This window comes from Pontibacter toksunensis (assembly GCF_042686245.1).
Taxonomy (GTDB): Bacteria; Bacteroidota; Bacteroidia; order Cytophagales; family Hymenobacteraceae; genus Pontibacter; species Pontibacter toksunensis.
The window spans coordinates 15544-99141 of sequence record NZ_JBHUOX010000020.1; the positions used below are offsets into that span (position 1 = coordinate 15544).

Genomic DNA, 83598 nt, shown 5'->3' on the forward strand with positions numbered 1-83598 from the left:
ACACTGCAGGTGCCTGCCAGCAATAAAATAAATCTGCAACTTCCCTATGGCAACGAAATCAAAATAACTGCATGGGATAAAAAAGAAGCCTCCATAAAAGCTACCTATGAGATCAACGGCGGCAGATCAAATGATGCGATGCTCTTAGATTTTGAGAGTGACGATAAAAGTGCCCGGGTGCAGGCAGGCCTTGACTTCAAAAAAATGAAAACAGGTAGTTCTGAAGATTGCCCGCAAGGCCTTACAATGTTCAGAGATGATGATGCTGGAAACGTAAACTACACTTGCACAGACATCACTTTTGAGATATTTGTTCCCCGCAATGCAGAACTGACCGTAGAGACCCAGCTCGGAAATATTGAACTGAAAGGATTAACAGGTCCTGTAAATGCGACATCCGGGTTGGGTGTTGTAGAAGTAAAATAATTCTTTACCTATAAGAATAAAGCTTATGAAAAAGATGATGATCCTGGCCTTGCTGGTGCTGGCATGTGTTGTTAACCTGCAGGCCCAACCCAAGACGGTGGAGCGAACACTGCAGGTGCCTGCCAGCAATAAAATAAATCTGCAACTTCCCTATGGCAACGAAATCAAAATAACTGCATGGGATAAAAAAGAAGCCTCCATAAAAGCTACCTATGAGATCAACGGCGGCAGATTAAATGATGCGATGCTCTTAGATTTTGAGAGTGACGATAAAAGTGCCCGGGTGCAGGCAGGCCTTGACTTCAAAAAAATGAAAACAGGTAGTTCTGAAGATTGCCCGCAAAATGGGCAAGGCCCCACTATGTTCAGAGATGATGATACTGGAAACGTAAGCTACACTTGCACAGACATTTCCTTCGAGATATTTGTTCCTCACAATGCAGAACTGACCGTAGAGACCCAGCTCGGAAATATTGAATTGAAAGGATTAACAGGTCCTGTAAGTGCGAAATCCATGAGCGGCTATATAGACATGAACTGGCCCCAGGAGAAGGGAGCTGTAGTTTCTTTAAAAACAATAACCGGTGAAGTTTATTCAGACGTGGACCTGGCTTTGGCAAATAAAGAAAAGGCCTCTATCATGGGATATCAACTCAAAGGGAAAGTAAACGAAGGTGGCACCATCATCAACCTGGAGAGCATGAGTAATCATATTTATTTCCGGAATCGAGATTAGTAGCCTACAAGGTAGCATGTGCTACCAGCATGCTGTTGTACAATAAGAAGCTGTTTAAAGAGCATGCTGCTAAAGTCTATACCCTGCCGCAGTCTATCGTTACTGAATTGGATTCACTTCAAATTATGTAGCGAAGAGAACCATTCATTGTCTTGGATGGACACCACCTACTAGCACAGAAAAGGCATGTTTGCTAAAACACCACTTTAAAAAACTACGCTGGGGATGCGTACCCTGTTTCCATCTTCATACCCGAATTATATAATCTTTTCCTAATACATTTACAACAGTATGCACGGCAGTGATACCCTTTACCGGTTTCAAAGCTTTACTATGCTGTACCCTTTTGATGCCGTTCTGCATTAAGTAAACGGGACTATACGCCTGGAAATTCAACTCCAGCAATAATTCCATTCAGGATGGGCTGGTGTAACATTTACTGCAGCGGGCATTTGGTTGCTCTGTGCTGCGCCTGGTCATAAAAGCCCTTAACTATTTAAATATTTAGATAATATTGAAACATTTAACATAAGATGGCTATGTTCAAGTTAAGAATTAGAATGCTGCTGGTGCTCTTTTTCCTGTTGCAGGCAACAATGTTATGGGCGCAACAGGCAGCTCCGGGCCATCACCTGCGGGGCACTGTCCGCGGATTAAACGGAGCACCGGTAGCTGGTGCCAATATACAGCTGACCCGCCAGCCATCCGGAAACCTGGTGAAAGTAGAATTGTCGGATGAAAGCGGCCACTTTAGCTTCCAAAATCTGGAGAGCGGGCAGTATCAGCTTTCCGTCATACAATATGCGTATGCGGTATACCAGTCGGCCGTACTACAAGTGCAGCAAGACATGGAGGTCGATCCTATAAATCTCATAGAGCGGGTAATTAGCCTGAAAGAGGTGGAGGTTGCCGTGAAGAAACCATTCATTGAACAGCAATTTGGCAAAACGGTCTTAAATGTAGAAAACAGTGCTACCGCTGCCGGGAACAATACCATGGAAGTATTGGAAAAGGCACCAGGACTGGTTATTGACCAGAACGATAATATTAGTATGCGGGATCGCCAGGGTGTCATGGTGATGATTGACGGTAAACAGGTTCCTATGTCCGGAAATGAGTTAGCAAACCTGCTCCGGAGTATGCCCGCCAATTCCGTTGAAACAATAGAATTGATAACGAATCCTTCAGCCAAATACGATGCAGCCGGCAATGCGGGAATAATTGATATCAGGCTTAAAAAAGACAAAAACTTAGGTACTAACGGTAGCATCAGTACTTCCTTTGGCCAGGGGAAATATCATAAGATCAGCCCTTCCATCCAGCTCAACCACCGCTCCAAAAAACTGAATGTCTTTGGTAACTATGGCTACACCAACCGGAGGGAGTTCTTTTACGTCGACCTTTACCGGGAGTTTTTTGAAGGGGAGAACTTTCTTGGCGCCTATGATCAGCAAAACAGGTTCCACACCTCTGTCAAGAGTCATAATGGCCGGGTAGGGGCTGACTACTACATTTCTCCGAAAACAATTGTGGGGGTAACCTTAAACGGAAGCTTTCCTGTGCTGGGGAGAAGAAACATCAGCCTGAATAAGTCTTTGGTTCTGGACGAACAGCGGCAGGCACAATCGTATTTCCTGACCAGCCCCTATATCCGCAGTGAACGGCCAAATCAGGGCATTAATTTTAATATAAAACACACCATAGATAGTACAGGCCGTGAGATAACAGGTGATCTTGATCTGTTTAAATACGGCACTTCTGAGGTGCAGGACTTTGCCACAACTTATTATAATTTGAATGATGAAATGACTCAACCTGCTTATTTATTACATGGAAATATAGCTGGAGAGTTGACCATCAAATCGGTTAGGGTGGACTACACTCAGCCTTGGGCAGCCATCCAAGGCACTTTAGAAGCAGGTGTAAAGAGCAGCCTTGTGGAAGCTGATAATAACCTACAATACTTCGACCGTAGTAATGGCGGCAATGTAATAGATACCACCAGCAGCAACCATTTTATATACAAAGAAAATATTAATGCTGCCTATATCAATGCTAATAAGAAATGGGAGAAAGCAAGTATTCAGCTAGGGTTGCGGTTTGAAAATACGAACGCCGATGGTTTACAACTTACAGATGGGCAGGAATTTGACAGGAAGTATAACCAGTTATTCCCGAGCGGGTTCCTGGGGTATAAAGTAAACGAGCAGCATGAAGTAGGGCTTTCGCTCAGCCGCCGAATTGACAGGCCTACTTATGGCCAGTTGAATCCTTATAAAAGCTTTCTGGATCCCAGCACCTATTCGGCAGGTAATCCTTTCTTAAAGCCGGAACTTTCCAATTCTTTTGAACTGACGCACACCTACAAGGAAAAGATTGTAACTCAGCTCAGTTATAGCCGCACCAAAGATGTCATTATTAATGTTTTTTCGCCTGCCCCCAACCAGGATAAAGTGATTGTCCAGATGAATCAGAACCTGGCGCAACTTAATAGTTACGCCATGACAGTAACCGTGCCTGCTTCTATCGGCAAGTGGTTCAACAGCATCAACAACGGCGGTCTCTATTACTCCCTATATGAAGGCAACCTGGTGAATACGAACCTGCGGAACGGGCGTCCTAATTTCAATTTCAACTCAAATAATACTATTACGATCTCAAAGGATTGGTCAGCCGAACTCATTGGCATGTACCGCTCCAGTCAGGTTTTTGGTTTTCTTGAATTGGAGCCTATTTGGTTTGCTTCTGCAGGTGTTCAAAAGCAGCTTTGGAACAGGAAAGCAAACCTGAAGCTGAATGTATCTGATATTTTCAACACGAATATAACCAGGGCCACCACGGCACTGACAGATTATACAGAGAACTATAAATCACGACGGGATACAAGGGTGTTTACTCTCAGCTTCACTTACTGGTTCGGTAAGAACCAGGTGGCACCTGCCCGCAAGAGAACTGATGGTGCAGAAGAAGAAAAAGGACGCGCTGGCTAAATATCTTGAGGAGAAATGATAAGCATACTTATTCCTCCTGGTTTGTTGCATAGCAGGAATAAGTATGGGGCCGGAATACCGGCGCTTCATGAGTGCATATAAAGCGATAACTGGGGCTTGCTTAGTAATTTTTACCTTTTCAATTGCTGTCGATGTATCCATTGAGATTTAAGTTCCTGTTTACCGGTCTTTTTAAGTTTTTTAAAAATAATTATCAGAAAATAAAACCAGTAGTGTCCTCCACCAGTCATGGTGCCTTATTTTAACAAAGGATGAGAATAGTTTTTATGCTGTTGCTGTTATTAATACAAATAAGCTGTGGGCAGCCTGACAATGGAAAGGTTTAGGACTGTCATTTAAATAGTAGTATTATATTCTATTACTATAAATCCAAACGGTGGGTATACAATGACAGGAAGATAGCTTTTTGCGAAACATTGCCTACTTCAACTTTTAAAATTTATTATTATTTGTTTGCCTTTGAAGCAAGTTTATAGCTTAAAAAAGAAGGGTTTAAATGACGACGGTAGTTTTGAGCAATCAGCAGGTGACTTTTCCATAATTACATAAAACGGCTGAAAGTGCACGCCTAAGTGTAAGATCTCAAAATTAATTTTATTTCAGAATCTGACCATGAACAAGCGTGTCGAAGCTAAAATACTTGGGATAAATAGTAGTTTCATCAAATATAACTGGAAAATGGCTTTAACTTAAACTGTAGAGACAAATACATTTCGCTTAAGATTTACAAAAGGATACGATAGTTTGATTGTCATTCCTCAATCTACGGCAGGAGAGCACTTTTAACAGAAACTATAGCCCTGCATATACAAAAACCTCGTTGTGCTGCGGCCTTTGCATAAACCCAACCGAAATCTATGAGTAAACGGACTGGCCTAAACTGTGGTGCAGCTAAGGTTTAGGCGTGTTAGGGTTTTGTTGTTCTTCCTTTTCAGCCATGACAGAAGAATGTAATTGGATTCCCAAACCATAACTGTCGTCCACGAACTGTAAAGAAAGTAGTTAAATACTCTTTCTGTATCAGAGGATGTCCACCGAATGAATTAGACTCATTCACGTAGATTTTCAGGATTAAAAGAGCCGTAGATAAAGCAATTATTGGGAGCATTACCACAATCCTTTTTCTTATATCGCTTTCAATTAACGCAGCACCGATACTAAGGTGAAGTATATAAAAGAGAATCACCCACAATAAAAGCGCAAAGAGAACACCAAAACCTGCATTGTAAAACATGATGAAATAGCCAATCATGCACGCAATCCCTACACCTAAGGTATAATTCCCTAAGCTATTTAGGTAATGCTTGAGTCTTTTAGCTAATTCAATTTCTTCCATGATTACTATTGACCCTAACGTCTCTGCTAAACGAAGGACGAGGCCGTCGGCCGAAGGCTGACGTTCAGGATTGGTGCTTGTTGCACAAGGCATATAAGCCATACTTCGGCTATGCTTCGTCCGCCTTCTACACAAGCCGTTAGTGGGCATTCTTTTACCCTTCGCTGGCAACTTGACCTGCTAAATCTTCCCGTAGTAAAGAAAGTTTAAGAATGCTTTAGTATTAACTTATGCTATTTACATCTTGTAAAATAGATTGCAGGAAGTTGCGTAGCAAGGCTGAATGATTGTCGGAATTAAAGCAGGCACTTACGCCGGTTTGGGCTTTCACATCTGCCAATGGTATATACTTTATATCGCCTATCTTCATCTTCTGAAAAGATGAGGGACAGATTGAAACGCCCAGATTTGCTTCTACCAGGTTTACGATCGTTTGCCATTCATATGCTTCTTGTACAATACTGGGGTAAAAAGCAGCGGCTTTAAAGATCCCATTTAATTTCTCGAACTGGTTGGGAGCAATGTTTTTTGGAAACAACACAAACAGTTCAGCCTTCAGGTCTTTAAGATTTAGAATTTCCTTTTGGGCTAAAGGGTGTTTATTTGAAAGTACTGCCACATAATTTTCTTTTACCACCTCCCGGGTTGTCAGGCCTTCTACCTTTTCCGGTTCCCGGATAAACCCGATATCGAGGGTGCCCTCCAGCAATTCCTGGATCTGGATTGTAGGCGAACGCTCCCGCAAAGAAAATCCGACCTCCGGGAAAGCCTGTTTATGGTGCTGAATAAAGGCAGGAAGCCCGCAAAAGATGGTAGAGGATGTAAAACCGATCTGCAAGGTACCTGCTTCACCCGAATTTATCTTTTTGATCTTGTCCAGAAGCTGATACGTATTGGCCAGCAGTTGCCGGGCCTCCGGTAATAATGCTTCTCCACTGGGGGTGAGGCGAACCCTCTTATTGCTCCGGTCGAATAACTTACCACCTACTTTTTCCTCCAGTTTCTTTATCTGCAAACTTAGCGGCGGTTGCTCTATGCCTATTCGCTTAGCAGCCAGTCCGAAATGCTTTTCTTCAGCCAGAATGGTAAAATAGTAAAGCGTTCTTAGATCGAGCGGCGGCCTTAAGTCCATATATATTATGTATCGTTCTGTAATGTTAAATATATTTTATAAATATATAAGCATTTTTTATATTTGAAATAATAAATAAAGGGCATAGTTCAGGAGAGAAGTGTTCCGGACACACCGGCTCATACAGGAAGTTAAAAAAGTCCCTGACATGAGTTTTAGCACTAATCACTTCTTTGTCCAAGCAACCAAATTGTTTTTCTGCTGGGTCATTTTCTGGCACTTAACCTAAACGCTATGAACAGTTCTCTTTACCATTGCCTGGGCCTTTTAGTGGTTGGCAGCCATAACTCCGCTAAGGGGTATTTGAGTTGCGCTAAGAATCATCCGCATCTGCCTTCAGGTACTTACCTGATTACTGCCTCCGGCAGCGCAGAAGTTCTGGTGCATCGACCTGTGATCAGTGAGCACCTTGAATCATCCGGTTCGAACGTCTTACACTAATTATTGAATCCGGATTTTCTTTCCACTGGCCGCTGCAGATCTGATACACACCGATGGTCATTACGTTGCGGTCTTTAGAATAATGATATCTCTCATCCTACTTAAAAAACCAAAAGATGAAAAACCACTACCTCTTTTATCTTGCAGCAGTTATCCTGTTTCAGGTAATCAGTTTAGAAATTCAGGCCCAAGCGGCTGACTTTGCCTGGGCCAGGCGGGCTGGAGGAACAGGGGCGGATGCAGCCAGCAGAATAGCTGTAGATGCCAGCGGCAACAGTTACGTCACAGGAATATTCCGGGACACCGCCAGCTTTGGTACTACCGACCTCACAAGCAGCGGCAATATTGACATTTTTATTGCCAAATACGATGGCTCTGGGAATGTGCTTTGGGCAAAGCAGGCAGGAGGTCAAGATATTGACGCCAGCAAAAACATAGAGGTAGACGGCAAGGGCAACAGCTATATCACAGGCGAGTTCCGAGGCAGCGCCACTTTCGGCAACACCACGCTCACCAGCACCGGAAGCTACGATTTATTCATTGCTAAATACGATGCCTCCGGGAACGTGCTCTGGGCAAAGCAGTCTGGAGGGGCAGGCAGTGAAATGGGCCGTGGCATAGCCGTTGACGGCAGCGGCAACTGCTACATTACGGGCTATTTTGATGGCAACGCCACTTTTGGCAGCACCACGCTCACCAGCAACGGAAGCTACGATGTATTCATTGCTAAATATGATGCCAAAGGAAATTTTCTGTGGGCAAATCGGGCTGGAGGCAGCGAAAAGGATTTTGGCAGAAACATAGCCGTGGATGGCAGCGGCAACAGTTATATAACAGGCCCTTTCAGAGGCCTTGCCAGCTTTGGCAGCACAACGCTTACCAGTAGTGGGGACGAGGATATTTTCATTGCCAAGTACGATGCCTCCGGGAATGTGCTTTGGGCAAAAAGGGCTGGAGGAACAAATAATGACGCGGCCATTGGCATAGCCGTAGATAGCAGAGGCAACAGCTTTATCGCAGGCGAATTTAAGGGTAACGCTAATTTCGGCAGCACCACGCTCACCAGCAGCGGTAATGCTGACATTGTCATTGCCAAATATGATGCATCTGGGAATCTGCTTTGGGCAAAGCAGGCCGGAGGGAGCAGTAGTGATCATGGCAGAAACATAGCCCTGGACGGCAGCGGCAACAGCTATATTACAGGCGAATTCGAGGGAAGTGCCACTTTTGGCAGCACCACGCTCACCAGTAGTGGGGGAGTAGACATTTTCATTGCCAAGTACGATGCCTCCGGGAACGTGCTTTGGGCAAAAAGGGCTGGAGGCAACTTGGAGGAAAGAGCATCAGGCATAGCGATAGATGGCAGCGGCAACCTCTACATAACAGGTTATTTCAATGGCCAGGCCAGCTTCGGCAACACCACGGTTACCAGCAGCGGAGCCAGTGATACATATATTGCAAAACTCGGCACCATTACCGGTCTCCCCAATACCACCGGCTTCCACATCCCCACATACCCCAACCCTTTTGCCAACTTCCTTGCTACCCCGGCCCGGCTACTGCCTGCATCAGTTCCTGAGCACGGAGGGCTGCCTGAGCGCCTTGGAAATGGCGCTCGCCACACGCAGGAAACAAGGTAGCAGACTTATTCACCACTCTGATCGGGGCGTGCAGTACTGCAGCTTTGAATATGTGAAGAAGCTAAAAGCAGCAGATATTGCCATCAGCATGACAGATAGTGGAGAGGCGTACGAGAATCAGATAGCCGAAAGGGTGAATGGGATACTGAAGCATGAGTTCCAGCTCAACCAGGTTGAGCTCCTCCCATTATCAGGGCCGGTCAAAAGTAGAGAATTCGGGTTCTACGATATTCTGTTCCATCCACTCATTCGGTGTCTTATCGCCCAGTGAGCTATGAGGCCGGAAGTGGTTGTATTCTTGTCTCCAAGCTTCAATCTTCTCCCTTGCATCTTCTAGACTAAGGAACCAGTTGGTGTTCAGGCACTCATCCCGGAAGCTCCCGTTGAAGGACTCGATAAAGGGGTTATCCGTGGGTTTGCCAGGCCTGGAGAAGTCCAGCGTTACTTTGTTTTCATAAGCCCACCTATCCAGCGCCCTAGAAATAAACTCACTCCCATTGTCTACTTGTATACGCTTGGCCACAACATTGTTTTCCTGTTTTAGCTTTTCCAAAGCAGCGACCACGTCTTCTCCCTTCAGGGACTGTCCTACCAGAATCGTTGGACACTGGCGGCTATAATTATCCACTATCGTTAAGCAGCGGAGTTTACGGCCATCGAAGAGCTGATCAGCCACAAAATCCATTGACCAGCACTCCTGGTAACTGGAGAGTTCAGGCCGCTCCAGCCGGTGGGCGGCGGCCTTGTTTCTTCTCGGGCGCTTTGTCCGCAGATGCAGCCCCTCCTCCTTGTAGAGGCGGTGTACGCGCTTATGGTTGTCTTTCCAGCCTTCCCGCCGAAGCAGCACAAAGATACGCCGGAACCCATAACGGATCCGCACCTGGGCGATCTCCTGCATCCGCTTCCGGATCACCGAGCTGTCCCTGGCCTTGGAGCGGTAGTACCAGCCGGAGCGGTGGAACCGTACCACCTGACAGGCCCTGGTGATGGATACGCGGTAATCATCTGTCAGCTTTAGACTTAACAGAAAGAATACAAGTAGAACAGATAATGAACCACAGGCAGAATGGCAAAATTCTTCAGAGCAAGTACACCTGGTGATACTGAAAAAAAGGAAATTCCACCTGCCTGCTTCTTCCCTGAAGCTGAACAGTACTTACAGACATTTCGACAGAGGGATGATCTTGCATAAGACCATGAGAAAAGTTTTGGGAAGAGTATTGGTTTAGAGTCTTTGTTTACATCTTCTAAAATCCCAAGCCATGAAGTTCATCAAGCAATCAGTTAGCGCTGACATCGCCAAAGACAAGTTTGACGCCTGCTTCTCGGTGCTCACCTCAGAGCATCGGGTAGTGGTAAAGGCTACGCGCAAGTTTGCCAACTCGCCCAAAGGTTTTGCCGAGTTTGCCCAGTGGGTGAGCAAGCGGGAGGATTCCCAAGTGGAGTTGGTGGTAATTATGGAGGCCACTGGAGTGTACTATGAGAACCTGGCCTGGACGCTGCATCAGGCGGGCCGGAAGGTTGTGGTGGTGCTGCCCAACCGGGCCAAGCAGTATGTCCAGAGTCTGGGCCACAAATCCAAGAATGACCGCCTGGATGCCAGAGCCCTGGCTCACATGGGAGCGGAAAGGGATATGGAGCCTTGGCGGCCCATGAGTCAGCAGCTATTTCTGCTGCGTAAGCTTACCCGCGAACATGAGCAAGTGCAGCAGATGCGCACAGAGGTCATCAGCCGCCTCCACGCCGAGTGTCACTCCATGCTGCAGGGAAAAAGCACGGTTAGAAGGCTCCGCAAAACACTCCAGCTGCATGAGGCACAGCTGCAGGCTATCCAACTGGAAATAGCGGAAACTATTCAAGCAGACCCTTTACTCAGCGATAAGATAAAGAAGGTCACCACCATCAAAGGTGTAGGACTGCTGACGGCGGCCACCATTGTTGCCGAGACCAGCGGCTTTGCCCTGTTCACCAGTCAGAAGCAGCTCACCAGCTATGCTGGTTATGATGTGGTGGAAAACCAGTCAGGCAAACGCAGCGGAAAGGAGAAAATCTCCAAGCAGGGCAACAGCCACATCAGAAGGATACTGCACATGCCGGCCTTGAACGCAGTGAGCCTAAACGTGCCGGTTTGCCGGGCGCTTTATGAGCGCCTGACGGGGAAGGGGAAAAAGAAGATGGTGGCCTATGTGGCCGTGCAAAAGAAACTGCTCACCTTGATCTACACGCTGTGGAAGAAGGACGAGGGCTGGCAGCAGGATCACTATATGAGGCAAGAACCAAAAGGAGACATCCAAAGCCTGGAGGCCGGAGCCTCTCTTTCAGGTGTCAGCGCAGCTGACAAAAACACAGTAGCCCCGGCAGTGGCCAGGGCTACACAAGATGAGCATCCAGTACCTGTCGGCCAGGAGCTCTCTTTCAGGTAAGGGTAAGATAAGAAAAATTCAAACCAATCGCTTGACTTTTAAGACAGTACCTTTTTTCGCAGTACGTCCTGCAGCATTTGCTTATCCAGGCTCAGGTCTGCCACCAGCTGCTTCAACTGCCGATACTCCTCCTCCAGCTGCCGGAGCTTCCGTAGTTCAGACACCCCTAAACCACCGTATTTTTTCTTCCAATTGTAGAAGGTAGCTTCGGAAACACCCATCTTGCGACAGACTTCTTCTACTTTGACACCTGTCTCAGCTTGCTTGAGGGCAAAGATGATTTGCGCCTCGGTGAACTTTGATTTCTACATGGCAATTCGCTTTTGGTTCTATACGATTATTGCCCGTTTTCTCTACTTTACAACAGTCCGGTTTCTCGGGGGGAGGTCATACCTTCCTCTACTAAAAAGCTTTGGAGAGTTAAGCAGGCCGCGTTAAAATAACGAATATAGGGTTTTTAGGCAATTAGTTATAAAGTGGTGCCGTGTTATCCCCATCCCCCCATAAAAGAACTATATGTGCTAACCCTTCACATAAGCAAAGCTGCGGCTACGCCTTGCTAGCTTTATGTGCCAACTGTTAGCTGGTAGTAGAATGATGGAAACAAACAGAATATATTTCATAATAGCTGTAGTAGTTTCTCTATTAGCGTCTTCTTTTGTAGCAAAGAATGGGAGTCAAGCTAATTCGGATTATTTAGTGTTTGGGCTTTTCTATGGGGAGTGTGAAGGGAGTGAGTGTGTTCAGGTGTACAGGCTTGACAACAACAGCCTCTATAAAGATAAAAACTCTCATTATCCTTCTTTTTACTCGTTCTATAGCGGGCGCTTTGAGAAGCTAAGCGACAAAAAGTATAAACAGGTTTGCTCTATCACAGCAGAAATTCCACAAGAGTTGATAAAAAGGAAAAGTGGAATTATTGGTCAGCCTGACGAAGGAGATTGGGGTGGGCTTTATATTGAATATTCAGACAAAGGAGAGAAGAAGTTCTGGATAATAGACAAAAACAAAACTAATCTTCCAAAGTACCTGCACCCCTTTGTTGACGATGTTGAAGAAGCAATAAAACTGCTAAACAAGTAGGGAACGTTAAAGCCTGCGCTTCATTCTAGTAGGCAACAACAATGGGGGAAGCTTACAAGTTTACTTCCAGAAGCCGCAATTGCGTAAATGCTCTTGTTAGCGGCTGTTTACTCTTGTCCGCCATAGGAAGCTTTCAAATAAGCCATTACATTTTGTTGTTCATCTAAGTTATACTGAAAATTTAATCTGTCGGCGATTGTAGCCGCCAACTCTCCAAATAATTCTGTCATTAAGAATAAGGATTTCCAATTGTTTTCTAAGTGTTGGTCTGAATAAGTTGCGAGTATTTTGTCATATTTTTTACTTGATAAATATTGCTTCATAAATTTCCCGCCCTTTCCAAATGAAATTGAAAAATTGGTTTCAGTTCCAATAAACCATTCTATGATTTGCATAAACACTGGTCGCACAGTTGTTTCAAGCAATTCTTTTGCGTAGGTTATTTCATTTCTCAAAAGTCCTTTTGCAACATAAGTACATACCCACCAAAATTCATTGCAAGTTTCCAAAAAAATTTTCTCCGTTGGTTTCTGAATATGATAATCTGTGTCAGTTGAGTGGGGAACATTTGGAAATAAATTGTCTTTGTCAAGCCATACAATTGTTAGACTGTCAAATGCAAAATAAGTTTTAAAATTCTCTATTGGAAAAAGGGTTAAATCTATTCGGTTTCCGTCCTTGAATAGCATTAAATAATGAAATCCAATAGTTTCAATATTGTCTTTACCACCTTCTCTATAAGTCATTTCGTCTGGCAATTGGCAAATTACCTTATCCCCAAAAAAATCTGTCCAACTGCGGTCGCTAATGAAACTGTCAAAGTTGCTAACAATAAAAACTATGTCAAAGTCTTGGAATTTGTCGGGTTGAATATTTGGATTTGCTCTTGAACCATTGAGTAAAACAGCCCTAATTCTGTTGTCAGATTTTGCTGTATTAATTATCAGTTTTTGTATTTCATCTGCACTTCTCATTTTGTGTCTGATGGAGGTGTCCGTTTAAATAGCCGCTAACGGAATAGGCTTTGCGGTGGCGTAGCTACCGTAAAGGTGATGTTGGGGATAGTTCTAATCATCTTGCAGGTAATAGAAGAGACTTCTTTCATTCTGAAATATGCTGATGATTCCTCCATCCGTTCCACTCACTTGCTTATAATATTCAGGTTGCTTTGTGTAATCATTTATTTTCTCTACCCAACTGCCAGAATGGGATTTATGATAATATGCTAATTCTATCACATCTGACTCAACAATGACTTCTTTGCTTGAAAGGTGGCTTTGACCAAATATTTCCCCATAAGTCCATGACTTGGTCTTAAAATCTTCAAGCCCTTTGTAATAGTTGTCAAGATTGGTGAAGCCCTTGGAATTTTTTATTTGCCACTGAAGATTAGCATACTCAGAATCTGACAATAAAAGTTCTATGTTCTCATAGTAATCTATGTGTGTCAAGTCTCTTCGGTTCTCTACAAAGTTAGGTTCTTCGATAAGGGTCAGGGAAAAGTTTTCTAATCGCTCATTGGCTTCATATTCACTCATTGGAAATGAACAACCGAACAACACCAGAAATATGAAGCTATAAATTACTCTCATAGTTTGAATTTGCCCCAACTATCAGCTAAACAGAGTTATTCGGCTTATCTGCATTATGTATGGAAGTCATCTGGCCCACTCTTGAAGCAGTATTTGTTGTTTTAGCGGCTAGTTGGCAGACTTTAGTCATTATATCTTCCTTATTCAATATAAGCAAATTTGTGAAAATACCCGCTTCTTACACCCTGTTTTAAGCATAGATGGCCCAAAAGTTTTAAAAGGGAGGTGAGGCCCGTGGATAAGTGCTCCCTCTGTACTTATAGTAGTCTGTAACCAATGTTAAGTTAAATATTAGGCTGGCAGCAACCTTCTCTATGTTTGTACACTATTTACATTATTAAAAGCCCATTGAGGTGAAAATGCTTCATATAAAAGTCATTACTTGTACAGGACGTGATACTTACAAATTGTATAAAGACGGACAAAACAGTCGTATATTAATCAAATTATTGTTTCCGAAACTTTTATCTACTAGTTACTCTATCATGCAAAAATGCTTCCTGCTTTTTCTTTTTGTATTATTAATTCCCTCTGTTCAACTAAACGCACAACAGGCACCTTTATGGGGTTCTTTAGAATCGGGCAAATACAGCGTTGGGTTTAAAGTACTTTATGTAGAAGATGATTCGAGATCATATTCAGGTTTAAATGGTGACAGCACCATTACAAAGCGGCCACTAGAGATCAGGATGTGGTATCCTGCCAAATTTAAAAGCCGTGCCCTCCAAATGAAATACGGGGATTACCTGAATTATTCGCTTAATCATCCTTCACTGACTAATCGTCTGCTAAGCAATAGATCTATTCAGACCACTAAATCTTTACTGGGGCAAGACACTGAGAGGTTCGCTAAATTAAAGGAGATTCCTGTTTTAGCCTATGGCAATGCGAAGCCGGAAAAAGGTAAATTCCCATTGCTGGTGTACTCCATGGGTCTGACGGATGGATGGGATGAGAACGTGGTTTTATGGGAGTATTTGGCAAGCAAAGGCTATGTGGTACTTGTAAGCCCTTCTCAGGGATTCAGCTCCCTAAAACTGGCTTTTAACCAGCCGAATTTTGAGACAGCGGCCAGGGACATGGAGATCCTGATCGAAGAAGGAAAGAAGCTTCCTTTTGTAGATGGGGAAAGTATAGGGGCTTTAGGCTTCAGCTATGGAGGGCAGGTTGCCCTATACCTGGCGATGCGCAATAAAAATATTGACGCCGTAGCAGGCATCGATCCCTCCTTTAGCCACAAAACATATTTAAAAACGCTGACATCCGCCCCTTTTTATAATGTTAAGTTTAAAGCTCCTCTTTTGCACATTTATAATAGCTACGAGGATTCCGATTTATCTGTCGTTGATTCCCTAAAACATGCAGAGCAGGAAAGGCTTTCCTTTCATGATAACGTTGTAGGCCATGTAGACTTTGTATCCTACACGAAGTCTATGACGCTTACTATGCCGGATTCTTTACAGGAACAAAGACAGGCAAGAACGGAAGCGTATGAGGTTATTTGTAGAAAGGTAGGAGCATTTTTTGACCGGCATTTAAAGGGAAGTATACATGAGGGAGCAGCGTCTCCTTTGAGCAGTGTATTAAAAAATAAAATGGTTGAGAAAAGTTATAAGGCTGTTCCGGTATCACCTACAGCAGCAGAGTTAATGCAGTTGTTGTATGAGAATAAAGTCCAGGAATGGGTAAAGGAAATGGAAAAGATACGCACACTTGAACCTTCCTCCCCTTTCCTTGCTGTCCCTGCTATAACCTCCATGAGCTATGAGCTTATCAGCACCGGTATGTTTGAAGATGCCTTGAAAGTATTGCATTATGGCACATCCCTTCATCCAAAGTCGGCCGTCATGTATGACTATGTAGCAGAAGCTTATGTTCGGATGAATGATCAGAAAAAAGCAATAGAAGCGTACTCCACCTTGCTACAACTGGCAGAAAGTGATCCTTATATCAATGAAGACACTAAAAATGCTCTCATTCAGAGTGCGAAGAAAGCAATGCAGGAGTTTACACAAAAGTCATGAGCGGGCTTATGTGTCAACAGGGTTTGTATATCAATTCCCTGAATGATAATGAAAAGAATCTGTCACATCTTCCTCTATTTCTCTGCTTTACTATCACTTGCGGTACAATGTGATGATAATGAGCCTGAGCCAAGTTATCAACCACATTTTCTTGAAGAGGTAAGTATCAGACCTTTTAAGACAGAATACAAAGTAGGTGATACTATTTGGCTTGAAACTCTTTTTTCAGATAAATACCTCTTTAATTCGATAACTGAGCAAAACTCTTTGGTTGATAATATAGATTTAGCTATCCCTGATGCGTCTAAACTTAGAAATTCAAAGAGCCATAGACGCAAAGACAGTGGTTGCAATATCAGTAAAATAGATTTGGTTAACCTAAAAAGATAACATCTGCCAACCAAGTTCAGCCTTTATGCTTGGCTTCGCCTCGCCCATCGGCTGCACCAATACGTTAACACAAAGTAGCTTATAGGCTACATACAAGGAATGCTCCCCGAGATTAGGAGTCTTCATTGTTCCATAACGCCTTATATGTTAAATATAACACCTGAATGAGTGAAGCTTGAAGCATGCTGTTGCTTATCATAAAAGGTGTTATGAGGAGTGCAAAAAGATAAGATATTAAATGTGGTTTAGGGGAAGGTAACTTTAAAGATTTGTTTGTAGATCATGTTCTAAAGCCCCTGCTGCAGTATTGGCCCATTTCTTTCTATCAAGATATCAACTTTGTATGAATTTAAACCAGATCGACTTTACCAACATCTATACAGCAGAATAAGTAATTTAAATCCCTTAGAAACTGTTTTGAAACCTACTCAAGCGGAAAAAGCATATTTCGCAAAACAGGTTATATACCGTAGAAATGGCCTTTATGGCTATAATCTCTTCAGCCTGTTTTGCTATCAACCTAGAACTGTTCACTATGGGTTAGCGTGCTGCCAATAAAACAACAGCTTCGTTGCTTCTAAACCATGATAATAGGACTATCGCAACTAAATTATACACTTTACCACTGTTCTAAATGCTGACATTTCTGGTCAGCACTGGCATTCGTTACCTAACATAGTATAAATAATGCTGATAGAAAAAAGAGTCCCAGCCAGATATATCTTTAATAAAATCAAGGATAACGTCTTTAGAGTGCTACTTTTTTCTGTTGTTTTTCATTTAATAAAGCATTTTTTTGCTGACTATCTGCCTGTAATTCCATTCCAGTTACCTGCCGTTTTAGGTACATCTATCTCCTTGCTGCTGGCTTTCAGGCTAAATCAGTCATACGACCGCTGGTGGGAAGCCAGGAAAGTATGGGGCGCTATCGTAAATGATTCCCGCTCGCTGGTTCTGCAGTTAAAAGCCTTTATCAAGGATGAATATCTTTATCTTGATGAGGGACATACTCTATTGAATAAAATGTCCCTACGACAGATAGCCTGGTGTTACTGCCTGGCCAGTCGCTAAGAGGGCTGGATCCTGTTGCTGATAAGCCGGAAGAGCTTTCGCAGGAAGAAGATTTAAGGTTTATCCTTTCGCAGAACAACAAGCCGTATGCACTGCTGATGTTACACATGAACGACCTGAAAGAACTGCATCAACAGGATGCTATCAATGCTTTTCAACAGGTACAGCTAGATAGCACCATTGTCCGGCTTTGCGACTCTATGGGAAAAGCTGAGCGTATCAACAATACCGTTTTCCCGGTTACTTACAGCTTGTTCGTGCACTTCTTTATCTACCTCTTCCTTGTCATCTTGTCTTTGGCGCTTGTGGAGACATCAGGATGGTATGAAATTCCTCTTCTGACGCTGATTGCCTCGACCTTCTTTTTGATTGAGAAAACAGCTAGGAATATGCAGGATCCTTTTAGAAACAGACCTACAGACACATCGGTGACTGCAATTGCCAGAACTATCGAGATTAATATAAAACAGATTCTTCAACAGCCGAATGTTCCAAAGCCATTAGCTCCTGAAGAGTTTTATTTAATGTAGGCCTTTTATCATCAATCTTATGAGAACTCTGACAAAAGAAGCGCAACAAAATCTGACACCTGATCAAGCCGTACAGGTTCTGAAGGAAGGCAACCAGCGGTTTATGAATAACCTCAAAGCGAACAGAGATTTGCTCCAGCAAGTGAACGAAACCTCTGAAGGACAATTCCCATTTGCAGCTATTCTTAGCTGCATCGACTCCCGTACCTCTGCTGAGCTTATCTTTGACCAAGGGCTCGGTGATATCTTTAGTATCAGGATAGCAGGAAATGTATTGAATGAAGACATCCTTGGTAGTATGGAGTTTGCCTGCAAAACAGCAGGTTCGAAACTGCTGGTTGTGTTAGGGCATACAAAATGTGGAGCCATTTATGGCGCCTGTAACCATGTGGAAATGGGACACCTGACAACCCTGTTAGAAAAAGTAAAGCCTGCCATGGATCGTGAGACGGACACTCCTCAGGAAAAAAGAACAGGCAATAACGTTGACTTTGTCAATAATGTCACGGTAAACAATGTACACTGTACTATCGAAAGAATAAGAAAGGGAAGTCAGATTCTAGCTGATATGGAAAGGAACGGAGAGATGAAAATAATAGGGGGCTTGTATGATGTTGAAACAGGTCAGGTTACTTTCTACGAAGATGCAGCTTAAGGGGGATAGCTATTTTTATATTACAGAACTTGAAGAAAAGATATAAAAGCCCATCTTTCTGTTTGCTACTTATTCATCTGTATAGGGTAGCCACCACCCTGTTCTGTTAAAGCAAAAAAGAGGTTGTCCTTTTCAGACAGCCTCTTCTTCGACTTGAACAAACATTTGGAACTAGCTTCCAGCAAGCTTGATTTTGGAACTAGCTTCCAGCAAGCTTGATTCAGGCTTGCCACCTGTCTGAACAAAAACCCACACATAGTATATACTCTATTATACGTCAGTTAAAAGGAGATGCTTGAATCTAACATTTCAGTTCTTTCTATTTTGATTGCGTTGCATAAACTCTCTTTAACTTTTCAGGTGAGGCTGTGGCAGAGCGGTGTAAATTCACTGAATGGTTTGATGGCTCCTTTCTTTAACTGGTTCAACAGCTTTATCCTCAGCTATTAGTTGCTTGATTTCTTCATGAACGATCACTTCTTTAGTCAGCAGTACTTCAGCCATCTTATCAAGCAGGTCCCGTTTCTCCACCAGCAAGAGCCTCACCTCCTGATAACATCCGTTGATCAAAGCAGTAACCTCTTCATCTATTAACCGCTCTATGTACTCTGAACGTCTGTCTAACCCTGCTGACTGTCCCAGAAATCCAGGATTAGACCTGTTGACCAAAGATAGGTTTGGAAGCTTTTCACTCATGCCATAAACGGTGATCATGTTTCGGGCCAGCTGTGCTACCCGTTCCAGGTCATTTGATGCGCCGGTGGAAACTTCTCCAAAGGTGATTTCTTCTGCAGCCCTTCCCCCCAGGAGCCCCTTTATTTTGCCCAGTAATTCACTTTTAGACAGCAGATACCGATCTTCCAAAGGCATCTGTAAAGTATAACCTAAGGCCCCAATACCTCGTGGTACAATCGAAACTTTATGCACCTGGTCTGCCCCCGGAATAAAAGAGCTTACAATGGCATGGCCTGATTCATGGTAAGCCACAATTTTGCGTTCTTTTTCATTGATCAGCTTATTCTTCTTCTCCAATCCTGCAACAACACGCTCGATAGCAGCTTCAAAATCGGCCATCGTGATAGTCTGATGATTGTTTCTGACTGCAAGTATGGCTGCCTCATTACATACATTGGCTATTTCCGCTCCTGCAAACCCTGGTGTCTGTGCAGCTAATTTTTTCAGGTCAACCCCTGCATCCAGTTTTAAGTGGCGCGTATGGACTCTGAAAATAGCTACCCTGCCTCTCACATCTGGCTTTTCTACTACAACCTGCCGGTCAAACCGGCCAGGACGCAGCAATGCCTGATCCAGCACTTCTGGCCTGTTGGTAGCTCCTATAATGATGACACCTAAGCCCTGCTCGAAGCCATCCATTTCTACCAGCAGTTGGTTCAAAGTATTTTCGCGTTCATCATACCCTCCTCCGAAGGCTACGTTGCCTGCCCTGCTCTTACCTATGGCATCTATCTCATCTATAAAGATAATGCAGGGGGCATTTTTCTTAGCCTGTTGAAACAGGTCTCTCACTCTGGCAGCGCCTACACCTACAAACATCTCTACAAAATCAGAACCGCTGATGCTGAAAAAAGGCACCCCTGCTTCACCCGCAACGGCTTTAGCTAAAAGTGTTTTACCTGTGCCAGGTGGTCCCATCAGCAAAAGCCCCTTTGGAAGCTTGCCACCTAAACGGGTATACTTTTGTGGGGTCTTCAGGAAATCCACCACTTCCTTTACTTCCTCTACTGCTTCATCCACACCAGCCACATCACTAAAGGAAACAGCTTTCTCAGGTTTTTCGGCCTGTATCTTGGCCTTGTTTTTACCTAAGTTAAGCATACCTCCTGTGTTCATCCTACTTGAAAGGATATATCTCCATAAAAGAAAGATCAACACAAACGGGAGAATCCAGTTCAGGATAAAGTCACGAAATGTATTTTCTTCAATCCTGCCGCTATAATCAACCCCTGCTTCTTCTATCAGGCTTAACAGGCTTTCATCCGCCATATTAGGTAAGCGGGACACTATAAACTGCTTTTCCCTTTGTTCTTCTACAGACTGTATTCTTAATCGCCAAGGCGTTGAAGGAACAGTGCCGATGGAAGAAAGAGTATCTGGGTCTTCCGGAGAATTGTACTCTCCGACGATATATTGCGGTAGGATCACAAGCCTTTTTACTTCGCCCGTACTCAGCTTCTCTTTAAAGCTATTGTAGCTGATTTCCTGAATACCAGTGGTAGGAGAAAAGACAAGCCACTGCAGAAAGAAGATTGTTCCCAGCACTATAAGAAAATAGGAAACCGAAAACTTAGTTTTTTCCTCCATACACTTCTCAGATATAATTACTTTGAAATAATAAGGCGGAGAATGAAAAAAGAGAGGATATTCAGGATTAAATGCTTATTCACCTGTAACATCCATACCTCCACTAAAGAGTCAACAGGCTTTATGAAAACAAGTTCCTGCCCCGTCCGGAGCCAAATGCCAGCCTTCTCATTATATCTCTAATTATATCTCTAACTTTTGTTTTTAGCTTGAAAGGCTTGGAAATTTTCTGCCACCAGCTCATTTTTCCTGTGTCCTCTACAGGAATACCTGAATATGTGCTACGCTTTTTGATTTTGGGTATGCTGATTTCCAACAGGCCCTCCCTGCATTTTGCCTTGATACCATCTATATCAGCATCCTCAGGCAAAGTAACCGTTCTGTAAATTTGAGTGCTTCTGAATTCAGCAGTTTTTCTAGCCCAACCGAACACATCCTTCTGTTGCTTTTGTCCATGAACGGTAAGCACACCATCAGCAACCTCCAGTTTCAAATGCTTTTTCTTCATTCCCTTAACAGCAATCTTCAGTTTATACCCATCAGCCGTTTCCAACATACTGTTATCAAAGGATGTAAAAAGGCTGCTGAAAGGTTTATCTATTAACAGACTATCGCTAGGTGCAAGTACCCATTTACCTGATACTTTGTCATATAACAATTCTGCTTTCATAACTACCTCCTTTTCTAACCAAACCATTGTTTAGAAATAATAAAAAAGGCGGTAAAGCCCGCCTTTTTTATTATTTAATTTGAATTTGTTTAGCAGGCCTTACTTTTGCCTCTTCTGTTTTAGGAACAGTGATATGAAGAATACCATCGTGATAATTAGCAGAGATCTTATCGCCTTCCACTAATTTTTCAGGCAGGCTGAAAGTGCGCACGAAAGACTGATAATTGAACTCTCTGCGGGTGTAGTTTTCTTTTTCATTCTGTTCCTCATGCTTGTCTTCTCTCTGAGCGGAGATGACCAGTGTGTTGTCGTCCAGCTCCACCTTGAAGTCCTGCGTGGTCATACCAGGAACAGCCACCTCTAATTCAAAGGCATCACTGCTCTCTCTGACATTGACAGCCGGAACTGACCCTCTTTCAGAATTGCTATTCATTGGCCAGTTGAACCAATCCCTCATGATACTATCATCAAATAGCGAAGGAATGGTTGGAAGTAAACTTCTGTTGTTTTTCGCTAATGTTCCCATAATTAATCCCTCCTTTCTTTAACCTTAGAATGAAATAATTTTGAATTAATCTATGAACGTTAAAAGCTAATTAGCTTAAAGCAAGTTATTTGCCAGATCTGCCTGAAGGAAATTTTGACACTTTTCTCTGTCATATTTTCTTACTGATACTGAAAAAATTTCAGTATCGAATTGCTGTTGACAAGTCTCAGCCAATAAGCCTATCCAAGCCATCAGAACAATGGTTTTATTTCACAACTACTAACTTCCAATCCACCTGATAATTTTCTTAGTTGACACAAACTATATCATCATGGTCGTGCCGGGCAATCTCAAGGTTCATCCAGGAGTTTCCTGCCTGAAGGTTCTGTATCCTGGTTGTTTCTAAACAAGCTGGCAGAATAGGCTTATGCAAAGAAACCTCTCTTTGTGAAGGAGAGATCCTGATTTGCACGAGGGCCTGTGACAGCATAAAAACCGCCGCAACCGACCAGGCCTGCGGAGAACAGGCTACAGGATAGGAGGTCAGCCCTTCCCCTTGTCTTCTCTCAATTGTATGTATAGATCTATACTCCTGTTCCAGACTCTGTCTTTTGCCTGTTCCTTATGGAAGGATACTGGTTTGATCGAGGCCATAGGACAGATCCTCCCCAGTTCTTCGCTGCTTCTTTATCTATCGCATTCAGACATCGCAGCAGGAGCTTATCTGCTAAGTGTCCACAATCCCTCCTGCCCGTACCATTCAGCGTCCCTACAATCATAGCCGCTTCTTTGTGAGTCAGGGTTATGGTTATCTGGTTCTCCATTGTCTTACAGTTGAGGGTTCTTCTAACACAGTACAAAAGGATAGTCCGCCTCAAGGGGGACGCCCAGTATTACATTTATACGTCAAGTATTTTAAAGAGGAAGGCAGGTGATACCAAAAGAACCTCTCTAAATAAGCCGCCACTGCTGAGCACGTAAAAGGGTGTGGTCCTACTTATACCTGTAAAGGATATGATACTCCTGATAGAAGAGCAGAAGAATCGCCTGAGGATGATAAAGCGGTACTGGGCATATTCTTCTGGACTGCCATTATCTTGTTTATTTCACTGCTGATTGCCTGTATTTTATATTAAGGGAGAATTTCATCTCAAAATCAACCGGTATTTATGACGTGGGTGGCTGTTGCGCAACTCAGTAATAAACCTTACCTCCTCTCGGTCTGACTTCCAGTTTGGTGCTTAAAGCTCAGCTCCGGCTTTTCTGGGATGGAAACTTGCCCATTGCAATGGGGCTGTAAACATCATCCCTTCGGTAGTGCCGCCCTTACCGAAACGAGAGTAAACGTACCACGTTTCTTGGCAACAAGAAAGGCAGATAACCACTCTGTTAGCCTTATTGTAAAGCTAGAGCCTGTTTTACAATGCTTCAATTTTAGGAGTCTTTTTAATTTAGGTTATAAGCTATTAGGGCAACAACTACTAGGGCCAAAAAGGCATCTTTTCTTAGAGATGCTTCAACATAACAGCCTATGAACAGTGCAGGAATACTCCTACACCGCTTTACCGCATCAGGCTGGCTCTGGCCAGCCTGAACAATGAATCCAACACCTGCCTCAAACTGCAATTTCGGGATGGTTCATGTTTCTTTTCCGGGGTAACAGAAACGTAACAAAAAAGATTTTTAGCTTTGTTACTCTCTCCTTTCTCATTGCGTCTCCTGCTTTGCATCTAGCCAGGAAATAACAAATTTCAGTCACACCACTTATTGTTATTGTAAATCTGCTTTCCGGCATTGGATGAGATTTGACATAAGCCTTTTCTGGCTTGAAGGCAAGGGGTACAGCGTTCAAGCACTAAATAGCCGCAGCCTCTTTCTCTTCCTTTTATTTGTTTTCTTTGCCTAACAGGAGGACACGGTTGACTTACATGGCCTGCTGAAACGTAAAGCAAAAGCATCTTTACACTTAAATTATTCATCTTGCCTATCTCAAGGGCTATAATAAATTAAGATGACACACTTACCGCACTTAGTCACAGATTTAGGCCTGATTCTTGGGGCAGCCGGCATCACCACGCTCCTCTTCAAGTGGCTCAGACAACCGCTGGTTTTGGGTTACATTGTTGCCGGACTACTGGTGGGGCCGCACATTTCTTTGATTCCGACAGTTATTGAATATGAAAACATCAAGATCTGGGCAGAAATTGGTGTGATATTCCTGCTGTTCAGCCTGGGGTTGGAGTTCAGCTTTAAAAAGCTGGTAAAAGTAGGCGGCCCGTCCTCTGTCATGGCTGTAATCGAGGTGATCGTGATGCTGTTACTGGGTTACCTCACAGGCAAAACGCTCGGCTGGTCCACTATGGATAGCGTTTTTCTGGGCGGCATATTGTCTATCTCCTCCACCACGATTATTATCAGGGCCTTCGATGAGCTGGGCGTAAAATCACAGCGCTTTGCAGGCCTGGTGTTTGGGATATTGATTGTTGAGGACCTTGTGGCAATTCTGCTGCTCGTACTCTTGTCTACACTGGCTGTTAGCCAGCAGTTTGCCGGCTCCGAAATGCTGATTGCAGTCCTGAGGCTGGGCTTCTTTCTTGTGGTTTGGTTCCTCGCCGGCATCTTTCTTGTTCCTTCTTTCCTGAGGAAAGCCAGCAAACTCATGAATGGCGAAACCCTGCTGATCGTGTCCCTGGCCCTTTGCCTGCTCATGGTGATACTGGCGGCGCAAGTGGGCTTCTCTCCTGCGCTGGGCGCCTTTATCATGGGCTCCATACTTGCTGAGACCACAAAGGCCGAGAAGATAGAGCACTTGATCTCCTCCGTGAAAGACCTCTTTGGTGCCATCTTCTTTGTCTCAGTGGGCATGCTCATAAACCCTGCGATGATCTTAACATATGCAGGACCAATTGGAGTGATAACAGCTGTGACTATCGTTGGGAAGTTTATAAGTGTTGCTGGCGGTGGCTTGATCGCAGGACAGGGATTGAAGACGTCCATTCAGTCAGGCATGAGTATGTCCCAGATCGGGGAGTTCTCCTTTATCATCGCTACGTTGGGTCTTACCCTTAGCGTGACCAGCGAATTCCTGTACCCTGTGGCGGTGGCGGTTTCTGCTTTCACCACCTTCACTACGCCTTACATGATCCGGCTGTCCGAGCCGTTGCACAGATGGGTGGAGACTGTGCTTCCGCAAAGATGGATGATCGCGTTGGATGAGTACAGCTCCGGTACACAAACCGTCAGTACAACAAGCGACTGGCGGCTTGTTGTACAGTCTTATCTACTCAGCTTAACCATCTACTCAGCTATTATCGTTGCTATTGTTATTCTGGCTGCCCAGTACCTCAACCCTTTCATAAAGGAAAGCCTTTTCAAAGGGGATTTAGGGGACATCATAACCACTATCATTACTCTCATCTTTATGTCACCTTTCCTTTGGGCACTGGCTGTACGTCTTCCAAAGCAGGAGGCAGAGGGGCGAATCTGGGCTAACAAGAATTACCGGAGCCTTGTTATTGTCATGAAGTTCGCCCGAATAGGGGTTGCCATTTTCTTCATAGGGTTTCTGCTAAACCAGTTCTTCACTCTTCAGGTCGCAGCTTTGGTTGGGTTGGCAAGTATTGTACTACTGTTTGTCTTCTCAAGAAGAATACAGGACTTCTATATCCGGATTGAAAATAACTTCATGAGCAATTTAAATGCCCGCGAGATCAGCGAAGCAGCCAGGATGCACCATACCCTCACCCCATGGGATGCCCACCTGACAAACTTCGAGGTTTCGCCCAATGCTGCAGTTGTTGGTAAAAGCTTGCTGGAGTTACAGATCAGGGAAAAATACGGGGTAAATGTTGCCGTGATAGACCGAGGAGAACGTACTATCATGCCCCCGACTAGCAGTGAGAGAATCTTTCCAGGGGACAAACTGTATGTGTTTGGTTCAGACGAACAAGTTCAGGCGTTCAAGGAGCTTCTTCAGAGCAAGCTTTCTCGGGCAACGGACGGCGAGGCAGAAAAAGAGGACATCAGACTTCAGAAGTTTTTAGTGACGGCTAACTCTGCACTGCTGCACAGGACGATCCGGGACTCTGGCATCAGGGAGAAAACGAAGAGCTTGATAGTAGCTGTAGAGAAAAAGGGGGAAAGGATTATTAATCCAGACTCTGGCCTGATGTTCGAAGAGGGGGATATTGTCTGGATTGTGGGTAGTCCCTGGCGTATAAGAGGATTAGAGCTGGCAAAACAGGAAGTTGCTTAGCCATTATCTTTATGGAGTTGCACTCATCGTTCCGTGTCTGGTGAATCAAGCGCTAACAACAATAAAAGCGGTTTGTCCCCTCTATTGGCAGCTTATTCACTTTTGGAGTTGCTACCTTTGACTGGAGGCTTTTAATAGGCAGACTTACTAAAGTATTCAATTTGACTATTATGGATAGACGTGTATTTGACGCCTCCTTCAAGCGGATGGCTATTGACCTCTCCTATGCTAGGGGTTCGGTAAAAGAAGTGGCTGACGAGCTGGGCATGGAATCCTGCAGGCTCTGGTTCTGGGAAAACAAGATAAAGCTCCTGCAGACAGTCACACTGGTCTACGCCTTCCTGCTCAATGAATCAACACCTACCTCAAACTACAAGGTACGGGATCATTCATGTTTATTAGGGTGCTTGTTAAAGAGCTTGCTGATTCCCTCTTCAAACAACTCGTTCTCAGACTATATTCCTTTGCTGTTTTACTGCATTTCCTGTGATAGTTTGTTTTTGTTTGCGGCACCACTTAATACAATAATTTACGTATAAAACAATATAAATCAACTTATTACCTTGTGTCTAAAAACTTCTGACACCTAAAAAAAGAAAGGAGAGTGTGTGATGAGAAGGCATAGAAGGAGAGAAAGTCCGGCATTGATTTCTGATACATGGAATTATAGTCAAAGGACAGTGGATGATAGCTTGGGCTTCACCAGAGACTTTACTGATACTGTTAGTCAGGAGATGCTGGATGAAGAGAGAATCGAAATGAAACGTAAAAAAGAACAGGAGCAAAGGGAGGAGCAAAAGATGCTCCGGAGGGAATTTACGTTTCCTGATTTTAGGGCTGCGATGGAATTTGCCAACAAAGTGGGAGACATTGCCGAGGAGGAAGGTCACCACCCCGAACTGCATATTTCCTATGGAAAGGTAGTCGTGGAGCTTTGGACACATGATATCGGGGGGGTCTCTGAGGATGATTTTATAGTTGCAGCAAAAATTGATAAAATAACGCTCTGAATTTATCAAGTTATCATGAAATGAAAAGCCTTATGCGGCTTATAATCTACTTCTTTACCAACAAAAGAGTACCCAGGAATGAAGATCTTTTTTAACAGATTTTATCCTATGTTTGTACGTACTCCATCAAAGACTCTTTTTTCCCTTTTGTCGACTGGGTTGAGAAGCAGGGGCTCCGGACCACCTCTTCCAGGACAAGGAAAGAAGAAACAGACAGTTCTGGGATAGCTTGGAGGGACTACGGCGCCAGAATATAACTCGCTCCTCTTTTACAAGAGGCGAGTTATTCTTTTGCTATCCGGTCTCTTCGAGAACTTTGTGTCCTGATGGCAGGTACGCTCCACGCAGCCAGATTGAACTCAGCTGGGTACATCATCTATCTTTGCAGCCACGATGAAGTCGTTCTCAGACAGCCCATCGATGGCGTGGGTCCAAAGCTCCACGACCACCTTCCCATAGAAAATGTGCAAGTCAGGGTGATGCCCTTCCTCCTCGGCAATGTCTCCCACTTTGTTAGCAAAGCCCATAGCGGCTTTGAAGTTTTCAAAAGAGAACTCCCTGCGCAGCATTTTCTCATCCACCACCTGCCACTTGCTCTTTAGCTGACAGGTATAGTTCTCTATTTGTCTGCCTTTGATAGTGGGTACGCCCCCTTCGCACGGGACGCATTTCATCTCGGTTAATGACATGTTTAGGTTTTTATTTTGATTGCTTTTACTTAATTACCTTGCTTGTTGACTGAATGCGTCAACCTCTCCTCCAGCTTTGCCCGAATTTCGCCGATGGAGCCGAGTAGCTGCTCATAGGAGTCGATGATAAAATACCTGTCCTGGAAAACATCCTTTCGGTAAGGGGTGTCCAGGATTTGGTCCACACTGTAGGCGAAATGCATCGGTTCCTGGCTTAGGCTGAACTTTGTCTCGCCGACAGAGCTGAGGACGCCCGCCCCATAAACCCTTAGCTCCCCGTTTTCCTTAATCAGGCCGAATTCAACCGTGAACCAGTAGATTCTCGAGAGCAATTCAATGGCCGCAGGATTGTCTGCATGCTCGTAGCCTATCCGGCTCAGTGCCTGCAAAAAGGCAGTTACAGGGCCATTAGTGAGCAGCGGTACGTGCCCGAACACATCATGGAACATGTCCGGCTCCTCCAGGTAATCCAGCTCGCTGAGCTTGCGCAGCCACGTGGTGGCTGGAAACTTTCGTTCGGAGAGGAGCTTGAAGAAGAGCTTGTCGTCCACAATGCCCTCCACGGCGACGACCTCCCAGCCGTTGATAGCTTTTAGTATATTGTTCACTTTGCTGAAGTCGGGAATCTTTTCGCCCCTGAACTGCACTGTGCGCAAGCCTTCCAAAAACGCATGGCAGGCTTGGTTTGGAAGGCCTTCCATCTGCCTTTCATAGAGAAGCTGCCACACCTGCTGGTCCTCTTTGGTGTAGTTCTGGTAGACTTGCTGCATGTCTTTCAAGGTAGAAGTCTGTCGGCTGTTAGTTGTAGTGGTTTCCATTGCACGATTCATTTTGAATAGTTTTTTCTATTGACAGGAAATAAAAAAGCCTGTTCCGTTACGGAATCAGGCTTTGTATATGCTTGAGTGGCTTTCTGCATCAAGTGGAACAAACGCATCCTATTCCGAAACGGGAGTCACGGCTACAGTAATAATAGAAATATGCGTTGTTTAGTAATTTCATCGCTGCAAAGGTAAGGATAAATGACTTGTATTGAAAAAAACTGCTTTTATAAGTTGGTCAACGTTTTTGTACGAGTCATTGAGTTACAGTCCCGGAAAACGTGGGAATAAGGGGGCGTAAAGTAGGAGCTGAAGTAAAAGGCAACTTTTTACAGATTAGCTAAGTAAGTTTGCGCCTATTTGTGTTAATCCGTGTTAGTTCCTGAGATCCAAGAGAGGGTCAATGTGAAGGAGACCTGTGGCTTTCAAACTATGGAGAACGCTGCATGCCAGGAGTGGCACTTCATTTTTAAAAAGATGTTGCTAATAAATGGCTGATTATAAAGGAGTATAGTTATATCCTTTTGCTTAATTGGCCTATAGCGGTGTATTTCGATTTTGTAACACGTGTTACAAGCCAGAAATATTTTGTAACAGGATTCAGGGCCCAAAAACCGCGTTCTTTTATATATATACCTCTTATTTATTAAAAGTAACAATAGTAACAAAAGTGACGCTGTTTTTTTAATTTCAGAAAAACGGCTTGCAGCAGAAATGGAGGTTCGATGCTGTGAATTGAATTTATACCAGAATCAGGGTTTTCCTGCAGCTATAGGGGAGCTAGCGGTGTCCCTTATCATAAGCACGAATCCACCAGTGGGACCTGCCTCTTTCAAAGAAGAGCAAATGCGTGCCCGCCTAAGAGGCTGCCGCATTCTGCTGCGCTGATTCTAAGCGCCGTCTGCACTGTCCCGCAAAACCCCCGTGGCTGTTGCACAACTAAGCTGAGCCTGTCTTCCTTGCAGCTTTTATTCTGAGAGCATACAATGCTCTGTTGGTAAGCTGCAGGAGTAAAGCTAAAGACAGGGGCATGGGGCTGCTCCCTTTCCATTGCTGTTGCCATGCTGACAGACTTCTTTGGTCTGTTCCTCATGTACTTTCTTATGTTGAAGGCAGCGGCAGCCATGAGCATGACCTTATGAGCACCCGATTTCCCCAACACGCCAACTTTGCGCAGGCCATAGTGGTGCACCAGGCTCCCGAAGACAGGCTCCACCGTGCTCTGGCGAAGCTTTTTCATGCGCTTGCCCTGCCTGCTGTGCTGCCGGCCATATGCTCTCAGGTACTGCTCGTCGTAAGCTGTGCGGGTAATCTTCCTGCACCGGGTCTTGGGGGCACAGCTGGGTTTGGAGGAGCACTGCCTGCAGTCACCGGGCGCTGCCCAGTAGTTCTTCGTCAGCCTGCCGTCGGCGGTGCGGTCAAAGCCTTTGAAGGGGAGCGGCTTGCCCATGGGGCAGATGTAGCGGTCCTTCTCCTTGTCATAGGGAAAGCCCTCTATCTCGGGCTTGTACATCCCGAACACGGGAATCCAGCCTGTGATGCCCTGCTGCTCGAGCATGAAGTAGTTGGAGCCGTTGGAGTAGCCGGTGTCTGCCAGCAACTCCTGCATGAGCAGCCCATTCTCCCGCAGCCTTTTTTGCACCTGCATCACGAGGGAAGGCAGGTGCTGGCTGTCCAGGCCGTCGGCAAAGTCAGCCCGGATATGGGAGATAACACCTTTGGCCGTATCGACCACCATGCTGCAGTGGTAGTTGAGCTTCCTGGCCTTCCCGGGTTTGACTGATATGCGGGCATCGGGGTCATGCGGGGAGTAGTGGGTCTTGTTGCTGACCAGCTGTGCCTTCTCATGAGTTGACCCCAACGAGGTGAACGTGCCCCTGATATTCTCCTGATGCTTCCCCAGCTTCCTGAGCTGGTGGGCGGGGGCGGTGATAAGCTGTGCCGGTTTGCTGTGGCGCTTGCCTGTCTCCTGCTGTTGCACTGACTCCTGGGGCTGCTTTAACAGCAGGCTGTCCACAGAGGCATTGGCCTTCACGGGCGCTGAGTCTATGGTTTGTGTACTGCCCGACACCATGCCCGCTTCCACGCACAGGCTGAAGACCCTGTCAAAGAGTGACTCAAAAAGAGCCTCCGGAAAGAGCTGGCGGGTGCGGGATACGGTGGAGTGCCAGGGCAGGGGCTCGTCAAGCTGGTAATCCAGAAAGTACAAAAGGCCCAGGCGGAGGCTGCAGTGCTCGATGAGCCGGCGGTCAGAGGTGATGTTCTCCAGGTAGCCCACCAGGCAGAGCTTGAAGAACACCACCGGGTCAATGCTCTGCTGGCCACACTTACCGTAGTAGCCCCGCGTCAGCTCGGTAAGGAAGCCCAGGTCCAGCTGCTGTTTGAGCCGGCGGTAAAAGTTGTGCTCCGGCACGTGCGCCGAGAGCGAGAAGAGCAGCTCCTTCTCATCTTTAAAAGTTTTCTTGCCCTGCATAACTACAAGCAATAGGTCATTATCCTTGAACGGCTATCTGTAGCCGGTTGTGCAACAGCCACCCACGTTTCGCGGGACATCATTTCAAAGAAAGTGAAGGTAACGGGCGATGCTACTTTCGTACATAGTGCCAGTAGCTGTATGTTCACGCATATCTAAGAATTGGCGGTAACGCTAAAAAAGCATGAGCGACAAGTGGTATCTTATAATGACCGGTCAGTGTGGTTACCCACAACCGGAGAGTGGCTTTGGGTACTTGAGGGCAACCTATGCAATGCACAGAGGGTGCCCGACCTGTAGAGTCGGCCTGGTACAAGACAATGCCTTCAGGTTCAGGGCTGAGCCGAAAGCGAAGCAAGGCCAGTTCATCGGGCTGCATTGGGTGCCTGACCAGGTGTTTGTGAGGGGACCGGTAAGGCTGGCGTTTGAGAAAGAGAAAATCACCGGCATTCGCTTTTCAAGACCGGTTTTGCATAGCACAGGCAGGCGTTTGAAAACAGTCTTCCAGATGCATGTGGAGGCAGTTCTTCCCGAAGGCCTCATGGGGAGCAACCTGGCAACAGAAATATGCCAGATGCCAACAGATAAAGTAGAAGTCAAAATTCTGGAAGCAGTTGGCAGTAAGTTACTGGCGGGCCCTTTTTGCGGAAAGACAAAGCATCACTTCCCGCAGAGTTGAAAAATAAGATTCCAGAAATCAATCTTCCAGAACCAACCAGATATAGTACGGTCAAATGAATGGTTCGGAAGCGGTGGTAGCGCTTATCGGCCTGTCCTTGTCTCAGAAAGGGTTAAAGATATTATTAAGCAGCACAAATGGCGCGGTGCGTTTCTGCAGTCGGTAGAGTTAGTTGAATAAAAAGCCCTAACCGCCGACAAAACTATAGTGCAGGAAAGCACTATAATTTTGTCATTTGTTTTAGCCCCCATTTTACAGGGTTATATTCTATTGAGAGAGGCAGCTTAATTTTTTGTGCATGATGAACTAAGGTAATCTCCTGAGTTAACTGCTCGTTTAATAGGCTATGAACTCACACATAACGCTGCTAAAGCTACTCTGCCGCCCATGGATAGTGCTAGACGTTGTCTGGCTTGCTGGACAATGGCTTATTTCCTCTACAGGGTTCACAGGCAGACATGGCAGCAGAGATAAGAGAAAAAACTAGAGCACTCTCTGCCTTCGCCTCTAAACTCCCACGTTTCATAGGTTGCCGCGACGGGATATTATCTTTCTGCCGCTCCACCGTATGTTACGGCAGGAAGTCCACCCTTATCTGGACCCTTTCCTCCCCCACCGGTGTCAGGAGGGTGACCTCTACCTTGTCGCTTTCATCGTAGTGCCTGGTAATGCCCCGGATGATGCCAACGGCAACAGCCGCCATCCTGCGCCTGGAGTAGTAGTCCACTATCAACTGCCTGCTGCCCTTCTTTGTCACCAGCAGCAGGGGCGGTGTTGCCCGGCTGTCCTCTTTCCTGACGGCAGCGTGCATGGCCGCCTCCGTGTTGAGCAGCATGTCATAGGTGCGCCACTCCGGGTGCATGTGCTTTTTGTATATCATCAGCAGGTCAGGCACCAGCGACTCCCCGAACTGCTCCATCAGCTGGTGCGGCGGAACCCCCACCAGCTTGGAGGCTTTGCCTATGATGGCAGCGATTTCGCTGGTCGGGTACGTCTCGTCCATCTGGTAGGGAGCATGTTCTATGCCTGCCGCTTCACGTAAGTTCACCCACGTACTATACCCATACAGGCTTTCCACGAAGCGTCTGAGCAGGACGAAAATAGAGCCTTGCATTCTGTCTTCGGTGATGGTTGCTTTTTCCATTGGTTGTGCTGTCTGTTGCTCAGGGGCTTGTTCTGTGCAAGGTAAGGATAATACAGGAGATGGTTCAATTCTACCTAACCGAAAGCCACTCGACAGCCTCTGGTCTACTGGTGAAGTTTCGCAGCTCGAACGGGAGTGAGAGAGACTGCCTGACATGCTCCATGTTTTTCTGTGCTTTGGTTTCCACGGTGGGCGACACCGACTGCACCCGGGCCACTTTCTCTACCCGGGTCTTCAACAGGCCTGCCGCCAGATGGGCTGCTATGTCTTTGCCTGCTTCTTCACATACTGTCGTGACGGTTCTGGTGGAGTCCAGCAGGAGCCGCTTCACGTCATAATTCCTGACAGTGTCCACCAGCGTGTCCAGTCTGCGTTTGATGTCAGGAAGCAGAAAGTCGTGCAGGTCTGGGTATTCTGCCGCCAGGATATCGGATGCCGGGGCGTAATCCAGTCGTATGATGCTGTTGTCGAAAAGAACCATCTCTGTGAAGGGGTGTACCTATTGCAGGCACTGCACTTTTTAGGTGAGTAACAGTAACATCTGTTGCTGCATAATAGTGCTACTCGCCCTGCTATTTATGTTGGTTCAGGATGCTTTTTGCCTCAAAGCATTGGAAGCCAGAATAATAATTTTCAGAAATCAGTGACAAAGCAGAGGGAATCTGCGACCATGGAGGTTTCCAGGCAACAGCCACAGCCTTGTCCAATGACAAGGTGTGGTACAGAGTTGAACGTTATCCCATCGCCCTCAGCCAGGCCAGAGCAGTGTCCTTGCTGTCGAAAGTTGCTATAACGATGCCCCTGACACCATAGCTAAGGGTCTTGTCAGTAGAAAGCTTGCTGTACAGGTCAGGGGAGTACACCCAGGCGAAAAGTCTGCAGCCTGCCTCATGCATCCGGGGAAACCAGCTTTCCGCCCCCCACCTGGCAGCGTCATCCCACATGCCGGTGACGCGGGTGTTGTCGTTGAGAACCTTTGTGCAGTGGTGCAGTTTGAGGTAGTGCAGCATCTTCTCGCATCCGTCCATGACGCTCTCATTTGTCTGGCTGCCCGTCCAGTCTGAGTACAGGATGTCTTCTAAAACATCATACGAAATGGTAATATGCGGCTCTGATATTAATGTCCTCCCTTTCACTTTCACTTATGGTGCTGAATGTTATAACTCGCTTTCATGCCTGACATACGTGGCTTTCCCATTACTGGCGAAGAAAAAGCCACTATGATCGCTCTGTCTCCTCCTTTACATAATGCAAGTTATGGTAAGTATGAAGGCTGTTGATTGTGAAAGCATCTCAAGAAACCTCACGTTTTCCGGGATAAGCATGTGGAAGGTTCTGCAATGCTTTAGTTGTATATTGCGACACCATAGAAGGGCTCAGCACTCAGGCAGCAGCCACTCTTCAGCGCTTTCCACAACAGAGAAGGGTGGCATCGGAGTACTGCTTCATAAGGTGCGTAAACTATACCATCTCGCTGCAGCGTCATGTTTGGCAGGAGAGTTTGTGGCTGAAAATTATTACATTTATGACGCGTTTTAAAAAAGGATAAAAAGCGGCATCAGTGATTATACCAAACAAACTCATAAAGCTTGACTACAACCCTGCCAGGGATGTCTTGTCTGTCGAATGGCCTGACTTTCACTACTACTCTGCCAGTGAGGCTGCCTACACGCTGGACATCATCGTCGAAACCGTCAGGCAGTATGATGTGAAGTACCTGTTGACAGACACCAGGAAGAGTACGGTTGATATTCCACAGCCTGAGTACAAGGAGATAATCCTCAAGTTCGCCAGGGACCTGACCACAACCCGCCTCCACAAGCTTGCCCGGGTCGTGACAGATAGTACCCGCAGGTTGAAGCCCATCCGGGAAGTCAGGCAGGAGGCACATCTTGAGGTAGAGATAGAGGACTTTTACAGCGTAGAGGAAGCTCTTGACTGGCTCGCATCAAAGTAGCTGCTCCTTACCTGGCAATAACCACAGCAAACCTGTTAATCCTGTAAGCCGCTGGTTCTGCCTTATCAGCGCAGAGCCAGTGCTACCAAATGCAAGTCATCAATGCCCCTCCCGCATATTGGCCTTGCCTGCTATACAGCCAATGCCCATACAGCAATCAATTCCTGTAATAATCAGCTGTAAATGGTCGTGCTGTAGACTTTTACTACACCTGTTGCTGAGCCGCCAAAGCTCAGAAGTAGCCAGGAGTGATTCAGCAAGACTTAATAAGGCCCATAAACAGCTTGTTCCTGGGATATGAGGCATAGGTTAAATCTATAGGCTCCGTAGACTGTATTTTTTGCCACATGCTATGAAAACAGCGGCTCCTCCTCGTCTTTTACTACTCGCAGCACATAACTTTTTATTTCCAAAATGGGCCATTCCCTCTAAACCTTCAACTCCAGTAGCTTTATGGGAAAGCTTTTCTTCTGCTATCAACTTTCTGCCCCTCGCTTTGCCCGGGTCTGCGTATAATGCACCTAACACCTAACTGTTACTATTATGGAAGACAAAGTAGAACTTACCTCCATGGTAAGCATTCTCTCCAAGCTTCGGAAGGAAGGCATTAAGCTGGACTTCTTTGTCTCAGATGATGGGCGGCTGTGCACGATGGGCAGCAACGAGTACTTTACCCCGGACCAGTTGCAGATCGTGAACTTCTACCGCTTCGAGGGGGAAACAAACCCTGAGGACATGGCCATCCTCTACGTGCTGGAAACAGACACAGGGGTGAAGGGCACAATATCCTCAGGGTATGGGCCCTATGCCGATGAGAGCGTGGAGACGTTTATGAAGCAGGTGCAGGACCTGGGGAAGGACCTGGATAAGGCGGGGAGAAAATAACCTTAGAATGGCCTTCACAATTCTTTCCGTTATGAGCGCTGCTTTCAGAGTTGTAGTGGAGTTGCTACATTTGACTTTAGGCTTTTAGATAGGCAGATTTAAGTAACTATATTGCGCGCCTTTTTAACGCTTTACCGCACCAAAGGGCGGGAACAATTACTTATGAAGAACCTAGGCAGAGTGTTACTTGTAGACGACAGTGAAGTGAGCAGCTTCCTGGGGATTAGATTGATGCGCAGGATGAATGCTGTCGAGGCAGTCTCCCTGGCAGAAAACGGGCACAAGGCGCTGGAGCTCATAAAGAGAGTCTCCCTTGATCTTGTGCTGCTGGACATACACATGCCGGTGATGAACGGATTTGAGGTGCTGGAAGCACTGGAGCAGCTTCAGGGAAAAAGAGGCATCGTTGTGCCCTCCATTGTTATCCTGTCCTCCTCAGCAAGCTTCTCAGACAGGGAAAGAGCTGAGGCGCACCCGATGGTGAAAGGCTTTTTTACAAGGCCCCTGACAGAAGAAAAGCTGAGCTACCTTTCTGCTTTAGTCGCAGAAGGCACAGAAAAAGTATCACAGCCGTTTTAGAGTCTCTCCAAAACAGGTCCAACGGCAACGGCAGGAACAGATCGGCAAAGGGCTCAGACAGTAACCAGGAGCTTATTAAAGACCTGACGGAAAGGCTTCGCAACGCCATAAACCTAATCGAAGATAGGTGCAGCAAAATGAAGCCTCCTTATCTCGAGGAAGCTTCATTTTGCTGCCCATAAGCCCATTTATGTAAATTCAACAGTCTCGGCAAGGAGTAGTTGTGTGGGTTAGCATGAACCTTTGCAGGTATACACTAGTTGAAAATTCCGCAGAAATCTTCAGAAGAGGCGGGAACGAACAATTACTTGTAGCCACTGTTAGGCATAGGTGCACTATCTCACAGCTTTTCTCGAACTCCTTCTAATATTATACTATCAACAGATTGCTCATCTGTATCTGTCGATTTATGTAAGACTGAAATGTCTCCCGTGGATTCAAGAACGACAGCTTGAATTTGATTTAATCGTGATACGTTTGCCTCTCGCAGTTTAGCGATCAGCTGTGATTTTTCAATTCTTGCATGTTTTAGATTTTCTTCAAGTATCTGATTTCCCCTCATCAACAGAAGCGGTTTATTCGAAATTGTAGAACTTAAGGCTGGAAATTTCTTCTGCAATGTTGAAAAAATAAAAGTCAAAAAAAGAAGACTTGCGATTGCAACTGAGCCATGAACAATAGAAGTACCTGAAGTGAGAGTAGAGGATATGATACTACCAATAGCAATTGTAAAGGCAAAATCGTAAACAGTAAACTTTGCGAATGACCTCAAACCTATGATTCTGGTTAATAAGATAATAACTGAGAATATCATTATGCTTCCAATCATGGTTTCCAAGAGCGGGTCTCTTTTATCAAATATCCATTCCATAGCTTGACTATTGATTGTATTGTCCGTGGCTTGTGCCTAATTATTGGCTAAACGTAATCAGGCAAAAGAATATAGTATATACCACAGTCAACATAAAACACTGAAGCCGGCAGAGGTCCCCCGCCACAGCAACGTACCAAAAGGAGCGGGTGCGATTTAAGGCTGTGGGGCTGTTCAGAGTCTATCACCAGCCAGTGGTACTACAATTATGTGGTCGCACGAATTCAGCAGCTTCAGAATGCTGCGCCTAACGCGCAGGATGCAGAGGAGCTCGGGAGGCTGACAGAGCTGAAAGAAGAGTACGAAATGAGAGTAGCTGTCACACGCAGAAATGAAGCGGAAGAACCCCTGCGCCTGCTGAGGGCACAGCCAGTGCTCCGGCTAGCTTAAACCCCGTGCTCTCCGGGAACAGGCCAGCAGGAGGAGGGGCTTGTGCATTGCATAACAGGAAAGGTGCTGGCATTCCAGGCAGGCTGTCTTTGTGAAAACAAGAGACTAAAGCCTGCCCAGGGCCTTCAGCTGCTTCTCAAAGTCGCTGTGCAGCATCAGCACGGCCGACAGGCCGGTTGTTTGGGAGAGCCTGAAGCGCAGGACCAGGTCGGGGTCCTGCACGCTCTGGTAGTAAAAGGAGCGCTGGCCGATGTGAGGCAGCTCCGTGGCGGCCACGTTCCGGAAGTTACGCCTGAAGTAGTCTGCCGACATGGCCTTGGCCTCTCCGTTGTGCTGGTACCTGATGCAGCCCCCCTCCAGGAAAGGCAGCACGTGCTCATTGAACTTCTCCATATACCCGAATCTATCAACCCTCCCAAAGCCAGACAGTTGGCGCTATCCGGGAGAAAGACATCTTCATACCCGGGAAACAGCCTCAGGGTTACAAGCCGCCCCGGCAGGGAAGCGGAGCGCCTTTCCCTACCAGTGCACGCACCTGAGGCCATTTTCCACAGAGTGTGGAGCCAGGCCCACAGTCCTCGCCTTGCTTCCACACTTCCCGTCTTTTCCTCATTTCTCTGTAAAGCGCTGAGAGCCTTTAGATAAAATGGCCTTTAATTGCTTTGGCACGGTTCTGCTACTGCATGAGGCAGAACTTAAAGAATAAGACTATGAAAAAAGTAACTTTTCTGGCAGCAGCCATCGCATTAGTAGGAATGTCTTCACTGGAAGCAAATGCGCAGACCACTACCCCGCAGGAGCAGGCTCCGGCTGCACAGCAGGGCCAGGAAGAGCAAAAGGAGAAAGTAACACAAGACCAGCTACCGGCGCCAGTGCAGGCAGCGCTGAAGAGCGACACCTACAAAGACTGGACAATAGGGGACATCTATGCTATAAAGCCTGCCGCAGGGGCCACTGCAGGTGTTCTGGTGTATGAGGTAATGATGACCAACGCACAGGGGCAGACAGGTGTTGTTAGAATGGACGAGAAAGGCGGCGACGCCTCCAAAAAATAGTGAACGAATAGGTAAAACTGTTGAAAAGAGCCTCCGCGTTGCGGGGGCTTTTTACTTCCCGCACTGCCTTCCAGCACCAGGAAACAAAGGGGAAGGCAGGGTGTATTGGCTTCGCTCAGCACGACTCACAAAGGCGTAACATACATATTCAGGCAACTTTCCTTTCTTTATTTCGTTATAATCTACCTTGTAGTGCATTATTTATAAGAGGCTGCATATAGATAATCTACTATTTTATATTTTATTACTTACTAATTTTTACAGAGATGAGAAAAATCAATTGGCTCTTTTTAATGTTGCTTTCCTTTTCTTTCCTTGCCTGTGAGAAGGACGATGATGTAGAACTCGACACTACTGACCCGACCATCACCATCCTGGCACCTGCTGCCGGCACTACGTATGCACCAGGCGATGAGGTGAACCTGCAGGCAGAGGTTAGAGACAACATGGGTCTTGAGGAGATTAAGGTGAGCGTGACGGACCCGAGCGGAGTTGAGCGGCAGATAACAGACCAGGGTGTCAGTGACTTTCTCAACGACAACAAAGAGAAGGACCTGGACGTGGAGATAGACCTGGATGCGAATGCGCCAGCCGGTGCTTACATCATCCGCGTGACGGCCATAGACGAGCAAGAGAATGAAGCCTCGCAGGCGGTTACGGTTTCCGTTGTACAGTAAGCAATCGCAGGTCGATAAGCTTAAATTTAGAAAAGGCTCCTCATCTAGAGGAGCCTTTTTGTTTTATGAAGGATAGGTCGTGATTTTAGCGCCCCCTTCTTTCAAGCTGCTCGAGTTGCAGGAGCAGCTTCATGGTGTGGCAGGCCCCTGCTGCAGCATGCCTTTTTAATCAATACACTTCCACAAAGATAAAAAAACCAGAACTAAAATTGCTTTAATTATGTATCGTGTGATTATATTCATAATTACATAGTTAAAATAGTATACATGCGTTAACCCCGGAAGCCTTATGCCAGTCACCACAGAATTGAAGTACTGCATCCTCCTGGCTCGTATAGAGAAGCTGAAAGGCGCTGAAACAGGCACACGGGAAGAAGAGCAACTGAAAGTGCTCAGCGAACTGGCGGAGGAGTTCAAAGGCAGCATCGCACACCCAGTGGGTAGCAACGCAAGCCGGAAAGGCTTTCACTTGTTGTATAAACGGTAAGGCCGTTTCCCTGGCCGCTAACCTATTCGAAGCAAAAAGCCAGGTAGCGCGTAGGCACTACCTGGCTTTTGAACACACTATAGCTAAACCTTACTGCCAGCTTAACGCCGTCACCAGAAGTTTATTTCGGCAAGGATATGTATTCCTTGCTTTGGTTAAAGAACACGCTGTTGTTTTTGGCCGACTCCACGTCTGCGCAGAGGTTGTGGTGCAGGTGACGCACCACGTAGGAAATAGAGCTTAGCTCATTCAAATAAGCGCACAGCCCCTCCAGTTTTTGCAGGTAGTCCTCCTCCCCGTCCGTCTGTGCCAGTGTGGCGTCCAGGTAACTGCTGATGAGGGTGAGCTGCGGGAAAGCGGCCTTGTTCCTGGCAATGGCAGCGCGGAGCTTGGAAACAATGATACCGTACTTCTGTTTTAAGTCTTTGTTTTCCTGGGTGCGCATGGCTCTAAGGGTCAGGGTCATCTTAACTCCAGTGAGAGCAGCCCTGAAACCGTATGCCACTCCCCACACCTAAACATTCTGTGCTCTATTACAGCACTTCTCTTTCAGGCGGCGAGGTAAATACGCTCCATACCCCCCCTCATGTTCCCTATATAGTGATTCGTAAATGAGATTTCCCTTTAGCCCCGCCACGTGAAGGAGAGGTGCCCTTCACAAATCTGCACAAGGTATTACATGAATATCCTGTCATATGTAATATTATTTATATGACAGGCTATTCATATAAGAGCGAAGTGGTCAATCCGGAAGCTACAGTGCCTTTAAAAAGGGAAAAGCGGCCCTTGACGGCTGTGAACAGTTGCAGGTGTGTTAAAAGGTATATAAAAAAGAAAGCCACCTCTTGAAGAGGTGGCTTTTCATAAGGTCATGAAATTCTTTACTAAATCCGTTCGAAAACAGGCTTGAAAGTCAACATACGATAAGTCCCCATTTGTAGTTTTAGCGGCAGCAAGACAAAAAAGCCACCCATAGCGGAGTGGTTTTTCCTGCAGTCCATACAAACCTTTCGGTTAGTCCGAGGAAACCACCTCCAGGGGGTTTAGCCCGCTGCTATACCCGATGGCCCTGTCGGCGGCCACGCATAGGATGGCGGTCGCGTAGGCAGAGAGGGACACATAGAGCACATGCGCTGTAGGTGGCGCTGGCTCAGCCAGCAGAAGGACAGCTGCACCTACCGTGAGCAAAATGAGCGCGAAGAGGTGCAGCTCCACGGCAGCTTTCACTGCTTTTTTGCCCCTCCAGGTTTTTTGTATAACGTATAGCGACATGTCTACTCCTATTCTTTCTCTTTCTCTTTCTCTTTCTTCTTTCCCTGGGGCAAGCTCTCTATGGCGTTGCCCGCTGTTCCTTTCGGCAGCAGGTACAAGAGCAGGATGCGGTGCAGAGGGCGTGTTTGGTGAGCACATTCCTGTACGGGTCAGTCCATCGCTCAAAGGAAGCAGCATCTTTACAAATACTGAACCTGTATGGCAGAAAGTACAGCATTAGCCTTCTATGGACCTCTCCGAGTTCAACTACCATGCACCTCACGAAAGGGCGGAGCTTGTCTGGGAATACGGCCGCTTCCTCTGCATCCGCTATAAGGGGGGCTGCAGCATCGTGCTTTACCACATGGGGGACTTCTTTGCCGAGGTGTGGTACTCGCCCACGCAAAACCGCATCAGGCTCGTGCGCGGGTTCAGCAGTCGGGCAAACCTGGAGCCTTACCTGAAGATGATAGATTTAGCGTGGCTGATGGGGGAGGGACAGTAAAGCCACCCGCTCAGCAAAGGGGTGGCTTTACCGCTCAATAGAATATAAAGCAACTTGGCTGTACTTGTTACGCAAGCACTTTCCTGAGGTTAGCCCGTACATACGCTGATAACCAACGCACAGCCTGCTTATGACCCTCTCCCTGTTTCTCTGCAAGCCCCTGGCCTATAGGGCCAGGCTGGTCTTGCTTTAAAAAATGGTGCAGCCTTTTTTGTTCTATAAACGGCAGTTATGTTTAACAGCGCACTTTGCTGAGCAAGGCTTTTGGCAATCCGCATTCCTAGCTACCTTTACCCAATACTACTGTTACACTTACATTACATGCATACGCTTACCAATGACAGCATGCACGGGTCTATCTTCGTTTTTCTGAAGCGGTTCGTGGAGTACAGGCACAACTACAACACCTGGGTGGATATCCTGGAGCGGGAGGGGCTGCAGAGCCGCATAGCTGCGCCTTACCAGATGAACGAGGTGTACCCCATCTCCGAGCTGCTCACCATCATGCTGGCTGCCTCCCAAAAGCAGGGCATTCGGTATGATGTGTTTCAGGAAAGTTTCGGGGAGTTCCTGGTGCCCGACCTGCTGCTGGTCTTCAAGCGCTTTGTGCACCCCTCCTGGCGAACATACCAGATGCTGCAACACATCGGCTCGCACATGCACGGGGGCATCAGGAAGGAAAACGACAAGACCAACCCGCCGCCGTTGCACGTGACTGCGGTTGGAAAGAACATCCTCATCATTGATTACCACTCCAGGCGCAGGATGTCGGGTTTTGCCATCGGCATCATCAAAGGGCTGGCAGGTTACTTTGATGAGAGTGACCGTGTAAGGGTAGCCTCTGCCACGGAGCCGCATGCCGAGCGGGTGCAAATCAGGATACATTTCCTCTAACTCACATAACGAAAAGGATTACCAATAGGAGCATTTAAACGGAGATGCTATTCCTGAATAGAGCCATGTCTATAGCTATCAGTTCGACTCTGGAGCCCGCTGCAGCCTCCATGTCCATATGCTGAGGCGCGGAGTTATGCTCCACATTACCCCCTGAGACAATGCGCATAACTGGGGCATCGGGTTTTTGTACCCAGCCGTAGCCCCTGTCTGGCTCCTCTGCATGGCTCAGAAACAGAATAAGGGCAGTGCACAGGGTGCACACCAGTAAAAAAAGGCCGGCCAGGGTTAGAGCTATCGCCATAGTTGTGAGAGATATATTATACGTAATATATAGTTAATTACTAATATACGTTTTATAAGTTACACATGGTGGCGCTTGGTTGCGAGAACTATCGAAATGCCATAGTACCCTCTCCTGGAGTTGTGACATCGCTGTACCAGCAAAAGTAAGGATGTTGGGATGAAGGGAAGGTTGAGCTAGTAAACTGAATGGATAAGAAGGTAGCCAGAGCATGGCCAATAACGGCGGTTATGTTCATAAAGCACGCTAACATACTATGCTAAGGCACGCAATAGTGTGCCTTAGCATAGCCGAAAAGTAGTCGCTTTGATTGACCAGAGCATTTTAAGCCGGGCTGAGTTCAAAGCCATGACTTTGTAAGCAGTACCGGGAGCTGTCTGTTATTGGAAAGACTATGCGTTTCTCCATTTTGAATAAAGCATACATGCTACTAATGAGTCATGAAGGCATGTTAAGAGGAGATAGAGGTAACTGCTGACGATTGCCAATGTATAATTAACATACCTCTATTGATTCTTGCCATTCAGATTGTGAGCACTTATGCGATTTGCCTGCTGGTGAAGGTGCTTTTTACTACATTAATAGCCTTCTGCAAAACCTGCCTTACTTTGCCGCGGGTCTCACCAAGCATGTTGGGATAAATCATTTTTCGGGCGTCTACACAGTAAACAGGCTTACCGGAAATGTTGGCAATTTGCTGGGCCTGCCAAATCGAGCTCTCAATAAATAGCCAGCTGTCATACTTCAGGTAAACGGAAGCCTTAAACCCGCCATAGTTATTGGCTTTCTGCCTGGCCTCCTTCGTGGGTAGGTCAAGCATTACCAGCTTGTTGTACTTTATGTCATGATTCGCCAGCCATGCTTCAGTTTGTGGCCGGTAACGCTCCAGGCGATTTGTGACAATAACACCGATTGTTCTGGTCGGGCGGAAGAAAGGAACTACGTTGGCCAGGAAATGCTCGTAGTTGGGTCCATCATCATTCTCTTCTTCAGTCGGGTCTTTACACAGCACCCCATCGATATCGACGCAGCAGTTTTCCAGTAGATCGTGGTGCATCATGTTCCATTCGAAAATCCGGGGGCCTGGACAGACATCAAAGTGTATGTCTGTTTTATCGATACTTTCAGGTGCTGCAAAAACTGCTGCATAGGTGATTTCCTTGTCGGGGTAAAGGCCATGCAGCTTTTCTTTTACCTCTTTAATTGATTTTCCTGACCAAACGCTGTCGTCTATGATAAGTATCTTCTTATAGTCCTCAAAAGGCTTAAGGTAGCTTTTCATTCTGCTTCCGGACTGCAGAATCCTCCCCTCCATAAAACCTTCAACATCTGCGAAAGGAAGGTTAAGGTGGAGGGCCAGTAGATTGGCGGCAAGCATTCCGCTTCTGGGTACTCCCACAATAAGATCGGTGCCTAAAGGCACTCTAGAAAGATTTGTAGCTATGCACTGATTTAAATCCTCAATTGACCTGTAGTTCATTTTTTAGTGTTTGCTGTAAATCCGACACTACAGTTTAGCGCTGCGGCTAAACTAAAAAGTTGATGCCTGATGCGTAGGATTGCTTGCTTGAATAGAACCGTTAAAGTGACATATTGTTTGTTATTCATTGTTTTGTTCTAGCAGCGTGAATTATGGTAAAAGGCCGTTGCTAAGAACGGCTTATTTCATGGCTCAATTTGTAAACCGTAGCTTATACTGTCTTGTCCTAAAATCGATGGATAGAGCGATCACTGTTGAATAAGGGTGACAACTGAAGCTCTTTAGCATCTTGATAATTCTTATCTTTAGTCTGCTTCAGAAAACAAGCTCCTTGCCTTAATGGTACTTGGAAAGTCCTTCCTGAAATCTGGGCTGGAATGTATGGGCCTATGTGATGCATGGGCATTTGGTGAATTAACTGGTGATCTCGTTGGAGAATCCCGTACAGAAAAACTCTTATACTAGTGAATACATTCCCTGAAGCTATTTCAAAATGTAAAGAAGCGCCATGGGAAAAGCACTGCCACTTCAAATCGTTAACCCACACGCCGCCGGTATAGACGTGGGGTCCCGCAGCCATTTCGTTGCCACAGACCAAGTCAGGGAGAATGTCCGTTCCTTTGGGATTTGCACCAAAGACCATGAGGAGCTTATTCTGCACTTGCGCGACGCGGGAGTCACATCCGTGGCCATGGAAAGCACCGGGACCTACTGGCAAACTCTCTTCAACGCGCTTCAGAAAGCCGGGTTTGAAGTGCTGCTTGTCGGGGGGAGCCAGACAAAGAATGTACAGGGGCGCAAAACCGACGTGCTGGACTGTATGTGGATTCAGAAGCTGCATTCCCTAGGCCTATTGTCGGGCAGCTTTCTTTTGAGCGACACGCTCCAGGAGCTACGCACTTATTATTACCACAGGCAGCATCTGGTTGAGCAGATCTCCAGGTACACGCACAAAATGCAAAAGGCACTCCGGCTGATGAACATCAGGCTGGACGTGGCCATCCGCGACATTACTGGTAAATCAGGACTTGCGATAATAGAGGCGATTCTGGCGGGGAGCCGGGACCCGCAGCACCTTGCCTCGCTAGTGGATGTGAGGATGAAGAAGACCAAACAGCAGATCGCCGAGGCGCTCCACGGCTCCTGGCGGGAAGAGCTGCTGTTTGAATTGAGGTCTTGCCTGCACTTCTACAGGCTCTATGAAGAAGCCCTCAAGGAGTGTGACCAGAAGATCGAGAGTTCCCTGTTGAAGCATGCGCCGCAGACATCAATATCTGAACTTGAAGAGAAGTCCTTGAGGCAAAGCAAGAAAAAGAGCAGTAAAAACGCTCCTGAGTTCAATGTCCCCAGGATAGCCTACCAGTACTTCAAGACTGACCTTCTCGCTATCTCCGGGATCAGCTACGGCACTGTCCTTTGCCTGCTGACGACGATGGGAAAAGATCTGCACAGGTTCCCAACCGCCAAGAGCTTCGCCAGTTGGCTGCGTCTTGTTCCAAACAACAAGGTAAGCGGCGGCCGTGTTATCAGCAGCCGTACACCGTCAGGTAAATCCTGTTTAGCAATAGCGCTTCGTCAGGCTGCCAACTCCATCGGTAATCAGAAGGAACATGAACTCACCCCATTCTTCAAGAGGGTTGCCTTCAAGAAAGGGCGGATAGCCGCTATCACGGCAACGGCAAGGAAGCTGGCCGTCATTATCTGGAACATGGTAACCAAAGCAGAAGAGTACAAGAAAAACGAGATAAGGGAAAGCAACGAAAAAAGCAGACGGATTGGGTTCAAGCAGGTTGAAAAACGCATCCAGGCGCTTAAACTAAATCAGAGCGAACTTGAAAAGCTTTTCTCAAGAGCTTCTTTTTTAGCCACTTAAAATGAAGTTGTACAGAATAGGTTGACAAACTTTTCCCGGAAAACGGGAAATTTTTAAGACCAAAAACAGACGTTGATATTCTTACTGATTATAATCTAGCTTATAGGCCACAAACAAGAAAGGCTCCCCGTGAAGGTGAGCCTTTCTTGTTCTATAACGGCTTACATGTTCCAAGAGCTTGGAGCATGATTTTGCTTGTCATAAAATATGTTATGGAAAAGTGTGATTATGGCTATGAGTGCTGTTAACTATCACATACACTTTTACGACTGGATGCGCAGCATTCTGATGAAACATAATGAAAGATATGATTAACTCCAAGCCCATGAATAGAGGTTATTCATTACATGCTTTTCTCCTTTTGCAATTGATTGGATAAAGGAATTTTAGGTGCTTCTTTGTATAATGATAAAGTCAATTTAAGAAGAGTCAATGTGATGATTAGTATCGTTAGTCAAATTTCCTTACCTTTGCAGCCACAATGACTACAACAGCCCTAGATACAGGCAATACTCCAGACTGATTTAGTCTGACACAGGCAGCAGGCAACTCCACGCCGTAAGCTGCCACTTCTCTATCTGATCTTCTTGAACTCAGATACATGTCGCCTTTTCCAGGCTGCACAAAATTACCCCTTTATTATCTTTTTCTATCGCTGCCAAAAATGGTGTAGCGACACAGCAGCGCACTTAGTGGCGCTCTCTTAAATATCCTATGAATCAGCATAGCACAGGTGCTTTATTTCCCTTCGCTGTGTCTCCAAAGAACTAATTTCTATCACTTCTTAAAATCATGAAAGAGCACCTTAAAATTTTCAGTTTCAGCCCGACGGTTGAATATAAAATCGAGATACTGGCTGGTTTAACTGTTGCACTGGCGCTTATACCCGAGGCCGTGGCCTTCTCGCTTATTGCAGGTTTGCCTCCTATTGTGGGCCTATACGCGGCCTTCGTTCTGGGATTGGTTACAGCAGTTTTCGGCGGAAGGCCCGGCATGATTTCCGGAGCCACAGGAGCTATTGCCGTAGTTATTGTGGCGCTGGCACAAACGCACGGGATTGAATATGTGTTTGCCACCGTTATCCTGGCGGGCATTATACAAGTGGTTGTAGGCTTACTGAAGCTGGGTAAGCTAATCCGCCTGGTGCCCCACCCGGTGATGTTCGGCTTTGTGAACGGCCTGGCCATTATCATCTTCATGTCGCAGCTTGACCTTTTTAAGACTACCTTGAATGGAGAAACAGTGTGGCAAACAGGAACCCCATTGTATATTCTGCTGGGCCTGGTAGCGCTAACCATCGCCATCATCGTGCTCCTGCCGCGCCTAACCAAAACGGTGCCTTCCTCGCTGGTAGCTATTCTGGTAGTGTTTGCCATTGTAGTGGGCTTTAACATCGACACCAAAACGGTGGGGGACATCGCCTCTATCAGCGGTGGTTTTCCTCCTTTCCATATTCCTGCCGTTCCGTTTACCCTGGAGACACTGAACATCATTTTTCCTTATGCGGCCATCATGGCGGGTGTCGGATTAATTGAAAGCCTGCTGACGCTGAACCTGGTCGACCAGATAACAGAAACCCGCGGTGATGGAAACAGGGAATGTCTGGCGCAGGGCGCTGGTAATATCCTGAGTGGCCTATTCTTTGGGATGGGCGGGTGCGCGATGCTGGGCCAAAGCCTCATTAACGTGTCATCGGGTGCACGGGCCAGGCTGGCGGGTATCGTGGCGGCGGTAACCCTGTTGTTGTTTATCATGTTCGCAGGACCGCTTATAGAGAAAATTCCCATGGCAGCCTTAGCTGGCCTGATGATTATGGTGGCGGTCGGTACGTTTGAGTGGGTTAGCTTTAAGATGATCGGCAGGATGCCCACCTCTGATGTGTTGATTGGTATACTGGTAGCTGCCGTAACAGTACTGCTGCACAACCTGGCTTTGGCTGTGCTGATAGGGGTGGTGCTTTCAGCATTGGTTTTCGCCTGGGAGAGCGCCCGGCGCATCAGGGCGAGAAAATACGTGGATGAGAAAGGCGTCAAGCACTATGAGTTGTTCGGGCCGCTGTTCTTCGGTTCTGTAACAGCATTCGAGGAAAAGTTCGACGTATTCAACGACCCGGAGGAAGTCATCGTTGATTTCAAGGAAAGCAGAATAGCAGATATGTCGGCCATAGAGGCCGTGAACGTGCTGACAGAGCGCTACCACAAGCAAGGGAAGAGGCTACACTTGCGGAACCTGAGTGACAGCAGCCAGCGAAAGCTCATCAAGGCAGACTCCGTGATAGAAGTGAGTATACTGGAGCCTACTTTTGCCAGGGCTACAGACAAGTATTAGCGGTTGTGCTTTGTTGTAATTTGATATGAAATAACAATCTAGAACAAGAGGAGGTTATGCCTCCTTTTTGTTTTCAAGTCTCCCCACCACGATTTTGGCTGCAGCTTTTTTAGCGGCTACACTTATAAGGATGAAAGGAGTTTCATCGCCTGCATGCTCAAGCACGGGTTTAGACACGTTGTGCACCTTCACGCCTGTAGAAGTCTCCCCTCCTTTTTGCCGATATGCGCGTGCGCGTGAAACGCAGCCACTACCTCTCTGCGGTTAAGTGGTTCTTCCAGCCGGGAACAAGCCCAGAAAAGGGTGAATAGCTTCAGGCTCACCTTTTTCTGTCGCTTTTATGGGAGCGTAATGCAGCAGCACTTTATAGTGGATCAAAATGACTTTTCTTTATTTTGCCAGGCAATCCACAGGGTAAGGCTTTTGTATGAGTGCAGGTAACTACTGCTCATTGCAGCACATGGATAATGCTCCCTCTGAAGGCATGGGCAGAAAAAACAGCTAGCGCATTGCTGTGCTGCTCCGTTCTTTCCTCAAAAAAACACTGTCAAGCTTCTCTATAAAGACAGCGTTGAACTTCTCTACGCCGGCCTGGCTCAAGTGATCCTTGTCGTAGAAGTCAGCTTGTGAATTTAACCTAAGCCCCTCCTCTTTGTTGAAGTCAATGAGGTGTATACTGTTAGAAGAGGCGACACCCTCTATAAAGTCTGAGAAATCCTGATAGTTCTGTACTGAGTTCAAGTACTCCTTCGTAACAGGGACAACAACAAATACGAGCGCTACATTCTGTTGTTTGCAGAGGCTTACAATCTCTTCCAGGTATTCTTCCTGCAGCTTGTTTGGGGCAAAACGGCTTTTGGGCTGATGCGCCAGCTCAATCTTGCTCAGGATGTTCTTTTCTATTCTGGATTCTACATAACCGGCACCTACATACCTGTCTTCCCGGAACTCCTGTTGTGCAGTGGTATCCAACGGTGACACCCATTGGGTTATCGAGCTTATCAAAAAGCTGTTTAGCAGTACTATGTCCTTACTCTTCCACACCATATCCAGGGAGCCTTCTGTTATTTCAGAGTTCGAAATAATGTCGGCTCCAGCCTCCGAGGCTGGCAATGACAATATGTTCCAATACAAATCCATCACAACATACCTGGGTCTGATGGAGGGGAGGTACTCCTTCAGAAGATGGTAGGTCACAAAGGGGGTTTGGTTCGGGGTACCCAGGTTGAATGTCCTCAGGTTGTGCTGGCTGAATATTCTGGGGTCAAAGCCCCTGTACACATGGGATGAGCCGATAAACAAGATGTCTACATCCTGTACCTTCTTTGCCTCCTGTAGCCTCAGTAAGGTATACCCGTAGCCGCCAAATGTGTATCTGGTATTGGGGAGCCAATGTACTCTGCCCATTTCCAGCATTGCAAATATAAAGCCCACATATGCTAAAGCGGTAGCTAACCCGACACCAAGTAGTTTACATAAAAAGTTCAACATCATTCTAGAACTGAAAGTAGATGAATTCAGCATCAACAAAGCGGCCGGTTAAAAGTATAAGAGCCACACCCACCCCATAAGCGGCAGTTCTTACCAATGCGGGTTGTTGAGCGATGCTAAGTTTCCTGCCTGTTTCTGAAAGCAACTCCAGCAGGAACAACACCAGCAGCGTCAGGCAGCCTAGTATGAAGATGTATTTGTTTTGCCCTAACCAGGCCCACGCCCTCCTCAACCCCCTTTCATTTGTTACCAGCTCAGTTACTGACTCTGACATACCCGTAAACATGTGCGTTGAGATGTGCAAAGCATCAGCGACACTGTTTGCCCTGAAGAAGATCCAGGCAAAGCAGACCAACGCAAACGTTGTCCCAACCTGGATGGCCCTGTAAAGGAGACGATGTCTGTCCAAGCCAAGCTGCTGTGCCAGCGCGTCTCTTTTCTTCTCCGTTAAAAACCCAAATACCTGATACAGTCCATGGAGGGCACCCCATGTTATGAACGTCCAGTTAGCCCCGTGCCAGAGCCCGCTTACCAGGAACACGATAAAGATATTATAGTACCAGCGCCACTTTATTACCCGGTTTCCGCCCAAAGGGATGTAGAGATAGTCACGGAACCAGGTGGAAAGGGAGATATGCCAACGTCCCCAGAATTCTTTTATCGACCTGGCGAAGTAGGGCCTTCTGAAATTCTCCATCAGCCTGAAGCCCATCACCCGGGCAGATCCGATGGCAATGTCAGAGTAGCCGGAGAAGTCGCAGTAAATCTGGAAGGCAAAGAAGACGGTTGCGACGATAAGGGGAATACCCTCATAGTCAGTGGGGTTGTTGTACACCTGGTTTACCATAACAGCAAGCCGGTCTGCAATAACGACTTTCTTGAACATGCCCCAGGCCATGAGCTTCAGGCCGCTTGCCACTCTTTGATAGTCTACCTCGTGCTTCTCCCTGAGCTGGCCCAGCAGGTTGCCCGCTCTTTCAATCGGGCCCGCCACAAGCTGCGGGAAGAAAGTGACAAAGAGGGCGAATATGCCCAGGTGCTTCTCGGCCTTAATCCTGCCATAGTACACGTCAATGGAGTAGCTCATGGTCTGGAAGGTATAAAAGGAAATACCCATCGGCAGGAGCAGCTCAAAGGCTGGCGCAGCGTAGCCTACCCCTAACACATCTGCCAGGTCCTTCGCAGCAGTATTGAAAAAGTTGTAGTACTTGAAGGTAAAAAGGATGCCCAGGTTAGACAGGATGCTCAGCCACAGCCAGGGCTTTCGCTTTTCCCTGTCATCCTCTGTGTATCTGTCCATCATCCTGCTGCACAGGTAGTCAATCAGGGTGGAGACAACAAGGATAACGGCATAGTCCACGCGCCAGAACATGTAGAAGGTGTAGCTGGCGATGAGCAGTACCATCCACCTGAACCGGTACGGGAACAGGAAGTAGAGGAGAACTACTGTAGGGAAAAAGAAGACAAACTCAAGAGAGTTGAAAAGCATAATGAGTACAATGAGAAAGTTGTAACTACTAGCCTACATACAGCCAAATAATGAATATAGTTACATTTTTATATATAGCTTTATTTAGAAAGTCTAGGCAGTGCCTGCCACAGCTGTAAGTAAAGTCCTATCTATGTTTTTTGACTTATAGTAGGGTCATGTTGGCAACGACTATTCCTACTAATATTGGACCACCAACTACTTTCCTAATTTTCCATAGATGGCCAATAAGGACTTGGCTGAAGATTCCCATGTAAAATCAGCAGCCCTTTTCAGCCCTCCTGCTACCAATCCGTCATAAAGCCTGCTGTCAGTAAGTACCTGCTGTATACCCCCGGCAATCTCCTCAGGGTTCTCGGGGTCTACCAGTACGGCAGCACCTCCGGCCACCTCTGGCATAGAGGAGGTGGTAGAGGTGATGACAGGAGTGCCACAAGCCATGGCTTCTAAAATAGGTAAGCCAAAGCTCTCACGCAAGGAGGGGTATAGGAACAGTTCAGCTGCACTGTACATCAATGGCATCAGGGGAGGGGGGATGTAGCCTGGGAACACAAAATTGGGTAGCAGCTGCTTTTGCCCTGCTGCCGTCAAGGCCTCCTCCACAGAGGAACGATCGTAATCCAGTATCACCATGGGAAAAGCCTCCTGAACTGAGAGGCAATAGGTAACATAGGCGGCAAGCACGTTCGGTGTGTTTTTCTTGGGTGCAGTATTCCCCAGGAAGAGCATGTACCTGTCCGGAAGCTCATACAGTTTCCTGAAAGCATTGACCTCATCAACAGAATAATTGGCGTGGAAATTCTCGCTGACGGCGTTGTAAACAACTTCAATCTTTTCCTCAGGCACCTTTAACCGTTCCAGTATGGTGTTTCTCTCAAAATGAGATACGGTGATGATGGCATCGCTTTTCTGCACCACTTTAGGCACCACAAACTTCCTGTACAGGTTGCCGAAGTTCTGGTATGCTGTGCCTTTGAAATCGATGTGCTCCAGGTAAATGATGTCGTGCAGTGTGAGCAGCAGCGGGGTTGTCTGCCTGATCGAGGAAGTGTTGCAGGTGGAGTGCAGCAGATCAATGTTAGTCTTTTTTACTGCTTTGGGTAGTTTTAGCTGCTCCCAGTCAGGGTAAGAAAACCCTGGAATAGCATCTATCCTGAAGTTTTCTGTTTCACTCAGGCAACCCGTGTCATCGTCTTGCTTGGCAAAGATAATATATTCGTTCTCTTTGTCAATCTTCTGTAGCTGGCGGATCATTTCCAGGGCCACTACTTCCATTCCATGTTTCTTCATACGGAAAATCCGCTGAGCTTCTATTCCTATTCTCATGAGCTTGTGTATGGTCCGAAAACATAAAGGTCATAGACTATGCGGCAACGCAGCAAAAAAAGTGTTTGGTCTTGAATGATCTTCATGAATAATTTTCGTGTTAAATGTTTATGCATCTTAAACTGAGCCTATAATTTCTCCGATCCAAAGCTTCCATTTACAGGTAGCTCTTGGCTGTTTTCACGTAAAAAGATCAGGCACACCACTGAACCAGGGGCCAGCAAAACGACAGAATGCAAGGAAGAGGGAGGCCTATAGGCTAGGCCTGTTCAGGAAAAGGAGTAGTAACTCAGGGGGGAGTAGGAGTACTATGGATGTAGTAGCAACGCATAATATTTGTTAAGGTACAAAAGTTAAATGTTTTCGAAGGGTTAGTATAAATGGCTTTTGGCCAGAATGATGAATAGTGGGGGTGGGTGTTAAAGCTTGAGGTCCAGTTAGCAAGTTAAATATAAACCAGCAGAAAAGGGGAAAACGATGCTACCCCTTCATGTGTTGTTGTTAGCAGTATCTAAGCTGTCGACTTCGAAGGAAACCTTCGCATTTACACCAAAAGACACAATTTTATTATCAGTCACGTTCATCTCTTTGATGTAGATAGACTTGATGTTCTTCACAGACTTCGCTGCCTCTGCCAGAGCGTTTCTTGTAGCGTCATCAAAGCTTTTCTCAGAGCCTGCAATTACTTCTATAACTTTTACTATTGCCATAGCTTTTATCTGTGGAGTTAAATGAAACAGGATTTAGCAATCATGTACGAGGAGCGAAGAGACTTGTTAAGTATCATGATGTGGTTTGTGTCCAAACTTTAATGAAGGTGTAGGGTCTTTGAACCCTCTTATGGTTTGTTCGCATTCTTTTTCTTGTATAGACAGAATCAATTGTTTCCTGCTTTTGACGTAGATACCTTACAGCTAGAACCAATATTTAAGCAGGAAGTGGGCTGCTTTATACCTCTTTCATCAACCATAAAAGATCCTTTACAAACAGCCTAGGGCAGGACTCCTGCACTGTGCAGTATGATTATCACGTAAGTTGGTGACAGTGACCTGGAAAGGTGGGGTTACCAGGGAAAATGTGAGGCGGGTAAGGGGCTGGCTGCTGCTGCGGGAGAACCCGTGCCCCCTGATGCTGAACGATATGCAGGGTCTGATTATCGTACTGTCTTGTCGTGATATAGGTTGCAGCAACCGTCCCGCGAAACGGGGGAATGATGAGTTCGTGGAACCTCCACAGGCACCTGCCCCTGCAGCCTGTATGGCGTCTCTTATTGCCATCTCACAAATCAAAATTATCTATAATATTTGAGACGACTTGATGATACGTTGCCTCTGATGAGGAATAACTTTTTTATCCAGGCAGTCGCACCTATCAGGTAAGTTTCGCCAGCAGCTTTTTCAGGTTATCATATTCCGGCTGCTCCAGCACATTCAGCTCCCCTCCTGTCGCCAGATGCAGGGCCCGGTGGCACTGGCCCAGCCTGCCGGGCATGGGCTGTATCTGCTGGTTGTAGTAGTTGAAGAAATTGTAGATGTCCCTGGTGGAGCAGGGTAGCTTATAGCCGGCGCTGGAGGAGACGATGAGCACGCCCTCGTCCCGCACCGGCCCTACCACGAGCGAGCGGAAGCGGTGCTCCGTGTAGTTCTCATATTTATAGGAGTTGAGGTGCTGGAGCAGCTCGTAGGTGTGGATGAAGCGGGTCCTGTAGTTATAGGTGAAAACCATCAGCAGGTACTCCACGAACACCATCCGGCTCCGGACAACCGGGTCCTCGCTGCCCGCGTGCCGCTGGAGGTAGTTCCGCGCCCGCAGCTGCGCCGCCGCCGTAATGGCCTCGTCCTGCGCGTCCGCTGCCATGCCCTCCGTGTCGACTGTGTAGGGCACGTACCCCTCTGGCCAGCGGTTGACAACCACGCACTTTTCGGACAATTCCTGCTCCACATCTACTTCCGATAGTCCAGCATGAAACAAGTTCAGGCTTTCGCCCAGGAAGCCTGCCAGTTCCAGCAGCTCTGCCTCCTCCCCTGTTGAGAAAGTAAAGGTGGCCGGGGAGAAAAGGTCCACCTGGTGGTTCTCCTGGATGTAGCGGCGGAAGCTTTCCATGAACTCCGGCGTGCCCAGCTCATTGGCTACGATGCTCAGGTGCGGGACGGTGCGGTAGAGGTTGTTGTAGATAAGGCCGGAGAGGAATTTATAGAACGTGCCCTTGTACTGGAGCGGCGACTTCTGGTGCAGCTTGCGCTTGTCCACGAGCAGGACGTGAAAGGAAAAGTCCAACTCCTTCAACTCCTCCAGAAACACTCTTGTTTGTACTATTCCGTGCCCGTCTCCTAAAGAAACTTTCCCACCGGCAAAGTGCCGTTCGCGGAGGCGGCGGAACCCCTCCTCTACTTCCCTTTTGTTCTCTTCTTCCACGAGCACGACCGTGATGGAGAAGTGCGTGCTGCCGGGGCCGTCGAAGGAAAAGCCGTGCGCTCCCGCCTCGGAAACAAAACCAGTTTTTGCCATAGCGTAATTTTTTGTTGCGTGATGCCGAGACCTCTTTCCCGGCTGCCGCTTTTAAGATACTAATACTATTGGTCTTTGCCTTTTGTTTTGCTAAATACATTAGTTTTATTAGCTTTGTCAAGGTTTTTAAACGACCGTTTGAAAACCTTGACCCGGCGGATTTTTCCGGTAACTTTGTCATGCTTTACACAAAAGGGAGAAAAAGATGCGAAACTACGTTGCTTATTACCGGGTCTCCACCAAGGGGCAGGGACAGAGCGGCCTCGGCCTGGAGGCGCAGCGTGTCGCCGTGCGCCGCTTCATCAAGATCGGGGAGGAAATCCTCGAAGAGTTCACCGAAATAGAGAGCGGCAAGCGCGACAGCCGCGAGCAGCTGCAGGCGGCCATCGCACTGGCCAAGTTCCGGCAGGCCACGCTCCTCATCGCCAAGCTCGACCGCCTCAGCCGCAACGCCGGCTTTATCTTCACCCTCCGCGACAGCGGGGTGGACTTTGTCTGTGCCGACATGCCCGAGGCCAACACCCTTACCATCGGCATCTTCGCCGTGCTCGCCCAGCACGAGCGCGAGCTCATATCCCAGCGCACCCGCGCCGCCCTGCAGGCCAAGAAAGCGCAGGGTTTCCAACTGGGCTCACCGCAGAACCTCAGCCTGGCCGCCCGGCAGAAGGGGCTGGAGGTCCGCCGGCAGAACGCCCTCTCCAACAAAGCCAACCGGCAGGCCTCGAGGTTGGTGAAAATTTACCGGGAGCAGGGCTATACCTTCCAGCAGATTGCCGATGAACTCAACGGGGAGGGATACCTGACGCGCAACGGCAAGCCCTTCCGGAAAGGCACGGTGCACTACCTCTTTTACAAAGATCCCACCCCTGCCTCCTGAAAGCAGCATCAACAGGTACGCTGTGCCCACTCCCTATATAAAGGTGTACATAATCTTTCTATATGGTGGGGTCCTTCCTGCTATAGGCCCTGGACAGTGACACCAACAAGCAGATCCTGGACATTATCCTCGACAAGGTGCACCGGGGCATGTCACCGCAGCAGATCGCCAGCCACCTCAACAGCATCAACCTGAAAACCATCTGGGGAAAGAAATTCAGGACCGGCACCAGCAACATGTACCTGAAGAGAGGCAGGGAGCTCCAGCTCTTCCGATGGTCCGTGCCTTTTCACTGGAAATCTGAAGAAGCCCCATCTTCTTTACAGTTACTTCATGTAGTAGTTGTACTATAGCAAGTAAATGATAGCATTTTTAAAAATATAGTTGCACTAATTTGGTAATTATGAAGTTACTGCTGCTACCTTTATGCCCGGTTTCTGGCTCTTAGCCAAAGCCACATGTTAGTTTAGATTGTTTGTCTGCATGATAGGGTAGCCGGTGGCTACCCTTTTCTTTTAGTTGCCTGTCTGATGCTCGCCAAGTTCTATAGCATCCAACGGTTCACCATCCGTATAAAAGCAACACGCAGCAGCAAAAGAGCTGCCGCTTGGGCAAGGGAAAGGTATACCTTTTCAGGTCACGGTTTTCAGGTACAGGAATTCCCGAAAGGAAGCAGCGGGGGCGACTTTTTTCGCGCACCTTTTTTTAATATACTTATCCGAGCCTGAATCTCATCCTTCATCTACTGCGGTAGCATGGCACCCCGAAAGGCGGACTACCTATTGAACCGTCTCCTTAAAAATTCTTTATGCTTCCTAGGCGCTCTCTTTCCCTCTAACTCGTCTCGTATTTCAAAATCCTTTTTGATTTGTGAGACGGCAACATGAGACGCCATACAGGCTGTAGGGGCAGGTGCCGCTGGAGGTTCCACAATCTTATTATTACCACGTTTATTGGGATCGGGTTAACGAGGCTGTTGGGTAATTGAAAATATATTTGACTCGTCCTGAAATCAATGGATAGCGCGAGCACTATTGAAATAGGCATGACAACTGAAGCTCCTGAAGCACGGTATAATTGTATCTGCTTCAGAAAAAGTCCCTTACTTTAATGGAACCTGAAGAGTCCTTCCTGAAATATGGGCTGGAATGCGTAGGCCTTTGCTATGCATGGGCATTTGGTGAATGAACTGGTGATCTCTGCTGAGAATCCCGTACAGAAAAAATCTTATGCTATAAATGCATCCCCTGGAGCTATTTATCACCAATAGAGAAACGCCATGGGAAAAGCACTACCACTTCAGATCGTAAACCCACATGCCGCTGGCATAGACGTGGGATCCCGCAGCCACTTTGTTGCCATAGACCAAAACAGGGAGAATGTCCGCTCATTTGGCATTGGCACCAAAGACCACCAGGAGCTCATTCTGCACTTGCGCGATGCAGGGGTCACGTCAGTGGCCATGGAAAGCACAGGGACCTACTGGCAGACCCCTTTTCAGCGCGCTTCAGAAAGCCGGCTTAGAAGTGCTGCTCGTCGGTGGAAGCCAGACAAAGCACGTGCAGGGGCGCAAGACCGACGTGCTGGACTGCATGTGGATTCAGAAGCTGCACTCCCTGGGCCTTTTGTCGGGCAGCTTTCTTTTGAGCGACACGCTTCAGGAGCTGCGCACCTACTATGACCACAGGCAGCATCTGGTGGAGCAGATCTCCAGGTACACGCACAAAATGCAGAAGGCGCTCCGGCTGATGAACGTCAGGCTGGACGTGGCCATCCGTGACATCACCGGCAAGTCTGGGCTGGCCATCATAGAGGCGATTCTGGCGGGGAGCCGGGATCCGCAGTACCTTGCCTCTCTGGTGGACGTGAGGATGAAAAGGTCCAAACAGCAGATCGCCGAGGCGCTCCACGGCTCCTGGCGGGAAGAGCTGCTGTTTGAGCTGAGGGCTTGCCTTCACTTCTACAGGCTCTATGAAGAAGCCCTGAAGGAGTGTGACCAGGTGATCGAGCGCTCCCTGATAAAGCATGCGCCGCAGCAGACAGCAACCGAACCCGAAGAGAAGGCAGTGAAACTGCCTAAGAAGAAGAGCAGTAAGAACGCTCCCGGCTTCAATGTCCCTGAGCTTGCCTACCGATACTTCGAAACTGACCTTTTTGCTATCCCTGGTATCAGCTACGGCACCGTGCTCTGCCTGCTGACGACGATGGGAAAAGACCTGCACAGGTTCCCTTCCGGCAAAAGCTTTGCCAGTTGGCTGCGCCTGGTGCCCAATAACAAGATAAGCGGTGGTCGTGTGATCAGCAGCCGCACCCGAAGGGGTAAGTCTTCATTGGCCTTGGCTCTTCGCCAAGCGGCTAATGCTATTGGCAACCAGAAAGAGCATGAACTCACGCCGTTCTTCAGGAGAATCGCCTTCAAGAAAGGGAGGATAGCCGCTATCACGGCAACGGCAAGGAAGCTGGCCGTCATTATCTGGAACATGGTCACCAAGAAAGAACCCTACAAGAAAAAAGAGATAAAGGAAACCAATGAGAAAAGCAGACGGACAGGGTTAAGGCAGGTGGAAAGACGCATTCAGGCGCTTCAACTAAATCAGGGCGAACTTGAAAAACTTTTCTCAAGAGCTTCTTTTTTAGCTACTTGAAATAGAGTTGTACAGAAAAGTGTTGACCGATGGTCCTGGAATCGCAGTCCTGGTTCCTGCAGACCAAACCCCACGGCTAACGCCTTTGTCGAGTCGTTCAACGGGAGCTTTAGGGACGAGTGTCTGAACGTGTTGTTAAAGTTTCAGATAGAATGGAATTATTGGATTGTTAAATACTAAGATTTTAGTGAGATTTATCTTGTAGTTGTCCTATCAAAATGCCATAAACAACTGCTTGTTCATAGCCATCTACACCTACCAAAGCGTTTATTTGATCGTCTACATAGCCCCCAAGCGGAAGAGCGCCAATTCCCAAAGAAGTCGCAACAAGCAACATGTTCTGAGCTATGTGTCCTGCTTCAAGCAGAGCGAAACGGTAGCTTCGTTCCCCATATTTAAACTTTGTCCGCGGAAAATTGATTGCCATCAATATACAAACCGCTGCGCCTTTCACAGTTTCAGTTAAATAAGTGGCATCAGCAATTTGATTTGTGAATAGACCTTGTTTTAGAAATTTGAGGCAATGCTCCTTCGGGTCATATGCATACAGACCTTTTTCTGCATCTCCTACATTTATAGAAATGCAGAAAACATCAACTGGATAAAGTGCACCTCCAGAAGGAGCGCAACGAAGTCCCCATTCTATGCCATAGCTATCTATTTCCTTTTTTGTTACACCGGCGCTGTAAAACAGTAAAGCTGAGAGATCGGATATCGATATAGGTTCACCACTAAAAACGCGTGCACTACGACGACTCAGCATGACTTCGGCCAACGGACGATTTACTCTAGTGAATTGGTTAGGCAGTTTTATAGAGGGAAATCCTTGGTATAAAGGCGCAGGTCTCGATATAATTTGCTTAATTGCTGGTGACGTGTTAACGGACCAAACAGTTCGAGCAGTGACAGAATCAGACTCTCGCAGCTTAGATGCTTCATGATAAATCTCTGAAGGTGACTCTAAAGCTTGTTTGATATAGGGATTAAAACGGTCAAACATGTGCAAATTTTTTAAATACAGAATCGGTAAGGAAATCAAGGATAAGGATGCGGGAAGGGATTGATATTTTTGATGGTTTGAATAGAAGGTAAAAGTCCTAGTTCCATTGGTACTTTACGCCAACGGGTTCCCCCAAGCATTTGTAATCTATGATCTCCATCCATTGTTTCAAGACCAGGTATTACAACTCTAGTTACCACGTAGCCACATTCCCGCACATCATCAGTGGTAAGGTCGATTGCGGATGGTTGAAAGCCTTTATTTACTACTGCATCAACACAGTATTGAAGCATCTCATCGGCGGTTCCACGCTTAGATTTTATTGATGATAATGGTACTTGTTTAAAATTTTTAAATAAAAATGAATATGCCTTTTGTAAATCTCGAGGGGTTGAATAGAGAAGTGCTCGATCAGTGAAACTGTGGATATCATTGAAATCAATTGGGATACATTTTTTTTGTTCACCCATGTATTCCAGCCAGCTTAGGCCTTGGATTAATTCACACAGTGTCTTCTGCACAGCTTTTTCTGCATCTAAGTTGGCTGCTCCTCCGACGACCATTCGCATCTCTGCCCCGCGATGGTCAAACAAAACTCCAAAGAATGATGGTATAGGAAAATCAAGGGTTGTACACCAGATATGGTATTCAAGTCCCGGACGGGCAAACCTCGATGTATAGACTTGATAGAGATCCGTATCCTCGTCAATAATAACCTCAGGAACAGGTAGGCTATTACGCCATACAATCATAAATGCATCACGTTCGATCAGTTCGCAAAATCCTTTCAATAAGCCTTCATTTATCGAAGTTGCACATGCGCACCCAGTAGAAACTGCAGGACCGATCAAATTTGCTCCCCATTCACGTAGTATTGGACTCGAGCTTAGATGGGCGAAGTTCGCCGGTAAAAAGATTGGTTTGTTTGTGACGAGATCCCAACCTTCAGACCAAGCAATAATCAAATCATTCGAGAACGCAGGATAAGGAACTTTCTGAGACTGGTCAAAGAGTGCCCAAGTTGACGGTTCATGAGCATTAAGATTAGAGTTTATTAAGGAATCATAGGATGAGATTAGCAAATTTTCGCTTTCAACAATACAGGCTGCATAGCGTTCCAAGCACTCACCTATTGCTGCGCCACGTGCATCCTCCCAACAGAGACCAGCTCCACTACCTACTAAGCTCGCTCCGGTTTTATATCCAAGACTATGCATATCAGGCCCACGAGCAGCCGCAATGAAAACATTAGGATCACCGGAATGGAGTTCGACCTCAGTAAGGTAGGTCACCAAGCCTAGCATTGGGCTAACGGGGGACGGAACTAATTGGATGTGAACTGACATGAAGAAAGCGTTATTTGGAATCTTCCCAAAGACGAATAGCCGGCCGCTTAGAATTACCACACACTTCACATCGTGGAATGCGCAACACAGTGTGAACTTCTGGGAGCCCCCCATAGTAGTCTATAAATAATACCCGACCCCGGGAAACAGGCTCACCTAAATTTGAAAGGAATTTAATAGCATCTATAGTTATCCAGTCGGCACCTAATGTACATGCTAACCGCTCGCCACCACTGACTGAACCAAGTAGACTTCTCTCCCATGGTGCGAGCGCAGCTTCTCGGCGTATCTTGTGACATTTATAGCATGCTGTCTGTTTAGGAATGACTAACGGCCCAAGTTGCATTTGAAATCCATGTACGTTATAGTAAATAGCTGGTATGCCACTGACCACTGAGGCTCGGTTAACCATTTCAGCTAGAAGATTGTCACCTCCACTAGTTGCGCAAATCAGGAGCCTAGATTTCTCCTTTTTTAACTTAGTTACTGCTTCATCAATAGCTTTCTGCTGAGTTTTATCGAAACCATTCTCACACAAAGTAAAGTCTGAAAGTTGTACCTGCAAGACACCAACTTTCTTCAGCATTTTTTTGATTTCTGTTGTGAGTTCTAAACTTGTACCAAAAATAATTATCTTACTCGTACTTAATAAACTCTGGAGCTTTCGACCTACTAGTATTGGTACCTCTGAATTTGCAACCATTCCCTCTTGTGCAGCCATCTGACCAAGAAGAACGGTTTGCCCGGCTAGTGCTGGACTTTTCGTGAAACTCCAGCTATCTACTTCGTCAATTCTACCTTGGCGCTCAAGTTCTGCTAGAACGAGGCCAATAGCTTGAGGCTCAAAGCCAGCAACTAGCAATTTACCCCATATCTGCTCCAACGTGTTCGCACCGTTTATGAGTTCGAATGCAGAATTTACTAAAGAAGCATCCGTTTCATCACTAGAGTCATCTTTAATAATCGAGAATGAGCCATCGAAAGCTCCTGGGTTTTCAGATGCCATATTTCCTTATATCTCAATCGTGCTTGTTGATGTTGACGTGCAAATATTGGAACTTGTAGATGTGCTGCTTGACAATGTTACACCTAACACAGTTCCCTGGAATCTTTCTCTAGTGACGAAGGCAAATTTTTGGAAAGTCGGAGTTTGTGTGTTAAGAGCACGGGCGTATTGAGGTGGAAATAAGGATCTTGAGTAATTATCGGCCAATAGTTGTTGCACAACTGAATTAATAAGAAGGCCTTGCTCGCCTGGATCAATAGCAGAGAAGCTATTGATTTTTTTCCTTTCTTCTTTTGATACCTCTGCTCCCTTTTTAGGAACAAATGGAGTATGCATCCTTTTTGCCAGTTCATTGACGGATTCCCTGCCAATTTCTTCTGTACTCAAAGTAGATGTAACAACTTTTTTTGTCTTTGGCTCAACTTCATGCAGAGTAAACTCAGTTACACCAAAAGGCCTATGGCTAACATTCACACTTGTTGCTATTGCATATCCACTATGGTGAATACTTATACCAACTGCAGGATGGCTGTCATCGGCTGAAGTTGTGGGAACAAAGCTTGGTAGGATCCCCAGTACACTCGGCACTACTTCATCCTCGCCGCTGCGAGCAATATTAACAAAAACTTTTGCACGTTCTGGGTAGAAAGTATATCCTTTTTTAATGAAATAATCATAAATCAATTTAAAAGTTGCACTCGTATCGAGCATATTCTTTACCCACTTTACAGCTTCATCGCTAGGCAACTGAAGAATTTTACCTTGTGGTATGCTGCTTTTAGATTTTGATGTTGCCATAGTATTTAATATCTCCTTTTTGAATGATTTTCAACTTAAAATATTTAGCTATTAACTGGTAAGTGAAAATTAGAACTGATGGATGGTAAATTTTTTGTTATCTATCTAAAATATAACAACACTAAGTATGAATATTTTTAGTGTAAAAACACCTGTTCTATTGATTTCACAATCTATAACTGGTCTACCGACTAATATCAATGATTGTAATAAATAAATAAGTACTAATAATTACTTACGCAGGTTAATTTCAATACATTGTCTATTAGTGTTTTATACGATATAACTAAGAATTTATGATGATTTAAGGCAATAATTTATGTGTATAGTTAAATTCGTTAGTTAAGTGTTCATATAGTTAGGTAAAGGTTTCGAATCATAAGGTGAATATAATTAAACCTAATAACTCTATTGTCTGATTATCTGCTCAAGCATGGCTATCCTGCTTTAGTATTGTTTGTTTTACCATTGTTATGTTTCGTGGTAATAGGGACAAGTTTGATGAAATCTAGAAGGCGAACGCGATAAGTAAATTGTCAGGTAACTTACCAAGGGAGCAGTAGATATTGACCTCCTCCCATTTTTCTGTACAACTCTATTTCAATTAGCTATAATAGCGGCTCTTGAGAAAATTTTTTCAAGTTCACCCTGACTTAGTTGAAGCGCCCTGAGGCGTTTTTCCACCTGCCTTAACCCTGCCCGCCTGCTTTTTTCGCTGGTTTCCTTTATCTCACTTTTCTTGTAGGGTTCTGCCTTGATGACCAGGTTCCAAACGATGACGGCCAGCTTCCTTGCCGTTGCCGTGATAGCGGCTATCCTCTCTTTCTTGAAGGCGATTCTTCTGAAGAAGGGCGTGAGCTCATGCACTTTCTGGTTGCCAATAGCATTGGCCGTTGCAGGCTTCCTTTCGATGACCCTGGAGGCTTTGAACTGCAGGCCATAACTAGGGTGCGTGGTCCACTCCCCGTAGAAGTCAACGGTGGCCCCGGCGAACACCTTGGACTGGTGGACGATGACGGCGGTCTCCTCGTGGGGCCTTTGGAAGCTGTTCACCTTCAGCACCGTATAGCCGGTTTCCGCACTATGGAAGGTGACGCGTTTGACGATACCTGATAGCTTCTCCAGTTCAGCTGAAGTTTGTCTGTCGAGTGCCTGCATGTACAAGGATAAGTAAGGATAAAGGTAATCACAACAGGTCCCAGACAAGCTCAGCCCTCGTGTCACGGGGATAGAGATTAAACTGGTACAAATTCAATCTCATCCGCTGTTGACTATTCTTTCATGTACGGCTCTGCGAAATTTCGTCTATCTGACCGGCTCTTCTGGAGAGGATTTGTCTTTCATCACCAGGTCCGGCACCACTGCTACTCCTGCCGTTCTTTTTCCCCTTCTGTAACAAACATGTAATCTTCAGGAATGGGAGGCAGGTAATTCAAAAGTCACTTTCTGATGAGAAGTCAAGGGATCCTCTGAGTAACAAGCTTCGCGACAGAGCGGGCCAGTTGCTGCTGCTGGTCCGTCCGCACCCCCAAAGCAGCCCCTCCCCGGCAAGCTTTGCCCCCCACCGTCCAGCACTCCGCCAAATGCTGCTCATTTGCCGGAGAGCTTCCCGGACGCTGGCCACCGTTCCGCCAGCCGCCTCATTTCGCTGCGCTCCATTCTTCCGCTGCCGGAGCAGTGGCTTCCCCTCCCGCGCAAAGCAAGCGCCACCCCTCAAGCTGAGGCTCTATTGTCTGCTTCTAGTCTGGGTAAAATCATGGTTTGAATACAAAAGGGGAAAAGAAATCATGAGGTTAATTAACACCATTACCCTAATTATCCTAATCAGAAGATGGATTGTCAAAGCCCTCTGTCATGGCCTTATACGCAGCATAGCCCTCTGGCCCCATCAGCTCGCGCACATAAGCCTGGCGGTAGATGCGCTTTCAAAGGTTATCACGCTAAAGCAGGACCTGGAGAGCACCACCACCCTTGAAGGCATTTTGCTTCCCTCTGTTTCTTTCCCTTTAACTCGTCTCGTACTTCTAAATCTATTTTTGATTTGTGAGACGGCAAACTGAGATGGATTAGAGGCTGTAGGGGCAGGTACCGCTGGAGGTTCCACGATGTCAAAATTCCCCATTTTCTGGGACAACAGAACATAGTCAATGCCATAAAATTTCTTACATTGAGGTAAATGTAGAGCCATAGTTGGAGTCGTCAGCACAATCGCAGTCTCACTGGTGGCTACCTAACTTCATTTATAGTGCAGATATTAGAAGCAAGTAATCCCTACTACACAATAGCTAGCTGTTTAACTTTAATCACATGGAAGAAGAGATTAAGGATAGATTCGAAAAAATCGAGAAAAAGCTTGACAATAAACACAAAGACATTTGGGACAAAATACAATCGTTGAGTGGAGTACTTATACCAATAGCAATTGCAGGTGTTGGTTGGTACTATACAAATGAGAATAGCAAGAGTCAATTGGAGGCTCAAAGACTAAATGATGAGAATCAGTTTCAAATTGCTTTAGTAAACTCTAATGTAGGCCAATCAGAACTCATTAAAGATTTTATGCAACATTTGGTAAGCAAGGATACAGCCACAAGAAATATAGCAATTGAGGCCATTTTGTATGCAGCACCTACTCCCGGAAAGAAAATAGTAGAAGTGCTCTCAAGAACAGGCGATAAGCAGACCAGATTAGTTGCTATTGACGCACTCGCAAATAAAAGGACTGACCTAATTAGTAATCTTTTTTCCGACCAAAAACAAATTAGGCTTATTGCAGCAAATGAAATTATTACCAATTGGACAAATGATAGGCTGATATTAAGTGAACTACTGAGTAGAACTAAAGAGTGTATTTCTAACAGTGATAGTTCTCCAAATTGTGATGACGGTGTTTATAATTCATTTGCAGTATTACCTTCGTTTTCTAAATCGTTATTATTAGAGAACAAACCAATAATTGTTGCCATAGAGAACAATGTGCCTCCTAACAGAACAAAGACTAAAAAGCTTGCAAACGATTTGATTAAACAATTGTAATTCGTAGCTAACAGTGCATTGCCTACGAATAATTTTAGCCTCGCTTTTCGTATCATTTATTCGCGGTTTCTCGGGACGACTGATTGTCTGACCTGTCCTGAAATATTTCAAATCCTCCTAAGCAGATCTCTCAACCTATATAGAGAATGACTACATGCCAATGTTCCTTTGTTACTTATGCTCTAAAACCTTCCTTTTTTATGTCTAAGTTATATCATAAATTATATTATAAAATTTGCATGAAGTGGACCAAGATTCATTTCATATCAAATCAATCATAAGGAGGTTAAGCCTTATATAAGGCGAATTCTAAGAGAAGTAAACATTTCAGGTACTCAATTTGAAATAAGGTAGCGAGAGGATTTAACATATGCCCTCCTAAAATGACTACTCTACATTAAAAAGCATTGAAGGCTTTTGATTACAAAGGCTCCTCATAAGTTCCGCGTGGCTGTTGCACAATTCTGCTTCCTGCTGTCTGCCTTAAAGCAGCATGATTGTGACTATTTATCAAGCTTTCAGGCTTCCGTGCTTACCAATCCTTTATACACTATGCAGATATACCAACCTCAGCATCTGCTATTAAAACCATATGTCAAGCAGATTCATCGGTTTACGGTTACTCCCAACGGGCTGTCATCTATGACCGCTGTTCCAACCGGTAATGTGTTCCTTTCAATATTCTGGGGGAGCGGCAAATATGTAACCCGAGGGCCCAGCTCCACAGAGAGGTCTGAAAGTGGCGGTGTGTTTATTTCAGGCCAGCAATTTGAAATAGCGCACCATTGGGTTCAAGGAGGCGAGGTTAACATCATCGGATTTGAGTTGACTCCCTATGCCATCCACCAGTTTTTTGGGGTTCCCCAGCATGAGATGACAGGGCAAGTATTATCGTTAGAGGATATCTGGTCTAATAAAGCATCTGTACTTTACCAGCAGGTGGTTAATGAGCCTGATCCCGCCAAGCAGCTTTCTCTTGTTGAAGGGTTCCTCTGCGAAAGGATAACAGCAAGGGAATGGAAAGAGAATGCGACTATCGCCGAGGCTACCAACTTAATTAATATGTCCCGGGGCAATGTTTCTATAAAAGAACTGGCAGCTTCATCAAGAATTAGCACAAGGAGCTTGGAGAGGAAATTTTTAGAGGCAGTGGGCATCTCACCAAAGGCCTACTGTAAGATAATGCAGTTTAACTATGCCTTTAAGCAGCTTGCCCTTTCAAACAAACATGTTTTAGATGTTGTCTCAGAAGCAGGCTATTATGATCAGCCTCATTTCATAAATCATTTCCGAAAAGTATTCGGCTTGAGTCCTGGCCAGTTCTTTGAACAGCAGGAAAAATTTTTATATGAATTTAAGAAAGACAATGACCATTTTGTCTTGGGTTCAATGTCTGAGACGCTCGAAACGGCTGGGAAGTTGTATGTTTTTTAGCTGTCGCATTTTTCCAATACTTAGTCTGATTTATTTGTGAATTTGAAATCACCATTTAATTGGGTTTGATAACAGTTCATTTATAGAAAGGAGGAGTATGTGAAATGCCATTGAGAAATATCCTATAGAAGAAATTTTAGGGAATCGACAGATAGTACTTTGACTCCTTACAAAGTAAGAATCAGCTATTCATTCTATATGTACACCTGTTGATTATGACGCAGCTATAACTGCATATGGCTTAGGAAAAGGTATAATTAAAATTTTAAACACAAAGGCATGCCTAATCAAATCACTGGAATTTATTCTTGCAATGATGGTGGCTTTTATTACGCCCGCTTTGTAGGAAATGCAAGAGGAGGTCAAATCTTTTGGTTTGGCGAGCACTCCAGCGGAGCTTTCTCTAACGTAATGTTTGGTGAACTCAATGTGTTCGGCGATGGGAATTTTAACGTTGAGAATGGTCGCTGGTGGGATGTTCCAAAAGGAAGTGCAACAGGAGCTAGCTCTCCGACTCGTCCTAACTCTCAATTAGAATTACAGATTGAGAACAATGAAATCAGGAAGAGTCTAGACTCTGGGGCTGGATTTGGAGGAGCACGATGGCAAAAAATAGGAGCGGTTCCACCACGGGTCGGTATCAAGCTATCTGGTTTTACAGGAGAAGGGCTAACAGGAGTCTGGCTTGGCAACAGTGGGGGGGCTTATTATGTTAGACAAGTTGGCTCAGAGGTTGTCTGGTTTGGAGAAGCCTGCTCTCCCCCAGGCACACCAACGTCATTTGCCAATGTTTTCGTTGGAACTTTAGCTGGGAGTAATGTAACTGGCTCATGGGCTGATGTGCCATACGGAGGATCCAGCAGTTTGAACTCAGGTAGCTTAAGCTTCCGAGTAGAGGGAGATAGGTTAATAAGAACAGGAGGTACAGGGTCAAATACTTCATGGATCCGTAGCCAAATATCAGACAGTACCATTATTTCAGCTCTACAAGTTACAATTACTGTAGCCAGTTCAACTCCAGGGCGTAACCCAGATGATATAAGGCAGGGCTCTGTTGAATACGGTACCATTGAACTAACCCGTGGCAGAACTCTTCCAAGAGTAAGCCTTAATGAAGGAAGGGGATTAAATCCAGGACAGTTTGATACAACAACCATCCCTTTGCCTCCTAATACACGGCTAGATGAACTCGTTTCATTTACCTTAGAGCATGACGGCGCTCCGCGAAATGTTTTTGATTCTTATGACAATTGGGACGTGGGTAAAGTAGAGATAGCTATTCAAACAAGTGCCTCAACATGTCCAGGAACGATTGTCACAAAATCCGGTCAACCTTTTGTGAGGCTTACTGGAGAAAACAGATCTGTGAAGATTCCAATTTAAGCAGTGGTACAGTAGGTGGTCTTAGCTGAACATAACAGTCGTTATGGAGCCATTGGAAAGCCCCTCTATTGGGCGGCAACTTTACTGTGGGGCAAGCGTATATACAAGCAGAAGCTAAATCCAAAGTCATTTTTGGAATAGTTTTAAGGAAAGGGACACGTAAAGTGCCCCTTTCTGTTTTTATGCCTGTCGCTAAGAAGGCATTGCGGTTTTTCCATCCAACAGGCCGCACCCCGCTTAACTCATAAGCCCAGTTATGATAAACGGGAGTGACTATTTAAGAGCTGGGAAAGTCAGAATCCATATTTTAAGCCGCCAGATATCAAGCAGCAACAGCGTCACGAGCAGGAAAATATGGAGACATGATTGCTTCCTTGATAGCTTATGCCGTCGAAGTCTATAGCGTAGCAAGGGCTAAGGCTGCACCCTATTAGCGGGAATTATTTTTTACATTTGTTTTAAATTCAACTAAATGTGTGGAAAATAATTAAAAAGAATAAGGATCTTAAAAAATTTAGAAGAGCCAATAGATTAAGTAAGATTGAGAGATTAAGACGTAACCGGCGACGGATTTGACCTCCCCCCGAGAAACCGGACTGTTGTAAAGTAGAGAAAACGGGCAATAATCGTATAGAACTAAAAGCGAATTGCCATGAAGAAATCAAAGTTCACCGAGGCGCAGATCATCTTCGCCATCAAGCAATCAGAGACGGGTGTTTCTGTCGCAGAAGTGTGCCGGAAGATGGGCATATCAGAGGCCACCTTCTACAACTGGAAGAAAAAATACGGCGGTTTAGGAGTGTCAGAGCTCAGGAAACTGCGGCAACTGGAGGAGGAAAACAGGCACCTAAAGCAGCTGGTGGCAGACCTGAGCCTGGACAAACAAATGCTGCAGGATGTACTGAAAAAAAAGTTTTAAGGCCAGCCCAACTCAAGGTGCTGGCCATGACACTGCTGACAGATTACCGCGTTTCCATCCACCGGGCCTGCCGTGTGGTGATGTTCCATCGCTCGGGCTGGTATTACAAGACAAAAGGGAAAGAAAAGGACTTGATGCTTCGGGCACGCATGCGCCAGATCGCACAGACCAGGGTGCGCTATGGTATGTGGCGGATCTACACGCTGCTGCGTCGGGAAGGCTGGCCGGACAACCACAAGCGCATCCATAGGCTCTATAAGCTGGAAGGGCTGAACCTGAGAAGTCTGCGGCCCCGGCGCTGCCGAGCGGCAGCCCACCGGTTGGAGCAACTTCCTGCCACTAACTTACATGCTTGCTGGAGCATGGATTTTGTGGCTGATCAGCTCTTCGACTCACCGCAAATTCCGTGGCTTAACTGTAGTGGATAACTTTAGTCGTCAATGCCTGGCCATTGAGGTAGATCAGTCCATAAAAGGCGAACAGGTGGTAGCGGTGATGGAGCGGTTAAAACAGGAACATGGAAGAGTGCCTGAGCGTATCAAAGTGGATAACGGGAGTGAGTTTATCTCCAAAGCTTTAGATAGGTGGGCTTATGATATCCAGGTAACACTGGACTTCTCCAGGCCCGGCAAACCGACGGATAACGCCTTTATCGAGTCCTTCAACGGCAGCTTCCGGGATGAGTGCCTGAACGTAAACTGGTTCCTGTCGCTGAAGGATGCTAGGGAGAAGATCGAAGCTTGGAGGCAGGAATATAATTGCTTCCGACCTCATAGTTCCCTGCAGGATATGCCCCCGCAGGAATGGATACAAAAGAATGTAAGGAAGTCCGAAATCTCTACTTTAGCGTTGTCTTAAAATTGGGAGGAGGTCAGAAGCCCGAACTCTCTACTTTAGCGCTGTCTTAAAATTGGGGGGAGGTCACTTGCTATTCGGATTATCAATGACATTTGTTTTATGATTATACTTTTGATTTAGCACTTAACCCGCTATTTTTTATATACCGTGTTAGCAACTGTTTATTCTTTTTTAACATAAATCTCACCATTCTTCATTACAAAGACGATATTGAATATCGTATTCGAGAAATCATTTTCAACGTCTCCTTTAACAGCAATTATATCTGCAAATGCTCCCTCTTTTATTGTTCCAAGTTCATTTTCTTTAGCCATAAATTTTGCTGATAAATATGTTGAGGATTTAAGAATATCGAGTGGCTTCATTCCTTCTTCTTCGTAAGCAATAAGGATGTTCTTTGCTGCTTCTCCTTGAGGCATTTCAAAATCGAGATAGTTATCTGATCCTGTCAATATAGTTACTCCAGCTTTAATGGCTCTTTGCAACCTATCTTGGTATCTATCTTTAGACCATTTCATTGCTGCAGCCTTATCTCCTTTATAATCTACAATATCATATATCTTATTAAAAAGAGGTTTTGAGATGTCAGTAGGGACTAGAGCTACACCTTTTTTTGCCATAAGAGTTAATGTAGTATCTGAAATTTGATAACCATGTTCAATACCATCAACTCCCGCAGTTACAGCCTCCCAAACCGCTAGGTCATTTGTTGCATGAGCAGTAACCTTTTTGTCATAACGATGTGCCATTTTTACGATTGCTTTCATTTCATCAATAGTAAGGCTCGTATTGTTGGGTGAATTATTAGCAGCAATCTTGATTATATCTGCGCCATAGTTTACGTGAATCCTTACAGCATTAATAGCATCATCTACATTCTTAACTATGGTATACTCATCTTCAACTACTTCTCTTTGACTTTTAATTAACCCCGGAACTTGCCCACCTTCAGAAATGATAATCGGTCCAGAGACAAACATTCTAGGGCCAACAGTGGTACCTTCATTGATAGCATTCTTTAAGGCAACATCAAGAAATGGCCCTGAATCTCCTAGGTCCCTCACTGTGGTAAAACCGGCTTCCAACCATGTTTTAGCTCGTTTAGCACCCCTTAGCACTCTTAAGGCATCGCCTTCGAATAACACCTTTTCCGCCATAGGATATTCGTCCTTTAGGTTGTCAAGAGTCATTAAATGAGTATGGCCATCTATCAACCCTGGGAGAACAGTATAAGCTGACAAGTCTATTACTTTCCCATTTTTGGGAATTAAGATGTCTTTTCCAACTTCTTTTATTTTATTATCTTCTATTTTGATGATATAATTTGTAAGGATTTTTCCATTTTCGGAATCAAATAACTTACCTGCTTTAATAAAAGTGATTTCACATTTTTCAATGGATTGTGCAACTGTTAGAGTCGAGAATAAAAAAAATAAACCTAGTACCAATAAATATTTTATTTGTTCTTTCATTATTTTGTTTTAAATAGTTGTTAACGGGCTGGTACATGTGGTGAGCAAGGCGTAGCCGCAGCTTTGCTCATGTGCTGTGTTGGCACTTGTTTTTCTTTTAGTGACAGCTCGGATTCTGATTTATGCAGCACCTCCCTTAGAAGAAATCTCACTTCTACTCCACATAATACTTCTTCGTGAAGTAGATATGCTTTTCTAACTTTTCCCAAGTAGAATCACCTTCTAATTTATAATTCACCACGCGTCCTCTAATTATATTTTCCCCCTTCTTCTCAGGCTCGATGGCAATTTTAGCTACGAAGGCTGCTGCTTTAACAGTTTCGGGCACAAAGCCTTGGATAAGTTTATAATCATTATCAAATCCCTCGAAATGCACCTCCATCTTACTACCTCCACTCATAGGTGTTTCAAGTTTTACTGATAATTGGTACTTCTCATTAAGTTGTATGGTGTCATAAATGCTTGTTAGGGTAATATAGTTACTGCTATCTTTCATAATTTTGCCATATTCGTCATAGTGTATGCGTTGGTTAAGCCATTCTTTGCCGTCCTGACTAAAGTATTCATGTTTAGCTGATAACTGGCCATTCTTGTTGTAAAACTTGACCCAGCCTTGAAAGTGATCCTTAGTGAATGCAGCTTCCTGCTCTATTGTCCCATTCTCATAATAATATCTTGTAAGGCCATCCATCAGCCCATCAACATAATTAATACTTGTCTCTATTTTTCCATTTTCGTAATAACCTATTGCTTCACCATTTAACTTTCCATTTTTGTAGTATGAAATTCCGCTCACCTTCCCATTTGGAAAATAATTAATTTGTCTTCCTTCTGGCTTACCATTCTTTACCCCAACCTCCAGCATCTTGCTTCCATCAGGATGAAATTTCACCAGTTTGTCGCCTTCACCACTACAACTTATGCATACTAACAGGACTACAAATAAAGCGAAATAAGCCCCTGCTCTATACATATTGATTTTGCTCGTTCATTGTTTAAATATGTGCCAACTACCGGATAAACGGAAGCCTATTCGGCTTATCTGTCAAAATCGACCGATAACCGGAACCGGACTGCCGAATATACTATATAGTTCCGATAACATGAACCACCCTCAGCCAATTCCCGCACCCCGCTAGAGTACCAAAACCGAACCCTTCAATTCCGGGCTCTGGAGCGGGTGTGCGTCATAACATGAACTCTGTTGAAAGTCAAATATTCAAGCAGGAATTTCAGCAAAATTAGGGTGGTAGGGAATAGAAGATTTTACAATGGCAAAAGCTTGTTTAAGCAACTTGTTACAGACTGCAATCAAAGCCCGCTTGCCGTTCTTGCCTTTTGCCACCAGTCGCTCATATAATGCTTTGCAGGCAGCATTGGACTTCTTAGCCGAGAAGCTGCACATAAACAGTTTGCTCCTGATCAAGCCTCCGCCCATCTTGGTGATCCTAACTTTGCCGCGGATGCTCGAGCCGGAACTGTATTCCCGAGGGCATAAGCCAGCTTTGGCAATGAGCTGTCGGTAACTGGACATGTCCTTGAAACCACCAGCAAAGAGCAACAGCATGCCAGCAGTCTTTTTACCAATTCCTGTAATAGAACATAGCAGCTGTATTTCTTTCTGGAAGAGGTTGCCCAGATTATCCTGGAGTTTATCTTCCATTTGCTGAATCTGCCTCTCGAGCATCTTCAATGTCTGCTTTAAGCTTTTTGTAGCCAATTGGCTTTTGACTGGTTGTAGTTCGAGTGCTTTCAGGGCGTTCATGGTCATGGTTTTTTGCTTGATGAGTTGCTCTGCTACCTGCTCCAATTGCCGGCATTCTACCAACAGGGCTTCTTCTGGCTGCCAGCGTTTTAGCTCATTTTGCTGACATAGCGCCGTATCCACTGGGCATCTTTCTTGTCGCTCTTGCCTTTACCCAGGTGCATTTGGATGAAGCGCTTGATGATACTGGATTGATGACGGCAATCGTTGCTCCTTGTCCGTGTAGGCAATAAGCCAGGTGCATGTAATAAGCACCGGTTGCTTCCATCACATATAGACTGCCTGCCCCGCAGCGCTTGACCAGCAGCTTAAAGCCAGCCTTGTTGTTATCTGTCTCCAAGTGCTGTGCCTTCCCGTCAACCAGATGGCATACGGCCAGCGTCTCCTTACTTACATCGATGCCTGCTACTTTTTGTTCTGCTTGTGAGACCATAACCTTAAGAATTAGCAAGTGTAAACTAGGTAAGCTTGAAGAGGAGACTATGGCAGCATTATCGATCCTGATACAAGCTCAAAGGGCTTAATGGAACTCTGCAAAGTAACAATAGATAAGGAAGGGGATTCTCATGTTATACGGGCTGTATGGGCCATAACTATTATTTAATCTTACTCCTTCCTTTCTGCTCTCTTTATACTAGGTAATCATTAAAAGCAAACATAGGACCTATTATGATAAGCAGAAGCACTTACTGAGGAAATAGAATTAGGTACTGAAAGGACTAAGTAGGATGACAATTTGCTGTCCGTTGGCCATTGTATTCTGCTTAGGCGCAGCCAAAAACGTATAAAATCAGTGATGCATACCTGTGCAGCTAAACATTTGAGAGCAGCACCATAAAATGGGGTGTAGGCATTTAAACAGTGAGTTTGAACTCATGTATAATTAGAGAAAAAGAAATCCAGCTACGTTGGAAGGAGGCTAAAAAGCAGCCCGTTTCATTCCCGTTTCGCTAAAGAGGCCGGCGGGATATCCTTTACTTCCCTTTTCCCGTTTGTAGTGCATTACTATCTAAATACAACGACATGGAAATCACCAACACGCTTGCTTTTATCGGTGGCCTGGGAGGCACAGAGGTCATCCTCATCCTGGCTGTCATCCTGCTGCTCTTCGGTGCCAAGCGCATTCCGGAGCTGGCAAAGGGCCTGGGCCGCGGCATCCGCGAGTTCAAGGACGCCACCAATGAAATCAAGAGCGAGATAGAGAAACCAGGGAAAGATGTGAAGGGGGAAGCGGGGAGGTTACCTGCCACCAAGGATGAAGCACAGAAAGAGGCCATGGTGTAAAAACCCTCTTTTAGCCAAACTAACGGAACGATACTAGGTAACCATCTTCGGCATGCGCCAAGAGCCGTGACTTGCCAGCATGCCATGAACATTAGAGATGAAAGAGAATCAATACCTGCGCATAGCCCAGGTAGCCGCTGATTATTACAGGCAGGCAGGGCCAGAACCGGAGCTAAGCCATTTTGAAGAATGGCTGAACAAACTCAATGAGCCGATGCGAAACTACTTCACGAAAGAGGGTTTCGAAGCCTCCAAGGGTGTGGTGAATTTCCGTCGCTTCGTTGCAGAGGAAAACGTACAGGGGCTGAAAGAGTACATGCGACAGCACCTTTCCAGGAGTGATTACGAGGCATGGCTGCAGCAGAATTCATGAGGTTTTGGTGAACCTGAGAGCTGTTAACACGGGCTTTGTGTTCGGGCGGGTTTTGGAGCGCAGATATTCAGTTTATCACTCAAGGTTACTAGAAGCACAAAACGCTGGATTTACACTTGAGCTCGCTGAAGCAAAGCCCGTGTTATCAGCTGCCGATTCTGTTCTCCGTTGTCGCGGAAGGTTGAAATCTAGTTTCAAATCATTTAGCGATGCTGGTCAACATAAATTACATTTCCATCCGGGTCATGTACTATAACACTTGCTGGTCCAGAAGTTTGCGCATCGGCTTCGGTTATTAACGTAACTCCTTTGCTCTTTAGCTGTTTCTGAATTTGTCTAACATCATCAAACTCATCAATGTTTTCGGCGTTTTCGTCCCATCCCGGATTAAAAGTAAGCATGTTACCTTCAAACATACCTTGGAATAACCCAATGATAGCATTCTCATTTTTCATAATGAGGTAATTTTGTTTGATGTCACCTGCAAAGGCTGTGAAGCCAAGGGCCTCATAAAATGCTTTAGAAGCGTTGATGTCTTTGACACCAAGACTTATCGAAAATGCCCCTAATTTCATAGTGTCTTTTCTCTTGTTCAAATTTCCTTTTTTAGGGAATGAGGACAGCAGAACAGGAGCTGCCTCAAATTGGATGCTCCTGTTCTGCTGCCTATAAACCTTGCTCGTCGGCACTTGGCCCGTAGCTACCTGGAATAGGAATGTTCAGAAGACGCAGGTACAAGCCAAGCTGTGCCCTATGATGGATCGTTTGTGCCAGCGCATGGCGAATAGTTTCATACTTCGACAGGGTCATGTACACAGCAGCACCGCTACGCAACGTCCAGGGTTCTTCCAGTTGCTCCTCTGTTGCCTGCCTCATATCTGCTTTCGCCTTCGCCAGGTTCTTCTCGAACAGCGTTAAGAGCTCCTCTATGCCATTTGCATTACCTGGATCATAAGGGCTGGCAGCAAAGTCGAGTTCATCGGTTGTAACAGCCAGGGTTATCCAGGTGGGCAAATCGGCAATGTGCAGTGCGAGTTCTCTAACAGGCATGCTTTTGGGGTGAGGTTGCCAATCATATTTATCGTCTGGAACAATGGCTAGCATTTTGTGGGTTTTCAGCCCTTCTTCCTCGATTTCCCTCAGAAGCTTTTCAATGATTTTCATAGGTTTATTCTGTTGGTTTAGACGAAGCAATATAGCTAATTAAATTAGCTATATTGCCAATTATATTAGTTTAAATTATTGTTATTATTAACCTTTGTCAATTAAGCAAAAGGCATTATGCACTAGGGTGTAGGGCATAATGCCACCAGGAAATTGCGATAATCTATAAGTCTTTCAGTAAACCGCTGAAATTTCTGCTTGCATTGTGTAAATACCAGCTTGTGCAGATGGACTCGCCCCGCTTCCAAGATGACGCTATCCATCCAATTTGTCTCAAAAATTCCCATATTTTCTGAGATAGAAAGACATGGAATGTAGACCATCTGCCAACTGCCTGTAGTCAGGGTGAATTGAAGCAACCGGTGGTGGGGCTATCCTTCTATGACCACACTATTTAATTCTGCTGCATGGGTATTCTTTCTGAAGTAGATGTGGAACACAGTGCCTTCTCCCTCCTCACTTTTAACATCTATTCTTCCGCCGGCACTGTCTACTATCCGCTTCACCATGTACAGCCCCACACCTGAGCCCTCCACATGGTCATGAAAGCGCTTGAACATGGTAAACAGCTTCCCATGCTGTGCCGGAGTTAAGCCCAGGCCGTTGTCCCGCACGGAAAGCACGACAGACTCTGCCTCTTCACGACAACTCACCTGCACCAGCGCATGCCGGTCGGGATGACGGAACTTGACAGCATTTGAAAGTAAATTATAGACAATGCTGCGCACGTTCTTCTCTGAGAAGGAAACAACAGAACAGCCTTCAAAATCAGTCTCTACCCGGACACCCGATTTCTTTATAATTTGCTCCATGTCCAGCCTGACTTCCTCCACAATCTCCGCCAGATTCACCTGTGTGCTCTCCTCGCCATTATCCTTCTGCAGCTTTGAAATCTCCGTCAGGCTAGCGATAGTTCTTTTGAAGCGCTCTACCGCACCCTGCATCATGGCCGCAATGCTCTTCACCCCACTCTCGTGAAGGCTTTCTTCAGGAAGCTCCAGCAGCAGCTCCTCCACCAGCCTCTCTATGTTCGAAATCGGAGCCCTCAAGTCATGTGAAGCGGTATAGATGAAGTTGTCGAGGTCGGAGTTGATGTGTGAGAGCTGCTGGTTTGCCGCCGCCAGTCTCTCATTTGTACGCTGTACAGACTCATTTGCGGCAGTTAGGTCCTGCAGGCTTTTACTTAGTTCCTCAGTTCGCCGTTCTACCCTTTCTTCAAGAGTGGCTGATAATTGCCTCTCCCTTTCCAGGAGCCTGCGAAGCAAAACAAACGCGAAGGAAAGAAGAAGGATAGCCAGAACACCGCCACCAACCTCCAGAAGCCTTCCATAGCTTCTGCTGCTGATGTAATCTGCCCGGCGCTTGCTAAGCAGCAGCTGCTCTAACTGTTCAAACTCACTCATCAGCCTGCCGATTCTTATAGTAGCCAAATCACGTCCTACCCCTGTCCTTACCAGTGCAATGGCCTTCTCATGTTCACCCGCTTGATTAAGCGCAATAGTTTCGCTCCAAAAGGCAAATGTCTCACTGACCAGAGCAGTTAGCTCTTGCAGCCGTTTCTGCTGAATGGGTTGGTCAGCCGTCAGGCTTTTTAGGTTAGAGAGATGAACAAGTACTTTATCCTTGGAGTCGGCATGCATGGCCAGGTATACCGTGTCTGCTGTCAGCAGATAACCGCGTTGGGCAATGTGTGCTTCCTTTGTATCGGAGAGCAGCCTTTCCCCCTCATTCAGAACCTCATGGGTATGCAATACCCAACGTAAGTTGTCTTCACTCTTCTTTATTGTCCGGTAAAAAAGGTAGCCTATGCCCAGCAGCAGTACAATGCCAAACACATAGGCTCCATAGATGAAACTTCCAGACTTGTTTTTTAAAGCTTTCACTTCATCAATTTATTAGCGAGATATAAAGGACTGTTCTGTCAGCGGCTATAAAGCAAAGAGAGAATAACCACCAGAATGGCAAAGCCATGACCGATTTGACCTTGCAATATACTGCATTATCAAAGCATCCCATCATCCCCCTCTACAGGATTCTATCTTATTAAAGAGGCATCTTAATTTATGTGCATGATTGACAAAGGTAGTCTTCTGAGTTAACTGCTCGTTTAAAAGGCCATGAACTCACATATACTGCTGTTAAAGCTACTCTGGCGCCCAGGAATAGTGCTTGACGTTGTTTGGCTTGCTGGACAATGGCTTGTTTCCTCTACAGGGTTCATAGGCAGACATGGCAGCAGAGAGAAGAGAAAAATTAGTGCACACGCTGCCTTTACCTCATTATTCCCCCTTTTTTCGGGACAGCACTTCAATTGCTTTGTCATGGAATGGGTTGATTCCTGAGCAATGAATCACCTTATCAAGGGAGACGACAGCTCCTCCTTGTCTTTTACTACTCGCAGCATAAGCAATGTTTCTTTTGTTTATAAGATTCCAACCAAACCATTAGCATTTGCACCTGTAGGGGCAGATTCTGGAGGTTCCTTATTTTGGCTACTCCCACACAACAGGTTAGCATGAAGTCTGTATGCACGTGTTTACTAATACACATAAATATTTATGTTTTTCTTTTACAGGTCAAAAGTACCACTTTACCCTCTATAACTGATGTTATCCTATTTATTGTGAATTTATTCATACTTTTTATATTCTTAATAGTATACCGTTACAAGCTTAACTGTCTGGTTGTTAGCAGGTAGCATAAGTTTGCCTTGCAACAATTGTCTAGGCTTTAGCAAACACATAATTTCTGGTTCGGCTTTACCACAACCCTAAAAGCCAACCGACTTCCACTGCCTGCTGATACAGGCTTTTTACAATTAAAATACAGGCAAAAGGAAATGCCTGCAGCGCTTGCCACTTAACAAAATAAGTGTTCATGGAATAACTATACCCCAGATGCACAACCAACACTTCTCTCTGCTCTGGCACCGCCTCCTGCGGCCAGGCCCATTCCAGTCCCTAAAGCAAAAACAGCTTCAAATTCTGTTTTAAAGGCACCCCTGCATAGCGCCCTGCAGCTTCAGCCCATGATGCTTAGAATCATGGGTCAGGCCCTGCTTTGCCTATTGATTTCTGACCAACCAAACCAACCAAAATTTAAAAGCACTTTAAACATGAGAGACTTAAACAATTCTGAAAGCCAGGTAAGACGCGTTCATTTTAAGCAGCTGCAGGGGCTATGGCAACAGGCCATGGTGGCGCTGGCCGTTTTTTTGCTGATGGGAACTGCCGCCTCTGCGCAGGACCCAGGCAAGGGGGGCACCGTCGCTAATTTCGAGGTGGACTCTGATTTCCAATCGGGCTTTATCCCTGCCTGGTGGAATACCTCTAACTACTCTAATCGGGCATCATTCGGCGATGACTGGTCTAAAGGGCTTACGGGCACGGGAAACGCAGTGCTAAAGCAGGAAGGGGGTGTCTCCATTCCGGGAACAACCGCTGACTTGAGGAGTCTCTGGCAGGTAGACGGCAACTGGGGCAACCAGAGCGCCGTGGCGGAGGTGGCTTCCTTCTCCGGCAACTCAAACAAAAACGGCGACAACATTGCCCCAGGGCAAAAACCATACACTATTCAGTTGGGAGGAAGCGGCCCCCAGAAGAACGATATCACCAACACCTACCTTCACTCAAGGGACGTGAGTGGTGCCACCTGGCTTTTCTTCGGGGCGGAGACACGGTCCACAAACGGTAACAGCTACCTGGACTTTGAGTACAACCAGAACGGTGTCGAGATAGTGGGAAGCCAACTGGTAGGCAAGGCCAATGATCCAGCCAATAACATCATAAACGGCCGTACGGTAAATGACTTTCTCCTGGTGGTCAACTACACCGGTGGCGGCAACAGGCCGGTAGTCGGGGTGCGCAAGTGGCTTGCATCCGGAACCTGGTCAGCGGAACTTCCCGTATCAAGCCTCGGAGCCTATGTAACGACCAACACGGGAAGCATAGACCCGGTGGCCCCCAACAGAGCATTTACGGGCGAGGGTGCCTACGCCAACACGGTGATGGCGCTTCAGTTTGTGGAGGGCGGCATTAACATCAGTGCAATTCCGGATTTAGCGGACCTGGACAGGTGCAACCCGCTGGCAACGGTAACCGTCAAGACCCGCTCCTCCAGCTCTTACACAGCTGAGCTAAAGGACCTGGATATCCTCAACTTCCAGCTGGTTCCGGGTGCAACCATATCCGACCTTTCCCCTGTGACGGCATGCCCTGGAGGAAGTGCTGTCTTCAGTACAACTGTTAGCGGAGACGGTGCCTCTGCGGGGAACGTGGTGTGGTATAAAGGCACGAGCACCACGCCACTAGCTGATGACAACACCAAGTACGACATCGTGGTATCCGGCAGCACCAGCACGCTGACCATCAACAGCCTGGTGGCAGGTGACGCCGGCGCATACAGAGCCAAGCTCACCAATGCTACCTGCGGAAACCCGGAGAAGTCGCAGACACTGACGGTGAACCCGGCCCCGACAGCCAACGCCGGTGCTGACCCCGCCGCCCAGTGCCTGATTGCTGCAGGCAATACCTTCTCGCTCAGCGGCAGCGGCTCCAACGGCACTGCTCTCTGGACGGTGAAAACCAACGCCTCCAACCTGACTGTTGCCATCACAAATGAAACGTCCTATACCCCGACAGTGACTGTGAGCGGTGGAAGTGGTACCGTCACCCTTTTGCTGACCGTGACCAGCGGGTTCACCCCTTCCTGTGGCACAGCCGAGGATGAGGTCAATGTGACGGTGAATCCAAACCCGACCATCAGCGATCCTGCCATCGGGGCTATCTGTGCCGGAACTACGAGTGCTTCCCTGACATACAGTGGCGTCGGCAATGGAGCGGACCAGTATAAAATCGTCTGGAGCTCCGCTGGCCTGACCAGCATGACGGAGTTTGCCTCACTGCCCGCTAGCCCCATCACCATCAACGGAACCGGTTCCCTGGCAGCGGCCACCTACAGCGGCACTATCTACGTGCGGAACAGCGCCACGCTCTGTGAGAGTGCCGGTGCGCCCCTCTCCCTTTTGGTGAATCCTAACCCGTCAGTCAACGCTGGCACTGACCCAGCTGCCCAATGCTTCATCGACGGCGGCAATACCTTCATGCCGGGCGGCAGCGGTTCTAACGGAACACCTGTATGGTCAGTCTTCAGCAATCCGAATAGTTTGACTGTTGACATCACCAACGGAACAACCTTCACTCCGACAGTAAAGGTGACTGGCGTCGGCACTGTAACTCTCCGCCTGACTGTCTCCAGCAACACTACCCCGTCCTGCGGTTCTGTCTATGATGATGTCAACGTGACGGTGAGCCCCAAACCTGGTCCTCCAGCTGTAAAATACAATGCACCAGCTTGTGATGAAGTAACGTTTAGTGTGGAAGTGCTGAGTCCCGAAATCGGTACTACGTATATTATCGTGAACTCTTCTGATGGGGGAAACAGAGCTGAGATAACCGCTGTTGAGGACGCAACAAGTCCAGGCTCAGCCGCCCCTGTCGTATTCACAGGCAGGGCTGCCGGCTCTGGCTACAGGGTGACTGCCCAGCTCGGCGACTGTGTCACAGAGGCAGAAGTCTGCGGAGACGCCGCTCCAACCCTTATAGAAACGCAGTCGTCTACCCAGTCGCTGCAGGGCGCCAGCCAGGAGAGCAAGCAGCTCACTGCCTACCCTGTTCCCTTCTACAATGACGCAACGGTTGAGTTTGCCTCAGAGCGTGACGGGAACTATGTTATAAACCTCTATGACATGAAGGGAAGCCTGATACGGGAGCTGAAGTCCGGCACAGCCAGGCAAGGCGAGGTGAACAAAATAGAAGTAGATGGCAGGAGCCTGCCGGAGGGAATGTACTTTGTCCGCTTTGTCAACGGTGCCGGGGCAAAGACAGTGAAGCTTCTTAAGAAGCAGTAAATAAGGACTGCTTAGATAAGGCAACAGGGTGTCGGGAGCAGAGCTCCTGGCATCCTGTCCTTTTTTAGGGGCAGGCAAGCAGGCTTACAGGTATTCCTGTGTTTCCATAACTTAACCAGCGGACTGATGCTCACTGCTGGGCCTCAAAACAGCGTTCCTGCCACACTTACACCTTCTATATCCCTTATTTGCGGCTTACTACTTAGTTGCAAACCCGCTGCACACTACTTTCCACTCCAGAAGCGCGGGCCTCTCTTTCTGCCGCCCCTGCACGACCGGCACCAGGGTGTAACCTATATTTTTTTATATTCGTATATTAGCATATATTAATTATAACTAAAACTCATCCTGACAACTATGGCGGTAGCTCTGACTTTGACTGGCCTCTTTTTACTGGTATGTACCCTGTGCAGTGTCCTTGTTCTGTTTCTTAGTAACAGTGAAGAGCCGGACAGAGGCTACGGCTGGGTACAGAAACCCGATGCCCCTGTTATGCGCATTGTCTCAGGGTGTGATGTGGAGAATACCCCCACGCACCTGCCTCAGCACATGACCATGGAGAAGGTGGCAACAGGCTCCTGAACCGGATGGCTACTGTGGCCGGGGTCTGAAAGGAAGCAGCATCACTGTTCCGTCAGAATAGGGCAGTTTCCTCTAAAGCGGTACCTACACCTACGCCAGCTCTGAAATGCCAGGCGGTTCCAGGTAAGGCTCCAAGCAGCTGCTCTCTTCAAACCAAGCGCACGGTGCCTGGGGTTTCAGGCCTACTCCCCCACTCTTTCCGAAACTGCCTCCTGCAGAAATAAATTATATTATCTATATATTAGGAGAATTGATTACTTTTGGCTGGCTCCTGTGGAAGTCCCCTTGGAGTCACTGAAAACCAACCGATTCAACTTAAAAACAGAGGGTGCAGACATGAAACTGACAAAGGTATTAA

Annotated in this window: 74 protein-coding genes and 5 pseudogenes; 40 read left to right on the plus strand and 39 right to left on the minus strand. The window is 46.3% G+C overall.

Translation table 11 applies throughout. The features are described 5' to 3' along the window. The 3 genes and pseudogenes from ACFS7Z_RS20755 to ACFS7Z_RS20765 form a co-directional block, all read left to right on the plus strand. Nucleotides 1-426 (plus strand): annotated as a pseudogene (locus ACFS7Z_RS20755) (hypothetical protein); the annotation flags it as partial. A 25-nt stretch (nucleotides 427-451) separates the two neighbouring features. Then, entirely contained in the window at nucleotides 452-1162 is a 711-nt protein-coding gene (locus tag ACFS7Z_RS20760; RefSeq protein ID WP_377488904.1) for a hypothetical protein, read from the plus strand. A gap of 539 nt (nucleotides 1163-1701) precedes the next feature. Further along, the gene (locus tag ACFS7Z_RS20765; RefSeq protein ID WP_377488908.1) at nucleotides 1702-4152 is read left to right on the plus strand and encodes a TonB-dependent receptor domain-containing protein; all 2451 of its coding nucleotides are present in this window, start codon (nucleotides 1702-1704) and stop codon (nucleotides 4150-4152) included. A gap of 952 nt (nucleotides 4153-5104) precedes the next feature. On the opposite strand, the gene ACFS7Z_RS20770 is transcribed toward ACFS7Z_RS20765, so the two are convergent. Both ACFS7Z_RS20770 and ACFS7Z_RS20775 read right to left on the minus strand, forming a co-directional pair. After that, entirely contained in the window at nucleotides 5105-5509 is a 405-nt protein-coding gene (locus ACFS7Z_RS20770; protein WP_377488911.1) for a hypothetical protein, read from the minus strand. Between the two features lie 223 nt (nucleotides 5510-5732). Beyond that, nucleotides 5733-6641 carry a LysR substrate-binding domain-containing protein gene (locus tag ACFS7Z_RS20775; protein WP_377488914.1) on the minus strand — a complete coding sequence of 303 codons (909 nt, stop codon included), beginning with the start codon at nucleotides 6639-6641 and terminating at the stop codon, nucleotides 5733-5735. Between the two features lie 234 nt (nucleotides 6642-6875). Here ACFS7Z_RS20775 and ACFS7Z_RS20780 point away from each other — a divergent pair, with 234 nt between their 5' ends. Then, nucleotides 6876-7082, plus strand: a complete 207-nt coding sequence (locus ACFS7Z_RS20780; RefSeq protein WP_377488917.1) for a hypothetical protein — start codon at nucleotides 6876-6878, stop codon at nucleotides 7080-7082. Nucleotides 7083-7198: 116 nt separating this feature from the next. After that, nucleotides 7199-8722, plus strand: coding sequence for an SBBP repeat-containing protein (locus tag ACFS7Z_RS20785; protein WP_377488920.1), 1524 nt, complete (start codon nucleotides 7199-7201; stop codon nucleotides 8720-8722). Nucleotides 8723-8912: 190 nt separating this feature from the next. On the opposite strand, the pseudogene ACFS7Z_RS20790 reads toward ACFS7Z_RS20785, so the two are convergent. Then, nucleotides 8913-9722, minus strand: a pseudogene (locus tag ACFS7Z_RS20790) (IS3 family transposase); the annotation flags it as partial. A gap of 262 nt (nucleotides 9723-9984) precedes the next feature. On the opposite strand from ACFS7Z_RS20790, the gene ACFS7Z_RS20795 reads away from it, so the two are divergent. Further along, entirely contained in the window at nucleotides 9985-11145 is a 1161-nt protein-coding gene (locus ACFS7Z_RS20795; protein WP_377488923.1) for an IS110 family transposase, read from the plus strand. A 44-nt stretch (nucleotides 11146-11189) separates the two neighbouring features. On the opposite strand, the pseudogene ACFS7Z_RS20800 reads toward ACFS7Z_RS20795, so the two are convergent. Further along, nucleotides 11190-11450 (minus strand): annotated as a pseudogene (locus tag ACFS7Z_RS20800) (transposase); the annotation flags it as partial. A 289-nt stretch (nucleotides 11451-11739) separates the two neighbouring features. On the opposite strand from ACFS7Z_RS20800, the gene ACFS7Z_RS20805 reads away from it, so the two are divergent. Continuing rightward, nucleotides 11740-12228 (plus strand): hypothetical protein, encoded by a 489-nt coding sequence (locus ACFS7Z_RS20805; protein WP_377488926.1) that lies wholly within the window; start codon nucleotides 11740-11742, stop codon nucleotides 12226-12228. A 107-nt stretch (nucleotides 12229-12335) separates the two neighbouring features. Here the strand turns inward: ACFS7Z_RS20805 and ACFS7Z_RS20810 are convergent, their stop codons facing one another. Both ACFS7Z_RS20810 and ACFS7Z_RS20815 read right to left on the minus strand, forming a co-directional pair. Next, nucleotides 12336-13202, minus strand: a complete 867-nt coding sequence (locus ACFS7Z_RS20810) for an aminoglycoside 6-adenylyltransferase (protein WP_377488929.1) — start codon at nucleotides 13200-13202, stop codon at nucleotides 12336-12338. Between the two features lie 93 nt (nucleotides 13203-13295). Then, on the minus strand, nucleotides 13296-13820 hold the full coding sequence (locus ACFS7Z_RS20815) for a hypothetical protein (RefSeq protein ID WP_377488932.1): 525 nt from the start codon (nucleotides 13818-13820) through the stop codon (nucleotides 13296-13298). Between the two features lie 359 nt (nucleotides 13821-14179). On the opposite strand from ACFS7Z_RS20815, the gene ACFS7Z_RS20820 reads away from it, so the two are divergent. The 5 genes from ACFS7Z_RS20820 to ACFS7Z_RS20840 all read left to right on the plus strand — a co-directional run bounded on the left by ACFS7Z_RS20820 (nucleotide 14180) and on the right by ACFS7Z_RS20840 (nucleotide 18490). Next, nucleotides 14180-15844 (plus strand): dienelactone hydrolase family protein, encoded by a 1665-nt coding sequence (locus tag ACFS7Z_RS20820; protein ID WP_377489123.1) that lies wholly within the window; start codon nucleotides 14180-14182, stop codon nucleotides 15842-15844. A 48-nt stretch (nucleotides 15845-15892) separates the two neighbouring features. Continuing rightward, entirely contained in the window at nucleotides 15893-16234 is a 342-nt protein-coding gene (locus tag ACFS7Z_RS20825) for a hypothetical protein (protein ID WP_377488935.1), read from the plus strand. A gap of 687 nt (nucleotides 16235-16921) precedes the next feature. After that, nucleotides 16922-17305, plus strand: a complete 384-nt coding sequence (locus ACFS7Z_RS20830) for a bestrophin family ion channel (RefSeq protein ID WP_377488938.1) — start codon at nucleotides 16922-16924, stop codon at nucleotides 17303-17305. Then, on the plus strand, nucleotides 17281-17835 hold the full coding sequence (locus tag ACFS7Z_RS20835) for a bestrophin family ion channel (RefSeq protein ID WP_377488941.1): 555 nt from the start codon (nucleotides 17281-17283) through the stop codon (nucleotides 17833-17835). Before ACFS7Z_RS20830 ends, ACFS7Z_RS20835 begins: the two co-directional genes overlap by 25 nt. Nucleotides 17836-17854: 19 nt before the next feature. After that, nucleotides 17855-18490, plus strand: coding sequence for a carbonic anhydrase family protein (locus tag ACFS7Z_RS20840; RefSeq protein ID WP_377488944.1), 636 nt, complete (start codon nucleotides 17855-17857; stop codon nucleotides 18488-18490). A gap of 387 nt (nucleotides 18491-18877) precedes the next feature. On the opposite strand, the gene ftsH is transcribed toward ACFS7Z_RS20840, so the two are convergent. The 3 genes from ftsH to ACFS7Z_RS20855 form a co-directional block, all read right to left on the minus strand. Next, nucleotides 18878-20812 carry an ATP-dependent zinc metalloprotease FtsH gene (gene ftsH, locus ACFS7Z_RS20845; RefSeq protein ID WP_377488947.1) on the minus strand — a complete coding sequence of 645 codons (1935 nt, stop codon included), beginning with the start codon at nucleotides 20810-20812 and terminating at the stop codon, nucleotides 18878-18880. A gap of 121 nt (nucleotides 20813-20933) precedes the next feature. Further along, the gene (locus ACFS7Z_RS20850; RefSeq protein ID WP_377488950.1) at nucleotides 20934-21509 is read right to left on the minus strand and encodes an Hsp20/alpha crystallin family protein; all 576 of its coding nucleotides are present in this window, start codon (nucleotides 21507-21509) and stop codon (nucleotides 20934-20936) included. Nucleotides 21510-21552: 43 nt separating this feature from the next. Next, a complete protein-coding gene (locus tag ACFS7Z_RS20855; RefSeq protein ID WP_377488953.1) occupies nucleotides 21553-22008 on the minus strand; it encodes an Hsp20/alpha crystallin family protein in 456 nt (151 codons plus the stop codon). A 1972-nt stretch (nucleotides 22009-23980) separates the two neighbouring features. On the opposite strand from ACFS7Z_RS20855, the gene ACFS7Z_RS20860 reads away from it, so the two are divergent. The 3 genes from ACFS7Z_RS20860 (at nucleotide 23981) to ACFS7Z_RS20870 (ending at nucleotide 27234) form a co-directional block, all read left to right on the plus strand. Then, nucleotides 23981-26224 (plus strand): cation:proton antiporter domain-containing protein, encoded by a 2244-nt coding sequence (locus tag ACFS7Z_RS20860; protein WP_377488956.1) that lies wholly within the window; start codon nucleotides 23981-23983, stop codon nucleotides 26222-26224. Between the two features lie 206 nt (nucleotides 26225-26430). Further along, nucleotides 26431-26763, plus strand: a complete 333-nt coding sequence (locus tag ACFS7Z_RS20865) for a hypothetical protein (protein WP_377488959.1) — start codon at nucleotides 26431-26433, stop codon at nucleotides 26761-26763. A gap of 72 nt (nucleotides 26764-26835) precedes the next feature. Beyond that, the gene (locus ACFS7Z_RS20870; protein WP_377488962.1) at nucleotides 26836-27234 is read left to right on the plus strand and encodes a 4a-hydroxytetrahydrobiopterin dehydratase; all 399 of its coding nucleotides are present in this window, start codon (nucleotides 26836-26838) and stop codon (nucleotides 27232-27234) included. A 359-nt stretch (nucleotides 27235-27593) separates the two neighbouring features. On the opposite strand, the gene ACFS7Z_RS20875 is transcribed toward ACFS7Z_RS20870, so the two are convergent. The 3 genes from ACFS7Z_RS20875 to ACFS7Z_RS20885 form a co-directional block, all read right to left on the minus strand. Continuing rightward, complete coding sequence (locus ACFS7Z_RS20875; RefSeq protein WP_377488965.1) at nucleotides 27594-27923, minus strand: 4a-hydroxytetrahydrobiopterin dehydratase; 330 nt, start codon at nucleotides 27921-27923, stop codon at nucleotides 27594-27596. A 29-nt stretch (nucleotides 27924-27952) separates the two neighbouring features. Continuing rightward, on the minus strand, nucleotides 27953-28753 hold the full coding sequence (locus ACFS7Z_RS20880) for a phenylalanine 4-monooxygenase (RefSeq protein ID WP_377488968.1): 801 nt from the start codon (nucleotides 28751-28753) through the stop codon (nucleotides 27953-27955). 823 nt (nucleotides 28754-29576) lie between these two features. Then, nucleotides 29577-31217, minus strand: coding sequence for an IS1182 family transposase (locus tag ACFS7Z_RS20885; RefSeq protein ID WP_377488971.1), 1641 nt, complete (start codon nucleotides 31215-31217; stop codon nucleotides 29577-29579). A 184-nt stretch (nucleotides 31218-31401) separates the two neighbouring features. Here ACFS7Z_RS20885 and ACFS7Z_RS20890 point away from each other — a divergent pair, with 184 nt between their 5' ends. Beyond that, nucleotides 31402-31896 (plus strand): hypothetical protein, encoded by a 495-nt coding sequence (locus ACFS7Z_RS20890; RefSeq protein WP_377488974.1) that lies wholly within the window; start codon nucleotides 31402-31404, stop codon nucleotides 31894-31896. Between the two features lie 571 nt (nucleotides 31897-32467). Here the strand turns inward: ACFS7Z_RS20890 and ACFS7Z_RS20895 are convergent. From ACFS7Z_RS20895 to ACFS7Z_RS20905, 3 genes are all read right to left on the minus strand, one after another. Continuing rightward, nucleotides 32468-33040: a heme NO-binding domain-containing protein gene (locus ACFS7Z_RS20895; RefSeq protein ID WP_377488977.1), complete on the minus strand. Its 573-nt coding sequence runs from the start codon at nucleotides 33038-33040 to the stop codon at nucleotides 32468-32470. Between the two features lie 70 nt (nucleotides 33041-33110). After that, a complete protein-coding gene (locus ACFS7Z_RS20900) occupies nucleotides 33111-33521 on the minus strand; it encodes a hypothetical protein (RefSeq protein ID WP_377488980.1) in 411 nt (136 codons plus the stop codon). 253 nt (nucleotides 33522-33774) lie between these two features. Further along, nucleotides 33775-34182 (minus strand): hypothetical protein, encoded by a 408-nt coding sequence (locus ACFS7Z_RS20905; protein ID WP_377488983.1) that lies wholly within the window; start codon nucleotides 34180-34182, stop codon nucleotides 33775-33777. A gap of 473 nt (nucleotides 34183-34655) precedes the next feature. On the opposite strand from ACFS7Z_RS20905, the gene ACFS7Z_RS20910 reads away from it, so the two are divergent. The 3 genes from ACFS7Z_RS20910 to ACFS7Z_RS20920 all read left to right on the plus strand — a co-directional run bounded on the left by ACFS7Z_RS20910 (nucleotide 34656) and on the right by ACFS7Z_RS20920 (nucleotide 36461). Then, nucleotides 34656-34997, plus strand: coding sequence for a hypothetical protein (locus tag ACFS7Z_RS20910; RefSeq protein WP_377488986.1), 342 nt, complete (start codon nucleotides 34656-34658; stop codon nucleotides 34995-34997). Between the two features lie 543 nt (nucleotides 34998-35540). Beyond that, a complete protein-coding gene (locus ACFS7Z_RS20915; protein WP_377488989.1) occupies nucleotides 35541-35882 on the plus strand; it encodes a hypothetical protein in 342 nt (113 codons plus the stop codon). A gap of 162 nt (nucleotides 35883-36044) precedes the next feature. Continuing rightward, on the plus strand, nucleotides 36045-36461 hold the full coding sequence (locus tag ACFS7Z_RS20920) for a response regulator (protein ID WP_377488992.1): 417 nt from the start codon (nucleotides 36045-36047) through the stop codon (nucleotides 36459-36461). A 340-nt stretch (nucleotides 36462-36801) separates the two neighbouring features. Here the strand turns inward: ACFS7Z_RS20920 and ACFS7Z_RS20925 are convergent, their stop codons facing one another. Further along, the gene (locus tag ACFS7Z_RS20925) at nucleotides 36802-37332 is read right to left on the minus strand and encodes a DUF421 domain-containing protein (RefSeq protein ID WP_377488995.1); all 531 of its coding nucleotides are present in this window, start codon (nucleotides 37330-37332) and stop codon (nucleotides 36802-36804) included. A 210-nt stretch (nucleotides 37333-37542) separates the two neighbouring features. Between ACFS7Z_RS20925 and ACFS7Z_RS20930 the strand changes: the two genes are divergently transcribed. Continuing rightward, the gene (locus tag ACFS7Z_RS20930; protein WP_377488998.1) at nucleotides 37543-37722 is read left to right on the plus strand and encodes a hypothetical protein; all 180 of its coding nucleotides are present in this window, start codon (nucleotides 37543-37545) and stop codon (nucleotides 37720-37722) included. Nucleotides 37723-37827: 105 nt separating this feature from the next. Here the strand turns inward: ACFS7Z_RS20930 and ACFS7Z_RS20935 are convergent, their stop codons facing one another. Further along, nucleotides 37828-38115, minus strand: coding sequence for a hypothetical protein (locus tag ACFS7Z_RS20935; RefSeq protein WP_377489001.1), 288 nt, complete (start codon nucleotides 38113-38115; stop codon nucleotides 37828-37830). Between the two features lie 317 nt (nucleotides 38116-38432). Between ACFS7Z_RS20935 and ACFS7Z_RS20940 the strand changes: the two genes are divergently transcribed. From ACFS7Z_RS20940 to ACFS7Z_RS20950, 3 genes are all read left to right on the plus strand, one after another. Beyond that, nucleotides 38433-38777 carry a hypothetical protein gene (locus ACFS7Z_RS20940; protein WP_377489004.1) on the plus strand — a complete coding sequence of 115 codons (345 nt, stop codon included), beginning with the start codon at nucleotides 38433-38435 and terminating at the stop codon, nucleotides 38775-38777. Nucleotides 38778-39043: 266 nt separating this feature from the next. Further along, nucleotides 39044-39454, plus strand: coding sequence for a DUF4625 domain-containing protein (locus tag ACFS7Z_RS20945; RefSeq protein WP_377489007.1), 411 nt, complete (start codon nucleotides 39044-39046; stop codon nucleotides 39452-39454). Nucleotides 39455-39743: 289 nt separating this feature from the next. Further along, nucleotides 39744-39941: a hypothetical protein gene (locus tag ACFS7Z_RS20950; RefSeq protein ID WP_377489010.1), complete on the plus strand. Its 198-nt coding sequence runs from the start codon at nucleotides 39744-39746 to the stop codon at nucleotides 39939-39941. A 121-nt stretch (nucleotides 39942-40062) separates the two neighbouring features. Here ACFS7Z_RS20950 and ACFS7Z_RS20955 read toward each other — a convergent pair whose 3' ends face one another. Continuing rightward, the gene (locus ACFS7Z_RS20955) at nucleotides 40063-40407 is read right to left on the minus strand and encodes a hypothetical protein (protein ID WP_377489013.1); all 345 of its coding nucleotides are present in this window, start codon (nucleotides 40405-40407) and stop codon (nucleotides 40063-40065) included. 548 nt (nucleotides 40408-40955) lie between these two features. After that, nucleotides 40956-41390, minus strand: coding sequence for a hypothetical protein (locus tag ACFS7Z_RS20960; protein ID WP_377489016.1), 435 nt, complete (start codon nucleotides 41388-41390; stop codon nucleotides 40956-40958). Between the two features lie 49 nt (nucleotides 41391-41439). Here ACFS7Z_RS20960 and ACFS7Z_RS20965 point away from each other — a divergent pair, with 49 nt between their 5' ends. After that, nucleotides 41440-41697 (plus strand): hypothetical protein, encoded by a 258-nt coding sequence (locus tag ACFS7Z_RS20965; RefSeq protein ID WP_377489019.1) that lies wholly within the window; start codon nucleotides 41440-41442, stop codon nucleotides 41695-41697. Nucleotides 41698-42018: 321 nt separating this feature from the next. Beyond that, the gene (locus tag ACFS7Z_RS20970) at nucleotides 42019-42591 is read left to right on the plus strand and encodes a heme NO-binding domain-containing protein (RefSeq protein WP_377489022.1); all 573 of its coding nucleotides are present in this window, start codon (nucleotides 42019-42021) and stop codon (nucleotides 42589-42591) included. Between the two features lie 34 nt (nucleotides 42592-42625). Here the strand turns inward: ACFS7Z_RS20970 and ACFS7Z_RS20975 are convergent, their stop codons facing one another. Next, complete coding sequence (locus ACFS7Z_RS20975) at nucleotides 42626-42895, minus strand: hypothetical protein (RefSeq protein WP_377489025.1); 270 nt, start codon at nucleotides 42893-42895, stop codon at nucleotides 42626-42628. A 538-nt stretch (nucleotides 42896-43433) separates the two neighbouring features. Further along, complete coding sequence (locus tag ACFS7Z_RS20980; protein ID WP_377489028.1) at nucleotides 43434-44375, minus strand: phosphoribosyltransferase family protein; 942 nt, start codon at nucleotides 44373-44375, stop codon at nucleotides 43434-43436. Nucleotides 44376-44883: 508 nt separating this feature from the next. Between ACFS7Z_RS20980 and ACFS7Z_RS20985 the strand changes: the two genes are divergently transcribed. Together ACFS7Z_RS20985 and ACFS7Z_RS20990 are read left to right on the plus strand one after the other, a co-directional pair. Further along, nucleotides 44884-46248, plus strand: a complete 1365-nt coding sequence (locus tag ACFS7Z_RS20985; protein WP_377489031.1) for an IS110 family transposase — start codon at nucleotides 44884-44886, stop codon at nucleotides 46246-46248. A gap of 792 nt (nucleotides 46249-47040) precedes the next feature. Then, nucleotides 47041-48576 carry a SulP family inorganic anion transporter gene (locus ACFS7Z_RS20990; protein WP_377489034.1) on the plus strand — a complete coding sequence of 512 codons (1536 nt, stop codon included), beginning with the start codon at nucleotides 47041-47043 and terminating at the stop codon, nucleotides 48574-48576. A gap of 54 nt (nucleotides 48577-48630) precedes the next feature. On the opposite strand, the gene ACFS7Z_RS20995 is transcribed toward ACFS7Z_RS20990, so the two are convergent. The 5 genes from ACFS7Z_RS20995 to ACFS7Z_RS21015 all read right to left on the minus strand — a co-directional run bounded on the left by ACFS7Z_RS20995 (nucleotide 48631) and on the right by ACFS7Z_RS21015 (nucleotide 53592). Beyond that, nucleotides 48631-48768 carry a hypothetical protein gene (locus ACFS7Z_RS20995; protein ID WP_377489037.1) on the minus strand — a complete coding sequence of 46 codons (138 nt, stop codon included), beginning with the start codon at nucleotides 48766-48768 and terminating at the stop codon, nucleotides 48631-48633. 309 nt (nucleotides 48769-49077) lie between these two features. Beyond that, nucleotides 49078-49983: a DUF1574 family protein gene (locus ACFS7Z_RS21000; protein WP_377489040.1), complete on the minus strand. Its 906-nt coding sequence runs from the start codon at nucleotides 49981-49983 to the stop codon at nucleotides 49078-49080. Between the two features lie 88 nt (nucleotides 49984-50071). Beyond that, nucleotides 50072-51556, minus strand: coding sequence for an MBOAT family O-acyltransferase (locus ACFS7Z_RS21005; protein ID WP_377489043.1), 1485 nt, complete (start codon nucleotides 51554-51556; stop codon nucleotides 50072-50074). Nucleotides 51557-51754: 198 nt separating this feature from the next. Then, nucleotides 51755-52882, minus strand: coding sequence for a glycosyltransferase family 4 protein (locus ACFS7Z_RS21010; RefSeq protein ID WP_377489046.1), 1128 nt, complete (start codon nucleotides 52880-52882; stop codon nucleotides 51755-51757). A gap of 488 nt (nucleotides 52883-53370) precedes the next feature. Next, entirely contained in the window at nucleotides 53371-53592 is a 222-nt protein-coding gene (locus ACFS7Z_RS21015) for a dodecin family protein (RefSeq protein WP_377489049.1), read from the minus strand. A gap of 328 nt (nucleotides 53593-53920) precedes the next feature. On the opposite strand from ACFS7Z_RS21015, the gene ACFS7Z_RS21020 reads away from it, so the two are divergent. Beyond that, nucleotides 53921-54190 (plus strand): hypothetical protein, encoded by a 270-nt coding sequence (locus ACFS7Z_RS21020; RefSeq protein WP_377489052.1) that lies wholly within the window; start codon nucleotides 53921-53923, stop codon nucleotides 54188-54190. 63 nt (nucleotides 54191-54253) lie between these two features. Here ACFS7Z_RS21020 and ACFS7Z_RS21025 read toward each other — a convergent pair whose 3' ends face one another. Then, complete coding sequence (locus ACFS7Z_RS21025) at nucleotides 54254-55390, minus strand: hypothetical protein (RefSeq protein ID WP_377489055.1); 1137 nt, start codon at nucleotides 55388-55390, stop codon at nucleotides 54254-54256. A gap of 205 nt (nucleotides 55391-55595) precedes the next feature. Here ACFS7Z_RS21025 and ACFS7Z_RS21030 point away from each other — a divergent pair, with 205 nt between their 5' ends. The 4 genes and pseudogenes from ACFS7Z_RS21030 to ACFS7Z_RS21045 all read left to right on the plus strand — a co-directional run. Further along, nucleotides 55596-56267, plus strand: a complete 672-nt coding sequence (locus ACFS7Z_RS21030; RefSeq protein ID WP_377489058.1) for a recombinase family protein — start codon at nucleotides 55596-55598, stop codon at nucleotides 56265-56267. Between the two features lie 149 nt (nucleotides 56268-56416). Further along, nucleotides 56417-56620 carry a hypothetical protein gene (locus tag ACFS7Z_RS21035; protein ID WP_377489061.1) on the plus strand — a complete coding sequence of 68 codons (204 nt, stop codon included), beginning with the start codon at nucleotides 56417-56419 and terminating at the stop codon, nucleotides 56618-56620. A gap of 1086 nt (nucleotides 56621-57706) precedes the next feature. Next, on the plus strand, nucleotides 57707-58912 hold the full coding sequence (locus ACFS7Z_RS21040) for an IS110 family transposase (RefSeq protein WP_377489064.1): 1206 nt from the start codon (nucleotides 57707-57709) through the stop codon (nucleotides 58910-58912). 15 nt (nucleotides 58913-58927) lie between these two features. Further along, nucleotides 58928-59044, plus strand: a pseudogene (locus ACFS7Z_RS21045) (integrase core domain-containing protein); the annotation flags it as partial. 52 nt (nucleotides 59045-59096) lie between these two features. Here ACFS7Z_RS21045 and ACFS7Z_RS21050 read toward each other — a convergent pair. The 5 genes from ACFS7Z_RS21050 to ACFS7Z_RS21070 all read right to left on the minus strand — a co-directional run bounded on the left by ACFS7Z_RS21050 (nucleotide 59097) and on the right by ACFS7Z_RS21070 (nucleotide 64220). Further along, nucleotides 59097-59912 (minus strand): SagB/ThcOx family dehydrogenase, encoded by an 816-nt coding sequence (locus ACFS7Z_RS21050; RefSeq protein ID WP_377489066.1) that lies wholly within the window; start codon nucleotides 59910-59912, stop codon nucleotides 59097-59099. Between the two features lie 35 nt (nucleotides 59913-59947). Then, nucleotides 59948-61258, minus strand: coding sequence for a YcaO-like family protein (locus ACFS7Z_RS21055; protein WP_377489069.1), 1311 nt, complete (start codon nucleotides 61256-61258; stop codon nucleotides 59948-59950). A gap of 10 nt (nucleotides 61259-61268) precedes the next feature. After that, complete coding sequence (locus ACFS7Z_RS21060) at nucleotides 61269-62264, minus strand: hypothetical protein (RefSeq protein ID WP_377489072.1); 996 nt, start codon at nucleotides 62262-62264, stop codon at nucleotides 61269-61271. 6 nt (nucleotides 62265-62270) lie between these two features. Continuing rightward, complete coding sequence (locus ACFS7Z_RS21065; protein ID WP_377489075.1) at nucleotides 62271-63062, minus strand: hypothetical protein; 792 nt, start codon at nucleotides 63060-63062, stop codon at nucleotides 62271-62273. A 600-nt stretch (nucleotides 63063-63662) separates the two neighbouring features. Next, complete coding sequence (locus tag ACFS7Z_RS21070; RefSeq protein WP_377489078.1) at nucleotides 63663-64220, minus strand: YrrC family ATP-dependent DNA helicase; 558 nt, start codon at nucleotides 64218-64220, stop codon at nucleotides 63663-63665. Nucleotides 64221-65369: 1149 nt separating this feature from the next. Here ACFS7Z_RS21070 and ACFS7Z_RS21075 point away from each other — a divergent pair. From ACFS7Z_RS21075 to ACFS7Z_RS21090, 4 genes and pseudogenes are all read left to right on the plus strand, one after another. Beyond that, entirely contained in the window at nucleotides 65370-66098 is a 729-nt protein-coding gene (locus ACFS7Z_RS21075) for a hypothetical protein (RefSeq protein WP_377489081.1), read from the plus strand. Nucleotides 66099-66650: 552 nt separating this feature from the next. Continuing rightward, complete coding sequence (locus tag ACFS7Z_RS21080) at nucleotides 66651-67532, plus strand: helix-turn-helix domain-containing protein (protein WP_377489084.1); 882 nt, start codon at nucleotides 66651-66653, stop codon at nucleotides 67530-67532. 279 nt (nucleotides 67533-67811) lie between these two features. Continuing rightward, on the plus strand, nucleotides 67812-68915 hold the full coding sequence (locus ACFS7Z_RS21085) for a hypothetical protein (protein ID WP_377489087.1): 1104 nt from the start codon (nucleotides 67812-67814) through the stop codon (nucleotides 68913-68915). A 652-nt stretch (nucleotides 68916-69567) separates the two neighbouring features. Continuing rightward, a pseudogene (locus ACFS7Z_RS21090) lies at nucleotides 69568-70692 on the plus strand (IS3 family transposase). Nucleotides 70693-70853: 161 nt separating this feature from the next. Here ACFS7Z_RS21090 and ACFS7Z_RS21095 read toward each other — a convergent pair. From ACFS7Z_RS21095 to ACFS7Z_RS21110, 4 genes are all read right to left on the minus strand, one after another. Next, nucleotides 70854-72164 (minus strand): metal-dependent hydrolase family protein, encoded by a 1311-nt coding sequence (locus tag ACFS7Z_RS21095; protein WP_377489090.1) that lies wholly within the window; start codon nucleotides 72162-72164, stop codon nucleotides 70854-70856. A gap of 154 nt (nucleotides 72165-72318) precedes the next feature. After that, the gene (locus ACFS7Z_RS21100) at nucleotides 72319-73137 is read right to left on the minus strand and encodes a toxin-antitoxin system YwqK family antitoxin (RefSeq protein ID WP_377489093.1); all 819 of its coding nucleotides are present in this window, start codon (nucleotides 73135-73137) and stop codon (nucleotides 72319-72321) included. A 246-nt stretch (nucleotides 73138-73383) separates the two neighbouring features. Next, nucleotides 73384-74052 carry an IS110 family transposase gene (locus ACFS7Z_RS21105; protein WP_377489096.1) on the minus strand — a complete coding sequence of 223 codons (669 nt, stop codon included), beginning with the start codon at nucleotides 74050-74052 and terminating at the stop codon, nucleotides 73384-73386. After that, nucleotides 74024-74362, minus strand: a complete 339-nt coding sequence (locus tag ACFS7Z_RS21110) for an IS110 family transposase (RefSeq protein ID WP_377489099.1) — start codon at nucleotides 74360-74362, stop codon at nucleotides 74024-74026. The genes ACFS7Z_RS21105 and ACFS7Z_RS21110 overlap by 29 nt, the downstream gene beginning before the upstream one ends. A 590-nt stretch (nucleotides 74363-74952) precedes the next feature. On the opposite strand from ACFS7Z_RS21110, the gene tatA reads away from it, so the two are divergent. Together tatA and ACFS7Z_RS21120 are read left to right on the plus strand one after the other, a co-directional pair. After that, nucleotides 74953-75213: a twin-arginine translocase TatA/TatE family subunit gene (gene tatA / locus ACFS7Z_RS21115; RefSeq protein WP_377489102.1), complete on the plus strand. Its 261-nt coding sequence runs from the start codon at nucleotides 74953-74955 to the stop codon at nucleotides 75211-75213. A gap of 97 nt (nucleotides 75214-75310) precedes the next feature. Further along, complete coding sequence (locus ACFS7Z_RS21120; RefSeq protein ID WP_377489105.1) at nucleotides 75311-75586, plus strand: hypothetical protein; 276 nt, start codon at nucleotides 75311-75313, stop codon at nucleotides 75584-75586. Nucleotides 75587-75789: 203 nt separating this feature from the next. On the opposite strand, the gene ACFS7Z_RS21125 is transcribed toward ACFS7Z_RS21120, so the two are convergent. From ACFS7Z_RS21125 to ACFS7Z_RS21135, 3 genes are all read right to left on the minus strand, one after another. Then, on the minus strand, nucleotides 75790-76161 hold the full coding sequence (locus ACFS7Z_RS21125; RefSeq protein WP_377489108.1) for a VOC family protein: 372 nt from the start codon (nucleotides 76159-76161) through the stop codon (nucleotides 75790-75792). Between the two features lie 91 nt (nucleotides 76162-76252). Continuing rightward, entirely contained in the window at nucleotides 76253-76750 is a 498-nt protein-coding gene (locus ACFS7Z_RS21130; RefSeq protein ID WP_377489111.1) for a DinB family protein, read from the minus strand. A 371-nt stretch (nucleotides 76751-77121) separates the two neighbouring features. Next, nucleotides 77122-78633: a sensor histidine kinase gene (locus ACFS7Z_RS21135; protein ID WP_377489114.1), complete on the minus strand. Its 1512-nt coding sequence runs from the start codon at nucleotides 78631-78633 to the stop codon at nucleotides 77122-77124. A gap of 1232 nt (nucleotides 78634-79865) precedes the next feature. Between ACFS7Z_RS21135 and ACFS7Z_RS21140 the strand changes: the two genes are divergently transcribed. Beyond that, nucleotides 79866-82658, plus strand: a complete 2793-nt coding sequence (locus ACFS7Z_RS21140; RefSeq protein WP_377489117.1) for a T9SS type A sorting domain-containing protein — start codon at nucleotides 79866-79868, stop codon at nucleotides 82656-82658. A 357-nt stretch (nucleotides 82659-83015) separates the two neighbouring features. Beyond that, nucleotides 83016-83240 carry a hypothetical protein gene (locus tag ACFS7Z_RS21145; RefSeq protein ID WP_377489120.1) on the plus strand — a complete coding sequence of 75 codons (225 nt, stop codon included), beginning with the start codon at nucleotides 83016-83018 and terminating at the stop codon, nucleotides 83238-83240. The last annotated feature ends 358 nt before the right edge of the window (nucleotides 83241-83598 follow it).

Coding starts and splice junctions, on each gene's coding strand:
- ACFS7Z_RS20760 (WP_377488904.1), top strand. CDS start 452: ATGAAAAAGATGATGATCCTGGCCTTGCTGGTGCTGGCATGTGTTGTT.
- ACFS7Z_RS20765 (WP_377488908.1), top strand. CDS start 1,702: ATGTTCAAGTTAAGAATTAGAATGCTGCTGGTGCTCTTTTTCCTGTTG.
- ACFS7Z_RS20770 (WP_377488911.1), bottom strand. CDS start 5,509: ATGGAAGAAATTGAATTAGCTAAAAGACTCAAGCATTACCTAAATAGC.
- ACFS7Z_RS20775 (WP_377488914.1), bottom strand. CDS start 6,641: ATGGACTTAAGGCCGCCGCTCGATCTAAGAACGCTTTACTATTTTACC.
- ACFS7Z_RS20780 (WP_377488917.1), top strand. CDS start 6,876: ATGAACAGTTCTCTTTACCATTGCCTGGGCCTTTTAGTGGTTGGCAGC.
- ACFS7Z_RS20785 (WP_377488920.1), top strand. CDS start 7,199: ATGAAAAACCACTACCTCTTTTATCTTGCAGCAGTTATCCTGTTTCAG.
- ACFS7Z_RS20795 (WP_377488923.1), top strand. CDS start 9,985: ATGAAGTTCATCAAGCAATCAGTTAGCGCTGACATCGCCAAAGACAAG.
- ACFS7Z_RS20805 (WP_377488926.1), top strand. CDS start 11,740: ATGATGGAAACAAACAGAATATATTTCATAATAGCTGTAGTAGTTTCT.
- ACFS7Z_RS20810 (WP_377488929.1), bottom strand. CDS start 13,202: ATGAGAAGTGCAGATGAAATACAAAAACTGATAATTAATACAGCAAAA.
- ACFS7Z_RS20815 (WP_377488932.1), bottom strand. CDS start 13,820: ATGAGAGTAATTTATAGCTTCATATTTCTGGTGTTGTTCGGTTGTTCA.
- ACFS7Z_RS20820 (WP_377489123.1), top strand. CDS start 14,180: ATGCTTCATATAAAAGTCATTACTTGTACAGGACGTGATACTTACAAA.
- ACFS7Z_RS20825 (WP_377488935.1), top strand. CDS start 15,893: ATGAAAAGAATCTGTCACATCTTCCTCTATTTCTCTGCTTTACTATCA.
- ACFS7Z_RS20830 (WP_377488938.1), top strand. CDS start 16,922: ATGCTGATAGAAAAAAGAGTCCCAGCCAGATATATCTTTAATAAAATC.
- ACFS7Z_RS20840 (WP_377488944.1), top strand. CDS start 17,855: ATGAGAACTCTGACAAAAGAAGCGCAACAAAATCTGACACCTGATCAA.
- ftsH (WP_377488947.1), bottom strand. CDS start 20,812: ATGGAGGAAAAAACTAAGTTTTCGGTTTCCTATTTTCTTATAGTGCTG.
- ACFS7Z_RS20850 (WP_377488950.1), bottom strand. CDS start 21,509: ATGGTTTGGTTAGAAAAGGAGGTAGTTATGAAAGCAGAATTGTTATAT.
- ACFS7Z_RS20855 (WP_377488953.1), bottom strand. CDS start 22,008: ATGGGAACATTAGCGAAAAACAACAGAAGTTTACTTCCAACCATTCCT.
- ACFS7Z_RS20860 (WP_377488956.1), top strand. CDS start 23,981: ATGACACACTTACCGCACTTAGTCACAGATTTAGGCCTGATTCTTGGG.
- ACFS7Z_RS20865 (WP_377488959.1), top strand. CDS start 26,431: ATGGCTATTGACCTCTCCTATGCTAGGGGTTCGGTAAAAGAAGTGGCT.
- ACFS7Z_RS20870 (WP_377488962.1), top strand. CDS start 26,836: ATGAGAAGGCATAGAAGGAGAGAAAGTCCGGCATTGATTTCTGATACA.
- ACFS7Z_RS20875 (WP_377488965.1), bottom strand. CDS start 27,923: ATGTCATTAACCGAGATGAAATGCGTCCCGTGCGAAGGGGGCGTACCC.
- ACFS7Z_RS20880 (WP_377488968.1), bottom strand. CDS start 28,753: ATGAATCGTGCAATGGAAACCACTACAACTAACAGCCGACAGACTTCT.
- ACFS7Z_RS20885 (WP_377488971.1), bottom strand. CDS start 31,217: ATGCAGGGCAAGAAAACTTTTAAAGATGAGAAGGAGCTGCTCTTCTCG.
- ACFS7Z_RS20890 (WP_377488974.1), top strand. CDS start 31,402: ATGAGCGACAAGTGGTATCTTATAATGACCGGTCAGTGTGGTTACCCA.
- ACFS7Z_RS20895 (WP_377488977.1), bottom strand. CDS start 33,040: ATGGAAAAAGCAACCATCACCGAAGACAGAATGCAAGGCTCTATTTTC.
- ACFS7Z_RS20900 (WP_377488980.1), bottom strand. CDS start 33,521: ATGGTTCTTTTCGACAACAGCATCATACGACTGGATTACGCCCCGGCA.
- ACFS7Z_RS20915 (WP_377488989.1), top strand. CDS start 35,541: ATGGAAGACAAAGTAGAACTTACCTCCATGGTAAGCATTCTCTCCAAG.
- ACFS7Z_RS20920 (WP_377488992.1), top strand. CDS start 36,045: ATGAAGAACCTAGGCAGAGTGTTACTTGTAGACGACAGTGAAGTGAGC.
- ACFS7Z_RS20925 (WP_377488995.1), bottom strand. CDS start 37,332: ATGGAATGGATATTTGATAAAAGAGACCCGCTCTTGGAAACCATGATT.
- ACFS7Z_RS20935 (WP_377489001.1), bottom strand. CDS start 38,115: ATGGAGAAGTTCAATGAGCACGTGCTGCCTTTCCTGGAGGGGGGCTGC.
- ACFS7Z_RS20940 (WP_377489004.1), top strand. CDS start 38,433: ATGAAAAAAGTAACTTTTCTGGCAGCAGCCATCGCATTAGTAGGAATG.
- ACFS7Z_RS20945 (WP_377489007.1), top strand. CDS start 39,044: ATGAGAAAAATCAATTGGCTCTTTTTAATGTTGCTTTCCTTTTCTTTC.
- ACFS7Z_RS20950 (WP_377489010.1), top strand. CDS start 39,744: ATGCCAGTCACCACAGAATTGAAGTACTGCATCCTCCTGGCTCGTATA.
- ACFS7Z_RS20955 (WP_377489013.1), bottom strand. CDS start 40,407: ATGACCCTGACCCTTAGAGCCATGCGCACCCAGGAAAACAAAGACTTA.
- ACFS7Z_RS20960 (WP_377489016.1), bottom strand. CDS start 41,390: ATGCTGCTTCCTTTGAGCGATGGACTGACCCGTACAGGAATGTGCTCA.
- ACFS7Z_RS20965 (WP_377489019.1), top strand. CDS start 41,440: ATGGACCTCTCCGAGTTCAACTACCATGCACCTCACGAAAGGGCGGAG.
- ACFS7Z_RS20970 (WP_377489022.1), top strand. CDS start 42,019: ATGCATACGCTTACCAATGACAGCATGCACGGGTCTATCTTCGTTTTT.
- ACFS7Z_RS20975 (WP_377489025.1), bottom strand. CDS start 42,895: ATGGCGATAGCTCTAACCCTGGCCGGCCTTTTTTTACTGGTGTGCACC.
- ACFS7Z_RS20980 (WP_377489028.1), bottom strand. CDS start 44,375: ATGAACTACAGGTCAATTGAGGATTTAAATCAGTGCATAGCTACAAAT.
- ACFS7Z_RS20985 (WP_377489031.1), top strand. CDS start 44,884: ATGGGAAAAGCACTGCCACTTCAAATCGTTAACCCACACGCCGCCGGT.
- ACFS7Z_RS20990 (WP_377489034.1), top strand. CDS start 47,041: ATGAAAGAGCACCTTAAAATTTTCAGTTTCAGCCCGACGGTTGAATAT.
- ACFS7Z_RS21000 (WP_377489040.1), bottom strand. CDS start 49,983: ATGGGCAGAGTACATTGGCTCCCCAATACCAGATACACATTTGGCGGC.
- ACFS7Z_RS21005 (WP_377489043.1), bottom strand. CDS start 51,556: ATGCTTTTCAACTCTCTTGAGTTTGTCTTCTTTTTCCCTACAGTAGTT.
- ACFS7Z_RS21010 (WP_377489046.1), bottom strand. CDS start 52,882: ATGAGAATAGGAATAGAAGCTCAGCGGATTTTCCGTATGAAGAAACAT.
- ACFS7Z_RS21015 (WP_377489049.1), bottom strand. CDS start 53,592: ATGGCAATAGTAAAAGTTATAGAAGTAATTGCAGGCTCTGAGAAAAGC.
- ACFS7Z_RS21025 (WP_377489055.1), bottom strand. CDS start 55,390: ATGGCAAAAACTGGTTTTGTTTCCGAGGCGGGAGCGCACGGCTTTTCC.
- ACFS7Z_RS21030 (WP_377489058.1), top strand. CDS start 55,596: ATGCGAAACTACGTTGCTTATTACCGGGTCTCCACCAAGGGGCAGGGA.
- ACFS7Z_RS21035 (WP_377489061.1), top strand. CDS start 56,417: ATGTCACCGCAGCAGATCGCCAGCCACCTCAACAGCATCAACCTGAAA.
- ACFS7Z_RS21040 (WP_377489064.1), top strand. CDS start 57,707: ATGCAGGGGTCACGTCAGTGGCCATGGAAAGCACAGGGACCTACTGGC.
- ACFS7Z_RS21050 (WP_377489066.1), bottom strand. CDS start 59,912: ATGTTTGACCGTTTTAATCCCTATATCAAACAAGCTTTAGAGTCACCT.
- ACFS7Z_RS21055 (WP_377489069.1), bottom strand. CDS start 61,258: ATGTCAGTTCACATCCAATTAGTTCCGTCCCCCGTTAGCCCAATGCTA.
- ACFS7Z_RS21060 (WP_377489072.1), bottom strand. CDS start 62,264: ATGGCATCTGAAAACCCAGGAGCTTTCGATGGCTCATTCTCGATTATT.
- ACFS7Z_RS21065 (WP_377489075.1), bottom strand. CDS start 63,062: ATGGCAACATCAAAATCTAAAAGCAGCATACCACAAGGTAAAATTCTT.
- ACFS7Z_RS21070 (WP_377489078.1), bottom strand. CDS start 64,220: ATGCAGGCACTCGACAGACAAACTTCAGCTGAACTGGAGAAGCTATCA.
- ACFS7Z_RS21075 (WP_377489081.1), top strand. CDS start 65,370: ATGGAAGAAGAGATTAAGGATAGATTCGAAAAAATCGAGAAAAAGCTT.
- ACFS7Z_RS21080 (WP_377489084.1), top strand. CDS start 66,651: ATGCAGATATACCAACCTCAGCATCTGCTATTAAAACCATATGTCAAG.
- ACFS7Z_RS21085 (WP_377489087.1), top strand. CDS start 67,812: ATGCCTAATCAAATCACTGGAATTTATTCTTGCAATGATGGTGGCTTT.
- ACFS7Z_RS21095 (WP_377489090.1), bottom strand. CDS start 72,164: ATGAAAGAACAAATAAAATATTTATTGGTACTAGGTTTATTTTTTTTA.
- ACFS7Z_RS21100 (WP_377489093.1), bottom strand. CDS start 73,137: ATGTATAGAGCAGGGGCTTATTTCGCTTTATTTGTAGTCCTGTTAGTA.
- ACFS7Z_RS21110 (WP_377489099.1), bottom strand. CDS start 74,362: ATGGTCTCACAAGCAGAACAAAAAGTAGCAGGCATCGATGTAAGTAAG.
- tatA (WP_377489102.1), top strand. CDS start 74,953: ATGGAAATCACCAACACGCTTGCTTTTATCGGTGGCCTGGGAGGCACA.
- ACFS7Z_RS21120 (WP_377489105.1), top strand. CDS start 75,311: ATGAAAGAGAATCAATACCTGCGCATAGCCCAGGTAGCCGCTGATTAT.
- ACFS7Z_RS21125 (WP_377489108.1), bottom strand. CDS start 76,161: ATGAAATTAGGGGCATTTTCGATAAGTCTTGGTGTCAAAGACATCAAC.
- ACFS7Z_RS21130 (WP_377489111.1), bottom strand. CDS start 76,750: ATGAAAATCATTGAAAAGCTTCTGAGGGAAATCGAGGAAGAAGGGCTG.
- ACFS7Z_RS21140 (WP_377489117.1), top strand. CDS start 79,866: ATGAGAGACTTAAACAATTCTGAAAGCCAGGTAAGACGCGTTCATTTT.
- ACFS7Z_RS21145 (WP_377489120.1), top strand. CDS start 83,016: ATGGCGGTAGCTCTGACTTTGACTGGCCTCTTTTTACTGGTATGTACC.